Below are 111,194 nucleotides of genomic sequence, written 5' to 3'. Positions count from 1 at the left end.
GATGCCGCCGTTGACGACGCCCATGTCGGGTTCGCCGGGCGGGTGCCGCGGGTCAGTCCTGCGGGGTGCGGGGGTGGGTGTCGCGGTCGGCCAGGCCGGCGAGCATCTTGTTGTAGTCGTCCAGCTCGGTGTCGCCGTCGCGGTCGACCTGGCGGTCGCGGCGGCGGGCGGTGCGGTCGTCGTCGCGGGACCAGGCGAGCGCCACGCCGATCGCCAGGGCGAGGGTCGGGATCTCGCCGATGCCCCACGTGATCGCGCCGCCGAGCTGCTGGTCGGCGATCGCGGACGGGCCCCAGGGACGGCCCATGAGCCCGAACCAGTCGGCCACGGAGAGCGACTCGCCGGACACGAGGGTCACACCGAAGAACGCGTGGAACACCATCGTCGCGAACAGCAGGAGCAGCCGCTGCGGGTAGGGCAGGCGACGCGGCCCGGGGTCGATGCCGACGAGCGCGTTCACGAACAGGTACCCGGCGGCGGTGAAGTGCACCACCATCGCGAGGTGCCCGACGGGGCTGCGCAGCGACCACTCGAACAGGCCCGAGTAGTAGAAGAGCAGCATCGACCCGATGAAGTTCACGGCGGCGACGACGGGGTGCGCGAGGAAGTGCCCGACGTGGCTGTCGACGAGGGTGAGGATCCACTCGCGCGGGCCGCGGGAGTCGTCGTCGCGCAGCTGCGTCGCGCGGACGGGGAGGGCGCGCAGGGCGAGGGTGATGGGTGCCGAGAGCGCGAGGAACAGGGGCACGACCATCGCGAGCACCATGTGCTGGACCATGTGCGCGCTGAACAGGACGTGCCCGTAGAGGGCGGGTCCGCCGTTGGTGGCCCAGAAGAACAGGACCATGCCGACGGTCCACGACGCGGCGCGGGCCATCGACCAGGAGTCGCCGCGGCGGCGCAGCCGCAGCACCCACCGCCAGTAGACGACCAGCCCGGCGACGGCCGCGGACGCCAGCACGAGGTCCCAGCGCCACTCGGTGACCCAGCGGAGCCCCGCAGGCTCGGGCGGCAGCGGGTGGCCGGTGAGCTGGTAGGCGGGCGACGGGTCGGCGGGCGGCTCCTCCGGCACGGGCGGCGCGGTCTCCCCGAGCGCGACGGCGACCCCGGAGACGGCCCCCATGACGGTCAGCTCGACGAGGACGAGCCGCCAGAACAGCCAGTCGGTGGTGCGCGTCGCCAGCTGCGGCAGGACGGTGCGGCGGTGGGCCAGCCCGAGCAGCCCGAGCACGCCGAACAGGGCGACCTTGCCGAGCAGCAGGAGGCCGTAGGTGGTGGTCAGGTCGCTCCAGCCGGTGGTGCGCAGCAGGCCGTTGACCAGGCCCGACACGGCGACGGCGACGAAGCACCAGCCGGCGATGACCGAGTACCGCGCGACCGACGCGGACAGGTCGGTGCCGACCCGGCGGACCAGCAGCGCGAGGGCCGCGAGCGCCCCGATCCAGATCGCGGCGCCGACGAGGTGGACCACCATCGACGACGTCGCGATGTCGTGCCCGGACGCACCAGCGGCGTGCCCGAGCTGCGCCTGCTGCCAGAGCGCGACGAGCACGATCGCGGCCGTCCAGGCGGCGCCGGTGGGGGTGGTGACGACGAGTGCGAGCGCCGTGACGACGGCCGCGACCGTGGTGATGAGCAGCAGGGTGCGGCCGAGGTCGATCTGCGTGACGAACACGCCGAGCTCCGCGCCGAACGACGCCGAGTCCAGCGGGCGACCGGCGACGTTCGCGTAGGTGAGCACCAGGTGCACGATCGACAGGAGCGTCCAGGCGCCCGCGGCGAACCCGGCCAGGAGCGTGCTGCGCGGGTACGCCCGCCCGTCGGCGGTGCCCATGCCCGCTCGTGCGGTGCGGGTCGACGCGACGACGGCCCGGCGCGGCAGCACGCACACGGCCAGGACGAGCGCGCCGAGCGTCACCGACCCCGCGAGCTCGGTGAGCACCTCCGTCGCCGGCAGCCCCCAGCGCACCGCGGCGCCCGGGTCGCGGAGCAGGGCGGGGAGCGCGGCGCCGGAGAACGCGACCCCGAGCAGGGCGGCGGCGACGGCGGCGAGCACCAGAGCGAGCACGCGCCAGGGGCTCGGGGGCCGACGCGCGTCGACCCCCTGCCCACCGGCACCTGCGCGGCCGGCGCTCGTCACCGGCGCAGTCATCGCACCAGCGTAGGTCGGTTCGGCGACCGGTCCGACATGCCGTCGGTCACGTCGCGGACGGCCGCGGCGGGCCGCTCGACGCCCTCCCCGACGAGCGACGGGACGGCGCCACCGGAGCGTCCGCCCGCCGACCCGGCGCCGAGCCTGCGGGTGGCCGCCGCGAGGCGCCCGCTCACGATGACGGTGCCGATGGCGCGGACGGCCGGCCCGCTCACGACCCCGGTGGTGCGCCCGACGGCGGGTCCGTCGGCGGCCCGGTCGGGCGTCGACGCAGCAGCAGCCACGCGACGACGGCTCCGACGACGACCAGGACGGCGACGATCCCGACGAGGACCGCGCCGGAGACGCGGCCCTCCGCGGCAGGCGGTGCGGGCGCCACGGACGGCGCGGCCGACTCGCTCGCCCGGACCTCGGCGGAGGTCGTCGGCGTCGGGCTGGCCGCCGGCGTCGTCGCCCCGTACGTCATGGACTCCGCGGCCGTGAAGGTGAACTGGTCCTCGATGGGGTGCCCGTCGGCGGACGTCACCCGGTACAGGACGGTGTACTCGCCCGCGGGGAGCTCACCGGTGACGGCCTGCGAGACGGTGGTGTCGACGAGGATCGGCGGGCCGATGTTGACCATCGTGTCGTCGGCGGTGTGCACCATGATCTGCGTCCCGACGAACAGCACGGGCTCGTTGAACGTCAGCGTGACGATCTCGGGGACGTACGGGACGGTGGACCCGGCTGCGGGGCTGGTGCTCTGCAGCACGTTGTGCGCCTGGGCGGCGGGGGCCGCGACGACGACGGCGGCGAGGCTGAGCACGAGGCCGGCGAGGCCCGCGACGGTCCGCCTGATCATGCGTCACCGCGGCGGCGACGACCGAGCAGCGCGATGACGAGCGCGACTGCCCCGAGCGCCAGACCGACTCCCCCGAGGACGCGGGCGAGCGTGTCGGGCTCGGGCGTCGTCGGGGGGGCCGCGGACACGGCGGCCACCTCCTCGACGGACACCTCGTCGGCGACCGCGTGCTCGTCGGCACCCTCGGTCGTCGTCAGCTCGGGGGCCGGGTGCGCGGGCTCCTCGGCGCCCTCCTCGGCGACGTCGACCCAGTCGACGACCGTCCCGTCGGTGTAGGTCTGGTGGGCGGGCAGGACGAGCCGGGTGCCGGCGTCGGGCAGGGGGCCGGCGGACACCTTGAACTCCTGGAACTGGCCGTCGGCGATCTCGGCGCCCGGCTGCGCGGTCCACACCACGCGGGACGGCGCCTCGGTCAGCTCGGTGCCATAGAAGTCGACCGGTTCGGGCAGGGGGGCGGTCTCGACGGTGGCGGTCCAGCCGGGCACCGGCCGGGTCGAGACGGACAGGAGCGGCGTGTCCGTCGGGAGGTCGACGGTGACCTGCGAGGTCGCGGCCGTCTCCGACTCGTTGGGGACGCGGAACGTGAGCACGGTCCATCCTCCTGCGGCGGTCTGCTCGGGGACCACCCGGACGTGCGCGGAGGCGGCGGAGACGGGGATGACGGCGAGGGCGAGGGTGACGGCGGCGGTCGCGCCGAGGCGTGCGAGAGAACGCATGGGTGAGGTCCCTGGGGTGCTGGTGGTGGTCGAGGACGGGCGCGCGCGCACGGTCCCCGACCGCGACCGATCAGCGCGGGGGGACCGTGGGCGACTGCCACGCGGGTGGCCCGCGCAGCGGCACGACGTCACGCCACCAGGCGTGGCCGGACCAGGGCACCTCGGCCGGCGTCGGCAACGCGGGGCGGGGGACGACGACGACGGGCGCGGGTCCGCCGACGAGCGGCCGGAGCCACGCGGCGAGCCACCACAGCGCGCGGTCGGCGCCGACGATCACGAGGGCCGCGACGACGGTCGCGACGACGTGCAGCACCAGCATCGGCGCGGCGCCGAGCAGCGGCTGCACGACCGCGGGGTCGACCGCCGTGCAGGCGGTCTGCGACTGCATCACCATGCCGGGGTGGTGCTGGTGCCCGAACATCGAGGCCTGGTCCATCGGCCCCGGCATGCACGCCATCGACGTGAACAGGCTGAACGACGAGTGCACCGCGAGCTGTCCGGCCCCGAGCAGGGCGACGGCCCCGACCGGCCCGAGCCGGCGGCCGGTCAGCACCACGGCGGCGGCCAGCACGATCGCGGTCAGGGCGACCACGACGACGAAAGGCGGCAGCGACCCACCGGCGAGCACGTGCGCGAGGGCCGCGAGCGCGATGGTCACGACGGCGACGACGGCCCCGCGCGCGAGGCGCAGGGGGCCGGACGCAGGCGTGGGCATCCCGACACCGTAGCCGCGGCGGGTGAGCGGCGTCCGCCCCGCTGAAGCGTTTATCCGTGATGGGTCGACGTCCCTGTGGCGGGGAACACATCACGGGGGCACGGTTGTTGCGTCACATCAGTTGTCCTGCGCAATCATTTCCGTCGAGAAGGTCCGATGCCTCCACAGCACACAGCCGTCCCCGAGCGGCAGACGTTCGTGCCCCCGACGCACCGGGAGATCCTCACGATCCTCGGCGGCCTGATGCTCGGCATGTTCCTCGCCGCGCTCGACCAGACGATCGTCGCGACGTCCATCCGGACCATCGGCGACGACCTGCACGGCCTGTCCCTGCAGGCGTGGGTGACCACCGCGTACCTGCTCACGGCGACGATCTCGACGCCGCTGTACGGCAAGCTCTCCGACATCTACGGCCGCAAGCCGCTGTACCTGATCTCGATCTCGGTCTTCGTGGTGGGCTCGCTGCTGTCCGGCACCGCCGACTCGATGTACCAGCTGGCGGTGTACCGCGGCGTCCAGGGCCTCGGCGCCGGTGGTCTCATGGCGCTCGCGATCACGATCCTCGGCGACCTCGTCGCCCCCCGGGAGCGGGCCCGGTACCAGGGCTACTTCCTCGCGGTGTTCGGCACCGCGTCGGTGCTCGGTCCCGTGGTCGGCGGGTTCTTCGCAGGGGCGGAGACCATCCTCGGGATCACCGGCTGGCGCTGGGTCTTCCTCATCAACGTGCCTATCGGCATCCTCGCGATCGTCGTCGTCGCGCGCGTCCTGCACCTGCCGCCGCTGCGCCGCGTCGAGCACCGGATCGACTACCCGGGTGCGCTCGCACTCGTCGTCGCGCTGGTGCCGCTGCTGGTGGTCGCCGAGCAGGGGCGCCTGTGGGGCTGGGACTCGCCGCGGTCGATCGCCTGCTACGCCGTCGGCGTGCTCGGGGTCGCGGCGTTCCTCCTGGCCGAGCGGTGCGCCGAGGCGGACGCGATCCTGCCGCTCTCCCTGTTCCGGAACCGCACGTTCTCCGTGGGCGCAGCCGCCAACACCGTGATCGGTCTGGGCATGTTCGGCGGTCTGGCGACGCTGCCCCTCTACCTGCAGATCGTCAAGGGACAGTCCCCCACCGAGGCCGGGCTGACGCTCATCCCGTTCACGCTGGGGATCATGACGGGCTCGATCGTCGCCGGCCAGACGACGTCGCGGACCGGCCGCTACAAGGCGTTCCCCGTGATCGGCACGATCCTCATGGGCCTCGGCGCGCTGCTCTTCTCCCGGCTCCAGGCCGACACGACGCTGCCGTACGTGTTCGCGGTGTCGATCCTCTTCGGGCTCGGTCTGGGCTTCACGATGCAGCCGCTGGTGCTGGCCGTGCAGAACGCCGTGGAGGTCCGGGACATGGGCGTCGCGACGTCGTCGTCGCTCTTCTTCCGGCAGATGGGCGGCACGCTGGGCACCGCGGTGTTCCTGTCGGTGCTGTTCTCGACGGTCGGGTCCAACATCGCGTCCGCGTTCCGGACCGCCTCGCAGACGCCGGAGTTCCAGGCGGCGGTCGCGGACCCCGCGGTCGTGGGCGATCCCGCGAACGCGCCGGTGCTCGGGATGCTGCAGGGCGGTGGCGCGGTGCCGTCGCTGGACGACTCGTCGTTCATCAACAACCTCGACCCGCGGCTCGCGCAGCCGTTCCTCGACGGGTTCGCGCAGTCGGTGGACACCGTCCTGCTGCTGGCCGCGTTCATCATGGTCCTCGGCGTGATCCTGACGATCATGCTGCCCGAGCTCCCGCTGCGGAACGTGTCCGGCATCCAGGGACGGTTCGACGACGACGCCGCGGCCGCCGCCTCGGGTGGCGTCACGGCAGTCGGTGGGGTCACGGCCGTCGTCGCCGACGAGGCAGCGGTCGACCGCGCGGAGCGTGCCGGGTCGGAGCACCCTGGAACTGGTGCCGCACCCGGGTGAACCTCGACGGGCCCGGCACCGTGACACAGGTGTCAGCCCCACCAGGTCCGACCCGGAGGTCCCGATGTCCGTGACAGCACAGAGCACCCCCCACACCTGCGACGGCTGCCTGGACCGGCGGGAGGTGCTGGTCCGGGCGGGTCTGGTCACCGTGGGCGTCGCCGCGGCGGGCGTGCTGGCCGCGTGCGGTGGCTCGGACACCCCGTCCGACGACGCCCCCGCCGCGGCGAGCGGTGGCGCGCTGGCGCAGGTGTCCGACATCCCGGTCGGCGGCGCGCTCTCCGCGAAGGACGCCGACGGCAAGCCGATCATCCTGCTCCAGCCCGAGGCGGGCACCGTCGTCGCCCTGTCGGCGGTCTGCACGCACCAGAGCTGCACGGTCGCTCCCGACGGCGACGAACTGGTGTGCCCGTGCCACGGCTCGGTCTACGACCTGACCGGCGCCAACGTCTCCGGTCCCGCACCGTCGCCGCTGCCGGAGGTCGACGTGCACGTCAGCAACGGTGCCGTGCTCGCCGGGAAGGCCTGATCATGTCCTGGCACACCGGCACCCAGGCCGCGTCCGACGTCCTGCGCGCACTGCTGTCCGCGTGCGTGATGCTCTCCGCCGTGGTCCACCTCGACCTGTGGGCCAACGGCATGAACACTCTCGACGTCGTCGGTCCGGCGTTCCTGCTCAACGGCGTCGGCGGCCTCGTCCTCGGCGTCCTCGTCCTCGTCTGGCGGCACTGGCTGCCGCTGCTGGGCGCGATCGGGTTCGGCGCCGCGACCCTGACGGCGTTCGTCATCTCGACGACACCCGGCGGGTTCTTCGGCGTGCACGAGCGGTGGGTCGGCATCCCGGTGTGGCTGTCGGCGATCTCGGAGATCGGCGCGATCGTGCTGGGCGTCGCGGCGCTCCTGGTGGAGCGCCGCGCACCCGTCCCGGTCGCTCAGTCCAGCGGCAGCGGTTCCCCGTCGAGGATCAGCTGACCGGCGCGCGCCTTCGTCTCGGCTGGACCGGTGTGCCACAGCTCCTCGAGCGCCTCCAGGTCCTCGACGGTGTAGCCCGCTTCCCAGAACGCGTCGTAACGCTCCTGGTCCACGTCCACCAGCACCTCCTCCTGGCCCGTCGCACCCGGCGCGACGGGCGGCGCCTGCCCGTCCAGGAGGAGCTGCCCGGCCTGCGCCTTCGTCGCGGTGATGTCCAGGTGCCACAGGTCCGCGAGCGCCCACGCGTCGTCGATCGTGTACCCGGCGTCCCAAAACGCCTCGTACTGCTCGCGCGTGTACCCGTCGGGCATCGCCGACCACTCGACGCCCACCGTCTGCGCGACCTCCTCGACCACCCGGGCGACACCGGAGTACGGGTTCGCGGCGGCCGCCGCGCCGGCGCCACCGACGGCGAGCGCGGAGATGACCGCACCGGCGGCCGCGACCTTCGCGCCGCGACGCACGAGGGTGGTCACCGTCGCCTCCGGCGTGTGCGCGAGGGCCTGCTGGAGGCGGGCCGCGACGACCGCCGGGTCCGGCTGGTCGGCGTCCCGTGAGTGGAGCGCGCGGGTGATCCGAGCGACCAGCTCGTCGTCGTGGGGGCTCATCGCTTCTCCGTTCGGGTGCTGAGGTCGGTGTCGCGCAGGGTGGCCAGCGCTCGGCTGGCGTGGGACCGGACGGTGGCCGGGGAGGTGCCGAGGACCTCGGCGATCTCCGCGTCGCTGAGTCCCTCGTAGTACCGCAGGACCAGCACCGTCCGTTGCCGTGGTGGCAGCCGTTCGAGGTGCCCCCACATCGCGTCCTCCTCGACGACGCCGTGGGCGTGGTCGCCGTGGGAGTCGGCGTGGGCGGCGAGGACCTCGTCGGCGGCCGGGCGGATCGTCCGGACGTGCCACCGGCGGCGCCACGAGAGGTGCTCGTTGGTGACCATCCGCCGCAGGTACAGGTCGGGCCGGGCCATCAGCGCGATCCGGTGCCAGCGCACGTGCGCCCGCAGGAGCACCTCCTGGACCAGGTCGGCAGCGGTGTGCCCGTCGCCCGTGAGGACCGTGGCGTACCGCAGCAACCCCGCGAGATGGACCCGGACCAGGTCGTCCAGCTCGGGCTCGACGATCGGGACGGGTGTGCTGTCCACGCCCGCGGTCACAGCCGGATCCCGAGGAGGTCGTCGAGCGTCTCGCCCTCCCGCGGGCGGGGCAGCGGCCGCGGGTCGAGGCAGCGGGCGAGCAGCGCCTCGACGAGCGCAGCCCGTCGCACGATGCTCGACGCGTCGATCGCGCCGGGCAGGATCCGCACCTCGAGCGTGTCCCGCAGGGGCCTGCTGGTGACGAGCTGCGTGAGGTTGACGTCGGCGTACTTGGTCAGCCCGGTCGCCCGTGCGGCAGCGTCGTCGTCGCTCTCGACGAGGTCCAGCAGCGCCTCGGGCAGCGGCGCGAGTCGCCGGCACGCGGGGTTGGTGTCCAGCGCGGTCCACAGCTGGTCCCGCCAGTGGCCGAACAGCCGGACGACGTTGGCGAAGGCCTCCGGTCGGCGGAACGGTGCCCCGTCGACGTGCAGGTGCACGGCGGCCTCCCCGGGGACGGTGAAGCCCAGCTCGCGCGCAGGCGCGAGCAGCCGTTCGAGCGCGGCCTCGTGGTCGGTCTCGAGGGGCGGGGTGATGATCTCGCAGGGCCGCTCGCGTCCCCCCGGCAGCGGCATCGCCACGGCGACCGTGGCACCGCTGCGGTCGTCGACCCGGGCAGCCGGGCCGACGAGCTCGGTGCGCACCCCGAACAGCTCGGCGATCGGGTCCAGCACCGTGGCCAGCGGGGCGTCGGGATCGGCGTGCCGCTCGATCAGCCGCAGCAGCCGGGCGTCGTCGCACAGGACGCGGTACCAGCCCCGCCGTCGAGGGGAGCCGGGCGGCAGGTCGGCCTCGATGGTGATGTCGTCGACGAGCCGCGCGACGGGCCGGCCCGCGGCGTCGACCACGTCGAACGCCGGCGACAGGTGCCGGAAGACACCGACGCCCGGCACGACCGACGGCTCGGAGTCGGTGTGGAAGGACCGTCGCACCTGACCGCCCAGGCGCGCGGCGAGGTCGTCGGCCAGCACCTGCCGGTCCGATCCTGCGGGGGCCAGCAGCTCGATCTCGAACCCGGTCCGCAGCGACAGCTCGTCCACGTCGTGCTCCTCCCGAAGGGTCGTGCCGGGCGACGGGCTCAGGACTGGCCGGCGGGCGTGCCGGTGGGGGCCACGGGAGGAGTCTGCCCGTCGAGGATCATCTGCCCGGCACGCGCCTTCGTCTCCACGTACTCCGTGCTCCAGATCGCCCCGAGCGCCTCGATGTCCTCCTCGGTGTACCCGGCGCCCCAGAACGCCTCGAACTGCTCGTCCGAGAGCAGGACCGCACCCTCGTCGTCCGCGTCCGACGTCGCGGAGCCCGTCGGCGCCACCGGCACCGGCTGCCCGTCGAGGATCAGCTGCCCCGCCCGTGCCTTGGTCTCGGTCGCCTCCAGGTTCCACAGCGCGCCGAGCGCCTCGACGTCCTCTGTGGAGTACCCCGCACCCCAGAACGCCTCGTACTGCTCGGGGGTGTACCCGTCCGGCATCGACGACCAGTCGACGCCCGCAGACTGCAGGATCTCGGTGACCGACCGGGACAGGGCCGACGTCGGCGCGGCCGCGGCCGCGACACCGGTGCCGACGACGCACAGGCCGACCGCGACGACTCCGACGGCCACGAAGCGGCGGGTGGTGGGGCGGTGGTGGGTGGTGCTGGCGTCCATGGGGTCCTCCGGAGCTGCGAGCGGATGGGCGTACCCCCCTAGAACGCGGCTCGACGCCCGGTTGTGCAGTCCGCTCCTCAGACGCCCTCGAGCAACCGCCGTTCGTACGCCGCCACGACCTGCGCGGACGTCCAGCCTTCGGTGCCGACCGCCTGGTCGCGACCGACGTACGGACCGCGCCCCCGCTCGGCCCCGAGCCAGCACGCCTCGTCGAGGAACACCGCGCGCGCCTGCGCGAACGACCGCGACGTGAACAGGGTCGTGGTCGTCCCGGCGTCCCGGTAGCCGACGACGTACCCGTCCTCGAACGTGATGGCCTCGGTGGCGGCGGTCGCGCCGATCGCGAAGTCGACGCCGTCGACCAGGTCGTTGTCGAGGGCGTCGTCCCGCAGGTCGACGAGGTCCGGGGTCGTCGGCTGCGACGCGACGCCCGCCGCCTCCCCGCCGGTCCGGTCCGCCTCGGACACCTTCACCAGGACCCGGAACCGGCGCAGGTCCCGCACGGTCAGCGGGACGCGGAGGGTGTCGAGGAACCGGAACGCGCCCGAGTCCTCCTCCAGCAGCACCAGGCCGTCGACGACCAGCGGGTTGGTCGGGTCGAGCCGGTAGCGGTGCGCGTCGGGCCGGCCCGTGACCGCCCGCAGCACGTCCCCGCGCTCGTAGCCGACCCGTTCCAGGTCGAGGGCGTCGTCCTCGGTGAGGGTCCGGATCATCCGGCGAGTGTCACACGACTCGGATGATCCCCGACTATCAGCCCCACACGAGGCCGTGCGACGGGTCGTGCAGCACGCGCGCGACGTCGGCCAGCACCTGCGCCCCGAGCGCCCCGTCCACCAGCCGGTGGTCGAAGCTCAGCGCGAGCTGCGTGACGTGCCGGACCCGGATCTTGCCCTTGTGCACCCACGGCTGCTCCCGGATGGCGCCGAACGCGAGGATCGCCGCCTCCCCCGGGTTGATGATCGGCGTGCCCGTGTCGATGCCGAACACGCCGACGTTCGTGATCGTGATGGTGCCGTCGGACATGTCCGTGGGCGACGTCTTGCCCGCCCGCGCGGTCGCCGTCAGGTCCGCGAGCGCGCCGGCGAGGTCCTTGAGGTTCAGGCGGTGCGCGTCCTTCATGTTGGGCACGACGAGCCCGCGGGGGGTCGCCGCCGCGATCCCGAGGTTGATGTAGTGCTTGTAGACGATCTCCTGCGTCGCCTCGTCCCAGCTCCCGTTGATCTCCGGGTGCCGGCGCACGGCGAGCATCAGCGCCTTGGCGGCGATGAGCAGCGGCGTGACCCGGACGTCGGCGAACTCGCGGTCCGCCCGCAGGCGTTCGACCAGCTTCATCGTCTTCGTGACGTCGACCGTGTGGAACACCGTGACGTGCGGGGCGGTGAACGCGCTCGCGACCATCGCCTCCGCGGTCCGCTTGCGCACCGACTTCACGGGCACGCGCGTCTGGCGGCCGTCGGAGGAGACCGTGCCGCTGGCCAGCCAGGGCGCGTCGTCGCCCGGGTACGTGGCCAGCGTCCGCGCCTCGGCCTGCGCCGCGCGCCCGAGCACGTCCTCGCGGGTCACGATGCCGCCCGGGCCCGTCGGGGAGATCGAGTCCAGGTCGACGCCCAGCTCACGCGCCAGCTTGCGGACCGGCGGCTTGGCGAGCGCGTGGCGGGTGGCCTCGCGCTGCGAGGAGGTGGCGGAGACGCGGGGCGACGACGCGACGACGGATGCCGACGGCGTTGCTGCGGCGCCCGCCGGCTGCGCAGGGCTGGCCGCCGAGCCGTCCGCGATCCGGCCGCGCCTGCCGGCGGCGGGCTCGGCGAGCCCGTAGCCGACGAGGACCGCCTCGCGCGCGGCGGGTCGGGCCTCGGGCTCGGGTGCGCGGCCCGCGCGTGCCGCCGCGATCTCGTCGGCACCCCCGGGCTCGACTCCCGCGTGCCGGTTCCCCCCACCGTGGTGGCCGTGCTCGACGGCACCGCCGGACGGGGACGTGACGCTCGGGGGGGCCTCGACGTCGGGGGCCGCACCCGTCGGATCCGTGTCGACCTCGATGATCGGCGTCCCGACGTCGACGGTCTGGCCGGGCTCGACCAGGAGGCGCGTGACGACGCCGGCCCACGGGCTCGGCAGGTCGACCAGCGACTTCGCGGTCTCGATCTCGACGATCGTCTGGTTGACCTCGACGGTGTCGCCGACGGCCACGTGCCAGGCGACGATCTCGGCCTCGGTCAGGCCCTCGCCCGCGTCCGGGAGCGGGAACTGCTGGAAGGTCGGCACGGGGGTCTCCTCAGAAGGCCAGCGAGCGGTCGACGGCGTCGAGGACGCGGTCGAGCCCGGGCAGGTAGTCGTGCTCGATCTTGGCCACCGGGTACGGGGTGTGGAACCCGCCGACGCGCAGGACGGGTGCCTCCAGGTGGAAGAAGCAGTCCTCGGTGATGCGCGCGGCCACCTCGGCGCCCGTGCCGTACAGGACGGGGGCCTCGTGCACGACGACGCAGCGGCCGGTGCGCTGGACCGACGCGGCGACCGTGGCGGTGTCGAGCGGCGACAGGGTCCGCAGGTCGACGACCTCGATCGACGTGCCTTCGGCGGCGGCAGTCTCGGCGGCCTTGAGCGCGGTCTGCACGGTCGGTCCGTAGGCGACGAGCGTGAGGTCCGTGCCGGGGCGGAGGACCTTCGCGGAGTCGAGCGCCGGGTGCGGCGCGTCGACGGCGGCGTCCAGGTCGACCGCGCCCTTCTCCCAGTAGCGGCCCTTCGGCTCGAAGAACAGCACCGGGTCCGGCGAGGCGATGGCCTGCTGGATCATCGTGAACGCCTCGGCGGGGCTGGACGGGCTGATCACCCGCAGGCCGGCGGTGTGCGCGAACAGCGCCTCCGGCGACTCGCTGTGGTGCTCGACCGCGCCGATCCCGCCGCCGTACGGCACGCGGATGACGACGGGGAGCGTGAGCCGCCCCTTCGACCGGTAGTGCATCTTGGCCAGCTGCGTCGTGATCTGGTCGAACGCCGGGAAGATGAAGCCGTCGAACTGGATCTCGCACACGGGCCGGTAGCCGCGCAGCGCCAGGCCGATCGCGGTCCCGACGATGCCGGACTCGGCCAGCGGGGTGTCGACGACGCGGTCCTGCCCGAAGTCCTTCTGCAGCCCGTCGGTCACGCGGAACACGCCACCGAGGGCCCCGATGTCCTCGCCCATGAGGAGCACCTTGGGGCTCTGCTCGAGCGCCTTGCGCAGGCCGTGGTTGATCGCCTTGGCGAACGTGATGGTGGTCATCGGTGGCTGCCTTCACCCTCGAGGAACGACGCTTCGTAGGACTCGAACCACTGCCGCTCCGCCTCCACGACGGAGTTCGGCGTCGCGTACACGTGCTCGAACATCGACGCGGCCGACGGGCGGCCCATCGCGCGGACCGCGGTCCGGATGCGCTCACCGAGCGCGTCGCCCTCGGCTGCCAGGGTGTCGAGGAAGTCCTGCGGCAGCGCGCCGCGGTCCTCCAGGTGCAGCCGGAGCCGGTCGATGGGGTCGCGCTGGCGCCAGTACTCCTCCTCGGCGGCCGAGCGGTAGCGGCTCGGGTCGTCGGAGGTGGTGTGCGCGCCCATCCGGTACGTGAACGCCTCGATGAACGTCGGGCCCCCGCCGGAACGTGCCCGTTCGAGCGCCTCGGCGGTCACCGCGTACGTGGCCAGGACGTCGTTGCCGTCCACCCGGACGCTCGGGATGCCGAAGCCGGGACCGCGGTCGGCCAGCGGGACGCGGGACTGCCGGCTGGTGGGCTCGGAGATGGCCCACTGGTTGTTCTGGCAGAAGAAGACCACCGGGGCGTTGTTCACCGCGGCGAACACGAGCGCCTCGTTGACGTCACCCTGCGACGTCGACCCGTCGCCGAAGTACGTCACGACCGCGGAGTCGCGCGCCGGGTCGCCCGTGCCGACCGCGCCGTCGCGCTGCAGCCCCATCGCGTAGCCCGTGGCGTGCAGGGTGTGCGAGCCGATGACCAGCGTGTACAGGTGGAACCCGTACGCCGTCGGGTCCCAGCCGCCGTGGTCGATGCCGCGGAACAGCCGCAGCACGTCCGCGAGGTCGACGCCGCGCGTGTAGGCCACGCCGTGCTCGCGGTAGCTGGGGAACACCTGGTCCTGCGGGGCCAGCGCGCGGCCGGAGCCGATCTGCGCGGCCTCCTGGCCGAGGCACTGCGCGTACAGCGCGAGCTCGCCCTGGCGCTGCAGCGACGTCGCCTCGTTGTCGAACCGGCGCACCAGCACCATGTCGCGGTAGAGCGCGCGCAGGGCGTCGGCGTCGAGGTGGGCGATGCGTGGGTCGTAGTCGGGGTGTGCGGTGCGCTGCCCGGTCGGGGTCAGCAGCTGCACGAGGCCGTCGTCGGTCTGGGGGCCGTTCGGGACCACGCGGTTCTCCTTCTCGGTGCAGCGGCGGGTGGGCCGCGCCGGGGTGAGGCTCGAAACCTACGACAGCGTAGGCTACGGCACCGTAGGTTGCGCGAGAAGTACCCGGACAAGCCTCAGCGTGCGCCCTTGTCGGGTCTCCACACCACCCCCCACCCGCTCAGCGCGCGAGCCACTCCCCGGTGATCTCCAGGAGCAGGTCGGTCGCCTCGGGCTCCCCGACGCTCACCCGGACCCCGTCCCCCTGGAACGGGCGCACGAGCACCCCGGCGCGCCCGGAGCGCTCCGCGAACGCCGCCGCGTGGTCGCCCAGCGGCAGCCAGACGAAGTTGGCCTGGCTGTCCGGGACGGTCCAGCCCTGGCTCCGCAGTCCGGCCAGCAGCCGAGCACGCTCGGTGACGATCGCCTCCACCCTGGTCATGAGCTCGACCGTCGCACGCAGCGACGCGAGCGCGGCGAGCTGGCCGACGTGGGAGACGCCGAACGGGGTGGACGCCGCCCGGATCCCCGCCGCGAGGCGAGGACGCGCGACCGCGTAGCCGACCCGGAGACCGGCCAGCCCGAACGCCTTCGAGAACGTGCGCAGCAGCACCACGTTCGGGTGGTCGGCGAAGACGGCCAGGCCGTCGGGCGCCTCCGGGTCGCGGACGAACTCGACGTAGGCCTCGTCGAGCACGACGAGCACGTCCTTGGGCACCGCCGCCAGGAACGTGGCCAGCTCGTCGGCGTGGACCGCAGGGCCGGTCGGGTTGTTGGGCGTGCACACCAGCACGACCTTGGTCCGCTCGGTGACGGCCGCGGCCATCGCCTCCAGGTCGAGCCGCCCGTCCTCGCCCACCGGGACGTGCACGCCCCGGGCACCCGCGAGCGTCACCGCGATCGGGTACGCCTCGAACGAGCGCCACGGTACGACCACCTCGTCGTCCGGCTGGCACACCGCGGTCAGCACGTGCCCGAGCACCGCGACGGAGCCGCACCCGGCCACGATGTTCTCGGGCGCCACCTGCAGCGACGCCGCGATGGCCCCGACCAGCTCGGTGGCGTACATGTCCGGGTACCGGTTGATGTCCTCGGCCGCGTCGGAGATGGCGAGCACCACCGACGGCAGGGGCGGGTACGGGTTCTCGTTGGAGGACAGCTTGAACGCCGCGGCGCCGACGGGGACGCGGGCCCCGGGGACGTAGGGCGGCAGGTCTGCCAGGGCCGGACGCAGGGGGACGCGGGTCACGGGCTCAGCATGCCACCGCCCGCCGCGGGCACCGCGGAGCGGACGCCACCCGACCGTGCCGCCGGAGGGGACGAACCCGACAGCGCGCCGCGGGACGGGGCCCGGCCGCCGGTGGCAGGATCGGTGCATGGCCTTCCTCGTCCGCGTGCTCATCAACGCCGTCGCCATCTGGTTCGCGACGCTGATCCTGCCCGGCCTGTCGATCGTCGGCGGGGACAGCAACTGGGAGACGCTCGGCGTCATCCTGCTCATCGCGCTCGTGTTCGGCCTGGTGAACGCCATCGTCAAGCCGATCGTCGCGTTCATCTCGATCCCGCTGTACATCCTGACCCTCGGCCTGTTCACCATCATCGTGAACGCCCTCATGCTCATGCTCACCGCGTGGATCACCGAGGCGACGGACTGGGGACTGCGGATCGACAACTTCGGCGTCGCGTGCTGGGCCGCCATCATCATCTCGATCGTCAGCCTGGTCCTCTCCGTCCTCATCCCCGGCCCGCGCGTGGAGCGCTCCTCGTCCACCGAGGTCAGCTACTAGGCCAGAGCCGTGGCGGTTGCGCGGCGACGACGGCCGGGTCCCGCGTCACCTGGAACTGCCGCGTGACCGCCGTCGTCCCCTCCGGCCCGAGCACGTCCCGGGCGGCCGCGTCGAACGCCCGCATGCCCGGGATCCCCGCCAGCTCCTTCTCGGCTTCGTCCGCGGTCTCCACGTAGCGACTCATCGCGTGCGCCTCGACGAGGGTCGGGGCCGCCGGCCCGCCGCTGGTCGCCAGGTCCCTGGTCACCACCGTGACGCTCGCGCTCGTCTGGTTGGGCGTGCCGTCCAACTGGGGGACGACGTCCTCGTCGTGCCGGTAGTGGCGCACCTGGACCCCCGACGGCACCGGCCGGGGGATGTCCGGCGCACCGGCCGTCACGACGGCTCGCACCGAGTACGCCCCACCGACGGCCGCCGCGACCGACATGGCGACCATCCCGCCCAGGCTGTGGCCGGCCAGCATGACCGGCTCGTCCGGCCCGATGCCGGACAGCCGCATCGCGTCGAGCACCGCGTCCGTCATGTCGTCGGCCAGCGCCGCCAGGAGACGGCCGTCGGTCGTCGCGTCCAACGGGTTGCAGCCGTTGAGGCCCCAGTCCTCCGTACCGGGGATCTCGATCACCCACGACCGGGTGCCGTCCGGGTGGGTGAGCATCTGCACGGAGACCACACCCTCGGGCACGGCCAGCGAGTGCGGGGCACCCCCGTTGTCGTAGCTGAGCGCAACGTTGTCGAGGACCTCCGCCACGCTCCGCGGCGCGGGGAGCTGGGGCGGGTTCGCGCGCAGGAGCACGGCGGTGGGCCCGGCGGGCGGCACGAGTCCGAACAGATGGCCGGCACCCTCAGGAACCGGTCGCAGGGTCGGGATCTGCCGCCCGGGAGCGGCCGAACGAACGAACGAACCGAGCGCGAGCATCTGCAGCTCGACGCGATCATCGGCCGTGAAGGCACCCGGTACCCACTCCACGAGGCGATGCACGCCCTGCTTGAGCAGAGGCAGGAAGGGGTCCGGCCGCCGGAGCACCGCCGACCGCACGGCGCTGCCGGCGATCACGGCGCCCGCCACCCCTGCGACGGCCACCGTCCCAGCCGCTGCCAGGATCCCCGCCAGGAGCGGCCGCTCCCCGAGCTCGCTCGACACCGCGACGATCCCGCCGCGCAGCGCCCGGTGCGCGAACGACTCGGCCTCCGTGTACAGCTCGATCGTGCGTCGCAGCGCAGCCGCCAGCTCGCGCAGGCGGTCGGCAGCCCGCCACGGCGACCTGGACCCCTCGCACACTGCGGTCAGGACCCGCCGCGCCTCGATCCCGGTCGGGCTCAGCGGGTCGCACGACTGCGCCGCCCGCATCAGCGTCCAGGAAGCGGTGTCGAGCCGGGCGGCCGCGTCCTCAAGCAGCCGGCACGTGTACGCGAGCTCCTCCAGGTCGGCGACCGTCGGCCCGGGACCGCCGACGACGCGGTACCCGCTGCTCGGGTGCTCGCTCACAGGCCCACCGTCCCGAGGTCGGCCGCGGCGACCGGCTGCACGGTCCGCTCGACCGAGACCTGCACCGCGTACACACAGCCGTGCGCCTCGTCGAGGGCGGTGCGGAACCGGTCCGCCGCCTCGGACGTCCACGACATCGTCGCGGCGCCGCGCAGCGACCGGGACGCGCTCTCGACGTCGTCGAGCGCTCGCAGGACCAGGGGCAGACCGTCGGCACGAGGCATGGCCGAGACGCTACGAACGAGGGTGCGCCGGCGGTCGGGCACCTGTGGGGGGTGCGGGGCTGTGGGCGGCTCGATCGTTACGATCGCGCGGTGCCACGGCCCACCTCCTCCGCGCTCGGTGTGCTCGCCGTGGTCGCCGGCTCGCTCCTGTTCGCCGTCAACGGGACGGTCGCCAAGCTGGCGATGGACGCGGGCCTCGGCCCCACCCGCCTGGTCGAGCTGCGCTGCCTCGGGTCGGCGGTCGTGCTCGTCGCCGCCGCGCTCGTCGTGTCCCCGCGCAGGCTCCGGCCGACGAGCCGCCGCGAGGTCGCCGTGCTGGCCCTGCTCGGCGTCGTCGGCGTGGCGCTGGTGCAGTGGTTCTACCTGGTCGCCATCAGCCGGCTGCCCGTCGGGCTGGCGCTGCTGATCGAGTACACCGCGCCGCTCATCGTCGCGCTCTGGGCGCGGTTCGTGTTCCGGGAGCAGGTGCGGGAGCGGGTCTGGTGGGCTCTGGCGGCGTGCCTCGCGGGGCTCACGCTCGTCGCGCAGGTGGGCGACGACGTCACGCTCGACGCGGTCGGGCTGCTCGCCGCCGTCGGGGCGTCCGTCGCGCTGGCCACGTACTACCTGCTCGGTGACCGCCTGCTCACGACGCGCGACCCCTTGACCACCCACGCGTGGTCGCTCGGCTTCGCGGCCCTGTTCTGGGTGGTCCTGCAGCCGCTGTGGACCTTCCCGACCAGCACCCTCGGCAGCGACGTCCCCGTCCCCGGGACCGCGCTCGACCCGCCCATGTGGGTGTTCGTCGTCTGGATCATCCTGCTGGGCACCGTCGCGCCCTACCTGATGTTCTTGGTGGGGATCCAGCGGGTCGGGGCGGCCCGGGCGGGGCTGCTCGGGATGGTGGAGCCGGTGGCGGCGTCGGCGACCGCGTGGGTGGTGCTGGGCGAGTCGATGACGCCGGTGCAGCTGGTGGGCGGGGCGGTGGTCATCGGCGGCGTGATCCTGGCCGAGACGGCCCGCAGCGGGCGCGATCGCGCGATGCTGCCCGACACCGTCGCCACCTAGAGCTGCCGCGGCAGGAGCAGCGCCGCCGCGGTGATGACCGCGACGAGCGCGACGGCGCGCCACAGGTCGCCGTCCCCGAGCGTCACACCGGCGAGCACCGTCGCCACCACGGCCAGCACCTGCGCCCCGACCTGCACGGCCGCCACGTCCCGCAGCCCGTGCACGACGACACCGAGCTCGACCCGCGTCCGCCACGACGTCCGCGCGGCGAGCGCGCCCGCCCACAGCGTCAGGTGCACCAGCAGGACCAGCACCATGACGACGCCCAGCGCGGGCGGGTCATGGGCCACCACGCCGGTCCCGGCGGCCAGGACGACGAGCGCAGCCAGGCCGAGGCCGGGGACCACCACGGTGGCGACGACCAAGGCCACGAACGCGGCGACGAGCAGCGGGTGGGGCCGTGTCCCGGCGAACGCGACCAGCAGGGTCGCCGCGCCGAGCAACCCGGCCACCGCGCGCAGGAGCCACGCCGGCAGCGGCCGGACCAGCTCGACGGTCACCTCGCTCATCGCGCCGCCCCCGCCCGGCGCTGCGCCCGCCGAGCCAGCGACGCGAGCGCCACGTCCGGCGACTCCCGCCACGTCACCAGCTCGATGTCGAGGTCCGCCAGCTCGGCCAGCCGGTCCTCGCGCGCGAGCCGGATCATCCGCATCGCGAGCCGCTCCCGGTCCCCGAGGTGCCGCTCGCGCAGGGTCGGCAGCACGTCGACGGCGACGACGCGGTGCCCGGCGCGGCGCCACACGGAGGCGACGAGCGCGGCCTCGTCGTCGAGGAACGTCGAGAAGAGCATCACCAGGGCGCCCGACGGGATCTGCGGGGCCCGCAGGCGGCGCAGCGGGTCCCCCTCGGGCCGCGTCAGGGCGAGGGCGTGCCGGATGCGGTCGAGCTGTCGTCGACCCCCACCGGGCGGCAGCGGTCGCCGCACCGCGCCGAGGTCGTCGAGCCCCACCCGGTCGCCGAGGTTGAGGAAGCCCTGCGCGGCCGATGTCGCCGCCTGGCGCGCCAGGTCGAGCGACGTGGGCTCGTCGGCCCTCGGCGGGATCGAGCCGCGCCACGTCATGGGGTCGGGGCCGACGTCGTCGCGGGAGTCGACGACGAGCACGACGACCGCCTCCGCGAGCGCGTGCTCGCGCCGGACGTAGAGCTCGTGCAGGTCAGGGGCCCGCTTCGCGGTGACGCGCCAGTCGATCCGCCGCAGCCGGTCGCCGGGCGCGAACGGGTGCACGTCGCGCAGCCCCCCGCCCTCGCCGGGCCGCCGCGACTCGTGGGCGCCGGTCAGCCCGCGCAGCCGCGGCGGCAGGGGCAGCTCGCCCAGGGGACGCGGGGCGGGCAGCACGAGGGCGGAGCGGGACGCCGGCGGGCTGGGCTCGGACACGCTCGCGGCCCCGGGCCCGACGCCCTGCACGTCGACGAGGGCGAGCTCCTGCGGACCGGTGCGGACGGTGCGCACGACCATCGGGAGGCGACGCGTGCCGTCGACCTGCACCCACGCGTCGAACAGCACGCGCGACCCGCGGCGCGCCCCGAGGAGCACGCCCGACGGGGACGTGACGACCACGTCGGCGGGCAGTGCGCCCGCGGTCGGCGGCGCGTCGGACGCCTCCAGCCGCACGGTCGGGTCGACCGACGGACGTCGGCGCCAGTCCCGCACCCCGGCGACCAGCGGAGCCGCACCGAGGACCGCGACGTCCGGTCGCCCGAGCAGCGCACCGAGCACCACCAGCGCCACGCCGGCCGCGACCCCGGCCGTCGCCGCGCGCGAGCGCACCCAGGTCATGTGCGCCGAGCCGTCGTCGGGCCCGCGACGTGCGTCAGCACGTCGGCGACGACCTTCTGCGGCGCCGCGCCCGTCGCCCACGCCTGCGGGGTCAGCGAGAGCCGGTGGGCCAGCGCGGGCACCGCCACGGCCTTGACGTCCTCGGGCGTCACAAAGTCCCGGCCGGACAGCACCGCGAGCGACCGCGCGACGAGCACCAGGGCCTGCGACCCGCGCGGCGAGGCACCCACCTCGACGGCGTCGTGCGCGCGGGTGGCCGCGGCGAGGTCGACGCAGTACCGCAGGATGTCGCCGTCGACCGTCACGGCCTCGACGCCGGCCTGCATCGAGCGCAGCGTAGCGGCGTCGACGACGGTCCGCACCGACCCCATCTCCTGCCGGCGGGCGAGCCGACGGGACAGCACGTCGACCTCGGCGTCGCGCTCGGGGTAGCCGACCGCGACGCGGACCATGAACCGGTCGAGCTGCGCCTCCGGCAGCGGGTACGTGCCCTCGTACTCGACGGGGTTCGACGTGGCGACGACGTGGAACGGGTCGGGCAGCGGGTACGTCTCGCCGTCGACCGTGACCTGCCGCTCGGCCATCGCCTCCAGCAGGGCCGACTGCGTCTTCGGGGCGGTCCGGTTGATCTCGTCGGCGAGGAGCAGCCCGGCGAACACCGGGCCGGGCCGGAACGCGAACGACGCCGTCGCCGGGTCGAAGACGCTCGACCCGGTGATGTCCGACGGCAGCAGGTCGGGGGTGCACTGCACGCGCCGGAACGACAGGCCCAGCGCGGTCGCCAGGCTCCTGGCCGCCAGCGTCTTGCCCAGCCCGGGCACGTCCTCGAACAGGACGTGCCCGCCGCCGAGGATGGCCGCGAGCGCGACCTTCAGCGGCTCGCGCATGCCGACGACGAGCGTCGCGACCTCGTCGAGCACCGCGCTCCCGCGGTCCGCGACCTGCGCGACGGTCAGGGTGGTGGGCTGCTCGGTCATGACGGGGGGCTCCCAGGGTCGTCGGTCGGTGTGCGCCTCGGTCCGAGGCGGTCGAGCACGTCGAGGGTGTGCCGCAGGTCGGCGACGCTCGGCAGCGGCGACCGGGTGCGGGTCAGGGTGCGGTGGGCGCGCGCGCCGAGGACCTGCTCGATGTCGGCGTCGTCGATCGCGCGTCCGTGCCGCGCGAGCCTGCTCCGCGCCACGTCGCGCAGCTGCCGCAGGGCGCGTTCACCCACCCGCCCGTCCCGGCCGACCATCGCCCACGCGAGGTCCTGCACCTCCCCGCGGGCACCGTGCCGGCGGTCGTAGTGCCTGCGCTCCCAACCGGGGTCGGGTGCGCCGTCGAGCCGCGTGAGCAGCAGCACGACCGCCGCGACGAGCAGACCGACGAGCCCCGACGACGCCGCCGTGAGCCCGCCCGCCAGGCACGTGACGGCACCGATGACGAAGCCCAGGGGCGGCCGCCAGTCCCACCTCATGCGTCGTCCGCCCGCCGGGTCAGGTCGTCGGCGATCGCCGCGAGGCTCGTGCGGGCCTGGTCGACGTCGCGGGGCGTGAGGACATGCTCGGAGTATCGCGCCGCCAGGTACAGGTCCAGCAGGACGCGGGTCGCCCCGGGGTCCGCCCGCGTCGTGTCGAGGACCTCGACCGTGAACTCCGTCGCCGTCTCCGCGCGGTCACGCACCAGCCCGCTGCGCTGCGCTGATGCCTCGAGCGCCACCCAGGCCGCGATCACCGCGTCACCCGGCGGCACCTCCTCCTCGAGCACCTGCGCCGCCCGCCGGACGCCCTCGCGCAGCGCCGGCGTCGCAGCGTCCTGGACGTCCCCGGTGAGCTCGACGTCCGGGTCGGCGGCGTCGGTGTCGTGCGGCGCCCGCTGGTCGAGCAGCCGTCGGATCCACCGGACCAGCAGGCCGAGCGCGACGGCCAGCAGCAGGGCGGCGACGAAGAGGACGACGAGGTAGACCCAGCGCTGCACCTGCGGGTCGACCCGGTCGCCGTCGAGCGCCTGCTCGACCGGGATCGGGGTCCCCGTGGTCGTCGGCGGGGCGAACGTGGGGATGACGAACGGGCCGCCGTCCGCGTTCCGCTGCACCAGCCGGAACGGCCCCGCCAGCGCGGACCCGATCACCGCGACGACGACGAACGCACCGACCAGCAGCGCCGCACCGGGCCTGCGCGCCTGCGTCGCCACGGGGCTCCTCGTCGTCGGGGCCGACGGGGTGCGCCGGTCCGCACAGGCTACTGACGGGACGTGCTCTGCGGGCCCGGACCCGTCACCAGGCGGAGATCAGGCGCAGCGCATCGACGCCGAAGCCCCGTCCCGCCTCCGCCCTGAGCGCACACCGCACACCGACTCCGCACGCCACGCCGGGCGAGTTGTCGGGTAGGCGAGATGAGCGAATGATTCCCGGACGGACTGGTGACTCAAACTCGACCGCGGAGACACCCCAGTTCGAATCTAGCTTGGGTCGGAAACTCGCAACGCTGGGGACTGAGGCACACTCGACGCCCGCCGTCCCGCGCTTGCCGTCCGAATTCAGACATTGCTTTTCGGGCTATCGGCCAACCAGGTTCGCATCGTCGCTTCGTCCTTCTCGGAGGCGACCGGAAGCTCGAGAACGCCACAGAGACGACGCAGTTCCTGAAAGAAGTCCAGGCCGGCCCTGCCAACCTCTTCATACAGCTCGCCGAGTGGCGCCCTGACGGAACGATGCAGCGACCCAGCGTCACGAACGGTCAGAAGCACGCTGCCAGCTCGCGGCAGTTTCTTGGCTTCGAAGGCGATCGGCTGGTCAGGAAAGTACCGCTTCCCGGAGCCCGTCCGCCTGCAGTCGTCGAGAGCTTTCACCACATATGGCCAGAGCCAGTTCACGTCGTCCCACAGCTCGACGCCGAGAAGCTCAACCTCATCCACGAGGAGGCTGATTGCTCCGGGGACATGCTCCGTGCTGTCGTCGTACCGCTGGACGCTGCGAATAGGCCGAAAAGCACCCTGAACGCGCACATAACTCTCGACGCGGACCCGACTCATGGCAAGGCTCCGGGGTAGAACTGGCCAATTCGACCCCGTGAAACACCGAGCACGTAATTGACCCCATTAACTGAACCCTGGACCTGGTCCGTGCCAGCACCGATGCGAATAAGTTGCTCCCGATTCTGTCGAGCCACCGCGCCGATCGCCGACTGCACATCGTCAATCGACATAGACTCATCGAAGAATGACTGCCTAGGCTTCACGGAGCCGTCCCAAAACGTGGGGTGGTGTCGCTGAAGTACGTGCGTAAAACCGCGCTTGTCGAGCTGGAATGTTGCGTTTGCGAACTGGAATCGTTGACTCTGCCAACCCTTCAGGGCGGTCAAGCAGGTATTGTGAACAAGGACCTCTCGCTCGCCCACATGGTACGTGTGGACACCCTCGACCTCAAGGTTGTACGCCCGCTCCACTCGCGAACTCGCTGCTGAAAGACCGTAGACCGCGATCGACTCTCCGCGAGCAGTGAGGACGCGTTCGCCGACGGACAACTCATCCGCGCGCTCGAACCGCCCCTCGGTCTCCGACCAGAATGGGTGGTCCTCCGTCGTGCCAAGTACCGTGCCGTCTTGGAGCAGGAGGTCAACGACGATGTCATCGTGGACGAATACATGCGTGACCTCGCGCGCTCCTTGCTCACCCGTTTCGGGATCCGTCGCGAGAATCTGATCTCCGACGTCAACCTGCTCGATGGGCTTCGTTGAACCGTCGACCATCAGCACGAGAGTGGAGCCGACGAAGGAGCATGACCGTGCAGCCGTCTGCCCAATGGAGGAGCTCGGCGAGGACTGAAGTCTCGACTTGACCGCGGTTGCGGTGTTTGTCGCGGCCTTCGCCGCCCCTCGTGCGACGGCCTGCGCTGCACTCGAGGTCGCCGACGACGCCCTGGCTGCCGCTCCGACCACCGCGGCCGAGGCAGTGCTCGTGGCGGATGTCACCGCCGACCGCACACCCGGGATCGTCATCAGGCCTCTGCCAATGGAACCGAGGGCCCCGAGAGCGCCACCGATGGCCACGTCACGGCCAAGAGCGGCCCAGGAGAAAGCCTCGGTCTTCTGAACCTTCGACTTCCACAGGTTCGTCACGGCCGCGCCAGCAGCCCCGGCCGCCGCGAAGCACGCGACGCTTCCCCAGCCCGCTGTGCCCACCAGGCACCCGACGCCGACAGCCGCCCCCACGACACCACCGATGATCTCGGCCTGGTACTTGACCACGAACTTGCCGACGGCCGACGCCCCGGCGCGGGCCTTGCTCGTCAGCCACGACTTGGCCTTGCCCAGGCTCGGCCACAGGCCAGTCGGGTCGGAGTTCGCGACGGGGTTGCTGTTCGCGTACGAGTACGCCGCCCACTGCTGCGGGTCGTTCAGGTCCATCACGGGGTCGACGGAGAGGAACCGCCCGATCAGGGAGTCGTAGTAGCGCGCGCCCATCTGCACCAGGCCGCTGGTGTCGAGCGGCTTGCCCAGGTAGCCACGGTCACCGGGCCACGTGGTCGACACGGTCTCGCGGGCGTTGCCGTACGGGTCGTCACGACGCTGGGTCAGCACGTTCGTCGCGTTCGAGACCGCGACCTCGGACGTGCCCTGCGGGTCCGGTACGAGGGTGGAGACGTCGCCGCCCTTCGGGCCCGTCCGCACGGCGACGGTCTGGCCGTTGAACGAGTAGTACCGGGTCGCGGTGACCACGCCGGTCGCCGACGCGGTGACCTCCTGGCCACCGGGGAGGTACACGGTGCGCGCTCCGCCCTGGCGCCGGACCAGGCGCTGCCCGGACGCGTCGTACAGGTAGGTGTCGGTGCCGCTGCCGGCCGTCTGGACGCTGCGCAGCAGCCCCTCGACGTCCCAGGTGAGCGTCTGCTGGACGCCGGCGTCGTTGGGGCGCGACGTCGTGTTGCCAGACGCGTCGTAGCCGTAGGTGAACGAGCGCGTGGTCGTCGAGTCGACGAGCGTGGTGCCGGTCACCGCGTGCGGGCGGACGCTGCCCGTGCCGCTGGCGGGGTAGGAGAAGGTCCGCGTGACGTCACCGGTGCCCAGGCCGGAACCCATCCACTCGGGCATGTTCGCCGCGTCGTAGTTTCCCGTGCATCCGAGCAGTCCTCGACCTCGGCTCCCATCTTGATCTGCTGGTCATCGACGGCTACGTCACCCTCGACCCCCACGGCCGACCCGGGCTCGGGGCGCGCGCCTCCGAGGCAATCGGCGTACCGGTCATCGGCGTCGCGAAGACTCCGTTCCGCACCGCAACGCACGCCGCCGAGGTGCTGCGCGGCATCGCGACGCGGGCCGTCTACGTCACCGCCACCGGACTCGAGGTCGCCGAGGCGGCACCGGTGGTCAAAGCGATGGCGGGGCCGAACCGGATCCCCGACGCGCTGGCAAGGGCAGACCATCTCGCGCGGGGCCGCGCTCAGCCCCTCCCCTCGTCGCCAACACCAAACTCCGCCTTTTCACCGGAGCCGGATAGGCCGTCACGCGACGAAGGCCCCGCCGCCGACCGAAGCCAACAGCGGAGCCTCCAGTCACGGCGTTAGTCGCCGTTGAACACCAGATACCGGTGCGGCCGCTCCTGAGTCCGCCCGATCATCTGAAGCACCTCGTCGAAGATGGGACCTCCCAGACCCCGATGAGACAACTCATGTAGTTCGTCAGCAACGACGGCCGCCTGCATCCTGTTGAAGACCGTGTCGTCGTACTCATCGACGTTCGCCAAGAAGGGCAGACCAGCCCGGCGCGCAGCGTCAACCAACTCGCGAACGTCACGTCCTCCGCGATCAAGGATCTCTCCGCGGAAGTCCCTGACGTGAGCCGTCATCCCCATGATGCGCCGCCTTATCTCGGCAACCCGGGGTGCATCGTGATGACGCCCCCGAACCTGTCGGAGATGACCGTATGGGTATTCGTTGGCAGGATGCCCCCGATCTCGCGGGCCTCGTACTCCCGGCGAGTGGGGGCCGGCATCACACCCTTCGGACACGGCCGAGGCCGTTCCGGCCGCTCTGGGATGATGCCCTCATGACCTCCCCCGCACGTGTCCGGCTCGCGGACGTCACCCCGCCCATCGCCCTCGGCCCCCTCGACGGTCGCTACCGCGCCGCGGTCGCGCCGCTGGTCGACCACCTGAGCGAGGCGGCGCTGAACCGGGAGCGGGTGCACGTCGAGGTCGAGTGGCTGATCCACCTGACGCAGCACGAGGTCGTCCCGGGGGCGCCGCGGCTGACCGACGCGGACGTGGCGTACCTGCGGGACGTCGTCGCGACGTTCGGGCCTGACGAGGTGGCGGAGCTGGCGGCGATCGAGAAGATCACCGTGCACGACGTCAAGGCGGTCGAGTACTTCCTGAAGAGCCGGCTGGCGGCTGCGCCCGAGGGGTCGGCGCTGCGTGACGTGGGCGAGCTGGTGCACTTCGCGTGCACCAGCGAGGACATCAACAACCTCTCGTACGCGCTGATGGTCCGCGGTGCGGTGCAGGACGTGTGGGCGCCGGCCGCGATGGCGCTCGTCGACCAGGTGGCCGAGCTCGCGCGGTCGCTCAAGGACCAGCCGATGCTCGCCCTGACGCACGGGCAGCCGGCGACGCCGACGACGCTCGGCAAGGAGCTGGCCGTGCTCGCGCACCGCCTGCGGCGCCAGCTCACGCGGATCGGCAATGACGAGTTCCTGGGCAAGCTCAACGGCGCGACGGGCACGTACGGCGCGCACGTCGTGGCGGTGCCGGGGGCGGACTGGCCCGCGGTCAGCAAGGCGTTCGTCGAGCACCTGGGCCTGACGTGGAACCCGCTGACCACGCAGATCGAGTCGCACGACTGGCAGGCGGAGCTGTACGCGGACGTCGCGCGGTTCAACCGCGTGCTGCACAACCTGGCCACGGACGTCTGGACGTACATCTCGCGCGGGGTCTTCATCCAGATCCCGGTGGCGGGGGCGACGGGCTCGTCGACGATGCCGCACAAGGTGAACCCGATCCGGTTCGAGAACGCCGAGGCCAACCTCGAGCTCTCGTCGGCCCTGCTGGACACGCTGGCCAGCACCCTGGTGACCAGCCGGCTGCAGCGCGACCTGACGGACTCGACCACGCAGCGCAACATCGGTCCGGCGTTCGGGCACTCGTTGCTCGCCATCGACAACGTGGCGCGCGGGCTGCGGGCGCTGTCGGTCGACGAGGCGCTGCTGGCGCGGGAGCTCGACGAGAACTGGGAGGTCCTCGGAGAGCCCGTCCAGTCGGCCATGCGCGCCGCGTCCGTCGCGGGTGTCACCGGCATGGAGAACCCGTACGAGCGGCTCAAGGAGCTGACCCGTGGCCGCCGCCTGACGGCCGCGGACATGCGCGAGTTCATCGGTGGGCTGGGGCTTCCCGACGACGTCGCGGCGCGGCTCGCCGACCTCACGCCGGCGTCGTACACCGGGCTCGCCGACGAGCTCGTGGCCTACCTCGACGCCTGAGCGGGGGCGCTACACCCGATCAGCCGGACCGTCCACCCCCCACTGCTCCGAACGGGTGAACGATCGGCGTTTTGCCTCCACCTTCTGTCGACGCGCGGGCAGAAGCGGAAGCGCTTCGACGGGATCGCTCCCAGGCCGTCTGACCTGCGATTTCATCCGAAAGAGTGACCGCTTCTGGACAGGTGCCCGGTATGCCCTGCACAATCGTGCACCGACCGGTCTGAAACATCCGGTTCACCCCTTTTCTGGCAAGGATGCCCATCGTGACGCTCATGCAGAAGGCGATCACGCCAGCGCTCACCCGCGCTCACCTCACCGCGGGCCATGACCGTCTGGCGGGGTACGTGGTGCGTGCCGAGGACGTTGCTTTCGCGACGACCCCGGCGCAGCTGTTCGAGGTGCACGGTCTCGGCTACGAGGGTTCGCCCTTCAGCCCCTACGACCGCTCGATCGACGTCCTGCGCTTCGAGTCATCCCCCCAGCTGCAGTACCGCGACGTGCCCGGCTACATCCTCCCGCTCTGGTGGCTGCGCCACTCGCGCATCCCCCCGGGCGCCGAGCTGGTCCGCATCTACGACAACGGCACCTCCACGCTGCTGGCCCGCTACGGCGACGTCGGCGCCGGCTGGACGGTCACGCAGCTGGGCGCCCCCCGCCCGTCGCTCGCGTCCCTGTCCCGCTGCGTCGGGCCCGTCGCCAAGTGGCACGGCGCCTACCTCGAGGCCGACGTCGTCGACAGCGGTCACACGGTCGTCCTCGCCCTGGCCAACCCGCCCCTCGCCGAGACGGGCTTCCACCAGTCCCCGTCGGGCCGCTGGTACCGCCGCGTCGCCCGCGAGGACGTCACCGAGCTCTTCGAGCTGGACCTGACGGCCCGCTGGAACGGCCTCAGCGTCCGGGTCGTCGACCAGTGGCAGGACGCCCAGCGCTACGTGGTCGCCCGCATCTCGCACCTCGGCGACGACATCGAGCGCGCCGAGCGTCTCCACCTCACCCGGGTCGAGGCCGGCGTGTACGAAGGCATCGTCTATGCCGCCGAGCTCACCGACATCCAGACCAACCAGGTGGTCCCCCACACCTGGGCCCCCGGGCCTGCTGCCCCCCGACAGCAGGTGGTGCGCTCCTGAGCGCGCCGCTCCGAGGGTTCCGTAACCAGGGTCACGCCAGCGTGATGTGACCCTCACGGGACGCGTGCCGGGCCTGGCCCTCCCCCCCGTCCAGGCCCGGCACGCTCTTTCTCCAGCACCGAGTCCCGCAGGTCGACGCAGCTCAGCGCGCCTCGGCCACCACGGTCGGCACCGGGATCGACGCGAGCTCCGTCAGCGCGGCCGCGTACGTCATCGCGTCCCCGGCGCGTGCCGCCTCGCGGGCCCGGACCGTCGGGGCGTGCAGCAGGGCGCGGGTGCGCCGGCGCAGGGCACGCTCGGCCCGCTCGTCCCGGGCGTCCTCGGGCAGCCCGCTCAGGCCTGCCTCCAGGCCCCCGAGGACCCGGGTGCGCTCCGCGACGACCGCGGGGTTCCACTCGCGGACCCGGCGGTCGGCCTCGTAGGCCTCCGCGGCCGCGATGACCACGTCGTGGGCAGCCTGCACGGCGGCGTGCTCCGCGGGCGCGTGCTCGGCGACGGTGTGCAGGCTGACGAGCCGGACGCCGGGCAGGGAGCGGACGCCGGGGTCGACGTCGTGCCGCAGCGCGAGGTCGACGACGGTGAGCGGGGACGCGGAACCCTGCCGCGCGGACGCGAGCGCGTCGACGCCGAGCACCGCCCCGGCGGCGCCGCTGCACGCGACGACGAGGTCGACGTCGGACACCTCGACGGCGAGGTCGGCGGACGCGGGCAGCGACCGGACCCCCCGGGCCGCCGCGAACGCGCGAGCACGTCCGGAGGCGGAGTACACCCGGATGTCACCGGCGCCGCGGGCCTTGAGGGCGGCCAGCGACGCGCCCGCGTAGGAGCCGGTGCCGATGAGCACGCAGCGGACCTCGGACCAGTCGGGCAGCTCGCGCTCGGCGATGTCGAGGGCGACGCCGACCACGGAGCGGCCGGTGGCGCCGAGCCCGGTGCGGGTCTCGACCTGCCGGGACACGCGGGACGCCGCCTGGAACAGGGACTCGAGGCCGGACGTCGTCGTGCCGTCGCGACGGGCCGCGGTCAGGGCGCGGCGGACCTGCCCCTGGATCTCGCGCTCGCCGACGACCATCGAGTCGAGGCCGCTGGCGACGGAGAAGAGGTGGGCCGCGGCGTCGGTGCCGGTCCGGACGCGCAGGTGTGTGTCGACCTGTGAGGCGGTGTAGCCGGACCGGTCGGCGACAGCCTGGGCGGCGGCGGCGCGGGCCGACGGGGTGTCCGCCGCGTCGTCGACCTCCAGGTACAGCTCGAACCGGTTGCACGTCGCCAGGACGACGGCACCGGACACGAACCTGTGGGCCGTCGAGCCCACGAGCTCGGACGCGACGGCGTGGACGTCCGACGAGAGACGTTCCAGCACATCGAGGTCGAGGTCGTGGTGACTGGCGGCGAGGGACAGCAGCACCACGTGCCCGAGTTAATCATCTCGACAATTGTCCGGCACAATCGGCGACGTGAACCTTCCTTCCTCGCACCCCCTCGTCGACGGCCGCACGAAGAATTCTTCGCTGGTCCGTGCGTATTCCGGCCAGGTGCCGTCGCGACGGCCGGTGTGGTTCATGCGACAGGCCGGCCGGTCGCTGCCCGAGTACCGTGCGGCGCGCGTCGGCACCGCGATGCTCGACGCCTGCCTGGACCCGGCGCTCGCCAGCGAGATCACGCTGCAGCCGGTGCGCCGGCACGACGTGGACGCCGCGATCTTCTTCTCGGACATCGTCGTGCCGCTCAAGCTCGCGGGTGTCGACGTGGAGATCACGCCGGGCGTCGGTCCGGTGATGGGGTCCGCCGTGCGCACCGCGGACGACGTGGCCCGGCTGCGCGACCTCGGGCCGCTGACCCCGGAGGCGCTGCAGCCGGTCTCGGACGGGGTCGCGCTGACGGTGGACGCCCTCGGCGAGACGCCCCTGATCGGCTTCGCGGGCGCACCCTTCACGCTCGCCGCGTACCTGGTCGAGGGTGGCCCGTCGCGGGACCACCTGGCTGCGCGGACCCTCATGCACGCGGACCCGGCCACCTGGACGGCGCTGACGCAGTGGGCGGCGGACGTGACGGGGGCGTTCCTGCGCGCGCAGGTGCTCGCCGGGGCCAGCGCGACGCAGCTCTTCGACTCGTGGGCGGGCTCGCTGAGCCTGGCCGACTACACCGCGCACGTCGCGCCGGCGTCGGCCCGGGCGCTGAGCCACGTCGCCGACCTCGACGTGAAGAAGGTCCACTTCGGCACCGGGACGAGCGAGCTGCTCGCGGCGATGCGCGACGTCGGCGCGGACGTCGTCGGCGTCGACTACCGGCTGCCGCTGGACGAGGCGAACAGGCGGCTCGGCGGCACCACACCGCTGCAGGGCAACATCGACCCGGCGCTGCTGGCGGCGCCCTGGCCGGTGCTGGAGGCGCACGTCCGCGACGTCGTCGCCCGCGGCTCGGTGGCCCCCGGGCACGTGGTGAACCTCGGTCACGGCGTCCCGCCGGAGACCGACCCGACCGTCCTGACGCGCGTCGCCCAGCTGGTCCACGAGATCTGACGATGACCTGGGACGCGGTCGTCGTCGGCGGCGGGATCGCGGGGCTCGTCGCCGCGCGCGAGCTCGCCCACGACGGTCTGCGCACGCTCGTCCTGGAGGCGCGGGACACGCTCGGCGGTGCGGTCGCCGGGCACACGGTGGCCGGTCTGCGGCTCGACGCGGGGGCCGAGTCCTATGCCACGCGCGGCGGTACCGTGGCGGCGCTGCTGGGCGAGCTGGGCCTCGCGGACCGCATCCGGACGCCCGAGCCGCACGGCGCCTGGGTGCACCTCCCGCACGGTGACGGCCCGCTGCCGCGCACGGGCCTGCTGGGCATCCCCACCGACCCCTGGGCCGCGCGCCGGACGCTCGGGCTCGTCGGCGCCGCGCGCGCGAGCCTGGACGCGGTGCTCCCGGCCACCGAGGCGTCCTCGCTCGGTGACCTGGTCCGCCGCCGCATGGGGGCTCGCGTCCTGGACCGGCTGGTGCGCCCGGTGGTCGGCGGGGTGCACGCCGCGGACCCCGACGACCTCACGGTCGACGCCGTCGCGCCGGGCCTGCCCGACGCGCTCCGCCGGGAGCGGGGCTCGCTGTCGCGGGCGGTCCGGAGCCTGCGGGCGTCGGCCCCGGCGGGGTCGGCCGTGCAGGGCATCGCGGGCGGTCTGCACGTGCTGGTCGACGCCCTGGTCGCGGACGTCGAGGCGCACGGGGGCGCCGTCCGCACCGGCGTGACGGTCACGTCCCTGGACGACGAGCGTGCCGACCGCTGGGTGCTGGCCACCCCGTCGGCGGTCGACCTGCTCGGGCTGGACGTGGGCCGCCCGGACCCGGGTGCGCAGGTCACGCTGGTCACCCTCGTGCTGGACGCTCCCGCCCTGGACCCGGCACCGCGCGGCACGGGGGTGCTCGTCGCGCGCGAGGCCACGGACGTCACCGCCAAGGCGCTCACGCACGCGACCGCCAAGTGGGGCTGGCTCGCGCAGGCCGCCGGGCCGGGCCGGCACGTGGTCCGGCTGTCGTACGGGCGGGCCGGCCAGGACGTGCCGCCCGACGCCGACCTGGCCTTGCGCGACGCGTCCGTCCTGCTCGGCACCCCGCTGTCCGCGGCGCAGCTCGAGGGGCACGCGACCGTCCGGTGGACGCAGGCACTGCCCCGGCCGAGCGCCGACCACGCACGGGTGGTCGCGGACGTGCGGGCAGCGGTCGACGGGCTCCCCGGGGTGGCCGTCTGCGGTGCGTGGGTGGCGGGCAACGGGGTCGCGTCGGTGGTTCCCGACGCCCGGGCGGCGGCACGGTCCGTGATCTGAGCAGAATTCCTTCGTCATTTTCTGACAACACGTCGGCAAGCGGTGGAAGAATGTCGTAGGTCACATTTCTCGGCGGTATTTGCTGACAAGCTGTCACGACGATTTCCTGCAAATCCCCGCGCTTCGACATCCCCGCGACGGAGAGGGAGACTGGCCGCATGCTCCAGCACGTGCGGGTCGGGACGCGCGCCAGCGCTCTCGCGCTCACGCAGACCGGCCATGTGGTCGACGCCCTCGCCGTCCTCGGCCGCGGCGACCTGACCCTCGAGACCGTCCACGTCCGCACCGAGGGCGACCGGCTGACCGGGTCCCTGCAGAGCCTGGGGGGCACCGGGGTCTTCGTCGCGGCCCTGCGCGACGCGCTCCTCGACGGTCGCTGCGACGTCGCGGTGCACTCGCTCAAGGACCTGCCGACGGGCGAGGCCGACGGTCTCGTCCTCGGGGCCGTCCCGCCGCGCGAGGACCCGGCCGACGCCCTGTGCGCCCGCGACGGCCTGACGCTCGACCTGCTGCCCCCGGGCGCCCGCGTCGGCACCGGCTCCCCCCGCCGGGCGGCCCAGCTCCTCGCCGCCCGCCCCGACCTCGACGTCGTCGACATCCGCGGCAACGTCGACACCCGGCTCGGTCGCGTCGCCGGGTCCGCCGCGGGTCCGGGCGACCTGGACGCCGTCGTGCTCGCCCGCGCGGGCCTGGCCCGGCTCGGGCGCCTCGACGCGGTCACCGAGGCGTTCGGACCCGACGTGATGTCGCCCGCGCCCGGACAGGGTGCGCTCGCTGTCGAGGTGCGTGCCGGGCTCGACCCCGAGGAGCCGCTCGCCCGGGCGCTGCGCGCGCTCGACCACCGCCCGACGCACCTCGCGGTCCTCGCGGAGCGCGCGCTCCTCGGCCGCCTGGAGGCCGGCTGTGCGGCACCGATCGGCGCCACCGCGTGCCTCGCCGACGACGGCCGGACCCTGCTCCTCGACGCCGTGATCGTGCGCCCGGACGGCGGCGCGACCCTCCGCCGTGCCCTGACGGCGACGCTGGGCTCCGACAGCGCCGCGGACGCCCGGGCGCTCGGCGCGCGGCTCGCGGACCTGCTGCTCGACGCGGGCGCCGCCGACCTCGCCGCCCTGGGCGCCGCCCGATGACCGCGCCCCCCGTGCTGCCGCTGTCCGGGTGGCGGGTCCTGGTGCCCCGCCCGTCGGCCGGCCGCAGCCCCGCCGTCGTCGCGCTCGCCGCAGCCGGCGCCGAGGCCGTGGTCGTGCCTCTCATCGAGACCGTGCCGCCCGAGGACCCCACCGAGCTGGACGACGCTCTCCTTGCGCTGGAGTCCGGCTGGTTCGGGTGGCTCGTCGTCACCAGCGCCGCCGCGGTGCCCGTGCTGGTGGACCGTGCGCAGGAGAGCGCGGGGAGCCTGACGCAGCTGCTCGCCGACGGCCAGGTGCGGGTCGCGGCGATCGGTCCCGGCACGGCACGCGCCCTGCGCGACGTGGGCGTCGAGCCCGACCTCGTGCCTCACGGCCGGTCGACCTCGCGAGGACTGGTCGAGGCGTTCCCGGCACCCACCGAACCTGCCCGCGTGCTCTTCCCCCGTGGCGACCTGGCGGCGACCACGGTCGTCGACGGGCTGCAGGAGCGCGGCTGGGACGTGGCTGACGTCGTCGCCTACCGGACCGTGCCGGCCGCCCCACCGCCGCCCGACGTGCGCGAGGCGTGGGCCGACGGCACCATCCGCGCCGCCCTGCTCACGTCGGCCAGCACCGTGCGTGAGCTGGCCCACCGGCTGGGCACCCCGCCCACGACCACCCTGATGATCGGCATCGGCCCGTCCACCGCCGCCGAGGCCGCCCGCCTCGGCCTGCCCCTGGCGGGCGTCGCGACCGAGCAGACGATGCTCGGCATGGTCGACGCCCTCACGCGTGCGGTCACGACCGTCCTGCCCGCCCCGACCCCCAGCCCCGAGGAGCTCTGATGACCGACGCCCGCCGGGTCCGTCCGCGCCGGCTGCGCGCCACCCCCGCGCTGCGCCGGCTGACCGCCGAGACGCGGCTCGACGCCGCGCAGCTGGTGCTCCCCGTCTTCGTCAAGGAGGGGCTGACCGAGCCGCGCGAGATCAGTTCGATGCCCGGGGTCCTCCAGCACACCCGTGACTCGCTGCGGAAGGCGGTCGCGGAGGCCGCCGCGGCGGGCCTCGGGGGCGTCATGCTCTTCGCGATCCCCACCGTGCGGGACGCCGTCGGCTCGCAGGCGACCGATCCCGACGGGATCCTCAACGTCGCCATCGCGGACACGGTCGCCGAGGTGGGCGACGCGCTCGTCGTGCAGGCGGACCTCTGCCTGGACGAGTTCACCGACCACGGGCACTGCGGGGTCCTCACGCCCGGTGGGGCCGTCGACAACGACGCGACCCTGGTCCGGTACGCCGAGATGGCCCTGGCACAGGCCGCGGCCGGCGCCCACGTCGTCGGGCTGTCCGGGATGATGGACGGCCAGGTCGGGTACGTCCGGGACGCGCTCGACGCGGCCGGTCGCGACGACGTGGCCGTGCTGGCGTACGCCGCCAAGTACGCGTCGGCGTTCTACGGACCGTTCCGGGACGCCGTCGAGTCGCAGCTCGAGGGTGACCGCCGCACCTACCAGATGGACCCCGCGAACCGCCGGGAGGCCGTCCGGGAGGTCGCGATCGACCTCGCCGAGGGCGCCGACATCGTCATGGTCAAGCCCGCCCTGGCGTACCTCGACATCCTGTCCGACGTGGCCGGTATGTCCACAGTTCCGGTCGCGGCCTACCAGGTCTCCGGTGAGTACGCCATGATCGAGGCCGCCGCTGCGCGAGGCTGGATCGAGCGCAGACGGGCGATCCTGGAGTCCGTGCTCAGCATCCGTCGCGCCGGTGCCGATCACGTACTCACGTACTCTGCGACAGAGCTGGCCGGTTGGCTGGCAGAGGAGATCCGATGAGCGTCACCACCTCGAACGCGACGACGAGCGCCACGGCGTTCGCGCGCGCGCAGGCCGTCATCCCCGGGGGCGTCAACTCCCCGGTGCGCGCCTACGGGAACGTGGGCGGGACGCCCCGGTTCCTCGCGTCCGCGCGCGGCCCCTATGTCACGGACGTCGACGGCAACGAGTACGTCGACCTGGTCGGCTCGTGGGGTCCGGCGCTGCTCGGTCACGCGCACCCCGAGGTCGTCGACGCGGTCCGCGACGCGGCCGGTCGCGGCCTGAGCTTCGGCGCGCCGACCGTGACGGAGACCGACCTCGTCGACGAGATCCGCTCGCGGGTCCCCCCGGCCGAGAAGGTCCGCCTCGTCTCCACGGGCACCGAGGCGACGATGACGGCGCTGCGCCTGGCGCGCGCGTTCACCGGCCGCGACCTCATCGTGAAGTTCGCCGGCTGCTACCACGGGCACGTCGACGCCCTGCTGGCCTCCGCCGGGTCCGGCGTCGCCACGCTCGGCCTGCCTGACTCCGCAGGTGTCTCCGCCGCGGTCACCGGCGAGACGATCGTCGTCCCGTACAACGACGTCGAGGCCGTCGAGGCGGTGTTCACCGAGCACGGTGCCCGCATCGCCGCGGTCATCACGGAGGCCGCACCGGCCAACATGGGCGTCGTGCCCCCGCTGCCCGGGTTCAACGCCACCCTGCGCCGCCTCACGCTCACGCACGGCGCGCTGCTCATCCAGGACGAGGTCCTCACGGGCTTCCGCGTCGGGTACTCCGGCTGGTGGGGGCTCGAGGGCCTGCGCGAGGGCTGGTCGGCGGACCTGCACACGTTCGGCAAGGTCATCGGCGGCGGCCTCCCGGTCGCCGCGGTCGGTGGTCGCCGCGACGTCATGAACCTGCTCGCCCCCACGGGGCCCGTCTACCAGGCGGGCACCCTGTCGGGGAACCCGGTGGCGACCGCGGCCGGCCTCGCGACGCTGCGCCTCGCGGACGCGTCGGTGTACGCCCGCGTCGACGCCGTCTCCGCGCAGCTGCGCGGTGAGCTCACCGCCGCCCTGTCGGCGGAGGGGGTGCCGCACGCCGTCCAGTGGGCCGGGAACCTGTTCAGCACGTTCTTCGGTGCGGACGCCGCCGCGCACGGCGCCCGGGACTATGCGGCCGTGCTCGCCACCGAGTCGTGGCGCTATGCCCCGTTCTTCACGTCCCTGCTCGAGTCCGGGGTGTACGCGCCGCCGTCGCCGTTCGAGGCGTGGTTCGTGTCCTCCGCGCACGACGACGACGCGGTGGGCCGGGTCGTCGCCGCCCTGCCGGCTGCCGTCCGCGCCGCCGCACAGGCCACGGCACCGACGGCCTGACACCGGCACACCCGCCGCACGCACGAAGGGACCCGCCGCACGGCGGGTCCCTTCGTCGTTCGCGAGGGCCGGTCAGCCGATCGCTCGGGCCGCGCCGACCGGCTCGACGTCCGCCACCGCGTCGTCGACCGCTGCGGCCGTCGCGGCCTCCAGCGCCAGCTCGGTGCGGTACGCCCGCACCGACCACGCGATGGCAGCGGCCCAGACGAGCGCGATCGCTCCGAGGATGAGCCCCTCCGCGGGGGTGTCGGCCAGGCCGACCCCGTCGCTGCGCAGGAGCGTGCGGACGTTGGTGAGCACGATCAGGCCACCGACGGCCGAGCCCAGGATGCGACCGGGGATCTTGCGCACGAGCCACGCGGCGATCGGCGCGGCGATGATGCCTCCGGCGAGGAGCGCGATGACCCAGGCGGGGTTGATGCCCTGCGAGCCGAGGGCGAGCAGGAAGCCGACGCTGGCGGCGAGGGCGACCAGGAACTCGGAGGTGTCGATCGAGCCGATGACCTTGCGGGGCTCGATCCGGCCCGACGCGAGGAGCGCGGGAGTACCGACCGGACCCCAGCCGCCGCCACCGGTCGCGTCGACGAACCCGGCGAACAGGCCGAGCGGCGCGAGGAACCGCTTGCGCAGCGGGAGGCCGAGCCGGTCCTTGCGCAGCCCGAAGAGCGTGAAGCGAACCAGGATGTAGACGCCGAGCGCGAGGAGGATCCCCGACATGACCGGCTTGGCGACCGCGGTCGACAGGTTGGACAGGACGTAGGCGCCGACGAAGGCGCCGAGCGCCCCGGGCACGCCGATGCGCAGGACGACCTTCCAGTCGACGTTCCCGAACCTCCAGTGCGAGAAGCCGGACACCAGGGTGGTGCCGATCTCGCTGAGGTGGATCGTCGCCGATGCCGCTGCGGGGTTGGTGCCGATGGCCAGCAGCAGGGTGGTCGACGTGACGCCGTACGCCATCCCGAGGGCGCCGTCGACGAGCTGGGCGGCGAGCCCGACGAGGGCGAGCAGGATCAACGAGCGCACGAGAGACCACCTCGGATGGGAGAGCGAACACCCGATAATCCCGACCTGCTTGGTCTATCGGTAGCCCCGTGTCACGAGTTGAGATGGACGACCGTATGGCGGGACGACTACGGGTTGACCCAGGCGTCCTCGCGCGCGCCGAGCTCGCGGACGTGCGGGGGGAGCGTGCCGGAGACCAGGCTCGCGAGCGTCACCTGGTCGAGCACGTCCCGGACGCTCACGCGCAGCGCCACCCAGACCTCCAGCAGCGCCTGCGCCGACCCCCCGTACTCCAGCGCAGTCGGGCGCTCGTCGCGGACGGTCACGAGCGGACCGTCGACGGCCCGGATCACGTCCGCCAGCGTGATCTCGTCGGCCGGCCGCGCCAGCCGGTACCCGCCGGACCGCCCACGGACGCTCGTGACCACGCCACCGCGGCGCAGATCACCGAGGATCCGCTCCAGGAACGCGACCGGGAGCTGCTGCCCGCCCGCCAGGTCGTCCGCCCGGACGGGGTCCCCGTGAGGGGACGCCGCCAGCTCGGCGCACGCCCGCACCGCATAGTCCGCCTTCGCCGAGACCCGCATGCCGTCGATTGTGCCCCGTCGGCACCTGCGGAATACCCCCTAGGGGTATGGTGTTGCGCAAAGAGCACCCACTCGACCACCGGAACGAGGCCCTCATGCACGGCTACACGGACGCGAAGGACGACTACCTCAAGCGGCTGCGCCGGGTCGAGGGCCAGGTGCGCGGCATCGCGCGGATGGTCGACGAGGACGTGTACTGCATCGACATCCTCACGCAGGTCGCCGCCGTGACGAAGGCCCTGCAGGCCGTGAGCATCGGGCTGGTCGAGGACCACCTCGCGCACTGCGTCGTCGACGCCGCCCGCCAGTCCCCCGAGGAGGGAGCGGCGAAGGTGAAGGAAGCCTCCGACGCCATAGCCCGCCTCGTCCGCAGCTGATCGAAGGAGAACCACCATGAGCACGACCACCACCACGTTCGGCGTCGACGGCATGACCTGCGGCCACTGCGTCTCCGCGGTCACCTCCGAGCTGTCCGCCCTCCCCGGCGTGCACGACGTCGCGATCCAGCTCGTCGTCGGCGGGTCGTCGACCGTCTCGGTCGTCTCCGAGACACCCCTGGCGGACTCAGCGGTAGCAGAGGCCGTCGTCGAGGCCGGCTACGCCGTCACCCCGCGGAGGTCCTTGCTGTGACCGACAAGACCGTCGATCTCGCGATCGAGGGCATGACCTGCGCCTCCTGCGTCGCGCGCGTCGAGAAGAAGCTGAACCGCCTGCCCGGGGTCGAGGCGACCGTGAACCTGCCGCTGGAGTCCGCGCGCGTCACGATCGCCGGGGACACGGACAGCGAGGCGCTGATCGCCGCGGTCCGCTCCGCCGGGTACGACGCCACCGTGGTCGGGGCGCCTCCCGTGCGCGAGCCGGTGCACGCCCCGCATCAGCACCACGGCTCGTCCGCGGAGTTCATGCACCACGACATGGACCCGTTCGAGCACGCCCTCTCGGGCCACTCGATGGCGCCGGGCCACGACATGGACCCCGACGAGGACACGTCCGCCCCGACCGACGCGCGCGGCACCGAGCTGCGCGGCCGCCTGCGGGTCGCGAGCGTCCTGACGGTGCCCGTGCTGCTCCTGTCGATGATCCCCGCCCTCCAGTTCACCGGCTGGCAGTGGGTCGTCACCGTGCTCGCCCTGCCCGTCGTCACCTGGGCCGCGTGGCCGTTCCACCGCGCCGCGTTCCGGGCCGCCCGGCACGGCGCCTCGACGATGGACACGCTCGTCTCGATCGGCATCATCGCCGCGACCGGCTGGTCCCTGTGGGCGCTGCTGCTCGGCGGCGCGGGCGAGCTGGGCCTGGTCATGACGCCGTCGCTGTGGCCGCGGGACTCCATGGGGATGGAGGAGGTCCCCGAGCTCTACTTCGAGGTCGCGGCCGTCGTCACCACGTTCCTGCTGGCCGGCCGGTACGCCGAGCACCGGTCGCGCCGCCGTGCCGGTGACGCCCTGCGCGCGCTGCTCGACCTGGGCGCCAAGGACGTGTCGCTGCTGGTCGGCGGCACCGAGCAGCGCGTCCCCGTCGACCGCCTGATGGTCGGCGACGAGTTCGTGGTCCGGCCGGGCGAGAAGGTCGCCACCGACGGCGTCGTGGTCAGCGGCACCTCCGCGCTGGACACCTCGCTGCTCACCGGCGAGCCGGTCCCCGTCGACGTCGGCCCCGGCGACGACGTCACGGGCGCGACCATCAACACCTCCGGCGCGCTCGTCGTGCGGGCCACCCGGGTCGGCGCGGACACGAGGCTGGCGCAGATCGGCCGCCTCGTCGCCACCGCCCAGACCGGCAAGGCCCCCGTGCAGCGGCTGGCCGACCGCATCTCCGCGGTCTTCGTGCCGGTCGTCCTCGTCCTCGCGCTCGGCACCCTGGTCGTCTGGCTGGTCAGCGGCGCCGGTGCGCAGGCCGCGTTCACGGCGGCCGTCGCGGTCCTGATCATCGCGTGCCCCTGCGCCCTCGGGCTGGCCACCCCGACCGCCCTGCTGGTCGGCACCGGTCGCGGCGCGCAGCGCGGCATCCTCATCAAGGGCCCGGAGATCCTCGAGCAGACCCGCACCATCGACACGGTCGTGCTCGACAAGACCGGCACGGTCACCGAGGGCCGCATGGCGCTGGTGGACGTGGTCGGCGAGGACGAGGTGCTCCGCTACGCCGCTGCCGTCGAGCAGCTGGCCGAGCACCCGATCGGCCGGGCCATCGCGGCTGCCGTCACGGAGAAGGACGGCCCGACCGGTGGCGACGGCGTCGTCATCGGCGCCGACCAGGTGCACGACTTCCGCGCCGAGGCGGGCCACGGCGTCTCCGGCGTCGTCCGCACCGCGCACTCGGGCGTCGGGCTGGGTCGGCGGGTCCTCGTCGGCAAGCCCGCCTGGCTGCGCGACCAGGGCATCGACCCGACGGCGTTCCAGGGTGCCGTCGACGCCGCCGAGGCTGACGGCGCCACCGCGGTCATGGTCGCGTGGGACGGCTCGCCGCGCGGCGTGCTCGTGCTGCGGGACCCGGTGAAGCCGACGTCCGCGCAGGCGGTCGCGGAGCTCCGGGCGCTCGGCCTGCGTCCGGTCCTGCTCACCGGCGACAACGAGGGGGCTGCCCGAGCAGCCGCCCGTGAGGTCGGGATCACCGACGTCGTCGCGCACGTCCTGCCCGCCGACAAGGTCGCCGTGGTGGAGCGCCTCCAGCAGGAGGGTGCCCGTGTCGCGATGGTCGGCGACGGGGTCAACGACGCGGCGGCGCTCGCCACCGCGGACCTCGGCCTGGCCATGGGCACCGGCACGGACGTCGCCATCGAGGCGTCCGACATCACGCTCGTCCGGGGCGACCTGCGCTCCGCGGGCGACGCGATCCGGCTGTCCCGCACGACCCTGCGGGTGATCAAGCAGAACCTGTTCTGGGCGTTCGCCTACAACGTTGCCGCGATCCCGCTGGCCGCGCTCGGCCTGCTCAACCCGATGATCGCGGGCGCCGCGATGGCACTGTCGTCGGTGCTCGTCGTCGGCAACTCGCTGCGGCTGCGCCGGTTCGAGTAGAGGAGGGAGGGTCCGCCCGGGGCGGACCCTCCCGACCCTCAGTGGAAGCGCCGACCCTCGTCGCGGCGGTAGGCCGTGACGGCCATCGCCGCGAACACCGCCGTCCACGCGAGGATCACGACCACGGCACCCGCGTACGCCTCGTAGCCGGTCACCGCCTGGACGGCCAGGTCGCGGGCGGCGCGGGACGGGAGCACCTTGCTGATCGCGTCGAGCCACGCCGGGAACGCCTCCGGCGGCATGAACAGCCCGCCGGCGAACGCGAGCGGGAAGAGCGTGGCCTGCACGACGGCGATCGCGGCCTTCGAGCTGAGCCGGTACCCGATCGCCAGCCCGAGCAGGAGGAACGGCACCGCCACGGCGGGCACCATGACGATCGCGGCCAGCGCCTGCGACGGGGTCAGGGTCGCGGCCGTCAGGAACGCGCCGAGCAGCACCAGCGGCACCAGGGCAAGGTACGACCAGAGCACCCCGTTGAGCACCCGGCCCATGAGCCGCGGGCCGGCGCCCGCCGGGAGGGTCCGCAGGAACGGGTCGAAAGGCATCGCGCGGTCCTCGGAGACGCCGACGCCGAACGAGAACAGGCACGTCGACATCACCGCGAAGGTCCCGAGCTGAGCCACGGCGGCCGTGGCGATCCCCGGGTCGTCGGCCACCGCGCGCTGCGGGATGACGAAGAACAGCAGCGCGAGCGACGGGAACAGCAGATTCCCGATCACCGCGATCGGGATGCGCACGGTCTCCAGGAACTGGAACCGCGCGTGCACCAGTGCCAGCGCCCAGAACGGGCGCGGGGTCAGCGTGGTCGTGGTCATCGGACGACCTCCTCGGTGGTCGTGAGCGACAGGAACGCCTCTTCGAGCGAGGCGCCCCGCAGCTCCAGGTCGTGGAACGGGACGTCGTCGACGACGAGCGCGCGCACGAGCCGGTCGGCGTCGTTCGCGAGCACCGTCCACCGCCCGTCGGCGCCCTGCTGTGCGCTGGACGCGCCCGGCAGCCGGGCGAGGTCGACGTCCAGCCCCGGCGGCAACGAGAGCACGACCCGGCGCAGCGCGACGAGGCCGAGCACCGACGCGAGGCTGTCGTCGGCGAGCACCCGCCCGCCGCCGATGACGACGACGCGCTCGGCGAGCGCCTCGATCTCCTCGAGGTAGTGGCTGGTCAGCAGCACGGTCGCCCCGTCGGCGTGGTAGTCCCGCAGCGCCTGCCACAGGATGTGCCGCGCCTCGACGTCGAGCCCGGTGGTCGGCTCGTCGAGGAGCACAAGCCGCGGCCGCCCGACCAGCGCGAGCGCGACGGCGAGCCGCCGCTTCTGCCCGCCGGACAGCCCGCCCGTCTGCCGGCCGACCAGGTCCTCCAGCCCGAACCGCGCCAGCACCTCGCCCCGGGTCATGGGGGCCGGGTAGTGCTTCGCGACGAGGTCGACGACCTCCCCGACGGTCAGCGTCGGCGGCAGGCCGGTCTCCTGGGGGGTGGTGCCGAGCGCGATCCGCGACGACGCGACGCGCGGGTCGGCGCCGAACAGCCGGACCGTGCCGGAGTCTGCGCGACGCAGGCCGCTGACCAGGCTGAGCAGGGTCGTCTTGCCCGCGCCGTTGGGGCCGAGCAGCCCGACGAGCTGCCCCTCCCCGACGGTCAGGGACACATCGTCCAGCGCGGTGACCGCACCGAACGTGCGGGTCACGCCGGCCAGCTCCACGACCGCGGTCATGACGCACCGCCGAGGAGCACGCGCAGGGACTGGGTGTACGTCTCGAACGCGAGCCGCCCGGCCAGCGTGAGCTCGACGTACGTGGCCGGGGTCCGGCCCTCATGGGTCTTGGTGATGAGCACGTAGTCCGCCTCCTCGAGTCGGCGTAGGTGGGTGGAGAGGTTCCCCGCGGTCATGTCGAGCAGCTTCTGCAGCCGCGGGAAGGCGATGCGGTCGTGGCTCCCGAGGGAGGCCAGGGTCGCGACGACGCGGAGGCGCGCCTGCGCGTGGATGACGGGGTCCAGCTCGACGTCAGTCACGGGCCCGGACCTTCACGACGACGGCGCCGGCGAGCATCCCGCCGCCCCCGGCGAGCGCCATGACCAGGTACGAGTCGGGGTACCCGGTCAGCGCGGCGGCGGCGCCGGTCAGCGCCATCCAGCCGCCGAGCACGTACATGGAGGTCGCTCTCCAGAGCAGCCCGCCGGCGATGTAGAGCAGGCCGACCACGAGGGCCGCGATCGCGTTCGCCGCCAGGGCGACGACCTCGCCGGAGGCGCCCGCCTGCGCCAGACCGCCGACGATCATGCTCTGCGCGACGAACCCGACCGGCCACGCGATGCCGTACAGGGCGCCCTCCCGGGCGCTGGCCCCGGCGATCCCGCGCGTCCGGTGCAGGACGTGCACGATCGTCACGACGAGCGCGGCGACGCCGGCCGCGATCGCGACCACGACGGCGAGGAGCGACGGGTCGCCGTCGTCGCGGGACGTCAGCCACAGCGCGCCGTACCCGACGAGCCACGCGGCACCCCAGATCCCGAACAGCAGGACGCCGGAGGGCCGGGTGTCCTCGGCCCGGTGGCGCTGCGCGGCGATGATCGCGAGCGCGGTGGCGAGGTCGGGCGTCGCGTCCGCGTCCGTGGGCGCCTCGTCCTTCGGGTCGTCGGTCGTCATGGGTCCTCCTAAGGTTTGCGCTACAAACTAGTTTGCGTACACCCCGGTTGGCAACTCCTTTCGACCCAGCCGACGTCCAGGCACTCTCCAGGGTCGCGTCCTACGCTTCGGGGCATGACCGCGCCGCCGCCCGCCGACGCGCGCCCGGACGACCCCACGGTCGCCGTCGGTGTCGCCCCGCCACCCAGCGAACGCGCCTACCGCCGCCGGATCACCACGGAGATCTGGATCGTCCTCGGGCTCTCGCTCGGCAAGTCCGGTCTCTACGCGGTCGTCAACATCATCGACCGGCTCACCGCCGGACCTCCGCTCGGCGACCAGACGACCACCCTCAACCCGAGCCGGTCGCCCCGCCCGTGGCTGGACCTGACCTACCAGCTGCTGCAGGTCGGCTTCGCGCTGGTGCCGGTCGCGCTCGCGCTCTACCTGCTGTCCGCCAACGGCAGGTCCGCGGTCCGTCGCATCGGGCTCGACTTCGTCCGCCCCTGGCGCGACCTCGCGGTCGGCGTCGGGCTCGCCGCCGCGATCGGCATCCCGGGACTCGGGCTGTATGCGGTCGCGCGGTCGCTCGGGCTCGCCGTCGAGGTGCAGGCCTCCGCCCTGAACGCCGCGTGGTGGACCATCCCCGTCCTCCTCCTCGCCGCGCTGCAGAACGCGCTGCTCGAGGAGGTCATCGTCGTCGGCTACCTCATGGAGCGCCTGCGCGAGCTGCGCTGGAGCGTCCCGGTGATCCTCGTCACGAGCGCCCTCGTGCGCGGCTCGTACCACCTGTACCAGGGCTGGGGCGCCTTCGTCGGGAACGCGATCATGGGCCTGGTGTTCGCCGAGTACTACCGGCGCAGACGACGGGTGATGCCGCTCGTGATGGCGCACACGATCATGGACACGGTCGTGTTCGTCGGGTACTCGCTCATCCCCGCCGCGTGGATCGCCGCGATCGGGCTGAACTGAGCCTCAGACGGTCGCCGAGCTGGAGCCCAGCTCGTTGACGACCTGCTTCGTCGCGAACCCGCTGACGACGAGGACGACGCCGCCGACGAACGCGAAGAGCCCCAGCAGCACGACGACGACCTTGACGGACTCCTGCGGGTGCGTGAGCAGCAGCAGGCCGAACAGGAAGTTCACCAGCCCGAAAGTCAGCACCCAGGTCCAGCCGGCGTCCCGCGCCCGGTAGAGCACGACGGACGCGATGATCCCGAGCACCCCGAGGACGAGCACCCAGCCGGCGATCAGGTAGAAGAGGATCTGCGCCGTCTCGGGGGTCCAGAGCACGACCACCACGCCGAAGCCGATCCCGACCAGGCCGGAGAGCAGGAACCACCCCGCGCCGGGCTCCTTGCGGTTCACGAACCACTGGACGACGGTGACGATGCCGTCCAGGAGCGCGAAGATGCCGAAGATCCAGACGAGGGCCGTCACCGACCAGAGCGGCTGCACGAGCATCAGCAGTCCCAGGACCAGGAGCACGATCCCGCGCAGGACCGGGACCCACCAGGAGCGGCGGACCAGAGCGGACGAGACGTCGGCGGCGGTCAGGTCGTCAGACATCGGAGCCTCCAGGAGGAGTCGATCTGTCGCGATCGGCAGGAGCCGTCGAGCGCCACGCTAGTGGACGACCCGGACGAATCGCCCCGACTCGCGCGAACCCTCGTCCCGGCAGGTCAGCGACCAGAACGAGCGCCCCGGCCCGCGGAGACGGGCAGGAACGGGCAGGCTGCCTAGACTCGCCCCTATGTCCGCGACGCCCGCCAGTCGCGCGGACGTCGACGCGACTGCTGCGGCCGATGTCCCCGCCCCCGTCGGCGACCCCGCACCGGGTCCCGACGAGCCGTCCGCGCGGGTCGAGATCGTCGACGTCCCCGACGTCCGCGTGCACCACCCGAGCGACCTGCTGGGCATGGTCCTGTCCGCCCTCGGCATCGCGCTCGTCCTCGTCCTGGCCACCTACGCGCACAACACGACGTCCGGGGTGGCCGAGGACGTCCAGGGCTTCGCGACGCTGCTCAACCGGATCCTCTTCGTCCCGCGCCTCGGCCTCGAGATGTTCGTCACGCTCGCCGTGCCGCTGGCCGTCATCACCGAGCTCGCCTTCCGGCGGCTGGGCCGACAGCTCCTCGAGGGCCTGATCGCCGCGTTCGTGGCGCTGCTGCTCAACGGCGCCGTGCTCTGGGCCATCGAGACCCTCGGTTCCGAGGAGCTCATCATCGGGATGGCGATCCGCTCGAACGGTGAGTGGAAGGTGACGCTCCCCGGGTACGTGGCGCTGCTCGTCGGGCTGCTCACCGTCGTCGGGCCGCGCGGGCGCCGCCGGACCGTCAAGTGGTCGTGGAACCTGCTCTGGTTCGCGGTCGGCGTGCTGCTCATCACCGCCGGGGTGTCGCTGCCCGGACTCGTCGTGTCGTTCCTGATCGGCCGCGTGACCGGTCTGGCGGTCCGCTACCTGTCGGGGGTGCTGTCCGAGCGGGCCTACGGCGACAGTCTCGTCGCCGGGGTCCGGCGGGCCGGGATCGAGCCTCTGCGGCTGCTCCGGGTGGCCGACGAGACCACGCCCCAGGACGCTCCCGGTCTGGACGGCGACCAGGCCGCGAGGGCGCTGACCCGGTCCACGGACCACCGCCTCTACGAGCTGACGACGCGCGACGGCGAAGAGCTCGACCTCGTCGTCATCGACGGCGACCGCCAGGTGGTCGGCATGCTCAGCCGGCTGTGGCGGTCCCTGCGGATGCGCGGGATCGAGGGTCGCTCGGTGGTGTCGCTGCGGCAGGCAGCCGAGCGCGCGGCCCTGCTCGCGTACGCCGCCCGGGCCGCCGGCGTCCGCACGCCCCGGCTGCTGAGCATCGCCGAGGCCGACGACTCGATGCTGCTCGTCCAGGAGCGGCCGGACCGCGCGGTGCCGCTGGGCTCCCTCGATGCCGACCAGCTCACCGACGAGGTCCTCCGGGAGATCTGGGCCCAGCTCCAGCTCGCCCACGACGCGGGCATCGCGCACCGGTCGCTCACCAGCGACGTGCTGCTCGTCGAGACCGTCGTCGGCCGCCCGGTCGTGTGGCTGACCAGCTGGGAGCAGGGCGACGTCGCGTCCTCCGACCTGGCGCGCCGGATGGACGTGACGCAGCTGCTGGCGCTGCTCGCCCTGCGCGTCGGTGCCACGCGCGCCCTCGACTCCGCCGCGGCCGTCCTGCCCGACGAGCGGATCGCGGCGATCGGGCCGCTGCTGCAGATGATCACGCTGCCGCGCCTCACCCGCGACGAGATGCGCGCGAACAAGAAGGTGCTCGCCGACCTGCGGTCCGCGCTCGTCGCGCACCTGCCCGAGGCCGACGTGGAGCCGCAGCAGCTGGTGCGGTTCGGCGCGCGGACCGTCCTGACGATCCTCGTGCCGATCGTCGCGATCGTCTTCGTCATCACCAGCATCAACGTCGACGAGATCACCTCCGCACTCTCCGAGGGCGACTGGCGCTGGACGGTGGTGGCCTTCGCGCTCGGCCTCGTCACGCTGTTCGGCGCGGCGCTGGCGTTCGTCGCGTTCTCCCCGGTCAAGCTGCCGTTCTGGCGCGCGACGCTGGTCCAGACCGCGGCGACGTTCGTCGGGCTGGCCGCCCCGGCCGGCATCGGCCCGGCCGCGCTCAACCTGCGGATGCTCACGCGTCGGGGCGTCTCGACGAGCCTCTCCGCCGCGACCGTCGCCCTGGTCCAGGTCAGCCAGTTCGTGGTGACGCTCGGGCTGCTCCTGGTGCTCAGCATCGCGTCGGGCTCCGGCGAGTCCGCCCTCCCGATCGAGCCCGGCGTGCTGTTCGCGATCGGGATCGTCGCCGCGCTCATCGCGTCCGGGCTGCTGGTGCCCAAGGTGCGGCAGTGGGTGCTCGCCAAGACGATGCCCACGCTGCGCCAGACGTGGCCCCGGCTCATCGAGGTGCTCGGCCAGCCGTGGCGCCTGGCGCTGGCCGTCGCCGGCAACCTGCTGATGACGCTCGGCTTCATCTTCGCGTTCGACGCGAGCCTCGCCGCGTTCGGCCAGGAGGCGAGCCTCATCCAGGTCGCGCTCGTCTACCTCGCCGGGAACACCGCCGGCGCCCTCGTCCCGACGCCTGGCGGCATGGGCACGATCGAGCTGGCCCTCGCCACCGCGCTCAGCGGCACCACCGGCATCAACGCCGGTATCGCCACGTCGATCGCGGTGCTGTTCCGCGTGGCGACCTACTGGCTGCGGATCCCGATCGGCTGGGCGGCCATGCGTTACCTGCAGAAGACCGGCGAGCTGTAGACACGCCTCCGGGCCGGCACCTGCGCGGTGCCGGCCCGGAGGAGTCGGTCAGGCGAGCGCCTTGGCCTTCAGCTGGTTGAACTCGTTCTGGTCGATCGTGCCGGCGTCGAGGAGCGCCTTCGCGTCGGCGATGTGCTCCGCGGGCGACTTGCCGGCCACCTCGCGGATGTAGCTGTCGGTATCGGACTTTGCCTGCTGCACCGCAGCCACCTGCCGCTCGGCCATGCCCTTGCCCCGCGCGATGATGTAGATCAGGGCAGTCAGGAAGGGCGCGACGATCAGGAAGACGATCCAGACGGCCTTCCACCAGCCGCTCAGCTCACGGTCGCGGAAGAGGTCACCGATGATCTGGAAGAGGATGACGAGGTAAGCGAAGAACAGGAACCACCAGATCAGCAGCCAGAACCACTGCGCAAAGCTGTCCATGTGACCTTCTCTCAACGGCGGCTGACCTCTACTGGCAGCCCGCTGAGGCCGACATTAACGGCGAGCCGGGCGAATTGCGAGAGTCCCGGCGGCCTGACCTGCGACATCGCAGAACCCCCCGGACCGGCGGGTCCGAGGGGTTATGCGACGATGCTGGGAAATATCGGGATGAGACCGCTCTCAGGCGGCCGCGTGCTCCCGCTGCGCCGGCACGAGCTCGATCACGCTGCGACGAGCAGCGAGCCCGGCCCACGCCTTGACGCGGGGAGCGGGGAAAGCCGGGGTGGAGGTCTCGGACGGGTCTGCTGAGTACCCACGCTGGTCCATGACAGGTCCTGTCTGTTCGGTAGCCCGGCTGACCATGTAGGTCCCGTGGCTTTGCGTCCCCTCTTCGCAGAGGGTTTGCCGTTTTCGCTGACAAGTCAGACATTAGAGCAACATGAGAGGACGTGGAAGCGTGTCAACAGACCAAAATCGGACATCCGTCCATTTCACCCGGTCGGATGTATCACCGATAGTTTCGAAAGTCTCCGCGCGAGCGGTCACCCGAACGTGAACGAGAACGCCTGGACGCCCTCGGAGACCGTGAGCTCCACCGTTCCCTGACCCACGGATCCGCCCGTGACCAGCGGATACGCACGCGGGACACCGGCGACGTCGACCTCCACGCGGTCCACCACCTCCCCGTCCTCGTCGCGCACGGTCGCCCGGACGCTCCCGGTTCCGCCGAGGACGACCTGCACCACCTCCGCGTGATACCGCAGACGCAGCGCGGCGTCCGGTCCCGCCGTCGCGCCCTGGTAGTCGGTCGTCCACGTGCCGCCGAGCGCCACGGTGTCCGCCGCCTGGTCCGCGGGGAGCGTGTAGGTCGCCGCACCCTCCCGGTAGTCGCCCGCCACGTTCGACCTCTTGCTGACCGACAGGAACGTCTCCTGGGTGACGTCACCCTCCGGCGTGATGTCGTCCACCTGCGTGCGGGCCGGCAGGTCCACGCCCGGATCGGCCTGTTGCAGCAGCTCACGGATCAGGGACTCCGTCCGGGCGTACCCGCCCTCGCCCTGGGACACCTGACGCACCTGGCCGTCGGCGTCGATCAGGTAGTGCGCGGGCCAGTACCGGTTCCGGTACGCGGTCCACGTCGCGTAGGAGTTGTCCTGCGCCACCGGGTAGGTGATGCCCAGCCGACGTGCGCCGTCCACGACGTTGCGCGTCTCGCGCTCGAACGCGTACTCGGGCGTGTGCACGCCGATGACCACCAGACCGTCGTCGCCGTACGCCTCCTGCCACGCCGTGACGTGCGGGACCGAGCGCTGGCAGTTGATGCAGGAGTACGCCCAGAAGTCGAGCAGCACGACCTTGCCGCGCAGGTCGGCCAGGTCGACCGGGGCGCCGTCCGGGGTGTTCAGCCAGGTGTCGATGCCCCGGATCGCCGGTGCCGGACCGCAGTCCTCGAGCACCTCCGAGCTGTTGCTGCACTGCGCGAGCTGCCGGTTCTCGTCCGTGACCAGCCCGCCGAGGTCGAGCTGCTCGCGCACGGTCTCGTTGGCCGCGACCCTCGCCTGCAACGACTCCGTGTAGCCGGGCAGCGCGCGCTGGATCGCGTCGGTGAGGTTGAACGCCAGCGCGAGCGCGAGGGCGATCATGAGCGCCCCGCCGGCCGCCCGGATCCCGCGCTGGTGCGTGCGGAAGGCCGCGATGCGCTCAGCCACCCGGCGGCCCGCGAGCGCCAGGATCAGCAGCGGGACCGCCGCACCGAGCGCGAACGACACCGTGAGCACCACCGTGCCCGGACCCACCGAACCCGTCGCGCCGGCCACCGTGATCGCGGCCAGCACCGGCCCCGCGCACGGCACGTACACCGCGCCGAGCCCGAGGCCCAGCACGAAGCCGCCCCTCGCCGCACCCGGTGCACGCGTCGGGGTGAGCCTCTGGAACGGGCGCTCCAGGACCTCCTCGAACCTCGGCACCAGCAGCCCCAGACCCAGCAGAGCCAGGACCGTGATCCCGGCCCAGCGCAGCAGGTCCTGCGGCAGGCCGAGCAGGTTGAGCAGCAGCGTGCCGACGAGGGTGACCAGCGTGAAGCTCGTGACCAGGCCCGCGATCACCAGGTACGGGCGGCGGGCGGCGACGCGGTCACGCCGCCGGTCGTCGGGCGTCGGGGCAGTGCGGTCGAGGGTCGCGACGCCGGCGCGGTCCGGCGCACCGGTGCGGGTCGTGCCGGTGGCGCCCGACAGGAACGACGGTTGTGCCATCGCGCCCACCGAGTCGGCAGCGCCCTTGCCGCTCCCGCCCGTCCTGACCGCGGGTCTCCCACGCGCACCCTCGACGCCGCCCGCGAAGAACACCACGGGCAGCACAGGAAGGATGCACGGCGAGATGCCGGTGATGAGGCCACCGACGAGCCCGATGAGCGCGAGCGTGAGCAGGTCCATGGCGGGGGTTCGCCACGGCGCCGCCGAGAGATGGGTGGAACGGTCGGCGGGAAAGTCGTCGGCAATCCGACCCATCCGCTCCCCGGACGGTCCCGAACCCCACCCGAGAGACGACCGGGCGGGTACCCCACCCGGACCTGAACCAAGGGAGAGCCACCATGCGCACCACGAACCGCACCCGCATCGCCGCCGTCCTGCTCGCCGGCGTCACGGGCCTCGCCCTGACCGCCTGCAGCTCGGGCTCGGCCGACGACACCGCAGGATCCGACGCGTCCGCGTCGATGGAGGCACCCATGGAGACGGAGACGCCCATGGACGACACCATGACCGCCGACCCCGCGGCCGACCTCGTCGGACCCGGCTGTGCCGACTACGCCGCCGCCGTCCCCGACGGTCCCGGCTCCGTGACGGGCATGTCGGCCGACCCGGTCGCCGTCGCCGCGTCGAACAACCCGCTGCTCACCACGCTCGTCGCGGCCGTGTCCGGCCAGCTCAACCCCGACGTCAACCTGGTCGACACGCTCAACGGCGACGAGTTCACGGTGTTCGCGCCGGTCGACGACGCGTTCGCGAAGATCGACGCCGCGACCATCGAGACCCTCAAGACCGACTCCGCGATGCTCTCGTCGATCCTCACCTACCACGTGGTGCCCGGGCAGCTGTCGCCGGACATGATCGACGGCACGCAGACCACCGTCCAGGGCGGCACCGTCGAGGTCACCGGCTCCGGCGACTCCCTGATGGTCAACGGCGCCAACGTCATCTGCGGCGGCGTCCACACGGCCAACGCGACCGTCTACCTCATCGACTCGGTGCTCATGCCGACGATGTGACCGACCCGGCGGACCGGTCGCTGCGGCGGCCGGTCCGTCTCCGCTCGCCCCGCACGGCGAGCCGCGGAGCCCCCTCGCAGGGTACGGCGAGGGGGCTCCGTCGTGTCCGGCCGCATCCCCCGCTCAGTCCTCGCCAGCGAGAGCACGAGCTTCCGACGAGGTCGTGAGCTGCGGCTGCCGACCTCACCGTCGCGGGCGCCTGCGCCGGGGGGTGGGCGGCGGTGCTTGTGCGCTGGTCAGGTGGCCGCGAGGACGACGAGCGGGTCCGTCGTCGGCTGGGTCGAGCCGGCTGCCGGCTCGATGGTGATCGCCAGGGCGTCACCGGCCGAGAAGTCGTCGGTGAGGTGGCGCACCGTGCCGGCGTCGTCGGCGAGCACACCGGCGGACGCGGCACCGTCGGCGTCGACGACCCACAGCTGGTAGGCCTTGTCGTCGCCAGGGTCCGGCAGGCCGGTCGCGCTGAACAGCGCGCGGTCGTCGGTGAGGACCGCGGTCGCGGTGCCGCCTCCCGTGACGTCGCCGTGCACGACGACGGCCGACGGGTCGGTCAGCAGGTCTGCGAGCGCCTGCTGCTGCTGCTCGGCCTGGCTGGCCCGCTGCGCCTGCTGGACCGCGAGCGCGGAGGGCACCGCGGCGCCGACGACGAGCGCGGCGGCGACGGCCAGCCAGCGGGTACGCGACGGGCGCCGACGGGAGCCGAGGTCGGTGACGCCGGGCGGGAGGGCCGTCGACGCGTCGGGGCCCACGACCGGTGCCGCACGCTGCGGGCCGGTGAGGGGGCCGAGCTGGGGGACGTCCGTGATCGCGGTGAGCACCGAGGCGCGCAGGGTGGTCGGCGGTTCGGCGGCGACGGCGTCGCCCAGGGCGGCCGCGACCGCGAGCAGCTCCGCCAGCTCGGCGGCGGCGGACGGGTCGGTGGCGACGAGGCGCTCGACGGCGGTGCGCTCGTCGGCGTCGACGGCGTCGAGCGCGTAGGCACCGAGCAGGGAGCGTGCGTCGTCGTCGGAGATCGACGAGGAGGGACCGGTCGTCATGACGTCACCCCCAGGCAGTCGCGCAGGCGGATCAGCCCGTCCCGGATCCGCGTCTTGACGGTGGGCAGCGGTGCGGCGAGCTCGTCGGCCACCTCACGGTAGGTCCGGCCGCCGTAGTAGGCGAGGACGACCGCCTGCTTCTGCGTGGGGGTCAGGATGCCGAGGCAGTCGCGGACGCGGACCTGCTCGAGGGCGGACTCGACCTCGTCGGCGACGACGTCGAACTCGCGCTCGGCGCTCCCGTCGAGGACCCGCTGGTCACGGTCGCGCTGGGCCTGCACGGCCCGGACGCGGTCGACGGCCCGCCGGTGGGCGAGGGTGAGGGTCCAGGTGCGCGCGGAGCCGCGACCGGCGTCGAACCGGGCGGCGGTGCGCCAGACCTCGACCCACACCTCCTGCGCGACCTCGGCGGCGTGGTCGGGGTCCCGCAGGACGCCGAGGCAGGTGCCGAACACCCCGCGGCCGAGCGTGTCGTACAGGACGGCGAACGCCGAGTCGTCACCCCGCGCGACGTCCGAGAGCAGGGACTCGGCGGAGCGGGGCGCGTCGGCCTCGTCCGGTCCTCGCTCCACGCGGGCCAGTGTGCCCCACGGCTCGACGGTCCGCGCTCCGGCGGGGCGGGCCGGGGGCGCGATGAGCTGGGCGGTGGGCATCGGATCCTGTCGTCCGTCGCGGATGGGGCACCCGTGGTTCGTCGCCGACGGGCGCCCGGACTGCTCGCCGGCGGGACCTGTCAGCGGTGGGCGGCGAGCGCCGCGTCGCGGTGGGCGTCGAGACGTCGTTCCGCGGCGGTGCGCTCGGTGCGCTGCCACGGCTCGAGGACGCGACGGGCGGGCCTCCGCGGCGCGCGCACGGGCAGGACGATCCGGGGGACGGGGATGCGCACGGTGCGCACCTCGTACGTCAGCGCGACCATGTCACGCCTCCTTGTCGGGCGAGGGTGCGTCGGGCGGCTCGGTGACCGCGTCGGGGGCGTCGGACGCCTCCGGACCTGGTGCGGGAGGGAAGGCGAGGTCGGGGTGGCTGGTGGCGAACCAGCGCATCAGGCGAGCGCCGGCCGGCCGTTCCGCGTCGTCCCGGACGCGTCGGACGTAGGGGGCGAGCAGGTCGTTCATCGCCTGCTGCAGCGCGTCGACCTCGGCGGGCGTGGCCCAGTAGGCGTCCTTGGTCATCGAGACGGGCAGCGGGATGCCGGCGAGCTCGTCGGCCCGGTCGGCGCGCTCGCGCAGGAAGCCGAGGAAGCCCTCGACCTCCTGGCGGGCGGTCGCCTCGGCGAGACCGACGACCGCACGGATCGAGCCCGGCACCGACGGGTCGGGCTCGAAGTGGGTCCGCTCCGCGCTGCGCCAGGGACGCTCGCGGCCGCGCTGCTCCGCCGGCTCGATGAAGCCGTAGCGGGCGAGCAGGCGCAGGTGGAAGGAGCAGTTCGCCACCGACTCGCCGGTGTGCTTGGCGCACTGCGTCGCGGTGGCCTCGCCGACGTCGTCCAGGAACTGCAGGAGCGCGAGCCGCAGCGGGTGCGCGAGCGCGCGCATGCGCTCCGGGTCGCTCGGGCTGTGACGGGTGGTGCTGCCGCCTGCCTCGGGGGTGCTCATGCTCCCACCGTACGGCTCGCAACACTCCTTGCGCAAGAGTCATTGCGCAAGGAGTGTTGCGCTTCTGTCCAGTGCGTTGGTCGCAAACGCGCGAGGGCCCCCGACTCTTCGTCGGGGGCCCTCGTCAGTACCGTCGTCAGATCACTTGAACGCGTCCTTGACGTTCTCGCCGGCCTGCTTGATGTTCGCGCTGGCCTGGTCGGTCTTGCCTTCTCGTTCGAGACGCTCGTCGTCAGTCGCCTTGCCGGCCGCTTCCTTGACCTTGCCCTTGGCTTCTTCCGCAGCGTTGCTGATCTTGTCGTCGAGACCCATCAGAATCACTCCTCTCGGGTTGGCAACGACTTGACGTTACGACGGGGAACCGGCCCCCGCATCCGCAACGACGGCGTCCCGCAGCGCGCCGAGCACCTGGCCCCAGGTGGCGGTGGCATGCTCCGCCTCCTCCGCCGAGCCGTTCCCGTCCTGCTCGAGCGTGACCTCGGTGGAGCCGTCCTGCTCCTCGAAGGTGAACGTCAGGTGGTGGTGGTTCTCGGGGACGTCCGGCTGCCCGCTGAGGGGTGACCAGTGGGTGTAGCGCAGGCGTCTCGGGCGGTCGACCTCGAGGATCTCGCCGTGGTCCTCGAACGGCTTGCCGTCCCACTCCCCGCTGAACGTGATGGGCACGCCGACGACGTAGGTGCTGCGCACCCGGGCGCCCATCATCCAGGTCGCGTCGGGATCGACGAGGGTGTCCCAGACCGTCTCGGCGGGAGCGGGGATCCGGATCGTCGCCCGGGCGACGTGGTTCTCAGACATGGCTTCCTCCTCGCACGCGGTACAGGTCGGTCAGCGTGAAGATCTCCGAGCCGTGGTGGATGAGCTCGCGGTTGATGTGCACGACGAGGTGCGCGAACGGCGCCTGCTGGTCGATCTCGGTGGCCCGGCTGAACCCGACGGTGAAGATGTCGTCGTCGGACATCGACGCGATGCCCTCCCGCCAGCGGTCGACCACCCGGGTGAGCCCGTCGACGGCCGGCCCGACCTCGCCCGAGTACGTGAGCGACTCGCGTCGGGCCGCGTGGTCGCCGAAGGTCCAGTCGTAGCGCTCCGTGAGCACCTCGGTCAGGTGCGCGACGAGCCACGCGATCGTCCGGGGGCCGGGGCTGTCGTCACCGGACGCGGGCCACTCGACCACCCACTCACCCACCCCGAACGTCCGCGGCGCGGTGGACTCCCCGCGGCGGCGGACGCTGAGGGCGCCGGGCGCAGGCTCCCAGGTGAACTCGTCCTGTGTGACGGTCTCGAGCCGCTGCCCGAGCTCCCACCAGGAGAACTCCAGCTGCCCGCGCACGACGGCGCGCGGAGTCGGGACACTGAGGATCGACCAGTCGAACTCGTCCATGCGTCCCGACCGTAACGACGCCCACCGACAGCCGCCCGCTCAGCGCGGGACCCACCGCGCACCGAGCTCCGCACCCGTGGGCCCGGGCCCGGGCAGCGCCCCGGTGCGCGCACCGGGGCGGGCGGCGTCGAGGAGCAGGGCGAGGTAGCGCGCCCGCAGGACGCGCGTGCGGCCGGGGTCGTCGACCCGGACCGCGGTGACCTGCTCGAAGATCATGGCGACGTCCTCGGTCACGAGGTCGTCGCGCACCGCTCCGGCCGACCTCGCCCGCAGGAAGATCGCGTCGCCCAGGTCGCTCGCCTGCTGGGCGAGGTCGTTCAGCTCGGGGGTCGGGGTGAACGTACCGGCGAGGTGGACGGTGAGCGAGTGGGTGTCCTCCTCGATGACGCCGCCGACGAACGTCGCGAACGCCGCCCACGGGTCGGGCTGCGCGGCGGCGCGCTCCGCGACGGCGATGAACCGGCGCAGCCCGTCGGCGCACAGGGTGGCCAGCAGGTCCTCCTTGCCGGCGAACCGGCGGTACAGCGCGCTGATCCCGACCCCTGCTTCCTGCGCGACCGCCGAGATCGGCGCATCGGGTGAGCGCATGAACACGGCCCGCGCGGCCGCCAGGATCGCCTCGTCGTTGCGCGCCGCCTGGGCCTTGCGCCCGCTCAGGGGAGTGCTCATGGCGAGGACGCTAGCACTTGAACGGAATGACTCGTTCCGCTACGCTCCTGATTAGCGGAACGATATGTTCCGTTCCACTCGAAGGAGGACACCATGAGCACCATCCAGCCCTTCCGTGTCGACGTCCCGCAGGCCGACCTCGACGACCTCCAGGACCGGCTCGCCCGCACCCGGTGGACCGACGAGCTCCCCGGCTCGGGCGACGAGTACGGCGTCACGCTGGACCAGGTGAGGGCCTGGGTCGAGCACTGGCGCGCGACGTTCGACTGGCGCGCGCTCGAGGCCCGCCTGAACGCGTACCCGCAGTTCACCACCGAGATCGACGGCCAGAACATCCACTTCCTGCACGTCCGCTCCGGTGCCACCGACCCCGTCGCGCTGATCCTCACGCACGGCTGGCCCGGGTCCGTCCTCGAGTACCTCGACGTCATCGAGCCCCTCACCGCCGCCGGCTACGACCTCGTCATCCCGTCCATGCCGGGGTTCGGCTTCTCCGGGCCGACGACGGACCGCGGCTGGGACGTCCCGCGGACCGCCCGCGCCTGGAAGGAGCTCATGGCCCGACTGGGGTACGACCGCTACGGCGCGGTCGGCAACGACGTCGGCTCGATGATCTCCCCCGAGCTCGGCCGGATCGACCCGCACGTCATCGGCGTGCACGTCACGCAGCTCTTCTCGTTCCCGTCGGGCGACCCTGCCGAGCTGGCCGACCTCGCCGAGGACGAGCAGGCCGCGATGGCCAAGCTGCAGTGGTTCTGGGAGTCGATGGGCGCGTTCAACGTGCTCCAGTCGCAGCAGCCGCAGACCCTCGCGCACGCCCTCGCGGACTCCCCGACCGGCCTGCTCGGCTGGAACGGTCAGCTGATGGTGGGGCTGGACGACGAGTTCGTCGTCGGGAACGTCGCCCTGTCCTGGTTCACCCGGACCAGCGGCTCGTCGATCCGGTTCTACAAGGAGATGACCGACTCGACCGAGCACCCGACCGGTCCCACCACGACGCCGACGGCCCTGGCCGGGTCGACCAACGACTTCCTGTCGGTCCGCCGGTTCGCGCACCGCGACCACGCGAACATCGTGCGCTGGAACGTCTACGACACCCCCGGGCACTACGCCGCGCACGAGGCGACGGACGTGCTGGTCGAGGACGTCGACGCGTTCTTCCGGTCGCTCGCGTGACTCAGGCGGGCGGGGTCTCCTCGCGGAGACGAGGCTCCGTCCGCCGCTCGGGGGCGAACCCCGCCTTGTCGGCGTAGAACGCGCGGACGAGGTCCATGTCGGCGGCGACGTCGCCGGTCAGGTGCAGGGTCGGGCCCAGACCGGCGGTCATCGTCGTCCGGTCGACGTAGCCGAGAGTGACCGGCAGGTCCGTCGCGCGGGCGATCCGGTAGAAGCCCGACTTCCAGCCCGACCCGCTGCGCGTGCCCTCGGGCGTGACGACGAGGTAGAACCGGTCCCCGCCCTGGATGCGCGCCACGATCTCGTCGACCAGCCCCGCAGGGTCGCGACGGTCCACGGGGATGCCGCCGAGCCCGCGCATCAGCGGACCGGCGAGCCCTCGGAAGAGCTGGTGCTTGCCGAGCCAGCGGATCTTCAGGTCGGCCTCGCCGGAGATCGCCAGCATGAGGATGAAGTCCCAGTTCGACGTGTGCGGCGCCCCGATGAGCAGCCCAGCCCCGTCGACCGGGACCCGCTCGGTCTGCAAGGTCCAGCGGCTGAGGCGCCAGTAGGCGCGGGCCAAGGTTCGTCGGAGCGTCACGGGGGGACCGTACCCGAGGTGTGCGAGGGGTGCGGAGTCACAGGTTGCAGTGCTCGTTTCTCGCAATCCCTTGACTCTCCCCGATCGCCGTTCGTAGTGTCTGGTCACGTAGCCGCAAGAAGTCGACAGGTCTAGCGCACAAAGTCGTGCGCAAGGTCGCAACTGTCAGACGGTAACCAGCTCCGCAGTTCACCGCCGTGCTCGCGCCGACGGGGCACCGACGCCCCCGGCGGGCCGGTCCCGCGTGTCCAGACCCGGGCACGCAGGTCCACGGTCCGAGCAGCCCGCCCGGCGCCGAGCCCGCCCCGGCGGGAGAACGAGGACGACTCATGAGAAGGAACGTCAGGCTCGCCGTCGCGGGCGTCACCACCGCTGCGCTCGTCGTACCGCTCGGCCTCGCCCTCGTGGCGCAGAGCGCGACGGCCGCCGAGCCCAACCTCGCCGCCGGCAAGCCCGCCACCGCCAGCAGCACGGTCGACGTCTACGGGGCGGGCAACGTCACGGACGGCAACCAGGCCACGTACTGGGAGTCGACCAACAACCAGTTCCCGCAGTGGGTGCAGGTGGACCTCGGCAGCGCCGCCACGGTCACCGACCTGACCCTCAAGCTGCCGACGGGCGCCTGGGGTGCACGCACGCAGACGATCACCGTGCAGGGCTCCACCAACGGTTCCATGTTCAGCACCCTGAAGAACCAGGCCGGCTACACGTTCGACCCGGGCCAGGCCAACACCGTGCACGTCGACGTGACCGACACGTCCGTGCGGTACGTGCGGCTGAGCATCACGGGCAACACGGGCTGGCCCGCCGGGCAGCTCTCCGAGCTCGAGGTGCACGGCACCGCGACCCCGACGCCGACGCCGACGACCACGCCGCCGACCGGCCAGAACCTCGCCCTCGGCCGGCCCATCGTCGCGTCGTCGACCGAGTGGACCTACGCGGCGGGCAACGCGGTCGACGGGAACCTCGGCACCTACTGGGAGGGCGCCGGGGGCCAGTACCCGAGCACCCTCACCGTGACGCTCGCGTCGGCCAGCCAGCTGTCCGCGGTGACCGTCAAGCTCAACCCGGACGGCGCATGGGGCAACCGCACGCAGACGTTCGAGGTGCAGGGCCGCACGGGCACCGGGGCGTTCACGACGCTCGCGTCCTCGGCGGGCCGGCCGTTCAGCCCCTCGAGCGGCAACTCCGTCACCGTGCCCGTGAGCGGCACCGCGACCGACGTCCGCCTCGTCTTCACCGGCAACACCGGCGCGGGCAACGGCCAGGTCGCCGAGCTCCAGGTGCTCGGCGCCGCGGCCCCCAACCCCGACCTCACGGTCACCGGGGTGACGGGGCCTGCGAACGCCACGGAGTCGACGCCCGTCACGCTGACCGCGACGGTGAAGAACATCGGCACCACGGCGTCGGCCGCCACCACCGTCGCCTTCCAGGTCGACGGCCAGACCGCCGTCAACGCGAACGTCGGCGCCCTCGCCGCCGGTGCCACGGCGACGGTCACCGGTTCCATCGGTGGGCGCGCCGCGGGCTCCTACACGATCGGCGCCACGGCCGACCCGGCCAACACCGTGGTCGAGCAGAACGAGACCAACAACGCCTACAGCAACCCGACGAAGCTCGTCGTGTCGCCCGTGGCCAGCTCCGACCTGGTCCCCGTGGTCAGCTGGTCGCCGAGCAACCCGGCTGCGGGGGCGGTCGTCACGTTCACCGGCGCGGTCGCCAACAACGGCACCATCGCGACGTCGACCGCCGCGCACGGCCTGACGGTCACGATCAAGGACTCGACGACGGGCGCCGTGGTCAGGACGCTCACGGGATCGATCAGCGGTGCGATCGCCGCCGGGGCGACGAGCGGATCCGTGAACCTCGGCACCTGGACGGCCGGCAACGGCACGTACGACGTCTCCAGCGCGGTCGCCGCCGACTCCACTGAGGTGCCCGGCAAGCAGGCGAACAACGTGGTCACCGGCGGGATCTTCGTCGGCCGCGGCGCCCGCCTGCCGTTCGACATGTACGAGGCCGAGGACGGCCGCACCGGTGGCGGCGCCGTGCTCGTCGGCCCCAACCGCACGGTCGGCGACCTCGCCGGCGAAGCCTCCGGCCGACGCGCGGCGACGCTGGCCGCCACGGGCTCCTACGTCGAGTGGACGACGAAGAACCCCACGAACACGCTGGTCACACGCTTCTCCATCCCGGACAACGCGGCCGGCACCGGGGCGACCGGGAGCATCGACATCGTCGTCAACGGCACCTTTCTCAAGCGCCTCGACCTGACGTCCCGGTTCGCGTGGCTGTACGGCAACGAGACCAACCCGAACAACCAGCCCGGCTCCGGAGGACCGCGGCACATCTACGACGAGGCCAGCACGCTGCTCGGCACCACGGTGCCCGCCGGAGCGAGCATCCGTCTCCAGCGGACGGCCGCCAACCCGCAGCCGGTGACGATCGACTTCATCAACACCGAGCTCGCCACGGCGAACCCGAACCCCAACCCGGCCCAGTACGTGCAGCCCACCGGCTTCACGCACCAGGACGTCCAGAACGCGCTCGACCGGGCGCGCATGGACACCACGGGCGCCATCAAGGGCGTCTACCTGCCGGCCGGCGACTACAGCACGTCGAGCAAGTTCCAGGTGTACGGCAAGGCGGTCGACATCGTCGGCGCCGGCCCGTGGTTCACGCGGTTCTTCGCGCCGAGCGGCCAGGAGAACACCGACGTCGGCTTCCGTGCGGAGGCGTCGTCGAACGGCTCGAAGTTCCGCGGGTTCGCGTACTTCGGCAACTACACCAGCCGCATCGACGGGCCCGGCAAGGTCCTGGACTTCACCAACGTGTCGAACATGACGGTCGACGACCTCTGGGTCGAGCACATGATCTGCATGTTCTGGGCGTCCAACATGGACAACAGCACGATCACGAACTCGCGCATCCGGAACACGTTCGCCGACGGCATCAACATGACCAACGGCAGCGCCAACAACCGCGTGGCCAACATCGAGGCGCGCGGCACGGGTGACGACTCGTTCGCCCTGTTCGCGGCCACCGACGCGGGCGGCACCGGTCAGACGGGGAACGTCTACGAGAACCTGACCTCGCTCGTCACCTGGCGCGCGGCAGGGCTCGCGGTCTACGGCGGGTACGGGAACGTGTTCCGGAACATCTACATCGCGGACACGCTCGTGTACTCCGGCATCACGATCAGCTCGCTCGACTTCGGGTACCCGATGGACGAGTTCGGCTCCGCGGCGCCGACGAGCTTCCAGAACATCTCGATCGTGCGCGCCGGCGGCCACTTCTGGGGCAACCAGACGTTCCCCGCCATCTGGGTGTTCTCCGCGTCGAAGAAGTTCCAGGGCATCCGGGTCAGCGACGTCGACATCGTCGACCCCACGTACTCCGGGATCATGTTCCAGACGAACTACGTCGGGAACCAGCCGCAGAACCCCATCACCGACACGACGTTCACCAACGTGTCGATCACGGGCGCCCGCAAGAGCGGCGACGCCTGGGACGCGAAGTCCGGGTTCGGCATCTGGGTCAACGAGCTGCCGGAGCAGGGTCAGGGGCCCGCGGTCGGCTCGGTGACCTTCACCAACCTGCGCATGAGCGGCAACGCGCAGGACATCAGGAACACGACGTCCACGTTCACGATCAACCGGAACTAGGACCTCGTCACGACGCCCGGGCCGGACCCCTCCACCGGCCCGGGCGTACGACGGCGGACGGTCGGAGTGCGGTCCCGGCCGTCCGTCGTCGTACCACGTCTGCGGGAGGTTCCGTCGGTCGCCGGGGACGTTCGTCCCTACGGTGCGATGCAGGCAGCGTCGAGAATTATGTCACAACCACTTCTCACGCGAAGGACACGCATATGCCTGCACGCTTCAACCCTGCCCCCGGCTGGCCGGCAGCTCCCGACGGGTGGACGCCCGAGCCCGGATGGAAGCCGGACCCCAGCTGGCCGCCGGCCCCTCCCGGGTGGCAGCTCTGGGTCGACGACGCGAGCCTCGCGCCCGACCAGCCGGTCGACCCGTCGCACGCCCCGGCGTCCACGTCCGCGGGCCCTTCCGACGAGTCGCAGAGGCCCTGGTACAAGAAGAAGCGCTTCATCATCCCGGGCAGCCTCGTCGTGCTGACCATCCTCTTCGCATCTCTCGGCGGCGGCAACGAGCCGTCCTCCGATGCGGCCGACCTTGCCACCCCCGACCGCGTAGAGCAGACCGCGCCCGAGAAGCCCTCGGCCGATGAGCTCGCAGCGGAGGCCGAGGCAGAACGGGTCGCCGCGGAAGAGAAGGCTGCGGAGGACGCCGCAAAGGCTGCGGAAGAGGCAGCCCAGGCCGAGGCAGACCGCGTCACCGCCGAGCAGGAAGCCGCGGCCGCTGCCGCCGCCGAAGCCGCCAAGGGGACCGTCTCCCAGCAGAACGCCTACCGGTCGGCCCAGTCCTACCTGAGCTTCAAGGGCTTCTCTCGCGCCGGCCTCATCGGCCAGCTCACGAGCGAGTACGGCGACGGCTACCCCGCCGGCGACGCCGAGTTCGCGGTCGCCCGCCTGGAGGCTGAGTCCGCCGTGGACTGGAACGCCGAGGCGGCCGAGGCGGCGAAGTCCTACCTGGAGTTCACGTCCTTCTCACGGCAAGGGCTGATCGACCAGCTGACAAGCCAATACGGCGACGAGTTCACCCCCGAGCAGGCCGAGTACGGCGTGAGCCAGACCGGCCTGTAGCGCGGCGTGAGCGGCCTTCCCCTTGGCGCCTCAGGGGAAGGCCGCCTAGCGCCTCGCGACGACGGAGGTGCTGCTGCTGTCAGCGGTCCCGGCAGAGCAGCAGCAGCGTGACGTCGTCCACCGACGCCGGGTCCCGGCACTCGCGCAGGACCTCGTCGATGTCGACCGGCCGCCCGTCCGTCCCGTCGAACTGCGCGCTCAGGCGCCGCAGCCCGTCGCGCAACGACGTCTCGCGGGAGTCCACCAGCCCGTCGCTGTACAGGACGAGCCCGCCGCCCGGAGGCAGGGTGAGCGTGGTCGTCGGCGGCTCACCCGACCCGACGCCGAGCGGCCTGTCGACGGCGTGGTCGAGCAGCGTCGCGGAACCACCGGGCCGCAGGAGCAGGGGCCGCGGATGGCCCGCGGCGGAGAGCTCGACCTCGCCCGTCGAGAGGTCCACCAGGGCGACGACGACGGTCGCCATCTCGAACGGCATCGTCCACCGCACGACGTGGTCGAGCGCCGCGAGCGTCTGCGCCGGGGAGTCACCGCGCAGGAGGTACGCCCGCAGCGCGTTGCGGATCTGCCCCATCGCCGCCGCGGCCGACAGCCCGTGCCCCGCGACGTCCCCGACCACGACCGCGAGCCGCCCGTCCGGGAGCCCGAGGGCGTCGTACCAGTCCCCGCCCACCCTGCCGCCGGCCGCGGGCTCGTAGCGCGCGTGCACCGACCAGCCCTCGGGGTCGGGGACCGACGAGGGCAGCAGGCTGCGCTGCACGGTCTCCGCGGCCCGGACCTGCAGCCGCGACCGCTCCAGGAGCACCTCGAGCAGCCGCGCTCGCAGCTCCTCCGCGGAACGCACCTCCCGCTCGGTCCACGGTTCGCTGCGTCCCCGGACGGTCTCCCGCCACAGCGCGAACGACTTGCGCGGGCTGAGGCGCACGTCGTCGCCCTCGCGGACGGCGATCGCCTTGTTGTGCGGGTCGCCGCCCCAGTCGACGTTGTGCACCGCCTCGTGCCGGAGCCACACGACCGCCTGCCCGTCGGGGAGGCGCAGGGCGAGCAGGCCGGCGAGCTCCGGGACGAGCGCCGCGAGCGCGGGCTCCTGCTCGGCCAGGGCGTCGCGGACGACGACCTCGGCGTCCTGCTCCGCCACCCACGCGAGCAGCGCCGTACGGTCGGCGGGGACGCGCCCGACGTGGTCGACGACCCCGTCCGCGCTGACGACCGCACCCTGTGCCGGGACGAGGTCGAGCACCGACGTCCGGCCGACCAGGGTCGAGGCCAGGGCGCGGTCCTCGTCGCGGCCTGCCGTCAGCAGCGTCGCCAGGGTCCCGGCCGCACGGACGCGGGCCTCGAGCTCGTCCTCCTCGACACGTGCCACCAGTCGCAGCGACAGGCTGGAGCCGAGGAACTCCGCCGCGGCCCGCACCCCGAACGGCGGGTCGTGCGGACCCGCGTAGTGGTGGCACGCGATCAGGCCCCAGAGCCGGCCGTCGCGCAGCAGCGAGATCGACATCGACGCGGCGACGCCCATGTTGCCCAGGTACTCCACGTGGATGGGCGAGACGCTGCGCAGGATCGAGTGCGTGAGGTCGAGCGGCAGGCCCGTCTCCTCGTCGAGCCCCGGCACGATCCGCGCGGGCGTGTAGCCGACGTCGGAGATGAGCCGCACCCAGTTCTTCTCGTAGAGGGCGCGGGCCTGCGGCGGGATGTCGGACGCCGGGTAGTGCAGGCCGAGGAACGGATTGAGGTCGGGGCGCTTCGCCTCGGCGACGACCTCGCCGTTGTACTCGTCGTCGAAGCGGTAGATCATCACGCGGTCGAAGCCCGTGAGCGCCCGGACCTCGCGCGCGGTGATCTCGTAGAGCTGCGCCAGGTCGTGGGCGTGGTTCAGCTTCTCGACCGCGCCGCGCACCGCCTGGTACGTGTTCGGGAACGAGAACGGGCGCGGTCCCGACGCGGGCTCGAGCTCGATGACCAGGAGCGTCGAGTCACCGTTCAGGACGCGGTGCAGGACGGCGTCGAGCTCGACGTCCCCGACCGTCACCACCAGCGGGTTGCGGGCGCGCAGGTTGCCCCAGGTGCGGACGTGGTGCCCGATCGCGCCGGCGGCGTCGGCCCCGAGCACGCGCTCCAGAGGGTGGCCCAGGGCGTCGTCGACCGCGTGCCCGAGGATCTCCGGGAGGTTCTGCGACACGTGCCGGACCACCAGGTCCGGCTCCGTGACGGCCAGGAAGACCCCGCGCGGCTGGATGCTGCCCGGCACGTGGATGGGCTCACGGGCGCAGTTGTCGAGGTCGACCGGCTCACCGGGCGCGAGGAACGTCGTCCCGTCCTCGTCCGCCATGGTCACCTCCGACTCGCCCTGGTCCGACGCAGGATCGTAGCCGCCACCCTGCCATGGTCGGTTCAGCGAGGGACGACCACCCGCGACGGAGCCTCGGCGACCCGCGACCGCCGGACGAGCTCGCCGGGCACCTGGAGCGCGCGCGCACGCGAGGGCATGAACCGCAGGAAGAACCCGACCCGCATCAGCCACGCGACCCACCCGGTGAGCGGGACGCCGTACAGGTCCGCCACGCCGCGACCGACGCCGAACGACGCCGCCTGGCCGAGCCCGAGGTACCGGAACGGCTTGCCGGTCCGCCCCCGGAGCGCCCGCACGACGTTGCGGCCCACCTGGTCGCCGGCCTTGATCGCCCACAGGGCGTTGGCCGTGACGGGCACGCCGGTGCGCGGGTGCGCCACGGACGCGGCGTCGCCGGCGGACCAGACGTCGGGTGCGACGAGCAGGTCACGCGTGGTCACCAGCCGGCCCTGTGCGTCGCGCGGGAGAGGGTCGAGGCCGGACAGGGCCACCGCGCGCTGGCCGGTGGTCGCCAGGACCACGTGCGTCGCGATCACCGAGCCGTCGGACAGCGTCACGGACCCGTCGTCGACCGCATCCACCCGGACCCCGGTGCGGACGTCGACACCGAGCCGGGCGAGCTCCCTCGTGCACCGCGCGGCCAGCCGCGGCTGCTCGGCGTGCAGCGCGGGCACCACCCGGTCCGCCGACTGCACCAGCACCACCTGCGCCGCGCGGGCCGCGAGCGCGGCGGCCAGCTCGACCCCCGCCAGCCCGCCGCCGACGACCACCACGGGACCGTCGAGGACCCGCACCCGCTGGAGCAGGTCCGCCAGGTCGCCCGGTCCGCGCAGGGTGAGCCCGTTCCCGGCGAGACCGTCGACCGCGTCGAGCGGTTCGCGTCCTCCGGTGCCGACGACGAGCGCGTCGTAGCCGATCTCGCCACCGGTGAACTGGACCGTCCTCGCCGCCAGGTCGACGTGCGTGACCCGCGCGTGCAGCACCCGGGCCTTCGGCATCGCCTCCGTCAGCGGCGTCTGCGTGAGCCCGATCGGCAGCAGCCCCGCGACGACCTCGCCGGTGAACCCGTGGAAGTTGTGCACGGTGTCGGCGCTGACGACGACGATCTCGACCTCTCCCCGGCGCAGCTCGCCGCGCAGCCGCCGGACGATGGCGCCGTACGCGTGCAGCGTCACGTACCCGCCGCCGAGCAGGACGACCCGCTTCATCGCACACCCACGAGCGGCCGGCCGAAGCTCGCCGGAGCAGCGGCCCGGAACCCGTGGTGAGCGAACCGGTCGGCCAGGCCGCGGATGTGCGACACGTGGTCGAGGGTCGGGACGCCCGTCGAGAAGTGCCCGACGTGCCCCGCCAGCCCGAGCAGGAACGTCTCTGCGAAGCACGCGTACGCCTGCCCACGCGGCAGCCCGATGTCGCCCCCGCGCAGGTGCATGCCGGGCACCTGCACGACGCCACCGTCGACCAGCGTGACGTCCGGGCGGGCCGCGGCGAGGTCCGGCGAGGTGTTGCGGGGCTGCGTCGCGTCCAGGACGCGGGCGCCCGGCGCCAGGTGCTCGGCACCGAGCAGGGCGTCGGCCGACGCCGTGAGCAGGACCACGGCGTCGCAGCCGCGCACGTCGTGCATGTCCGTCGACGTGGACGTCGGCACCCGACGGCCGACCTCCGCGGCGAGCGCGTCGAGCTTCGGCAGGCCCCGTGCGACGAGGAGCAGCGAGTCGACCGCGCCGGACTGCGCGAGCAGGCGGACCAGCGTGGTGCCGACGGACCCGGTCGCCCCGACGACGGCCACCCGCCGGTCCGTCAGGTCCACCAGCAGGTCCATGAGCTGGTCCTCGACGATGGCCGCCGTGTACGCGTTGCCGTTGGTGACGCCGATGTCGGTGCGGCTCCGCAGCGTCGCGCCGCCCGCGGTGACGGTCGCGGTGAGGGCACCGAGCCCGACGACCCCCGCGCCCAGCCGGGCGGCGTGGTCGATCGCCCGACCGACGCGGGCCCGCCCCTCGTGCGGCTCCGACAGCAGGTGCTTGGCACCGAACGGCACGAGCAGCACGTGACCGACGCGCTCCGAGTCCAGGTGCACCCGTGCCATGTCGTAGGACGGCAGCGGGAGCCGGCGGACCGCGGAGTCGAGGAGACCCTCCGGCACCCGCCCCAGCGGACGCCACGCGCGGGCCAGGTCCTGGGCGATGCGGGCGCGCGGATGGACGAGGAAGGCGAACGGGGCGGCGGTGCTCATCAGGGCGCTCCTGGGATCGAGGTGTGCCCGGAATGGGTGCCGCGTCCCGTTCCTGATACCGCCGGTGCCGGGTGAGGTGCTCCTCAGACCTCGTCGCGCCAGGTGTGCTGCGGGTCGTAGCCGAGCAGGCGGCGGGCCTTGTCGATGGACAGCAGCGTCTCGCGACCCTCGATCGGGCGGCGCACGGGGACGTCGGGGAAGTACTCGGCGACGAGCTCGGCGGACGGCCGCTCCAGGACCGTGTCGGGCGACGCGACGATGAACGCCTCGAACCCGGTCAGGTCGCTCTCGAGCGCGAGCCGGACCGCGAGCGCGCCGTCGCGGGCGTCGATGTACCCCCACAGGTTCCAGATCCGGCTGCGGGGGTCGTCGGCGAACGACGGGAACGCGGCGTAGTCGGCGACGTCCATGACGTTGGAGAAGCGCAGCCCGATGAGCTTGAGCGACGGGTCCCAGCGTGTGAAGTGCCGGGCCATCTCCTCCTCGACGGCCTTGCCGAGCGAGTAGGTGCTCTCGGGGCGGACGGCGTACTCCTCGTCGACGGGGACGTACGGCGGGGGCGTCTCGAACGGCAGGCCGAGGACGGTCTCGCTGGACGCCCAGACCACGTTCGTGATGCCCGCGCGGCGGGCGGCGCTGAACACGTGGTGGGTGGCGACGACGTTGTTGGCGAACGTCGCACCGCTCGGGCGCAGGCCGGGCGCGGGGATGGCGGCGAGGTGGACCACCGCGTCGACGCCGTCGTACCGGTCGTCGATGCCGGTGAAGGCCTCGGTCACCTCGCCCAGGTCGGTGAGGTCGACGCGGCTGAACACCGCCTTCTGACCGGCGGGCGGCAGGGCGGTGTCGACGTTGACCACCTCGTACCCGTGCGTCGCGAGGTCCTCCACGACCGCACGCCCGAGCTTGCCTGACCCACCGGTGACGACGACGCGACTCATCCCACGACGCTAACCCGCGGCGCGCCGGGGCGCGGGGTCAGTCGGCGTCGAGCCACACGTGCGGCGGCGGGACCAGCGCCTCCAGGGCGGGCCACAGGGCGTCCGGCAGCGGTTCGGACGCCAGGTCGAGCGTGCGCGCGACACGGCCGGGGCGGCTCATCCCGACGATCGTCGACGCGATCCGCGGGTCCCGCAGCGAGAACTGCAGCGCGGCGGTGCCGAGCTCGGTGTGGAAGTCGGAGCACACCCGCCGCATCGCCTCGACCGCCTGCAGGGTCTCGGGCGGTGCCGGGCGGTAGCCGTAGCTCGTCGGGCCCCCGGCCTGGAACGCCAGGATCCCGCCGCCGTAGACCGCCGCGTTGAGGATCCCCATGCCCTGCCGGACGGCCTCGTCCAGCAACGGACCGGCGCTGCGGTCCACCAGCGTCCAGCGGTTGTGCACGAGCAGCACGTCGAAGACCCCGAGGTCCAGGTACTTCGCGATCTCCTGCACGCGGCCCCCGGCCAGACCGATCGCGCCGATCTCGCCCTCGTCGCGGAGCTGCACGAGCGCCTCGACCGGGCCGCCCGGGGCGGACATCTCCGCGAAGTCGAACGACTCCGGGTCGTGCAGGTGGACCAGGGGGAGCTTGTCGATGCCCAGGCGCTCGCGGCTCTCGTTCACGGAGGCGCGCACGCGGTCCGCCGAGTAGTCGCGGCCGGCGGGGTCGACCTTGGTGGCGATGACCACACCCTCGGGCACCCCGCCTGCCTCGACCAACGCGGCCCCGATCCGGCGCTCGCTCTCCCCCTCGCTGTACGCGTTCGAGGTGTCGACGAACCGGATCGGGCTGTCGAGCGCGGCGAGGACCGTCGCGACGCCCTCGTCGGCGGAGACGTCACGGCCGAAGAGGGCGGGCATGCTGCCGAGCGGTCCACCACCGAGACAGACGGCGGAGACCTGCAGACCTGTGCGACCGAGATCGCGGATCCATCCCGGCTGACCGGGTGCGTAGACGGGCTGCTTCATGTCGCCATCCCATCACGGTCCTGCCCGAGATGTCGGGCTCGCGCTAGCGTCGCGGGTGACAGCGGTTCGAGCCAAGGAGCGCGCATGAGCCAGGTCGAGGCTGCACCCCCACGGTCGCTACTCCAGAAGGTCCTGGACGGGATCGAGGTGGCGGGGAACAAGGTCCCCCACCCGGTGATCATCTTCCTGATCCTCATCGCGTTCATCATGGTGCTCTCGGCGATCTTCCAGGCGGCCGGGAGCACCGTCACGTTCGAGCAGGCGCAGATCGGGGCGGAGGAGCCGATCACCGTCACGGTGGCAGCGCAGAGCCTTCTCGACGCGGACGGTCTGCGGTTCGTGTTCACGTCGCCGGTCGCCAACTTCAACAACTTCGGCGTGGTCGGCGTGATCGTCGTCGCGATGATCGGCGTGGGCATGGCCGAGGAGGTCGGCCTGATCTCGTCGTTCATCAAGCGCCTGGTCAAGGTGGCCCCGCCGCGGGCGATCACGTTCATCATCGTGCTGCTCGGCGTGCTGTCCTCCATCGCGACCGACGCCGGCTACCTGGTGCTCATCCCGCTCGCCGCCGCGGTCTTCCTGTCCCTCGGGCGCCACCCGCTGGCCGGCCTCGCGGCCGCGTTCGCCGGGGTCGGCGGCGGGTTCGCGGTCAACATCCTCATCACGCCCGTCGACGGGATGCTCGCGGAGATCACCAACGAGGCGATCGCCGACCCCGCCAACCACGTCGCGATCACCGGCAACCTGTACTTCGGGATCGTCTCGACGCTGCTGGTCACCGTCGTCGTCACCCTGCTCACGGAGAAGTTCATCGAGCCGCGGCTGGGCGCCTACCACCCGTCGGAGGGGCCCGCCGACGCCGACGAGCCACCGCCGTCGGGCGAGCTCAGCGACGCGGAGCGCACGGGCCTGAAGTACGCGTTCTGGGCCTTCCTCGGCACCACGCTCGTCGTGCTCGCGCTCTCGCTCCCGCCCAACGCGCTCCTGCGCAACCCCGAGACCGGCAGCCTGATCGAGGACTCCCCGCTGCTGAACTCGATCATCTTCCTGATCCTCGTGTACTTCTTCGTGATGGGACTGGCCTACGGCAGGGGCGCCGGCACCATCACGGGCTCGATGGACGTCATCAACCCGATGACCAAGACCATCGCGGGGCTCTCCGGCCTGATCTTCCTGCTGCTCGTCATCAGCCAGTTCATCGCGTACTTCAACTACTCGAACCTCGGCACCATCGCCGCGGTGAACATGGCCGACACCCTCGAGGCCGCCAACCTGTCGACGGTCTGGCTCATCCTCGGGCTCATCGCGATGACCGCCGTCATCGACATCTTCATCGGCGGCGTCGTCCCCAAGTGGGCCATCTTCGCGCCCGTGTTCGTGCCCCTGTTCATCCAGCTCGGCATCTCGCCCGACCTGGCCGTGGCCGCCTACCGCGTGGGCGACTCCCCGGTGAACGTGGCGACGCCGCTCATGCCGTACTTCGCGCTGATCGTCATCTTCGCCGAGCGGTACCGGCGCAAGGTCGGCGTGGGGTCGGTCATCTCGCTGATGCTCCCCTACACCGTGGTGCTGCTGGTGACCTGGTCCGCGCTGCTGGTCGTCTGGTACCTGCTGGGCATCCCGCTGGGCCCGGGGGCCTCGATCTACCTGAGCTAGGACGTCCCCAACGCGACCACGCCCCCGCTGCCGACGCCGAACAGCCGGTGGTCGACCACCGCGAGGCTCTGGATGTCGGACGGGATCGGGACCTGCCAGACGCGCCGACCGTCGCGGGCGTCATAGGCGGCCACGACGGGTCCCGTCCCGATGACGGACTCGATCACGAGGAGTCGCCGGCCGTCGGTGACGATGCTCTGGCCGTACGCGGACGTCGACCGGTGCCAGAGCTGCGTCCCGTCCGTGAGGTCGAGCACCGTCAGCCCGTCGTCGGCCTGACGCGCGAGCATGCCGTCGACGACGACGACGTTCAGCGTCCGCTCCGCCGGCCAGTCGACCTGCCAGGCCCGCTGCCCCGTGCGCAGGTCGCGCCCGATGAGCCGGTCCTCGGTCTCGAGCACCAGGACGTCCGGCACGGACCCGTCGTCGGTGACGAACCACCGCGGCCGTGCACCGCCGAGGTCCAGCACGCGGCCGGTGTCGAGGTCACGCAGCTGCGCGACCCCCTCGCCCACGGGCGTGAGGCGGTGCCCCCGGAAGGGCCAGACGTCGTCGGTGTCGAGCTGTCCGGCCGCCTCCCCGTCGGGGGTGAACAGGCTGGTGGTCCCGAGCCAGCCGACGCCGAGCTCGTCGCCGAACCACTGCACGGTCGGCGTCGGCCACCCGGTTCCGTCGGCCGGGCGCGGGACGTCGGTGCTCCACCGCTCGGTCCCGGTCGACGGGTCCAGCCGCACCAGGCTCGCCGGACCGTCGGCGGACGTGCTCTGCGCGACCACCACGTCGCCGCCGACACGGGTGACCGACGCGTCGATCCCCAGCGGCTCGTCGAGCAGCGTCTCGCCGGTCGCGACCGCGAACGTGCGCAGCCGGACGGAGGCGGCCTCGACGAGGTCGGGCACGGCGTCGTCGGTGGAGGCGGTCAGCTCCCACGAGTCGATCACCAGGCAGACCACGATCCCCTCGCCGGGAGCGGCGTCCGGCGCGGAACAGGTGGTCCGGTCGTTGGTGGAGCGGTTGGCGGGATCGCCCAGGTCCGGGGCGCTCGAGAGCGGTGCCGTCCAGAGCTCGTCGCCGGTCCGGGCGTCCAGCGCGCGCAACGAGCTGGTCGCGTCTCCCGTCTGCTCCCACAGGACCAGGACGTCGTCCCGGACCCACGCGTGGTCCCCGGACATCAGCGTCCAGCTGTTCGGTGGGACGGGCGACGTCCACGCCACGGCGGGTGCGGACGCCATGGGCTCGAGCACGCCCGGGAGGCCGGCCAGGGCCTCGGCCCGCACGCGCTCCGCCCGGGCCGAGAGCACGGCGGGGACGACGACGGCGACGACGGCCAGGACGACGGTCGCGACGGCGAGCACCCGGTGCCGGAGGATCCACCCGAGACCGTCCCGAGCACGGTCGCGGACGGCGGAGCGTGCGCGCGCCACGTGGTCGACGGGCGCGGCGGCGTGGTCGTCGTGGTCGTGCTCGACGAGCTCGACCTCCTCCATCCCGCTGCGTGTCGCCATGCGACCGGACGCTACCTGTCCGCGTGGCGGCTCCGGCCCCTCCCACCGGGTGACCTGACAGCCCGCGGCCCCGCACGCCCGGTCGGGACGGCGGGGCCGCAGGCGCGTGCATCAGCGCGCGGTCGCTCGTGCCGCCTCGAGGATGAGCTCGGTGACCGCACCGGGCTGCGAGACCGTGACGGCGTGCGACGCGTCGACCTCGGTGAGGTGCGCGTCCGCCCGCTGCGTCATGAACCGCACCAGCTCGGCGGGGACGGCGAGGTCCTGCCTGGCCAGCAGCACCCAGGACTCGATCGAGCGCCAGGCCGCGCGCGTCGCCGGCGCCGTGAACGCGGCGAGCGCGAGGGGCCTCTGGGTGACGGCCATCCGTCGCGCCACGTCCGGGTCGACGTCACCCGCGAACAGCGCGGGGAAGCGCTCCGGGTCGATGGTCAGCTCCGGCTGCGTCGTGCCGTCGGCGGCGCGGTAGGACGTGGGGACGGCGGCGCCGCCGAGCTCGGCGCCGGGGAACTTCTCGACGAGCTCCAGCAGGCTCTCGCCGACCTCGGCCAGGAAGCTCGCGACGTAGACGAGGGCCGTCACGTTCGGGTTCCCGTCGGACGCGTGGCTCATGACGGAGCCGCCGTAGGAGTGGCCCGCGACGACGATCGGGCCCTCGATGGTCTCCAGGACGCTGCGCAGGTAGTCGCCGTCGCTCTCCAGGCCGCGCAGGGGGTTGGCGACGGCGATCACGCGGTGGCCCGCCGCCTGCAGGGCGTCGACGGACCCGTTCCAGCTCGACGAGTCCGCGTACGCGCCGTGGACCAGGACGATGGTCTGCTTGCCGGTGGTGCTCATGGTCTTCCTCTCGTTGGTCGGATGTCCGCTTCAACACGATTGGCATGCAATATATTGCGTACTGCAGACAGCTCGTCAAGGGATCGGGCACCATAGGGGCGTGCCCGTCCCGACGAACCGTCCGCCGGTCGACCGCTCCCTGCTGCGGGACGACGTCTACCGCCGCCTCCGCGACGCGATCACCGACGGCACCTTCGCCCCGGGCGAGCAGCTCCGGGACGGCGAGCTCGCGACCTGGCTCGGGGTGAGCCGCACGCCGGTGCGCGAGGCGCTCCTCCGGCTCGGCCAGGGCGGCCTCGTGGTCGCGCGGCCGGGTCGCTCGACCGTCGTCAGCTCGCTCGACGAGCGGGCGACGCGCGACGCTCGCGACGTCGTCGCGGCCATGCACGAGCTGGCGGTCCGGGAGGCCGTCACGCACCTCACGGCCGCCGACCTGGACGCCATGCGCGACGCGGCCCGCCGGTTCGCCGAGGCCCTCGACGCCGGCGACATCGACGCCGCGATCGCCGCCGACGACGAGCTCCACGCCGTTCCCGTCACCGTCGCCGGCAACCAGGCCGCCGCCACGGTCCTCGAGCAGTACATGCCCGTCCTGCGCAGGATCGAGCGCGTCCGGTTCGCCTCCGCCGACGGCCGACGCTCCCCCGACCGCCACGACGAGCTCATTCGGGCGTGCGCCGCCGGCAACACCGACGCCGCGGCAGCGGTCGCCTTCGACACCTGGCACACCCTCCCAACCTCGTCGGACTGACACGCCCCTGGCCGGCTCGCGGCACCGAACCCGACACGAGCGCCGCCATGCCCCGCTGAACGACCCCCCTGTCGGGTTCACGAGGACGAGCAAGCCATGGGTGGCGCGTGCGGGCCGCGTCGCGTCACTCAGGGGTGGGCGAACGATCCAGCCGTGGCGTCACGATCGCGAGGAAGCCATGAGTTGCGCGTTCAGGCGGGATCGCGTCAACCATGGCTTGGCTGCCCGACGCCGGTGGTGTCACGAGAGCTTGCGGGCGATGGGTGGCGCGTGCGCGTAGGGGGTGGTGCCAGCGAGTGCCTCGTCGTGAAGAACCTGTGCCGGGCCCCTGACCTGCGCAGACACTCGCGTGACACCACTCTGGCAGAATCTGACACCACGATTGCTTGACCTGACACCACGGTGGTGTCATGCTGGTGCCATGGACCTGGACCAGTACGTCAGCAGCCTGCAGCGCCAGCTGCTGGACTCCGCCGAGCACGGCACCGAGGAGACGCGCGCGATCGCCGAGCGGCTCGTCGCCGGGCTCGACTCGGCCACCCGGCTCGTGCTGCTCGACGTCCTGTCGGCCGCCGCCGGCGAGATCACGCGTGACCTCGCCCCCGGCTCGGTCGACCTGCGGCTGCGCGGCCGCGAGGTCGAGTTCGTCGTCGCGCAGCCCAGCACCGAGAACGACCCGGACGACGAGCCCGCCGCCACGGTCGACCTCGACGACGTGAGCACGTCCCGCACGACGCTCCGCCTGCCGGACGCCCTCAAGGCGAAGGTCGACGAGGCGGCGGTCGCGGACGGCCTGTCCGTCAACACGTGGCTGGTGCGGGCGGTCGCCGCCGCACTCCAGCCCAAGCAACGACGAGCAGCGCAGCGCACGCTGCGCACCGGCGACAGCTTCGCCGGCTGGGCCCGCTAACCGCCCAGCCCACACAGACACCCACCAGCCACGCGAACCCGCGGGGCCGGCCGAACACACCCAGAAGGAAGGCAGGCGTCAGCATGCCCACGTTCAACACGCCCACCCCGATCGACGTCGCCATCCACCTCCCGGTGGGCGCGATCGAGGTCGTCGCGAGCGACCGCACCGACACCGTCGTGACCGTCGCACCGACCAACCCCGCGAAGGCCGTCGACCGCCGCGGTGCGGAGGAGACCGTCGTCGACTTCGCCGCCGGGGTGCTCACGATCACCGGTCCGAAGCCGCGGTTCAGCTTCATCGGCCCGAGCGAGTCGGTCGACGTGCGCGTCGAGGTGCCGGCCGGCTCGCGGCTCACCGCCGAGGGCTCGATGGGCGGCGTCCGCACCGTCGGTCGGCTCGGCGCCACGCGCATCAAGGCCTCGATGGGGCCGGTCGACATCGACTCCACCGGAGACCTGTGGCTGCGCGCCGGTCACGGCAACGCGAACGTCGGCTCCGCGGACGGCTCGGCCGAGGTCACCGCCGACCACGGGCAGATCCGGATCGGCGCCGTCACCGGTGACGCGGTGCTCAAGGCGTCGCACGGATCCGTCCAGGTCGGGCGGTCCGGGGGCGACCTCGAGGCCAAGCTCTCCTACGGCGACCTCGACGTCACGGAGGCGCTCGGTTCGGTGGCGGCCAAGACCGCCTACGGCACCATCACGCTGCACGAGATCTCGAGCGGGTCCATCCAGCTCGAGAGCGGGTACGGCCAGATCACGATCGGCGTGCGCGACGGCGTGCCCGCCTGGCTCGACCTGTCCTCCAAGAGCGGCCACGTCCGCAACCAGCTCGACGGCGACCGTGCCCCCGCCGCGTCCGAGCAGTCCGTCGCCGTCCGCGCCCGTACGCAGGCCGGAAGCATCACCGTCCACCGCGCCCGATGAGAGAGGGAACAACCATGTCCATCACCGCACCTGCCATCCGCGTGCAGGGCGTCGAGAAGTCCTACGCCGACCTGCACGTCCTGCGAGGCGTCGACTTCGAGGTCGCACCGGGCAGCATCTTCGCCCTCCTCGGCTCCAACGGGGCCGGCAAGACCACGATGATCCGGATCCTGTCGACCCTGCTGAAGCAGGACGCAGGCACGGCCACGGTCGCCGGGTCGGACGTCACGACGGACGCTCTCGGCGTCCGGTCGTCCATCAGCCTGACCGGGCAGTTCGCCGCGGTCGACGAGATCCTCTCCGGCAAGGAGAACCTCGTGCTGGTCGCAAAGCTGCGGCACCTGAAGAACGTCGACCAGATCGCCGACGACCTCCTGGCGCGCTTCAGCCTCACCGAGGCCGGCTCGCGCCGGGTGGCGACGTACTCCGGCGGCATGCGTCGCCGGCTCGACATCGCGATGAGCCTCGTCGGCCGGCCGACGGTGCTGTTCCTCGACGAGCCGACGACCGGCCTTGACCCGGAGGCGCGCAACGAGGTGTGGCAGGTCATCAAGGAGCTGGCCACGCAGGGCACCACGGTCCTGCTGACGACGCAGTACCTGGACGAGGCCGAGCACCTGGCCGACCGGATCGCGATCCTGCACCAGGGCCGCATCATCGCCAACGGCACGCTCGGGGAGCTCAAGGCCCTGCTCCCCCCGGCGACCGTCGAGTACGTCGAGAAGCAGCCGACGCTCGAGGAGATCTTCCTCGCGCTCGTCGGCCCCGGAAGCACCACCGAGAAGCTGGAGGACCTGTCATGACCACCACCCACTTCGTCAGCGACACGGTCGACCTGACCGGCCGCTCGATGCGGCACATCACGCGCAGCGTCGACACGATCATCACGACCGCGGTCACCCCGATCGCGCTCATGCTCCTGTTCGTCTACGTGTTCGGCGGGGCGATCAGCACGGGCACCGGGAACTACGTGAACTACCTGCTGCCGGGCATCCTGCTGATCGCCATCGGCTCCGGGATCGCGTACACGGCCTTCCGGCTGTTCACGGACCTCGAGAGCGGCATCTTCGAGCGGTTCCACTCGATGCCGATCTCGCGGCCGGCGGTGCTGTGGGCGCACGTGCTGACGTCGCTCGCGGCCAACGCGATCACCCTCGTGATCATCGTGGCCGTGGGACTGCTCATGGGGTTCCGCACGTCGGCCGGGATCGGGGCGTGGCTCGCCGTCGCCGGGATCCTCGCCCTGTTCACCCTGGCGCTCACCTGGGTCGCCGTCATCGCGGGCCTCTCGGCGAAGACCGTCGACGGCGCCGCGGCGTTCTCCTACCCGCTGATCTTCCTGCCGTTCATCAGCTCGGCCTTCGTCCCCACGGAGACGATGTCCGGCCCGGTGCGGTGGTTCGCGGAGAACCAGCCGGTGACCTCGATCGTCAACACGATCCAGGACCTGTTCGCCGGGCAGCCGGTAGGCAACGACATCTGGGTCGCGCTGGCCTGGTGCGTCGGCATCCTCGTCGTCGCGTACCTCTTCGCGATGCGCACGTACCGGCGCAAGATCAGCTGATCACCTGATCGCGCACCGCCTCCACCGCCCACGGTCTCCCGTGGGCGGTCGAGTGCGTTCCCGGCCCGACGAGTCGGGACAGCGGTCACCGGGCCAGCTCGGGATCCGCGGTGAGCTCGACGTTGGCCCACAGGTCGTAGCCCAGCGGCTCCAGACGGCCGATGAGCGCGCGGCGGACGCGGTCCTCACCGGTCACGTCCCAGGCGCCGTCGGGCACGACGAAGTCGACCTCCACGTACAGGCGGCTGCCGAGCTTGGTGGAGCGGACGAACGGCTCGGGAAGCCCGAACTCGGTCCGCACGGACGTCACGGCGTCGGCCAGCACCCTCCGCACCTCGGCGGGCGGCTCCGCCTCCAGCAGCTCGAGGCCCGCAGCCCGGAGCAGCCGCAGCGGGATCGGCAGGAGGACCAGGCAGGCCACCAGGACGAGGACCGGGTCCACGTAGCGCACGACGTCGCCGACGGACGACAGGGCCAGCGCCAGCCCCCCGCCGGCCGCGAACACGAGGCTCAGCAGCGCCCCCGCCCGCCACTGGGCGACCTCCGCGGCCACGAGCTCGGAGTCCGGGGCGCGGTGGGTCAGCCAGCGGGCCAGCGCGTAGGAGCACGTCATCGTGACCAGCCCGTACGCGAGGACCGTGCCGGGTTCGACGTCGGCTCCGCCGGCCGTGATGACCGCGACGGCGTCGACCCCGGCGTAGAGCAGGGTGCCCAGCAGCGCCACCCCTTGGACCGCGATCGCCAGGGGCGTGACGGCAGCCTTGCCGAACGGGAACCGCGCGCTCGGCACGTCGGCCGCGGCGCGCGCGGCCATGAGCGACAGCGCGGACAGCACGATGCCGAGCAGGATGAAAGCGCCGTCGAACAGCAGCACGCGCGACTGGGCGGCGATGCCCCAGACCACCGCGAGGGTGCCCAGGACGGCGGCCCCCGCGATGGACTCGTGGAGCGCGCGCCGCTCGTTCACTGTGCGATCACCGCGTCGCGGTGAACGTGGAGGCGACCTCCAGCAGCAGGCGGGCGCCGAAGCCGGTCGCGCCCTTGGTCCGCCACGCGTCGTCGCCGTCGGACCGCATGGTCCCCGCGATGTCGAGGTGCGCCCACGGGGTGTCCTCGACCCACTCGGCCAGGAAGAGCGCCGCGGTGATCGCCCCGGCGTACTCGCCGCCGAGGTTCTTGATGTCCGCGACCTCGGAGTCGAGCTGCTTGCGGTACCGGCGGTCGAGCGGCATGCGCCAGACCTGCTCGTCGGTGCGGGTCGCGGCGGCCTCGACGAGGTCGAGGATCCGGTCGTCGTTGCCGATGACCGCGGCGGTCAGCATCCCGAGCGCGGCCAGTGCTGCGCCGGTCAGGGTGGCGATGTCGACGATCGCGTCGACCCCGTCCTCCTTGGCGAGCGCGATCGCGTCGGCCATGACCAGGCGCCCCTCGGCGTCCGTGTTGACCACCTCGATGGTCCGGCCGCTGCGGGTGGTCAGGACGTCGCCGAGCTTCGTCGCGGACCCCGACGGCATGTTGTCCGTGCAGGCCAGGTAGGCGCTGACCGCGACGGGGACGTCGAGGTCCGCGAGCGCCGTCATGGCCGCGAGCACGGCCCCGGCGCCGCTCATGTCCATCTTCATGGCCGCGTGCATCGCGTTGGACGGCTTGAGGCTGATGCCGCCCGAGTCGTAGGTGATTCCCTTGCCGACGAGGCCCAGGTGACCGGTCGGCTCGGTCGCGGGGACGTACCGGATCACGATCATGCGCGGCTCGACGACGGACCCGGCGTTCACGCCGAGCAGGCCGCCGCAGCCCATCTCGACGAGTGCCTCCTCGTCGAACACCTCGATGTCGAGCCCGTGCTCCCCGGCGAGCCAGACGGCGACGTCGGCCAGGTCCGGCGCGGTGAGGTGCCCGGCGGGGGTGCTGGCCAGGTCGCGGGACAGGGACGCCGCACGCGCGATCACGACGCCGCGGTCGGCGCCGCGGCGGGCGTCGTCGGCCGACGCGTCCTCGACGAGGAGCACGATCTCGCGCACGGGGACCGTGGACGGGTCGGACTTGAGGGCGTCGTAGCGGTATCGGCCGAGCAGGATGCCCTCGACGACGGCCTGCGCGGCGGACTCCACCGAGACCCCGGCCCCGGCGAGGTCGGTGGTGAGGACGTCGTCGCGACCGGCCGCCCGCGCGAACGCGGCGGCGGCGTCGCGCAGGGCCGCCTCCGACGGCTCGTCGCCGACGCCCGTCGCGATCACGGCACCGCCCTCGCGCGGCAGGATCAGCGTCTCGCCCACGGCCCCGCGGAACCCCCACTCGGTGAGCGCGGCGCGGTCCAGCGGCACCCCGGACGGCACGTCGCCGGTCGCGGTCACGGCCAGCCCGAGGGCGCGGCCGGCGCCGGCACCGGGTGCGGCCACCCGGACCGACAGCTCCTCGAACCGGGCGCGGGACGGGATGGGGTCGAACGGCATGATCGTGCTCCTTACGTGGGCCAGATGACGGGGATGAGAAGCACCGCGACGACGAACCACGCCAGCGTGGTCGCGAGGCCGAGCTTCCAGTAGTCGGCGAACCGGTAGCCGCCCGCCCCCATGACCATCATGTTGGCGGGGGTGGCGATCGGGGTGAGGAACGACGCGGCCCCGGCGACCGCGACGAGCATGAGGACGGGCGCGAGCGCGACCCCCGACTCGTTGCCCATGGCCACAGCGATGGGCGCGACGATGAGCACGGTCGCGGTGTTGCTGACGACCTGACCGAGCAGCACGGTGAGCACGAAGATCGCGGCGAGGACCACCTGCGGGCTGCCGTCGCCGACGATCCCGACCAGCCAGCCGGCGACGAGGTCGGCCGCGCCGGACGACGCGATCGCGACCGACAGCGGGATGAGCCCACCGACGAGCACGACGGTCTGCCACGACACCGCCCGGTAGGCCTGCGGGACGCCGACCACCCCGGTCATCACCATCGCGGTCGCCCCGACCAGCCCGGCGATCGCGGGCGGGACGACGCCGCTGGCCAGCAGGGCGACGGTCCCGACGAGCACTGCGATCGCCCGCCACGCCTTCGGTCCGAGCGCGACGGTCTGCCGCCGCACCATCTCGGGGCTGTCGACGATGAGCACGTCGTCGTCGGCCGCGAACGCCTCGACGGAGGACCACGGACCGTGCACCAGGAGCGAGTCCCCCTCGGCGAGGACCAGGTGGTCGCCGCCGCGGTCCTTGCCCAGCCGCCGGACACCGAGGACGGTGACCCCGGACCGGACCAGCCCGGCGAACACGACCTCCCCGATGACGCGCGACCGCGGCCGGATCACCAGCTCCGCGACGCCGACCTCACGGCCGAGCAGCGCCTCGCGCGTGCTCCGGGTCAGGGGCGTCGCCGCGACGGTGAGGCCGTGCCGGTCGACCAGCGAGGTGATGCCGGCACTCTCCCCCGTCACGACGACGACGTCGCCGGCGTCCAGGGTGTCGTCCTCGCCGGCGGGCGACCCGCCGGCCCGCTGCACCCCGATGAGGACCACCCCGTCGGGCACCTCGACCTGCTCGCGCCGGCGGCCCACGACGTCGGACCCCGTCTGGACGGCCAGCCGGAAGAAGCCGACGTCCAGGCTGTAGTGCTCGACGAGCGTGTCGACGTGCGCGGAGTAGTCGGCGGGCAGCGACGTCGGCGACCGGTCGGGCAGGAGCCGTCGGCCGACGAGGACGGAGACCGCGATGGTGACCAGCACGAGCGGCAGCCCGATCAGCCCGAACTCGAAGAACCCGAAGCGCTCGCCGGTGGCCTCGAAGAGGGCGTCGGACACGATCACGTTCACGGTGCTGCCGCTGAGCACCAGGAGCGCACCCGCGCTGGCGGCGAACGCGAGCGGCATGAGCATCTGCGACGTCGACTGCTTCGACCGTCGCGACGCCAGCACCACCACGGGGAGCAGCGCCGCGGCCGCACCGTTGGGGGTGACGAGCGCCGCCATGACCGCCGACAGTCCCATGAGCGCGATCAGCAGCCGGTTGCGCGCCGTCCCTGCCCGCGTGATCAGCTGCTGCCCGGCCCACGCGGTGACGCCCGACGACTCGAGCCCTTCGCTGAGCACGAACAGGGACGCGATGAACACGACGACCGGGTCACCGAACCCGGCGACCGCCTCGTTCGCGGTGATCAGCCCGGTCGCGTACAGGGCCAGCGCGGTGAGGATCGCGACGACGCCGACGCTGAGCCGGTTCCAGATGAAGAGGCCGACGCAGCCCGCCAGGACCAGCAGGCTCAGCGTGGCGTCGGACACCCTGCCAAACTAGGGCACAAGCACCGGCTGACGAACGCCCCGCACCAGCAGCCAGCCGAGGAACGCGATCTCGGAGAGCCCGCCCAGCAGGCCCAGGGCCAGCGCGAGGCCGTCGGAGCCGGGTGCGACCAGCTCGACGACGAGCCCGAGCAGGTAGCCGACGCCACCGACGATCAGGGCGTACCCGAAGAACCGCGGCACCATGCCCGACCGGACGACCAGGAAGCCGAGCGGGATCAGCCACCCGCCGAAGAACACCTGCGCGATCAGGTACCCGACGCCGTGCAGGTCGAGGAACAGCACCGCCAGGTCGTCGGAGCCCCGCTGCGCCGCGAGCGCTGCACCCGCGTGGTTGACCAGGTTGAGGCTCTGGATGGCCACGCTGACCGCGTTCATGGTGAGCATCGCGATCGCGGCGATGCGGTGGACGTCCTTGAACAGGGCGTACAGGGACAGGCCGACGAGCAGGAAGCACGCGTAGGCGACGACGTCCGCGGCGAACGCGACCTTCATGAGGTCCGCGCTGTCGCGCAGTGCCTGGGCGACGTCGTCGGACGCCCTGATCGCCCCTCGTGCGGCCAGCTCGGCGAAGCCGCCGCAGATGGCGACGACGAGATACAGCAGTCCTGCGAGGCGTGCGTTCATCGGAGGTACCTCTCTGAGGGTGTGCGGCGTCGCGAGACGGCGGTGCGTCTCGTGCGGGGGTGGTTGTGGGCGTGCGGGATCGCGAGACGGCGGTGCGTCTCGTGCCGGGGTGGTGCGGGATCAGCCCGGGTACTGGAAGACGTCGTCGAGCGGGACGTCGAACACGCGAGCGATCTGGAAGGCCATCTCGAGCGACGGGGAGTAACGGCCCTGCTCGATGGCGATGACGGTCTGGCGCGTGACCCCGATGCGTTCGGCCAGCTCGGCCTGGGTCATCTCACCGTGGGTGAAGCGCAGGGTGCGGATGGTGTTGGTGACCCGCGTCGGAGGCTTCACCACGTGGAGAAGTCCTGCCGGTAGGCCGCGAGCCTGGTCATGGACGAGACGATCGCCGAGAGGACGAAGCAGAGGTAGAGGACGTTGGCGATCCAGAACCAGTCGACCTCGAGCAGCGCCAGGACCAGGGCGGCGAGCGCACCGATGACGACGAACGACTGCCCCGTGCGCTCGCCCACACGGTTGATCTCCTTGTCGCGCTGGTCGGTCAGGTGCCCGTCCCGCCGGTTCGCCAGCCCGACGGCGATGGAGGCGAGGATCGAGACGACGATGGCGCCGCCGATGGACCACAGGAGCGGCCCGACGTACGCGACCTCGGTGAGCGGCACCTCCCGCGCCCGGGTCAGCACGACGACGACGTACACCGCGTACGCGAGCACGGAGACGACGAGCATCACCCAGACGTTGCGTTCCTCGTACGACATTCAGCGCTCCTCGGCGACGGTCAGGACGGTCTTGCCGCGGGCGTGCTCGGCCATGTGGCGACGCACCGCCTCCGGGGCGTCGCTCAGAGGGTAGGTCCGCTCGATCGCGGGAGTGAACGCGCCGGCCTCGGCGAGCTCGCGCAGCCGGTCCAGCTTCGCGCGGCTCGCGGTGGCGAACACCGGCCTGAGGTGCTGGCCGACGAACAGGTTCACGACGGCCGCCTGGGCGATCCGGGCCAGCGGCCCGATGATCGAGCCGCCGCCGCCACCGGACAGGTGCAGCGTCCCGTGCGGGGTCAGCGCGCGCCGGTAGGCCGCGAGGCTGCGGTTGCCGACGAGGTCGACGATCAGGTCGTACCGGGTGCCGTCGCTGGTGAAGTCGGAGCGCTCGTAGTCGACGACGTGGTCCGCGCCGACGCTGCGGACCAGCTCCGCGTTGCGCCCGCTGCACACCCCGGTCACCTCCGCCCCGAGCGCCGTGGCCGCCTGCACCGTGAACGTGCCGACCCCGCCCGACGCGCCGTTGACGAGCACCTTCTGCCCGGGCCGGACCCCTGCGACGCAGTCGAGCGCCGTCCCGGCGGCCAGCGGCAGCGTGGCGGCCTGCTCGAAGGACAGGTTCGCCGGCTTGCGCGCGACGAGCTTCGCCGGCACGGCCACGTACTGCGCCCACGCGCCTCCCGTGGCCTCCCCGAAGACCTCGTCACCGGGCCGGAGGTCGGTGACGTCCGCGCCGACCGCCTCGACGACCCCGGCGACGTCCCTGCCGGGCACCGGGTTCTTCGGGCCGCGCAGGCCGGTCACCGCCCGGATGAGGCCGGGCCGGCCGGTGATCGTGGCGACGTCGGCGAAGTTCAGCGACGAGGCGCGCACGGCGATCAGGACCTCGTCGGCCCGGGGCGCCGGGCGGGGCACGGTCGCGTGCGCGAGCACCTCCGACGAGCCGTACGCGCGCTGGGTGATGGCCTGCATGGTGCGGGTCCGGACGTCCATCGGAGTCTCCTGTGTAAAGAATTGTTGACACAGCGAAGGTATGGCGAACCAGACATCATGTCAAGACTTCTTAACACGCACGGGCATCGGTGGGACGAACAAAGCCCTGGGTGACGGCTCGGGGCGATGGCGCGTGCTCCAGGGCGTGGTCGCGGGAGTCGGCGCGGCCCGCGCGCCCACGACGGCCCCGCTACAGCACGCGCGCGAGGTCCTCCAGGGCGGACAGGGGGTCGGTGCCGACGGGCATCAGGACCGTCGTCGTGACGCCCGCGTCGTGCAGCTGCCCGATACGGGTGCGGGCGTCGTCGACGGTCCCGACGACGGCGAGCTGGTCGACCCACGCGTCGGGCATCGCCGCGACGAACGCCTCGCGGGTGGCCGACGACGCCCGCAGCGCGCGGAACGCCTCGGCGAACGGCAGCGGAGCGATGTGCACGTCCCAGTCGGGCTCCCCGATCCACTCCAGCGCGGGCCGAGCGGCAGCGCGGGCTGCGGTCGCGTCGTCGTCGACCACCGCGACGCAGTACGCGACGATCCGGTGCTCACGCGTGGGGGCGATGTGCCGGAGCGCCTCCGCGACGTACTCGGGGGTGACCGGCTCCGCGAGGATCGTGCCGTCGGCGGACCTGCCCGCGAGCGCGAGCGACTTCGGTCCGCGCACCCCCGCGAGGATCCGCGGCACGCTGCTGGGCGGCGTGCTCAGCTCGACGCCGTCCAGCTGGACGTATCGACCCTCCACGCTCTCCCGAGAGCCGGTCAGCACCGCGCGCACCGCTTCCAGGTGCTCCCCCAGCATCGTCAGCGGGCTCGCCGGCCACGCCCCGACCTGGCGCATCCAGCCGGGCATCCCGTGCCCGATGCCGATGTCGACGCGCCCCGGGAACAGCTCCGCGAGCGTCGCCGCCTCCAGCGCGGTGAACGCCGCGTTCCGCACCGCGGCGGGCAGGATGCCGATGCCGAGCCGGATCCGCTCCGTCATCGCGAGCGCCGCGGCCGCCTGCGCGATCCCGCCGCGGAAGAAGCAGTCCTCGACCACCCAGAGCTCGTCGAAGCCGAGCGTCTCCGCGCGCTGCGCGTAGGTCCGGAACTGGTGGGCGGGCAGGTCCCGCGGGAGCATGACGCCGACGGCGCGCTGGGTCGTCGGGCCGGTCATCGGATCTCCTCGATCGCGCGGGCCGGGTCGCCGACCGCGACGACCTCGGCGATCCGCCCGTCCTGCGTCCCGGTGTCCTCGTCACTCATGCCCCGACGCTCTCACAGCCTCGGGCCCACCGGCTCGGACTCCCCCCGGGGTGTCAGCCCTGTGCCGCCCGCAGGAACTGCTCGAGGAGCGGCCCGGCGGTGGTCGACCCGTACTCGCCGACGTCGACGAACACCGCGACGGCCAGGTCGCCCTGGATCGCGATCATCCAGACGTGGTTCTGCAGGTTGCCCGCCTCGCCGAACTGCGCGGTGCCGGTCTTGGCCGCCACCTCGTCGCCGGGGACGTCCAGCAGGAACGTCGCGCCGCCCTCCGTCACCACGCCGCGCATGAGCTGGCGCAGGGTCGCGGCCTCGTCGGCGGTCAGCGGGACGGTCGGGCGCCGCGCGTCCGTCGGCTCCTCGCTGGCCGCGGTGGCGTCGTCGGTGGGCGACGGCGTGGCCGCCCCCTCCGCCGGGACCACGAGACGCGGGACCACGGTCTGGCCGCGAGCCACCGACGCGGCGACCGTCGCCATGCCGAGCGGCGACGCCAGCACGCGTCCCTGGCCGATCATCGACGCGGCGTGGTCGGTGCCGTCCGAGTCGGCCGGGACGTCGCCGAGGAAGGCCGGGAACCCGAGCGCTGCGTGCGGGTCGAGGCCGAGCGACCCGGCGGCGTCGATGAGCGCGTCCTGGTTCGCGGCATCCCTGGCCGAGATGAAGGCCGTGTTGCACGAGTTGGCGAAGGCGGTCGCGAGGGGGATGGTGCCGAGCTTGTCGGTGGGGTACTCGGGGAAGTTGGTGAACGTCCGCCCGTCGACCGAGACCGTCGCCGGGCACGTCGTGTCGCTCTCGGCGGAGAGCCCGGACCGCAGCAGCGCGAGAGCGGTCGCGACCTTGAACGTCGAACCCGGAGCGAACTGGCCGAGGGTCGCGGTCGACATCCCCTCACCCCCGGGGCCGCTGGCCGCCGCGAGCACGTCCCCGGTGGACGGCCGGATCGCGACGATCGCGCTGGCGGGCCCGACCGTGGCCACGACGGCCTCGGCAGCGCCCTGCAGACCGACGTCGAACGTGGTCGTGAGCGGGGTCCCGGGCGTGGGCTCGACCACGTACAGCCGGCGCGGGGCGGCGCCGTCGGGCTGCGACGCCGTGATCGTGAGGCCGGGCAGCCCGCGCAGCTGGGCGTCGTACTGGCGCTGGAGCCCGGACAGGCCGGTGAGGTCGCCGTCCGAGACGGCCCCGTCCGACTTCTCGATGATCTCCGCGGTGGCTGGTCCGACCGTGCCGAGGATCGGGCGGGCGAACTGCCGGGTGGGGGCGAGCGGCAGCATGTCGGTGACGTCGTTCACGCCGGCCAGCGCGGCGAGGCCCGCGACGTCGTAGCCGGGGTCGCCGTCGCGGACGGTGATCGCCTCGATGAACGCCTTCTCGCCTGCCGCGGCCACCTTCGCCACGTACGCCTCCGGGTCCATCCGGAGCGCGGACGCCAGCGCTCGTGCCGCGGCCTCCTGCTCGGGCGGTGCGACCTGGGTCTTGTCGATGCCGAGGCGGTGGACGAGCCGCGGCTCGACGATCACCGCACCGCCCGCACCCAGGACGTTCGCACGGTCCGCCCGCGCCTTCTGGACGGTGAGCACCTCACCCTCGGCGAGGTCGGGCGCCAGCATCGAGGGCGACCACGTGGCGTGCCAGACGTCCTCGTCGTCCCGGGCGAGCTTCGCGTGCGTCTCGTACGTCCAGTCGGCGTCGCTCTCGTCGACGTCCCACGTGTAGCCGAGGGTGACGGTCGCGAGGTCCTTGTCCTTCTCGTCGATCGTCGTCGAGACGACGGCGACCTGCGGCTCCCACGGGGCGAGGCCCTCGAACGCGGCGGTCCGGGCTGCTGTCGCCGCGGACACGTCGGCCGCGCCACCGGAGAACGGCGCCTCGGTGAAGTCGCCGGACGCGAGCGCAGAGGCGAGCGCTGCCGTCGCGCTGTCGGGGTTCGGCGGCTCGGCCGAGCACGCGGCCAGCCCTGCGACGACGGTGACCAGCGCGATGCCTCCGCCCAGGAGCCGTCGCCTCGTTGCTGCCCGTTCACCTGCGAACGTCATGCTGTCCTCTCGTCACGTGCGACTGCGTCTCGCTCGGACGACGCTCCGAGAGCGTGCCACCGCCTGATGGTCCCGCGGGCGAGAACGGGGCACCCTTCACGACTCCTCCTCAGACCGCGGCCGGGCGAGCACGCCCACGGGGTCGTACGCCCGACGGACCTGCGTCAGGCGGTCGGCGGTCGCCGGCGCCCACACCGGGGTGCCCGTCCCCGCGAAGTTCGGGTTGAGCTCCGCCGCGGTCCAGGGCCCGAGCGCGGCGCCGAGCCGGGCCGCCCAGGTGGGCAGCGTGGTGGCGAACTGCGTGGGGTCGTTGCCGACGACGCCGGCGACGAACGCCGCACCCCGCCCCGAGACGGCCGACCCGCCAGGCACGTCGACGCCCGTGGCACCCGCGACGTGGCGCAGCTCGGAGGCCACGAACGGATGGCCGGTTCCCGGTCCGACGACGCCGAGCCAGGCGGTCGCGAGGTCGTCGTCCGCATGGGTGAGCATGAGCCCGCGCACCCAGCCGGGCCCTGGCCTGACGGGGTCGTTGTGGATCTCCACGGCGCGCGCGACCGGCAGGACACCGACCGTGTCCAGGAACGTCGGGGCGAGCGCGCGCAGGGGAGCCGTCGCCGCCTCGCCGGCCGACGCGTCGCCGGGCCGTGCGACGCGCAGGGCGAGTGCCGTCCGGCCCCGCAGGAACGGCGGGACGGCCTCGAGGTCGGGGAACGAGATGATCGCCGCGCTCGTCGTCGTCTGGGCGTCCGCGCTCGCCGTCCACGCGATCCAGCCGCGCAGCGCGGTCTCGATGTGCTCGGCATCGAAGAACAGGGCGCCCGCGTACAGCTCCGGGATCGCGACCAGCTCGAGCCGGACCTGCGTCACGACGCCGAGCCCGACCTTGCCGCCGCGGAGCGCCCAGAACAGGTCGGGGTGCTCGTCGGCCGACGCCTCCACCACCTCCCCCGTCCCGGTGACCACGGTCAGCGACCGGAGCCGGTCGGACGAAGACCCGTGGCTGCGCGCGAACGGGCCGATCCCCCCGCCGAGCAGGTAGCCGACGACGCCGACGTGGGTGGACGAGCCGGCGACGGGGGTGAGCCCGTGTGCGTCGGCGACGGGGACGACGTCGGTCCACCGGGCCCCGGCTCCGATCGTGGCGACACGCTCGTCCGGGTCGACCTCGACCCCGCCGATCCGACGCGTCGTCAGCAGCACGCCGGACGTGACGGGCGACGTCGCGCCGTGCCCGGTGGCCAGCACCGCCAACGGAACCCGGTGCTCCGCGGCCCAGCGCACCGCCGCGACCACGTCCTGCGTGCTCGTCGCCCCGACGACGACGTCGGGACTGTTCACGACCGCGCGGTTGTGGGGAGCGACCTCGTCGTCGAACCCCTCCTCGCCCGGGGTCAGCACGGGTCCGGCGACGAGGGAGGCGAGGGGATGGGACATGCCGGAGCTCCTCTGCAGGTCGGTCACGGGCAGGTTGTCATGCGGGCAGGCATCCGAGCACGACCTTTCCACCGACCTCCGACAGTGCGCGACGATCGTCGGGTGACCGACGACTTCACCTACCTGACGCACGAGCCGACGGGTCCGCTCCGGCGGTTCGTGGCGAGCATCTGGTACGCCCGCGGCCGGTTGCGCGCGCCCGCCGAGCGGGTGGCGCCGACGGGTTCGGCCGTGCTCGGGCTGGTGCTCGGGGCGCCCATCGCGCAGGTGGCACGCAACGGGCACGGTGACGGGCACGTGGCGCGGACGGGGTTCCTGCTGGGGCCCGACGACCAGCCGATGCTGAACCGCCCGCTCGGGGAGACGTGGTGCGTCGGGGTCGTCGCGACGCCGATCGGCTGCGCGACCGCGTTCGGCGTCGACCCGCGCGCGCTGCGGGGCCGGCTCGTGGGCGCGGAACCCTGGGCGCCGGTGCGTCGCGAGCTGCTGGCGCTCGACGACCCCGGCGACATGATCGCGGCGGTCGAGGACGTGCTCCGGGAGTCCGTCGCGGGGCACGAGCCCGCGCTGCCCCGGTGCACCGACGCGGTCGAGGCCGCGGTGGCCGCGCTCGTCGCGGACCCGGGGCGTCCGGTCGCCGACGTGGCCCGGGAGCTGCACCTGTCGCACGCCCACCTGGACCGCGGGTTCCGACGAGTCGTCGGCCTCAGCCCCGGGACGTTCGCGCGGGTCACCCGGATGCGGGACCTGCTGGCGTCGCTCGACACCGGTCGCCCGGTCGGCTGGGGTCAGGTGGCCGCCGACCGGGGCTGGTACGACCAGGCGCACCTCATCCGGCACTTCCGCCGCCACACGGGCACGACGCCCGCCGCGTACGTGGCGGCCTACCGCGCGGTCTACGGCGACGCCGCGACGGAGCCGGGCTTCGCGCCGGTGGTCAATCCCGTCCAAGACAGCCCGTCGGCACGCGCCTAGCGTCGCGCCCATGACGACCGCGATCGACACCACGACGACCATCGCCGCACCCCCCGACGCGGTCTGGGCGGCACTCACCGACTGGTCCCTGGCGCCCCGCTGGATGCCAGGTGTGACGGCGATGAGCGGACCGGTGTCGGCGGGGGCCGTCGTGACGTTCACCGTCCGCGGCAAGGAGCGCACGGCCGTCGTCGAGACGCTCGACGCGCCCCGCACGCTGGCGCTGCTCTCGCGCTCCGGCCCGGTGACCGCCGTCTACACGTACACGCTCGCCGCGGCGGCCGGTGGCACGAGCCTGCGCCTGCTCGCCGACGTCGAGGTCCGCGGTCCGCTGAAGGTGCTCGCACCGGTCGTCCGCCGGTCCATCGCGAAGGAGGACGGCGTCCAGCCCGAGCGGCTGCGCGCCGTGATCGAGCCGGTCAGCCGACCAGCCGGCTGACCGCGCGACGCAGGTCCGCGCGCGTGTGCTCGAGGTCGGGCCCCGGGGCGAGCGTGACGCCGTGCACCAGCGCGAGCACCTGGCCGAGCAGCCGGTCCGCGGGCCACTCGTCGTCACCCCGCACGGCACGCAGAGCAGCGACCTTGCGGGCGTGCGACGACTCCGTGTGCCCGACCTGCATCCCGGGCCGCTCCAGCGCGTGCCACAGGAGCAGCCGCACGAGCGACGGGTGCGCGAGGTTGAACTCCCAGAGCCGGACCGCGTACCCGGGCAGGTCGACCGCGTCGAACGGCACGGCGTCGAGCAGCTGCTCGATCTGGTCCTCGACCACCCGCTCGAACAGCCGGTCCTTGCTGCCGAAGTACGCGTAGATCCGCTGCTTGTTGGCGCCGGCCCGCTCGGCGATCCGGTCCACCCGCGCCCCGGCGAGCCCGCGCTCGGCGAACTCGTCGGCGGCCGCGTCGAGGATCCGGCGCGGGGTGTCGGCGGCCATCACGCCGGGAGCGCGGTGCCGGTCAGGTCCTCCGCCGCCGCCCAGAGGCGGGCGGCGGTGCGGTCGTCGCGCATGCGACGGTTCAGGCGGACGGGACCGGTGGGGCCGACGAGCCCGAACCGGCCGGTCGGACCGTAGTAGCCGTCCTCGACCGCGCGCGGGTCGGCGGCCGCGAACAGCATCGGCTCGGCGCCCTCGGGGGGCAGCTGCGACGGGACGAACGGGAAGCGCGCGATGGACGACCGGTGCACGGCGTCCTTGCCGAGCGACGCACCCGCGGTCTGCAGGTTGGTCTGCGTGAACCCCGGGTGGGCCGCGTTGCTGCGCAGTGCCCAGCCGCGCTGCATCGAGACGCGGGCGAGCTGGCGGGCGAGCAGGAGGTCGGCCAGCTTGGACTGGGCGTACGACCGCGTGGGGCTGTACCGGCGCCGGGTCCACTGCAGGTCGTCGAACCGGATGCGCCCCACGGCCGCCATGCCGCTGCTCATCGTGGTGACCCGGCCCTCCGGGGCAGCCAGCAGGAGCGGCAGGAGCCGGTTGGTCAGCGCGAACGGGCCGAGGTAGTTGGTGCCGAGCTGGAGCTCGAAGCCGTCCTCGGTCTCCATGCGGGTGGGTGGGGTCATGACGCCCGCGTTGTTGACGAGGGTGTCGAGGTGCGGCAGGTCGCGGCCGAGGTCGTCGGCGAAGGCCTGCACCGAGGCCAGCGAGGCCAGGTCGAGGATCCGCACCTCGGCGGACGCACCGGGGTGCGCGGCCTGGATCTCCGCGAGCGCCTTCTCGCCCTTCTCCGCGGTACGGACGGCGAGGACGACGTGGGCACCGGCGGCTGCGAGGCGTTCGGCGGCCTCGCGGCCCGTGCCGCTGTTGGCGCCGGTGACGACGACGGTGCGTCCGGTCTGGTCGGGGACGACGTACATCTGGGCTCCTGAACGTAAACCAACTGGTTGGTTGGCACTCTAACAGGCACACCCGGCCGTCGCGGGGTCGAATGGGGTCATGAGCACAGTCCCGAACATCACCCTGAACACCGGCGTGCAGATCCCCCAGCTGGGGTTCGGCGTCTTCCAGATCGACCCCGCGGAGACCAAGGACGCGGTCCTGCAGGCCTTCGAGGTGGGCTACCGCCACATCGACACCGCGCAGATGTACAAGAACGAGAAGGGCGTCGGTGAGGCCGTCGCCCAGTCCGGGCTGGCGCGCGACGAGGTCTTCATCACCAGCAAGCTGAACAACGACGCGCACGACCCGCAGGACGCGGCGATCGCCTTCGACCTGACCCTCGACACCCTCGGCCTGGACTACGTGGACCTGTTCCTCATCCACTGGCCACTGCCGACCGTGGGCAGCTACGTCGAGACCTGGAAGGCGATGGAGGACTTCTACCGGTCCGGCCGCGCCAAGTCGATCGGGGTCTCCAACTTCCAGCCCGGCCACCTGCGCCGTCTGCACGCCGAGACCACGATCACGCCCGCCGTGAACCAGATCGAGGTGCACCCGTACCTCACGCAGTCGGAGGTGCGCGCGTTCGACGCCGAGCACGGCATCGCCACCGAGGCGTGGAGCCCGATCGCGCAGGGGAAGGTCCTCGACGACCCGACGATCGTGCGGATCGCCGAGTCCCTGGGGAAGACCCCCGCGCAGGTCACCCTCCGCTGGCACGTCCAGCGCGGTGACATCGTGTTCCCCAAGTCGGTGACGCGCAGCCGCATCGAGGAGAACTTCGCGATCTTCGACTTCGAGCTGTCCGAGGTCGACGTCGCCGACATCACGAGCCTCAACCGCGACGAGCGCACGGGCCCGGACCCCGACACGTTCGACTACGTCCCGGTTGCGGCAGACTGACCTGTCGATCCGGCTGCTCACCGTTCGTATGAGGGGTGAGCAGCCGGCGCAGGGCCGGTGCCGCACCCGAGGAGGACGCGATGAGCCACTACCTGCTGAGCGTGATCGAGCCCGTCGGCCCCGCACCGGACCCCGAGTTCCTGGAGCCGATCATGCGGGCCGTCGGCGAGATCGACCAGGCCATGCGCGACGCGGGCGTCTGGGTCTACGCCGGAGGCCTGCACCAGCCGAGCACCGCGACCGTCCTGCGCGCGACGGACGGCCAGGTGGTCACCACCGACGGCCCCTACGTCGAGGCCAAGGAGCACCTGGGCGGGTTCACCGTCGTCGACGTCGACGACCTGGACGCGGCCCTCGACTGGGGCGGTCGGATCGCGGTCGCCACCGGCCTGCCCATCGAGGTCCGGCCGTTCCGCTACTGACGGGCTCCGTGGACGCTGACGAGGACGCGATCGCGCGGGTGTTCCGCGCGGAGCACGGCCGCGCGGTCGCGGTCCTCGCGCGGTCCTTCGGCGACCTCGACGTCGCCGAGGAGGCCGTCCAGGAGGCGTTCGTCGCGGCCGTGCAGCACTGGCCCACGGCCGGTGTCCCGCCCAGCCCGGCCGGCTGGATCATCACGACGGCGAGGCGCAGGGCGATCGACCGGCTGCGCCGCGAGGCGTCCCGCGACGACCGGCACGCGCAGGCGGCGCTGCTGCACCAGCGCGACGACCCGGTGGAGGAGGGACCCGTGCGCGACGACCGGCTGCGGCTCGTCTTCACGTGCTGCCACCCCGCGCTGTCCGTCGAGGCACAGGTGGCGCTCACGCTCCGGCTCCTCGGCGGGCTGAGCACGCCGGAGATCGCCCGCGCGTTCCTCGTCCCCGAGCCGACGATGGCCCAGCGCCTGGTCCGCGCGAAGGGCAAGATCCGCGACGCCCGCATCCCCTACCGGGTCCCCTCGGACGCCGACCTGCCCGACCGGCTCCGTGCCGTGCTCGCGGTGGTCTACCTGGTGTTCACGACCGGCTCCGGTCCGCCCGTCCGCGAGGACCTGTGCGACGAGGCGATCCGGCTCGGCCGCGTGCTGGTCGAGCTCATGCCCGACGAGCCCGAGGCGCTCGGGCTGCTCGCCCTCATGCTGCTCACCGACGCGCGCCGCGCCGCCCGCGTGTCCGACGACGGGTCGCTCGTCCTGCTGCGCGACCAGGACCGCTCCCTGTGGGACGCGTCCCGGCTGGAGGAGGGCCGCGACCTGGTCCGCCGGTGCCTGCGCCGCGACCACCTCGGTCCCTACCAGCTGCAGGCCGCGATGCAGGCGGTGCACAGCGAGCCCGCCGGGACGGACTGGCGGCAGATCGTCCTGCTGTACGACCAGCTGATGTCCGTCGCGCCGAGCCCGGTGGTCGCGCTCAACCGCGCGGTCGCCGTCGCGGAGCTCGACGGGCCGGCCGCAGGGCTCGCCCTCGTCGACGACCTCCCGCTGGAGCGCTTCTACCTGTTCCACGCGGTCCGCGCCGACCTCCTGCGCCGCCTCGACCGCCCGGCCGACGCGGTCGCGGCCTACGACGAGGCCCTGACCCTGACCACCACCGACCCGGAACGCGACTTCCTGCGCGAGCAACGCGCGGCAACCGGGGGCTCCTAGTCCCCGCCGCAACGCCCGCACGACCGAGCGCTGCAACCCGACGAGCGCAACGTCCGCCCAAAGACGCGCTGGGACCCGACGATGTGCGGACGTCAGGGGTGGCGAGCGCAACGGGGCGCTGGGACCCATCGAGTGCGGACGTTCGGCGCGAGGGGCTGCTTCTCGGGAGGCGTCAGGCCAGGCGGGCGACCAGGCCGGCGCGGACGACGAACCATTCCGCGGCGACGATCGAGTAGTACGCCGTGTCGCGCAGACCGCCGTCCGTGGCGACGGTGTGCACGCGGCGGACGCCCTCGAACCGGCCGCCGATCCGCTCGATCGCCCGGCGCGACGCCGCGTTGCGCGCATCCGTCTTCAGCGTCACCCGCAGGGACCGCCACGTCTCGAACGCGTGCGTCAGCAGGAGCAGCTTGGTCTCGGTGTTGATCGCCGTCCGCTGCGCCGACGCGGCGTACCAGGTGCTGCCGATCTCCGCGACGGACGGCGGGTTGTCGTCGCTGGGCGCGCCACCGGTGCCGATGCCGGGCGGCCACGGTGCGGGGTCCTGGAACACCTCGAGGTCGAGGAACCGGGTGCTGCCGACGATCGCGTCGTCGGAGAGCCGCCGGACCGCGAACGGCACCGCCCGCCCGCCGGCGGCGTGCTCCAGAGCGGCCTCGACGTAGGTCCGGGTCTCGTCGAGCCCGTCGGGCACCCAGGTGTACCCGTAGCTGCCCCGCTCCTCGGCGGCGGCTTCCGCGAGGTCGTCGACGTGCTCGACGGCCAGGGGTTCGAGCCGGACGTGGCGGCCCGTGAGCGTGATCGGGGCGAGCATGGCGTCATCCTGCCCGACGACGGGCTGCACGGCCGGGCAGACCTGGACCGTCAGGGACCCCGTGGCGCGCCCCTCGGGCAGCGCTCAGACGCTCGCGTGCTCGTTCGCGGCGCGCATCGAGCGGCGGCCCCCGGGCACCGCCAGCGCGAGCGCCACCACGAGCAGCAGCGCGACCCCGGCCCAGAGGAGCAGCGACTCCACGCTGAACGTGTCCGCGAGCGGCCCGAACACCGCCATGCCGAACGGCATCGACAGCGCCATCACGATCCCGACGAACCCGAACACCCGCCCCTGCATCTCGGGCTCCACGGTCTCCTGGAGCACCGTGAACGACGGCGTCGAGAAGGCCGGCACGGACAGACCGAGCAGGAACATGAACGCGAAGAACACCCACAGGTTGGTGGACAGCCCGAGGCCGATCGAGATGACGCCGAACACCAGGGTCGAGACCAGGATCATCCGCACGCGGTTCCACTTCCCCGCCCAGGCCGCGACCGCCGCCCCGCCGAGCACCATGCCGATGCTGAACGCGAGCTCGTTGACGGTGAGCTTCCACACCTCCTCGCCGAACGTCCGCACGATCATCAGCGGCGTCAGGAACGACGGCGCGACGATGAGCACGAAGACGACCGCGTACAGGACGAGGATCCAGCGGACGAACGCGTGGGTGGCGATGTACTTCACACCGCCGACGAGGTCGCCGAAGTAGCTGAGCTTCTCGTCGGAGCGGACGAGCCGGGGCACCGTGACCAGGAGGAGCAGGCCGATGCCGATGACCGCGGTGACGACGTCGATGTAGAACACCGCCACGATCGACATGCTGGCGTAGACGGCGGCGGCGGCCGCCGGGGCGACGAGCATCATGGCCGACTGGATGGTGCCGTTGATGCCGTTGACCCGCATGAGCTTGTCCGCGGGGACGATCTGCGGCAGCAGGGCCGCGACGGCGGGCATCTGGATGCCTGCACCGGCCGAGCGGATCGCGATGGCGACGAAGATCAGCCACAGGTCGGTGGCGCCGGCGGCCATGAACATCGCCAGGGTCAGGGTGACGACCGCGATGGTGGCGTCCGCGCCGATGATCAGCTTCTTGCGGTCCAGCCGGTCCGCCCAGACGCCTCCGAAGATCGAGATGACGGCCTGCGGCAGGAACCCGAACACCGCGTACAGGGCCATCACGCCGCCGGACTTGGTCTCCAGGGTCAGGTGCCACATCACGGCGTACTGCACGAGCATCGAGCCGAACAGCGAGACCGTCTGACCGGTGAGGAAGATCGTCGTCTCCCGGCGCCACCCCGGCCGTTCCTCGACGGGCGCGGCAGTCTGCGTCGGGGTGTCCTCGGTCATGTCCGCCATCGTGTCAGTCACCTCCGACATCGAGCACGGGAGATTCCGCGACGGCCGCGGAGCGCGCCATCAGCAGGTTCCGCTCCCGCTGCGTCGGCGCGAGCGCGGCGGCACGCTCGAGCTCCTCGGCGGCCTCGTCGGCACGCCCGAGCCGCGCCAGCACGTCGGCCCGCACGGCACCGAGCAGGTGGTAGCGGGCGAGGCGCGGGTCGTGGCGGATCGCGTCGACCGCCGCCAGCGCCGCCTCCGGTCCGTCCGCGTGCAGGACGGCCACCGCACGGTTGAGCTCGACCACCGGCGACGGGGTCAGCTGCGTGAGCGCGTCGTAGAGCGCCACGATCGCCTCCCAGTCGGTGTCCTCGAAGGTCCGCGCCCGGCTGTGGCACGCGGCGATCGCGGCCTGCACGGTGTACGGACCGAGCGGCTTGCCCAGCGTCGTCGCGCGGTCGAGCTCGGCGAGCCCGTGCTCGATCAGGGTGCGGTCCCAGAACCGGCGGTCCTGGTCCTGCAGCAGCACGCCGTCGCGGCGGGCCTCGAACCGCGACGCCTGCAGCTCCATCAGCGCGACCAGCCCGTGCACCTCCGGCTCCCGCGGCAGGAGCCCGGCGAGCACCCGGCCCAGCCGCATCGCCTCGTCGGCGAGGTCCCGACGGACCCACGTGGACCCGCTCGTCGCCGCGTGACCCTCGGTGAAGATCACGTAGAGGACCTCGAGCACCGACCCCACGCGCGCCGGCATCTCGTCGGCCTGCGGCACCTCGAACGGCACGTGCGCCTCCGCGAGGGTGCGCTTGGCGCGCGAGATCCGCTGCCCGACGGTCGGTGACGGCACCAGGTAGGCGCGCGCGATCTCGTCCGTGGTCAGGCCGCCGAACAGGCGGAGCGTGAGCGCGATACGGGACTCCCGGGGGAGCACCGGGTGGCAGGTGAGGAACACGAGCGAGAGCAGGTCGTCGCCGATGGGCTCGTCGACGATCCGGTCCGCCGCGCCCTCGTCGGCGAGGCCGTGCGCGAGGACCGCGTACTTCGCGTCCCGGTTCTGCTCGCGCCGGATCAGGTCGATCGCCCGGTGCCGCGCCGTGACCATGAGCCACGCCCCTGGCTTGTCCGGGACGCCGGTGACCGGCCACTGCTCCAGCGCGGTGACGAACGCGTCCTGCGCCAGCTCCTCGGCCAGCCCGACGTCCCGGACCAGCCGGGTCAGGGCGGCGATGAGGCGCGGCGACTCGATCCGCCAGATGACCTCGACCGTCCGCCGCGCGTCGGCCATCAGCCGTGCTGCTCCTTGACCCGGTCCACCAGCGCCTGCTCCTTCGCGAGGATCTCCGGCGAGACCACCTTCGCGAAGTCCTCCATCTCGAAGTACGGCCGGATCTCGAGCTCGGACCGCATCTCGGGTGTCGACGGGCAGCGCTTCGCCCACTCGACGGCCTCGTCCAGCGAGCTCACCTGCCAGACCCAGTAGCCGGCGATGATCTCCTTCGACTCCACGAACGGCCCGTCGACCACCGACACCTCGCCGCTGGTGTCCCAGACGACCTTCACACCCTTGCTGCTGGGCTGGAGCCCTTCGCCCGCGAGCATGATCCCGGCGTTGACGAGCTGCTCGTTGTACACGTTCATCTCCGCGAACATCTCGTCGGTCGGGGTGACCTTGTCCTCGTCGGCGCCGTCGCCCTTGATCATGACCAGGACCTTCATGGGTGCTCTCCTTCGCTCGGTGGCCACCTCGACGCTAGTGCCGGGGCTCGGCCTTCACCTGTGTCGTCGAACGGCGACGGCCGTCTTCGACACCTAGCGTGGACGGATGTCCCCCTCCGACCTCTCCGACGTCGCGCGGTTCTGGGACGCGGAGGCACCGACCTTCGACGACGAGCCCGACCACGGTCTGCGCGACCCCGGCACCCGCGTCGCGTGGGCCTCCCGGCTGGCCGGCTGGCTCCCGAGCGGGCCGTGGGACGTGCTCGACGTCGGCTGCGGCACCGGCTCGCTCACCGCACTGCTCGCACAGGCGGGCCACCGGGTCACCGGCGTCGACCTGTCCCCGGAGATGATCGGTCGTGCGCGCACCAAGCTCGACGCCGCTCGGCTCCACGCCACCTTCGTCGTCGGCGACGCCGCGCACCCCCCGGGCGCACCGGTCGACGTGGTCCTCGCACGCCACGTGGTCTGGGCTCTGCCCGACCCCCGGGCCGCGCTCGACCGATGGGTCTCGCTGGTCCGCCCCGGCGGGGCCCTCGTCCTCGTCGAGGGCCGATGGTCCACGAACGTCGGCATCACCGCGTCCGATCTCGCCGCCGTGGTCGGCCCGCTGGTGAGCGGGCTCCGGGTGGAGCCGCTCGGCGCCGACGAGGCGCTCTGGGGCGGACCGGTCACCGACGAGCGGTACGCCCTGGTCGCCCGACTCTGAGCCGGGCAGGTGGGACCCTGGTGCCGTGAGGATGTTCACGCGCCGTGGCCGGGTCACCGCAGACGTCGGCGACGGCTTCGTCGCGGGCGAGGCGGCCGCGCTGCAGACCGGCCTGTCGGCGGCGCTGACCACCGTCGAGCGCGGCTCGTCGGGTCCGGCGCGCGTCGAGCTGACGTTCGCGACGGAGGACGGCAACCACGTCGTGATCGTCTGCCGCAACCAGACCGTCGGCTTCGTCCCGCCGTCGCACGAGGAGTCCGTCCGCGAGCAGCTCGTCGCGGCCGGCCGGGCGCGGCTCGAGACGGCGGGCCAGATCTACCGCGACGCCGAGGGGCGACGGCTCTGGGTCGGGCCGCCCCGCTCGGGCGGGTTCCCCGCGCCCGAGCCGGGCGCCGACACCCTCGCACCGCCGCGGCGCAAGATCTTCGGCCTCGCCCTGCCGGACGACTGAGGGCCCGACCGCACTCTGTTCGCGCAGTCGGGCCCTCTCGCCTACCTCTCTCAGGTCACGGCACGGGCCACTCCAGCACCGTGCTCGGGCCTGCGAACGTCGGTGTCACGGGGTCGCCCGTGTCGTTGACGACGTGGTCGATGGTGCCCGCCGCGTTCAGCGAGACCGTCAGCACGTTGTGCAGCTTCACGCCCGGGGTGACCGGCACCTCGTACGCCCGGGTGGCGTGCAGGGTCGGGTTCACGTTGGTGTAGATGTACGCGCCCATGCCCCAGGCCTCGTGCACCTTGACCTTGTCGCCCACCTTGTAGGCGGCCCAGCCGTTCACGCCGTCGTGTTGCCAGGACGCCTGGTCGGGCGGGTCGTACGGCAGCTCGTTCTGGAACATGATCGTCCGGCCCCGCTCGCCGTTCCAGATGACGTTGTACTTCTGGTAGTGCTCGGAGAACAGGCCCGTCGCGGTGACGTCGTTGCCGTTCACGAGGACGCCGGTCTCCGCGGTGTTCACGTCCCAGCCGACGCCGGTGCCGTGGTCGGCCCGCCACGCCCAGGTGTGGTCGATGATCGTCTGGTTCGTGTTGACCACCAGGCTCTGGGTGGCCTTGCCGACGGCCTCGCCGCCGATCCGGAAGAACACGTCCTGCACCGCGGTCGGGTTGTTCGCGCTGCTCAGGAGCGGCTTCTTCAGCTTGGCGTCGAGGGACGAGAGCTTGGTGCCGAGCTGCAGGAGCGCCGGGGAGTTCGTGGTGCCGGCGTCGAACATGATCCCGGCGATGTCGATGCCGGGGACGTCGAGCGTCTGCATGGCCACGACCCCGTTGTCCGGGATGATCGTCGCCAGCCCGAGCCCGAGGACCACCTGGTTGGGCCACAGCACGTTGAGCGTCCGGTTCACGTGGTAGACGCCCGGGGTGAGCAGCACGTTCTTGCCCAGGGCCAGCGCGGAGTTGATCCTGGCGGCGCTGTCACCGGGCTTGGCGACGAAGAACCTGCTCAGCGGGATCGACTTGCCGGGCGTGCTGCCCGTGGCCCACGAGGCGCCGGAGGAGTTCTTCTGCGCCGCGGGGACGAAGACGTTGTACTTCCCGGCGTCGTCGAGGTACAGGTACGGCTTCTCCTTGGATACCGGGGTCGTGTCGAGCGTCGTGTACTTGGGCTCCCCGACCACCGGGCTGAAGTCGGTGGCGGGTGCGCCCTGGACGCCGGCGAACACCTGGTTCCAGACGCTGTTGCTCCAGCCCGCCACCGAGCCGTTGCGGGTGAGGAACTGCTGCTGGCTGCCGCTGACCACGAACGGCAGCGTCGAGTCGGCGATGAAGCCACCGGACGCGTACTGCGGGCCGGCCGTGCAGTAGTCCATGAGGCTGAGGTTGGCGCCCGTGACGTTCACGCGGCGCATGGGGGCGGCCTGCGAGACGGCCCAGAAGTTGGCGGAGCTGCGGCACCCGTCGGCGTCGCCGGCCGCGTACTGGATGGTCAGGTTGGACAGCGACCGCCAGAAGTTGACCAGCGCGATGCAGTTCGCCGGCGCACCCTCGGGTACCGGCAGGCACTGGTTGTAGACCTCGATCGCGCCGTTGATGACGACGTCGCCGGGGTCCTGGCCGAGGCCGGCGACCTCGGTGAAGTAGCCGACCTCGAACCGCAGCGGGTTCTCGGGCGTCCCGTAGGTGCCGGGCTTGAACAGCAGCGCGTACCGGTCCTCGCCGAAGTGGGCGGGCACCTGCTGCGTCGCGATGGCGTCGACCGTGGCCTGGATCTCCTCGATCGGCTGGCTGGGGTCGAACACGATCGTGTTCGGACCGAGGTCGACGGGCGGTGCCGCCTGTGCGGCGGGGGCCGCGACGAGCGGGACGAGCGCGACGGCGAGCGCGGTGACGAGCACCGTCGCCGTCCGCCTGCGTCCGGGACGTGGGGGGCTACCAAGGTGCATGGGGGGACCTCTCTGCGCACAGGGCACGTCGCGAGACGGGTCCCCGCACGCGAGGAGGCACCGCCGTTGGCGCCGTGCACCGGACATTTGTTGCCGGCCAGGACAAAAGGTACCGGGCTGGTGTCACGTGTCAATAGTGACAACCCAGTAAGTGTTTCCCGGCTTTCCGTCAGCCGCCCGCGCTCGTCGCGGCCAGCCGGGCGACCCAGGCCGGCGTCGTCCGCCCCCGCTCGCGGTCGGTCACCACCCGCAGCCGGGCGGCAGCGACCTCGGACCGCGTCACCTCCACGACGGGCCGGGCGTCGGACGGTCGCACGAACCCCTCGTCGTCGGCCGGCACGAACTCCACGTCGTCGGCGGTCCCCCGCTCCTGCACCGCCCGCAGCGCGTCGAACGACAGCCCCGCGAGGAACGCCTGGTCGTCCGGTCCGGCCAGCGGCGACGACGCGAGCAGCGCCAGGGCGTCGAACCCGACCGACCGCCGGCTCTCATCGGGCTCGAGCGCCAGCCCGGCCGCCCACTGCACGCGCGCCCACCACTGCGCCTGGGAGTCCGCCGCCGTGCGCTGCCGCACGGTCTGGATCCCGACGAACAGCGCCCCGATCGCGGCGACCGCCGCCACCAGGGGCCCGACCGTCGCGACGATCACCAGCCAGGGCTCGTCCGCCGTCACGCTCACCAGATCCGTCGCCATGCCCATACGGCCTCCCGAGTCGATCCCGGCCGCGAGCGTATCGGGAGGAACCGACCTCGCACGGAGGTCCATAGTGGAGCGCATCGGCACCGAACCGAGGAGACAGCGATGTCCGGCACCGGCACCCAGGACGACCCCTGGCAGCTCACCACCGCGCCGGGCTCGTCCGCGTACACGATGTACCGCGACGAGTCCGCCGACCCACCCGCCCTCGTGTGCCAGGTGGGCTCGACGACGCTGCGGTACCACCTGCGGGCGGTCGACGACCTGCACGCCTGGCTGCTGGCCCAGGGCGACTGGGTCCCGCTCGGTGCCGCGGACGAGAAGAAGCCCGCCGCCGCCGGGTCGGTGGAGGCGTGGGGTCGCGACGAGGCCAACCCCGTGGGCGGCTGGTACGGCCTGCGCCCAGGCTTCCGTGGCCGGTTCGGGATGTACCTGCCGCCGCTGCTCGAGGCGCTCGGGCTGGTCGAGCTCACGCACGACGCCCGCAACAACCGGGTCCGCGCGCTGCCGTCGGCCTGACAGCGGGCGACCGCGCGAGGGCCGGCACGCTGTGGACCCGCTGAGAGTCCGGGGTGCACAGCCTGCGACCGCCCCTAGCGTGGAGGTCTCGACGACGGCAGGGGGCGCCATGACCATCGCGACGACCTGGGGCGTCACGCAGGCCGAGCAGGACCGGGCCTACCCGTGCGACGACCTGCTCGCCGATCCTGGCGATCGCCTCATGCGCGGGGTGGACGTCGCCGCCCCCGCCGACGTCGCGTTCCGGTGGGTGTGCCAGTTCCGGGTCGCCCCGTACAGCTACGACCTGATCGACAACCCGGGCCGCCGCAGCCCTCGTCGGCCCCTGCCCTGGTGCTGGGACCTCGAGGTCGGGCAGACGTTCTCGACGATCTTCACGCTCGAGTCGTTCGTCGTCGGGGAGCACCTGACCTTCCGCATGGCGCCCGGGCTCAGCACCCGGGTGTACGGCGACATCGTCCTCACGTACGCCGTGATCCCCGTCGGGCCTGAGCGGAGCAGGCTCGTGGCGGTCGTCCGCGGCACGCGACCGACGAGCCGCGCACAGGCGGTCCGCAACCGGCTGCTGGCGTGGGGCGACCTGGTCATGATGCGCAAACAGCTCCTGACCTTCGCGGCGCTCGCGGCGCGGGAGCACGCCGAGCGGTCGCGCGCTCAGTCGACGGTGTAGTCGAACCGCATCCGGTGCGTGCCGTCCGGGTCCACGACGAGCGCGCCGGTGCCGGCGATGCCGGCGAGGTCCCCGGTGCCGCTCGACGGCACGATCAGGAAGTGCTCGGCGGAGCGGTCGTCGCCCGTCGTCGACGCGGCGTGCACGAAGTTGAACGTGCCCTCGCGCCCGTCGAGGCTGCCCTCGAACGACTCCATCGCGACGTAGGTGCCGATGCCGCGCTCGGCGTCGAACGCCGACGTGAACAGCGTCGTCGAGCGGCCCTCGACACCACCGGTGTACGTCTTCTCCATCGTCGCGACGCCGACGCCGAGCGCGGTCGTGACGGGCCGCTCCTGCTCGATGGGCACCCCGGCGAACCCGCTGGCCGTGAACGTTCCCTCGGTGATCATGGCCGCACGCTAGCGACGACCACCCACATACCGGGCCACCAGCTCGGAGCCCAGCACCCCGAGCTCGTCCCGGACCGACGCGGGCTCCAGCACCTCCGCCGCGGCGCCGAACCCGGCGAGCTTCTCGGCGACCGAGCGCGCCGTGTGCGACGCGACCTCCAGCCGCACGCGACCGTCGTCGTCGGGACCGAGGACGGTGCCGTGCCGCCCGAACTGGTCCCGCACGACGCGCACGAGGAACGGGGTGGTCAGGACGGTCGCCGTCACGCGTCCGCGACGCTGCTCGACCTCGTCGACCACCGACTCCCAGATGCCGGCGACGTCGAGGTCGTCCGGCCGGGGCGCCGGGGTGTCCAGCACCGACAGGGCGACGATCCGGTCCAGCCGGAACGTCCGGCGCCCGGCGGGTGTCCCGGCGACGAGGTACCAGAGGTCCCCCTTGTCGACGAGCGCCCACGGGTCGACGGTCCGCTGGGACTCGCCACCGCGCCCGCTGTACGTCATCGACACCTGGCGTCGGCGCACGACGGCACCCTGCAGGTCCTCGACCCAGGGCTGCCGGCGCCGCGCGGCGGACCCCCACCCGCCGGGATCGACCAGCACGGCGCGACCCGCGGCCTCGGCCTCCGCCCGGAACGTCGCCGGGAGCGCACGGACGAGCTTGCGCAGCGCGGAGGTCGCGTCGGCGGACCGCCTGGTGGACGATCCGACCAGCAGGAACAGCGCCTGCGCCTCGGACGACGTCAGCCCGGTCAGGTCGGTCCGGGCGCCGCCGACGAGCGACCAGCCGCCGCCGCGCCCCGGCTGGGGGTAGACCGGGATGCCCGCCGTGGACAGCGCCTCGAGGTCGCGACGGGCCGTCGCCACGGACACCTCGAGCTCGGCGGCCACCTCGGCGGCGGTCACCCGGCCACGCGCCTGCATGAGCAGGAGGGTGGCCACCAGCCGGTCCGCGCGCATGCGTCCAGAGTGGCAGACAAAGTGCTCAGAAGGTGAGCACTTCACCGACGAGAGTGGAGACATGACATCGACACAGAACTCCTTCCGTGGCCTGGCCAACGTCTCCTTCTTCGCGGACGACCTCGACGCCGCCCGCACCTGGTACACCGAGCTGTTCGGCTTCGAGCCGTACTTCGTCCGCGAGGGCTACGTCGAGTTCCGGATCGGCGACCACCTCGACGAGCTCGGCATCATCGACCGGAAGTACGTCCCCGGCGCCGGCGGCCCCGCCGGCGCCGTCGTCTCCTGGCACGTCGACGACCTCGAGGGCACCCTCGCGCGTCTGATCGCCCTGGGTGCGACCGAGCACGAGGGCATCCGTGAGCGTGGCGAGGGCTTCACCACCGCCTCCGTCGTCGACCCGTTCGGGAACCTCCTGGGCATCATGACGAACCCGCACTGGCTGGAGATCGCCGCCGGCAGGGGTCAGCGGGCCATGTAGAGCGCGCGCAGCTCGGGGGTGAGCCGCTCCAGGGAGTACCGCAGCGAGGTCCGGGGCATCGTCGCCGAGTGCTCGTCGAGGTACTCCAGCAGCCGCGCCTCGTCCTGCTTGCCCGCCTCGCGCAGCATCCACCCGACGGCCTTGTGCATCAGGTCGTGCCGGTCGCCCTCCAGCAGCGCGGCCAGCGCGAACGTGTCGTCCAGCGACCCGGCGCGGATCAGCGGGAACGTCGCGACGATCGCGATGCGCCGCTCCCACAGGACGTCGGAGGCGGCCAGCCGGTAGAGCACCTCGCTCGGGAGGCCGGCCTGCACCGCCCGCCCGAGGACGTCCGGAGCGCTCGCGTCGACCAGGTCCCAGCTGTTCACGCGGTCGGTCCGGCGCAGGTACAGGTCGAGCAGCGCCCGACGACGCTCGGGCGAGGTCCGCGCGGCGGCGCACTGCATCGCCATGATCTTCAGCGCGAGCAGCCGCACCTCGTGCCGCTCGTCGTCGAGCAGCTCCTCCAGCTCGGCGACGGGCAGCCCGAGATGCTGCTTCGCGACGGCCGTCACCTGCGGCACCGTCAGCCCGAGGAACACGTCGCCCTCGCCGTACTGCCCGGGTCCGGTCTGGAAGAACCGTGCCATCCCGGCCGCCCGCTCGGGGTCGGCGAGTGCGACGAGCCGGTCCATCGCCTCGCTCATGGGACGCGGGTCCCGACGACCACCGTGGCACCGGCGTCGTCGTCGACCACCACCCGCGCCTCCAGGCCGGCCGCGACGAACACGTCGACCGCCGCAGGAGCCTGCGCCTCGCTCGTCTCGACCAGCAGGTGCCCGCCCGGTGCCAGCCACCGCGGCGACACGGAAGCGACCCGCCGCAGCACGTCCAGCCCGTCGACGCCACCGTCCAGCGTCACCCGTGGCTCGTGCAGACGCGCCTCGGAAGGCATCAGCGCGATGTGCTCGCTGGGCACGTACGGCACGTTGGCGACGAGCAGGTCGACCTGCCCCCGCAGCGACACCGGCAGCGGCTCGTCGAGGTCCCCCTCGAACACCTGCCCGCCGACCGACGCGACGTTCCGCCGGGCGCACCGGACCGCCGCCGGCTCGACGTCGGCGGCGTACAACGACACCTGGTCGACCAGGTGTGCCAGCGCCACCCCCAACGCCCCCGAACCGCAGCACAGGTCGAGCACCACCACGGGACCGGTCGCCAGCCGGGCGGCCTCCCGCACCAGGGCCTCCGTGCGCCGACGCGGCACGAACACCCCCGGGTCGATCTCGATGCGCAGCCCGCAGAACTCCGCCCACCCGACGACCACCTCGAGGGGCTCGCCCGCGACCCGCCGCTCGACCAGCCGCGCGAGGTCGCTCCCGGAGGCCGCGTCGAGGAGAAGCGCCGCCTCGTCCTCGGCGAACACGCAGCCCGCCGCGCGCAGGGTGGCGGTGATCTGGGCGTGAGTCGGCACGCCGGGCAGGTTACGCCTGCGTGATCCGCAGGATCACGCGGTTGTCGTCGCCCTTGCGGCCGAGCTTCTCGATCCCCATCATCACGCGGTACTCGAGGCCGTACTTCTCCTGCATGATCGCGTTGCACCGTTCGCGCGCGGCGTCGTCGTCGAGGACCTCGCCCACCCCGGCCACGGTGACGGCGTCGTCGTCGACCTTGCCCAGCCGGCCGCTCGGCGTCATCTGCACCCGCGGGTCACGCCGGAGCCGCTTGACCTTGCCGGAACCCCGGGGAGTGGTCACCAGCAGCGCGTCGCCGTCGCGGCCGACCCACACGGTCGTCGGGACACCGACCCCGGACTTCCGGAACGTGGTCAGGGCGATGAACCCCTCGTCGGCGAGGGTGTCGAAAGTCGTCATGCGCGATGGTCACCCACGCACGAGACGGCCGCACCCCGTGGGAGTGCGGCCGTCTCGGAGAGTGCGGTCAGGCGGTGGCGTAGCCGGCGGGAGCGCGGTCCTGCGCGCCCCGGTACGGGTTCGAGTCGTAGCCGAGGATGTACAGGAAGATGATGCTGAGGAAGAACAGGCCGGCGGTGAAACCGGCGCCGTGGCCGAACGACGTCGACAGGCCGTGGTAGATCAGGACCAGGATCACGATGTTCACGATCGGGATGAGGAGCAGGACGATCCACCACATCGGCTTGCCCGCGACCTTGATGAGGACGATGGTGTTCCAGATCGGGACGAAGGCCTGCCAGACGGGCTCGTCGGCCTTCTTGAAGACGCCGACGAGGGCGAACGCGACGAGCAGGTAGCCGATGAGGCCACCGACGAGGGAGCCGGCGCCGGCGCCGGCGGCGGCAGTGGTGTTGGCCACCTCGGTGGCGAGTGTTGTGATCATGCGCGGACAGTAGCGATAAACGACCGCCGTGGTGACCCGTTTGGCCACTCGTCTCACGAGGACTTTCTGTGAGCCACCTGTGCGACGAACAGGACCGGGACGGATTGCCGCCCGATCGCCCTGCTCCTACCGTGGCTGTCGACCCCTGCCCTCGTCGAGAGGCCCGCCCATGTCGGTCCCGCAGGCCTCCCTGAGGGCACAGCTCTGGCGCAGGAAGCCGATCACCCCCGCTGCCGTGACGTCGAGCGACGGGCTCGAACGGTCGCTCGGCACGTTCACGCTCATGATGTTCGGCGTCGGCTCGACGGTCGGCACCGGCGTGTTCTTCGTCATGCACGAGGCGGTGCCCGACGCCGGACCCGCGGTGATCATCTCGTTCGTGCTGGCCGGGCTCGCGGCAGGCCTGTCCGCGCTGTCCTACGCCGAGATGGCCTCCACGGTGCCCGTCTCCGGGTCCACCTACTCCTACGCGTACGCGACGCTCGGCGAGGTGGTCGCGATGGGCGTCGCGGCCTGCCTGCTCCTGGAGTACGGCGTCTCGACGGCCGCCGTCGCGGTGGGCTGGAGCGGGTACCTGAACCAGCTCCTGCAGAACCTGTTCAGCTGGCAGATCCCGACCGCCCTGTCCGCCGCGCCCTGGGACGTCGACCCCGGGTTCGTGAACCTCCCCGCACTGATCCTCGTGGCGATGTGCGCGATCCTCCTGATCCGCGGTGCGTCCGAGTCCGCGAAGGTCAACGCCACCATGGTCGTCATCAAGGTCGCCGTCCTGCTGATGTTCGTCGTGATCGCGTTCACCGGGTTCCACTCCGACAACTTCGCCGACTTCGCCCCCAAGGGCGTGGCCGGCATCACGGCCGCCGCCGGGACGATCTTCTTCACGTTCATCGGGCTCGACGCCATCTCGACCGCCGGCGACGAGGTGCGCGACCCGCAGAAGACCATGCCGCGCGCGATCCTCGGCGCCCTGGCCATCGTCACCACGATCTATGTCCTGGTCGCCGTCTCGGCGCTCGGCACGCAGCCGTGGGAGGAGTTCGCCGACCCGGAGCAGGGCGAGGCGGGGCTGGCCAAGATCCTGCAGGACGTGGTCGGCGCGTCGTGGCCGGGGACCATCCTGTCCGCCGGGGCGATCATCTCGATCTTCTCGGTCACCCTGGTGACGATGTACGGGCAGACCCGCATCCTGTTCGCGATCGGGCGCGACGGGCTCCTGCCGCGGGCCTTCGCGCGCGTCAACCCGCGCACCCGCACGCCCGTCAACAACACGGTCATCGTCGCGATCGTCGTCGGGCTGCTCGCCGCGTTCGTCCCGCTCGACTACCTGTGGGACCTGGTGTCCATCGGCACCCTCATCGCGTTCATCGTCGTCTCGGTCGGCGTCGTCATCCTGCGCCGCACCCGGCCCGACCTGCCGCGCGGGTTCAAGGTCCCCGGCTACCCGGTCACCCCGGTCCTCGCCGTCCTGGCCTGCATCTACATCCTGTCCGGCCTGCACTGGTACACGTACGCGTGGTTCCTGCTGTGGCTCTCCGTCGTGCTCGCGTTCTACTTCCTGTGGGGCCGCAAGCACTCGCTGCTGCAGCGCGCGATCGAGGCGGACCTGGTCCACGACGAGGACCTGCGATGACGATCGTCGTCGGCGCCAACCCGTTCGGTGACACCCGCGGCGCGCTCGACCTCGGCGTGACGCTCGCCCGGACGCTGCCCGAGGCCACCGGCGCGTTCGTCCTGGTGGTGGCGACGGTCGTCCCACCGGGGTGGACCGTGCCGTCGATGGCCCGGGTCGACGGCGAGATGCAGGAGTGGGTCCGGGCGCGTGCCGACGAGGCGAAGGCGGCCGCGCTCGACCACCTCGCGGGGCGCGCCGACGACCTGAGCATCGAGTTCGTCCGGCTCACCGACCGGTCGACGCCCCGCGCCCTGGCCGCCCTCGCGGAGCAGCGGGACGCCACGGCACTGGTGCTCGGCTCGTCGCGGGACGGACCCGAGCGCCGCGTCGTCGTCGGCTCCACCGCCGACTACCTGCTGCACTCCGCCCCGGTCCCGCTGGCGATCGCCCCCCGCGCCTACCGGTGCGCGCCGAGCACGGCCGACGTCGCCGCACGCCGGCTGACGTGCTCGTTCAGCGGGTCTGCCGTCGCGACGCAGGCCGTGCGCTGGGCCGCGCGGCTGACGCGCGAGATCGACGTGAAGCTGCGGGTCGCGTCGTTCGGGGTGCGCTCCGCGACGATGTACCCGCCCGAGATCGGCACGGACATCGAGTCCGAGGTCACGGCGCAGTGGCGCGAGCAGATGGCGGAGGCGCAGGCGGCGCTCGCCCGCGAGCTCGACGCCGACACCGAGTACGTCGTCGCGTCCGGGACGAGCTGGGACGAGGCCCTGAGCTCCGTCGACTGGACGCCGAACGAGCTGCTCGTCCTCGGCTCCTCCAGCGCCGGTACGCTCCGACGCGTGTTCCTGGGCACCAACGCGACCAAGATCGTCCGGCACTCCCCGGTGCCCGTCCTCGTCGTCCCCCACGACGAGCTGTGACGGACCTGTGGGGCGTCGACCGCCTCGACCTCGACGCGTACCTGGCCCGGATCGGGGCGCGGCCGACCGATCCCCTCGACGTGATCCACCGCGCCCACCTCGCCGCGATCCCGTTCGAGAACCTCGACGTGCAGCTCGGCCTCGGGGTCGGCGTGGACCTGCCGGACGTCCAGGCCAAGCTCGTCGACGGGCGGCGCGGCGGCTACTGCTACGAGCACGGGGTCCTGCTCGGCGCCGCGCTCGAGCGCCTCGGCTTCCTCGTCGAGCGTCGGCTGGCGCGCATCGGCGACCCTGCGGTCGTCGCCCGGCCGCGCTCGCACCTGGTGGTGCTCGTGGACGGGCAGTGGCTCGCCGACACCGGCTTCGGCTCGGGGCTGCTCGAGCCGGTC

At 72.8% G+C, this 111,194-nt stretch carries 115 protein-coding genes and 1 riboswitch; of the genes, 41 read left to right on the top strand and 74 right to left on the bottom strand.

What is annotated here, in order from left to right; genetic code table 11:
* Positions 1-52: 52 nt before the first annotated feature.
* The 5 genes from CTE05_RS10460 to CTE05_RS20270 all read right to left on the bottom strand — a co-directional run bounded on the left by CTE05_RS10460 (position 53) and on the right by CTE05_RS20270 (position 4,424).
* Complete coding sequence (locus CTE05_RS10460) at positions 53-2,152, bottom strand: bifunctional copper resistance protein CopD/cytochrome c oxidase assembly protein (protein WP_146846070.1); 2,100 nt, start codon at positions 2,150-2,152, stop codon at positions 53-55.
* Positions 2,149-2,367, bottom strand: a complete 219-nt coding sequence (locus CTE05_RS10455) for a hypothetical protein (RefSeq protein ID WP_146846069.1) — start codon at positions 2,365-2,367, stop codon at positions 2,149-2,151. The genes CTE05_RS10460 and CTE05_RS10455 overlap by 4 nt, the downstream gene beginning before the upstream one ends.
* Positions 2,364-2,993, bottom strand: coding sequence for a copper resistance CopC family protein (locus CTE05_RS10450; RefSeq protein ID WP_146846068.1), 630 nt, complete (start codon positions 2,991-2,993; stop codon positions 2,364-2,366). The genes CTE05_RS10455 and CTE05_RS10450 overlap by 4 nt, the downstream gene beginning before the upstream one ends.
* Positions 2,990-3,709 carry a YcnI family copper-binding membrane protein gene (locus CTE05_RS10445; protein WP_146846067.1) on the bottom strand — a complete coding sequence of 240 codons (720 nt, stop codon included), beginning with the start codon at positions 3,707-3,709 and terminating at the stop codon, positions 2,990-2,992. The genes CTE05_RS10450 and CTE05_RS10445 overlap by 4 nt, the downstream gene beginning before the upstream one ends.
* A gap of 70 nt (positions 3,710-3,779) precedes the next feature.
* Positions 3,780-4,424 (bottom strand): hypothetical protein, encoded by a 645-nt coding sequence (locus CTE05_RS20270; protein ID WP_186814824.1) that lies wholly within the window; start codon positions 4,422-4,424, stop codon positions 3,780-3,782.
* A gap of 156 nt (positions 4,425-4,580) precedes the next feature.
* Between CTE05_RS20270 and CTE05_RS10435 the strand changes: the two genes are divergently transcribed.
* From CTE05_RS10435 to CTE05_RS10425, 3 genes are all read left to right on the top strand, one after another.
* Positions 4,581-6,368: an MDR family MFS transporter gene (locus CTE05_RS10435; protein WP_146846066.1), complete on the top strand. Its 1,788-nt coding sequence runs from the start codon at positions 4,581-4,583 to the stop codon at positions 6,366-6,368.
* 64 nt (positions 6,369-6,432) lie between these two features.
* Entirely contained in the window at positions 6,433-6,897 is a 465-nt protein-coding gene (locus CTE05_RS10430) for a QcrA and Rieske domain-containing protein (RefSeq protein ID WP_146846065.1), read from the top strand.
* 2 nt (positions 6,898-6,899) lie between these two features.
* Positions 6,900-7,340, top strand: a complete 441-nt coding sequence (locus tag CTE05_RS10425) for a hypothetical protein (RefSeq protein ID WP_146846064.1) — start codon at positions 6,900-6,902, stop codon at positions 7,338-7,340.
* Here CTE05_RS10425 and CTE05_RS10420 read toward each other — a convergent pair.
* The 9 genes from CTE05_RS10420 to hisC form a co-directional block, all read right to left on the bottom strand.
* A complete protein-coding gene (locus CTE05_RS10420; protein WP_146846063.1) occupies positions 7,301-7,948 on the bottom strand; it encodes a hypothetical protein in 648 nt (215 codons plus the stop codon). The two genes, CTE05_RS10425 and CTE05_RS10420, sit on opposite strands and share 40 nt — an antisense overlap.
* Complete coding sequence (locus tag CTE05_RS10415; protein ID WP_222595455.1) at positions 7,945-8,487, bottom strand: RNA polymerase sigma factor; 543 nt, start codon at positions 8,485-8,487, stop codon at positions 7,945-7,947. Before CTE05_RS10415 ends, CTE05_RS10420 begins: the two co-directional genes overlap by 4 nt.
* The gene (locus CTE05_RS10410) at positions 8,484-9,503 is read right to left on the bottom strand and encodes an amidoligase family protein (protein ID WP_246123502.1); all 1,020 of its coding nucleotides are present in this window, start codon (positions 9,501-9,503) and stop codon (positions 8,484-8,486) included. The genes CTE05_RS10415 and CTE05_RS10410 overlap by 4 nt, the downstream gene beginning before the upstream one ends.
* 38 nt (positions 9,504-9,541) lie before the next feature.
* The gene (locus CTE05_RS10405) at positions 9,542-10,108 is read right to left on the bottom strand and encodes a hypothetical protein (RefSeq protein ID WP_146846061.1); all 567 of its coding nucleotides are present in this window, start codon (positions 10,106-10,108) and stop codon (positions 9,542-9,544) included.
* Positions 10,109-10,185: 77 nt separating this feature from the next.
* Positions 10,186-10,821: a hypothetical protein gene (locus tag CTE05_RS10400; protein ID WP_146846060.1), complete on the bottom strand. Its 636-nt coding sequence runs from the start codon at positions 10,819-10,821 to the stop codon at positions 10,186-10,188.
* A 37-nt stretch (positions 10,822-10,858) separates the two neighbouring features.
* Positions 10,859-12,370: a dihydrolipoamide acetyltransferase family protein gene (locus CTE05_RS10395; protein WP_146846059.1), complete on the bottom strand. Its 1,512-nt coding sequence runs from the start codon at positions 12,368-12,370 to the stop codon at positions 10,859-10,861.
* Positions 12,371-12,380: 10 nt separating this feature from the next.
* Positions 12,381-13,367 (bottom strand): alpha-ketoacid dehydrogenase subunit beta, encoded by a 987-nt coding sequence (locus CTE05_RS10390; RefSeq protein WP_146846058.1) that lies wholly within the window; start codon positions 13,365-13,367, stop codon positions 12,381-12,383.
* On the bottom strand, positions 13,364-14,497 hold the full coding sequence (pdhA, locus tag CTE05_RS10385) for a pyruvate dehydrogenase (acetyl-transferring) E1 component subunit alpha (protein ID WP_146846057.1): 1,134 nt from the start codon (positions 14,495-14,497) through the stop codon (positions 13,364-13,366). The genes CTE05_RS10390 and pdhA overlap by 4 nt, the downstream gene beginning before the upstream one ends.
* A gap of 157 nt (positions 14,498-14,654) precedes the next feature.
* On the bottom strand, positions 14,655-15,722 hold the full coding sequence (hisC, locus tag CTE05_RS10380; RefSeq protein WP_146846056.1) for a histidinol-phosphate transaminase: 1,068 nt from the start codon (positions 15,720-15,722) through the stop codon (positions 14,655-14,657).
* Between the two features lie 127 nt (positions 15,723-15,849).
* Here hisC and CTE05_RS10375 point away from each other — a divergent pair, with 127 nt between their 5' ends.
* Complete coding sequence (locus tag CTE05_RS10375; RefSeq protein WP_146846055.1) at positions 15,850-16,260, top strand: phage holin family protein; 411 nt, start codon at positions 15,850-15,852, stop codon at positions 16,258-16,260.
* On the opposite strand, the gene CTE05_RS10370 is transcribed toward CTE05_RS10375, so the two are convergent.
* Positions 16,250-17,746 carry a thioesterase domain-containing protein gene (locus CTE05_RS10370; RefSeq protein WP_146846054.1) on the bottom strand — a complete coding sequence of 499 codons (1,497 nt, stop codon included), beginning with the start codon at positions 17,744-17,746 and terminating at the stop codon, positions 16,250-16,252. The genes CTE05_RS10375 and CTE05_RS10370 overlap by 11 nt on opposite strands.
* Complete coding sequence (locus CTE05_RS20265) at positions 17,743-17,970, bottom strand: hypothetical protein (protein WP_186814822.1); 228 nt, start codon at positions 17,968-17,970, stop codon at positions 17,743-17,745. Before CTE05_RS20265 ends, CTE05_RS10370 begins: the two co-directional genes overlap by 4 nt.
* Before the next feature lie 90 nt (positions 17,971-18,060).
* Here CTE05_RS20265 and CTE05_RS20260 point away from each other — a divergent pair, with 90 nt between their 5' ends.
* A complete protein-coding gene (locus tag CTE05_RS20260; protein WP_186814821.1) occupies positions 18,061-19,017 on the top strand; it encodes an EamA family transporter in 957 nt (318 codons plus the stop codon).
* Here the strand turns inward: CTE05_RS20260 and CTE05_RS10360 are convergent.
* The 7 genes from CTE05_RS10360 to CTE05_RS10330 form a co-directional block, all read right to left on the bottom strand.
* On the bottom strand, positions 19,014-19,526 hold the full coding sequence (locus tag CTE05_RS10360; RefSeq protein ID WP_146846052.1) for a hypothetical protein: 513 nt from the start codon (positions 19,524-19,526) through the stop codon (positions 19,014-19,016). The two genes, CTE05_RS20260 and CTE05_RS10360, sit on opposite strands and share 4 nt — an antisense overlap.
* A complete protein-coding gene (locus CTE05_RS10355; RefSeq protein WP_146846051.1) occupies positions 19,523-20,794 on the bottom strand; it encodes a DUF58 domain-containing protein in 1,272 nt (423 codons plus the stop codon). The genes CTE05_RS10360 and CTE05_RS10355 overlap by 4 nt, the downstream gene beginning before the upstream one ends.
* Positions 20,791-21,771 carry an AAA family ATPase gene (locus tag CTE05_RS10350; RefSeq protein ID WP_146846050.1) on the bottom strand — a complete coding sequence of 327 codons (981 nt, stop codon included), beginning with the start codon at positions 21,769-21,771 and terminating at the stop codon, positions 20,791-20,793. Before CTE05_RS10350 ends, CTE05_RS10355 begins: the two co-directional genes overlap by 4 nt.
* Positions 21,768-22,250: a hypothetical protein gene (locus CTE05_RS10345; protein WP_146846049.1), complete on the bottom strand. Its 483-nt coding sequence runs from the start codon at positions 22,248-22,250 to the stop codon at positions 21,768-21,770. Before CTE05_RS10345 ends, CTE05_RS10350 begins: the two co-directional genes overlap by 4 nt.
* Entirely contained in the window at positions 22,247-22,966 is a 720-nt protein-coding gene (locus CTE05_RS10340; RefSeq protein ID WP_146846048.1) for a DUF4129 domain-containing protein, read from the bottom strand. Before CTE05_RS10340 ends, CTE05_RS10345 begins: the two co-directional genes overlap by 4 nt.
* 345 nt (positions 22,967-23,311) lie before the next feature.
* Positions 23,312-23,806, bottom strand: coding sequence for a hypothetical protein (locus tag CTE05_RS10335; protein WP_146846047.1), 495 nt, complete (start codon positions 23,804-23,806; stop codon positions 23,312-23,314).
* The gene (locus CTE05_RS10330) at positions 23,803-25,863 is read right to left on the bottom strand and encodes a polymorphic toxin-type HINT domain-containing protein (protein WP_146846046.1); all 2,061 of its coding nucleotides are present in this window, start codon (positions 25,861-25,863) and stop codon (positions 23,803-23,805) included. Before CTE05_RS10330 ends, CTE05_RS10335 begins: the two co-directional genes overlap by 4 nt.
* Before the next feature lie 954 nt (positions 25,864-26,817).
* Here CTE05_RS10330 and purB point away from each other — a divergent pair.
* Together purB and CTE05_RS10320 are read left to right on the top strand one after the other, a co-directional pair.
* Complete coding sequence (gene purB / locus CTE05_RS10325; RefSeq protein WP_146846045.1) at positions 26,818-28,245, top strand: adenylosuccinate lyase; 1,428 nt, start codon at positions 26,818-26,820, stop codon at positions 28,243-28,245.
* Positions 28,246-28,499: 254 nt separating this feature from the next.
* Positions 28,500-29,372, top strand: coding sequence for a UCP033725 family protein (locus tag CTE05_RS10320; protein ID WP_246123500.1), 873 nt, complete (start codon positions 28,500-28,502; stop codon positions 29,370-29,372).
* A gap of 142 nt (positions 29,373-29,514) precedes the next feature.
* Here CTE05_RS10320 and CTE05_RS10315 read toward each other — a convergent pair whose 3' ends face one another.
* Positions 29,515-30,780: a glutamyl-tRNA reductase gene (locus tag CTE05_RS10315; protein WP_146846044.1), complete on the bottom strand. Its 1,266-nt coding sequence runs from the start codon at positions 30,778-30,780 to the stop codon at positions 29,515-29,517.
* 46 nt (positions 30,781-30,826) lie between these two features.
* Between CTE05_RS10315 and hemE the strand changes: the two genes are divergently transcribed.
* The 6 genes from hemE (at position 30,827) to hemL (ending at position 37,460) form a co-directional block, all read left to right on the top strand.
* Positions 30,827-31,891, top strand: coding sequence for a uroporphyrinogen decarboxylase (hemE, locus tag CTE05_RS10310; protein ID WP_146846043.1), 1,065 nt, complete (start codon positions 30,827-30,829; stop codon positions 31,889-31,891).
* A 2-nt stretch (positions 31,892-31,893) separates the two neighbouring features.
* Positions 31,894-33,177, top strand: a complete 1,284-nt coding sequence (locus CTE05_RS10305; protein ID WP_146846042.1) for a protoporphyrinogen/coproporphyrinogen oxidase — start codon at positions 31,894-31,896, stop codon at positions 33,175-33,177.
* Positions 33,178-33,335: 158 nt separating this feature from the next.
* A complete protein-coding gene (gene hemC / locus CTE05_RS10300; protein ID WP_146846041.1) occupies positions 33,336-34,307 on the top strand; it encodes a hydroxymethylbilane synthase in 972 nt (323 codons plus the stop codon).
* Positions 34,304-35,131 (top strand): uroporphyrinogen-III synthase, encoded by an 828-nt coding sequence (locus CTE05_RS10295; protein WP_146846040.1) that lies wholly within the window; start codon positions 34,304-34,306, stop codon positions 35,129-35,131. The genes hemC and CTE05_RS10295 overlap by 4 nt, the downstream gene beginning before the upstream one ends.
* Positions 35,131-36,120: a porphobilinogen synthase gene (gene hemB / locus CTE05_RS10290; protein ID WP_146846039.1), complete on the top strand. Its 990-nt coding sequence runs from the start codon at positions 35,131-35,133 to the stop codon at positions 36,118-36,120. The genes CTE05_RS10295 and hemB overlap by 1 nt, the downstream gene beginning before the upstream one ends.
* The gene (gene hemL, locus CTE05_RS10285; RefSeq protein WP_146846038.1) at positions 36,117-37,460 is read left to right on the top strand and encodes a glutamate-1-semialdehyde 2,1-aminomutase; all 1,344 of its coding nucleotides are present in this window, start codon (positions 36,117-36,119) and stop codon (positions 37,458-37,460) included. Before hemB ends, hemL begins: the two co-directional genes overlap by 4 nt.
* 72 nt (positions 37,461-37,532) lie before the next feature.
* Here hemL and CTE05_RS10280 read toward each other — a convergent pair whose 3' ends face one another.
* Complete coding sequence (locus CTE05_RS10280) at positions 37,533-38,483, bottom strand: sulfite exporter TauE/SafE family protein (protein WP_146846037.1); 951 nt, start codon at positions 38,481-38,483, stop codon at positions 37,533-37,535.
* A gap of 107 nt (positions 38,484-38,590) precedes the next feature.
* The gene (locus CTE05_RS10275) at positions 38,591-39,049 is read right to left on the bottom strand and encodes an RrF2 family transcriptional regulator (RefSeq protein WP_146846036.1); all 459 of its coding nucleotides are present in this window, start codon (positions 39,047-39,049) and stop codon (positions 38,591-38,593) included.
* 95 nt (positions 39,050-39,144) lie between these two features.
* Between CTE05_RS10275 and CTE05_RS10270 the strand changes: the two genes are divergently transcribed.
* From CTE05_RS10270 to CTE05_RS10260, 3 genes are read left to right on the top strand one after another with little or no spacing between them, the layout of a single operon-like run.
* Positions 39,145-39,426 (top strand): metal-sensitive transcriptional regulator, encoded by a 282-nt coding sequence (locus tag CTE05_RS10270; RefSeq protein WP_056086768.1) that lies wholly within the window; start codon positions 39,145-39,147, stop codon positions 39,424-39,426.
* A 16-nt stretch (positions 39,427-39,442) separates the two neighbouring features.
* Positions 39,443-39,679 carry a heavy-metal-associated domain-containing protein gene (locus tag CTE05_RS10265; protein ID WP_146846035.1) on the top strand — a complete coding sequence of 79 codons (237 nt, stop codon included), beginning with the start codon at positions 39,443-39,445 and terminating at the stop codon, positions 39,677-39,679.
* 32 nt (positions 39,680-39,711) lie between these two features.
* Entirely contained in the window at positions 39,712-42,063 is a 2,352-nt protein-coding gene (locus CTE05_RS10260; RefSeq protein WP_146846101.1) for a heavy metal translocating P-type ATPase, read from the top strand.
* 38 nt (positions 42,064-42,101) lie between these two features.
* On the opposite strand, the gene CTE05_RS10255 is transcribed toward CTE05_RS10260, so the two are convergent.
* From CTE05_RS10255 to CTE05_RS10240, 4 genes are read right to left on the bottom strand one after another with little or no spacing between them, the layout of a single operon-like run.
* Complete coding sequence (locus CTE05_RS10255; protein WP_146846034.1) at positions 42,102-42,878, bottom strand: ABC transporter permease; 777 nt, start codon at positions 42,876-42,878, stop codon at positions 42,102-42,104.
* Positions 42,875-43,774 (bottom strand): ABC transporter ATP-binding protein, encoded by a 900-nt coding sequence (locus CTE05_RS10250; protein WP_146846033.1) that lies wholly within the window; start codon positions 43,772-43,774, stop codon positions 42,875-42,877. The genes CTE05_RS10255 and CTE05_RS10250 overlap by 4 nt, the downstream gene beginning before the upstream one ends.
* Complete coding sequence (locus CTE05_RS10245; RefSeq protein ID WP_146846032.1) at positions 43,771-44,073, bottom strand: transcriptional regulator; 303 nt, start codon at positions 44,071-44,073, stop codon at positions 43,771-43,773. The genes CTE05_RS10250 and CTE05_RS10245 overlap by 4 nt, the downstream gene beginning before the upstream one ends.
* Positions 44,066-44,707, bottom strand: coding sequence for a hypothetical protein (locus CTE05_RS10240; protein WP_146846031.1), 642 nt, complete (start codon positions 44,705-44,707; stop codon positions 44,066-44,068). The genes CTE05_RS10245 and CTE05_RS10240 overlap by 8 nt, the downstream gene beginning before the upstream one ends.
* A 114-nt stretch (positions 44,708-44,821) precedes the next feature.
* On the opposite strand from CTE05_RS10240, the gene CTE05_RS10235 reads away from it, so the two are divergent.
* Entirely contained in the window at positions 44,822-45,658 is an 837-nt protein-coding gene (locus CTE05_RS10235; protein ID WP_146846030.1) for a CPBP family intramembrane glutamic endopeptidase, read from the top strand.
* A gap of 3 nt (positions 45,659-45,661) precedes the next feature.
* Here the strand turns inward: CTE05_RS10235 and CTE05_RS10230 are convergent, their stop codons facing one another.
* On the bottom strand, positions 45,662-46,255 hold the full coding sequence (locus tag CTE05_RS10230; RefSeq protein ID WP_146846029.1) for an HdeD family acid-resistance protein: 594 nt from the start codon (positions 46,253-46,255) through the stop codon (positions 45,662-45,664).
* A gap of 184 nt (positions 46,256-46,439) precedes the next feature.
* Between CTE05_RS10230 and CTE05_RS10225 the strand changes: the two genes are divergently transcribed.
* Positions 46,440-48,971: a lysylphosphatidylglycerol synthase transmembrane domain-containing protein gene (locus CTE05_RS10225; protein WP_146846028.1), complete on the top strand. Its 2,532-nt coding sequence runs from the start codon at positions 46,440-46,442 to the stop codon at positions 48,969-48,971.
* Positions 48,972-49,019: 48 nt separating this feature from the next.
* On the opposite strand, the gene CTE05_RS10220 is transcribed toward CTE05_RS10225, so the two are convergent.
* The 3 genes from CTE05_RS10220 to CTE05_RS10215 form a co-directional block, all read right to left on the bottom strand.
* The gene (locus CTE05_RS10220; RefSeq protein WP_146846027.1) at positions 49,020-49,397 is read right to left on the bottom strand and encodes an SHOCT domain-containing protein; all 378 of its coding nucleotides are present in this window, start codon (positions 49,395-49,397) and stop codon (positions 49,020-49,022) included.
* 180 nt (positions 49,398-49,577) lie between these two features.
* The gene (locus CTE05_RS20255) at positions 49,578-49,724 is read right to left on the bottom strand and encodes a hypothetical protein (protein WP_156374094.1); all 147 of its coding nucleotides are present in this window, start codon (positions 49,722-49,724) and stop codon (positions 49,578-49,580) included.
* Between the two features lie 15 nt (positions 49,725-49,739).
* Positions 49,740-49,814, bottom strand: a riboswitch (cyclic di-GMP riboswitch).
* Between the two features lie 125 nt (positions 49,815-49,939).
* Complete coding sequence (locus CTE05_RS10215) at positions 49,940-51,829, bottom strand: cytochrome c biogenesis protein DipZ (protein WP_246123498.1); 1,890 nt, start codon at positions 51,827-51,829, stop codon at positions 49,940-49,942.
* Between the two features lie 158 nt (positions 51,830-51,987).
* Between CTE05_RS10215 and CTE05_RS10210 the strand changes: the two genes are divergently transcribed.
* Positions 51,988-52,662 carry a fasciclin domain-containing protein gene (locus CTE05_RS10210; protein ID WP_146846026.1) on the top strand — a complete coding sequence of 225 codons (675 nt, stop codon included), beginning with the start codon at positions 51,988-51,990 and terminating at the stop codon, positions 52,660-52,662.
* A gap of 236 nt (positions 52,663-52,898) precedes the next feature.
* Here CTE05_RS10210 and CTE05_RS10205 read toward each other — a convergent pair whose 3' ends face one another.
* From CTE05_RS10205 to CTE05_RS10170, 8 genes are all read right to left on the bottom strand, one after another.
* A complete protein-coding gene (locus tag CTE05_RS10205; RefSeq protein WP_146846025.1) occupies positions 52,899-53,696 on the bottom strand; it encodes an anti-sigma factor in 798 nt (265 codons plus the stop codon).
* On the bottom strand, positions 53,693-54,349 hold the full coding sequence (gene sigK / locus CTE05_RS10200) for an ECF RNA polymerase sigma factor SigK (protein ID WP_146846024.1): 657 nt from the start codon (positions 54,347-54,349) through the stop codon (positions 53,693-53,695). The genes CTE05_RS10205 and sigK overlap by 4 nt, the downstream gene beginning before the upstream one ends.
* 80 nt (positions 54,350-54,429) lie before the next feature.
* Positions 54,430-54,612, bottom strand: coding sequence for a hypothetical protein (locus CTE05_RS10195; RefSeq protein ID WP_146846023.1), 183 nt, complete (start codon positions 54,610-54,612; stop codon positions 54,430-54,432).
* Between the two features lies 1 nt (position 54,613).
* Positions 54,614-55,291 (bottom strand): ArsR/SmtB family transcription factor, encoded by a 678-nt coding sequence (locus CTE05_RS10190; protein ID WP_146846022.1) that lies wholly within the window; start codon positions 55,289-55,291, stop codon positions 54,614-54,616.
* A gap of 141 nt (positions 55,292-55,432) precedes the next feature.
* The gene (locus CTE05_RS10185; protein ID WP_146846021.1) at positions 55,433-55,603 is read right to left on the bottom strand and encodes a CsbD family protein; all 171 of its coding nucleotides are present in this window, start codon (positions 55,601-55,603) and stop codon (positions 55,433-55,435) included.
* Between the two features lie 36 nt (positions 55,604-55,639).
* On the bottom strand, positions 55,640-56,086 hold the full coding sequence (locus CTE05_RS10180; protein WP_146846020.1) for an SRPBCC family protein: 447 nt from the start codon (positions 56,084-56,086) through the stop codon (positions 55,640-55,642).
* Positions 56,079-56,672: a DinB family protein gene (locus tag CTE05_RS10175; protein WP_146846019.1), complete on the bottom strand. Its 594-nt coding sequence runs from the start codon at positions 56,670-56,672 to the stop codon at positions 56,079-56,081. The genes CTE05_RS10180 and CTE05_RS10175 overlap by 8 nt, the downstream gene beginning before the upstream one ends.
* 39 nt (positions 56,673-56,711) lie before the next feature.
* Positions 56,712-57,341: a TetR/AcrR family transcriptional regulator gene (locus CTE05_RS10170; RefSeq protein ID WP_146846018.1), complete on the bottom strand. Its 630-nt coding sequence runs from the start codon at positions 57,339-57,341 to the stop codon at positions 56,712-56,714.
* A gap of 93 nt (positions 57,342-57,434) precedes the next feature.
* Here CTE05_RS10170 and CTE05_RS10165 point away from each other — a divergent pair, with 93 nt between their 5' ends.
* A complete protein-coding gene (locus tag CTE05_RS10165) occupies positions 57,435-58,517 on the top strand; it encodes an epoxide hydrolase family protein (protein WP_146846017.1) in 1,083 nt (360 codons plus the stop codon).
* A 1-nt stretch (position 58,518) separates the two neighbouring features.
* On the opposite strand, the gene CTE05_RS10160 is transcribed toward CTE05_RS10165, so the two are convergent.
* Positions 58,519-59,097 (bottom strand): 1-acyl-sn-glycerol-3-phosphate acyltransferase, encoded by a 579-nt coding sequence (locus CTE05_RS10160; RefSeq protein WP_146846016.1) that lies wholly within the window; start codon positions 59,095-59,097, stop codon positions 58,519-58,521.
* A gap of 329 nt (positions 59,098-59,426) precedes the next feature.
* Between CTE05_RS10160 and CTE05_RS10155 the strand changes: the two genes are divergently transcribed.
* Positions 59,427-62,762: a discoidin domain-containing protein gene (locus CTE05_RS10155; RefSeq protein WP_146846015.1), complete on the top strand. Its 3,336-nt coding sequence runs from the start codon at positions 59,427-59,429 to the stop codon at positions 62,760-62,762.
* A gap of 203 nt (positions 62,763-62,965) precedes the next feature.
* On the top strand, positions 62,966-63,817 hold the full coding sequence (locus tag CTE05_RS10150; protein WP_146846014.1) for an Ltp family lipoprotein: 852 nt from the start codon (positions 62,966-62,968) through the stop codon (positions 63,815-63,817).
* A gap of 79 nt (positions 63,818-63,896) precedes the next feature.
* Here the strand turns inward: CTE05_RS10150 and CTE05_RS10145 are convergent, their stop codons facing one another.
* The 5 genes from CTE05_RS10145 to CTE05_RS10125 form a co-directional block, all read right to left on the bottom strand.
* On the bottom strand, positions 63,897-66,146 hold the full coding sequence (locus CTE05_RS10145; protein ID WP_146846013.1) for a SpoIIE family protein phosphatase: 2,250 nt from the start codon (positions 66,144-66,146) through the stop codon (positions 63,897-63,899).
* A gap of 62 nt (positions 66,147-66,208) precedes the next feature.
* A complete protein-coding gene (locus CTE05_RS10140; RefSeq protein WP_146846012.1) occupies positions 66,209-67,375 on the bottom strand; it encodes an NAD(P)/FAD-dependent oxidoreductase in 1,167 nt (388 codons plus the stop codon).
* Positions 67,372-68,403, bottom strand: coding sequence for a semialdehyde dehydrogenase (locus tag CTE05_RS10135; protein WP_146846011.1), 1,032 nt, complete (start codon positions 68,401-68,403; stop codon positions 67,372-67,374). Before CTE05_RS10135 ends, CTE05_RS10140 begins: the two co-directional genes overlap by 4 nt.
* An 83-nt stretch (positions 68,404-68,486) precedes the next feature.
* Positions 68,487-69,344, bottom strand: coding sequence for an NAD-dependent epimerase/dehydratase family protein (locus CTE05_RS10130; RefSeq protein ID WP_146846010.1), 858 nt, complete (start codon positions 69,342-69,344; stop codon positions 68,487-68,489).
* Positions 69,345-69,381: 37 nt separating this feature from the next.
* Complete coding sequence (locus CTE05_RS10125) at positions 69,382-70,353, bottom strand: aldo/keto reductase (protein WP_146846009.1); 972 nt, start codon at positions 70,351-70,353, stop codon at positions 69,382-69,384.
* Positions 70,354-70,437: 84 nt separating this feature from the next.
* On the opposite strand from CTE05_RS10125, the gene CTE05_RS10120 reads away from it, so the two are divergent.
* Complete coding sequence (locus tag CTE05_RS10120; RefSeq protein ID WP_146846008.1) at positions 70,438-72,009, top strand: AbgT family transporter; 1,572 nt, start codon at positions 70,438-70,440, stop codon at positions 72,007-72,009.
* Here CTE05_RS10120 and CTE05_RS10115 read toward each other — a convergent pair.
* Both CTE05_RS10115 and CTE05_RS10110 read right to left on the bottom strand, forming a co-directional pair.
* Positions 72,006-73,514: an outer membrane protein assembly factor BamB family protein gene (locus tag CTE05_RS10115; RefSeq protein ID WP_146846007.1), complete on the bottom strand. Its 1,509-nt coding sequence runs from the start codon at positions 73,512-73,514 to the stop codon at positions 72,006-72,008. The genes CTE05_RS10120 and CTE05_RS10115 overlap by 4 nt on opposite strands.
* Before the next feature lie 111 nt (positions 73,515-73,625).
* Positions 73,626-74,351 (bottom strand): alpha/beta fold hydrolase, encoded by a 726-nt coding sequence (locus CTE05_RS10110; protein ID WP_146846006.1) that lies wholly within the window; start codon positions 74,349-74,351, stop codon positions 73,626-73,628.
* 100 nt (positions 74,352-74,451) lie between these two features.
* On the opposite strand from CTE05_RS10110, the gene CTE05_RS10105 reads away from it, so the two are divergent.
* The 5 genes from CTE05_RS10105 (at position 74,452) to CTE05_RS10085 (ending at position 78,505) form a co-directional block, all read left to right on the top strand.
* Positions 74,452-75,102, top strand: a complete 651-nt coding sequence (locus CTE05_RS10105; RefSeq protein ID WP_246123496.1) for a GntR family transcriptional regulator — start codon at positions 74,452-74,454, stop codon at positions 75,100-75,102.
* A 421-nt stretch (positions 75,103-75,523) separates the two neighbouring features.
* Positions 75,524-76,012 (top strand): histidine kinase, encoded by a 489-nt coding sequence (locus CTE05_RS10100; RefSeq protein WP_146846005.1) that lies wholly within the window; start codon positions 75,524-75,526, stop codon positions 76,010-76,012.
* Positions 76,013-76,095: 83 nt separating this feature from the next.
* Positions 76,096-76,941 carry a DUF4097 family beta strand repeat-containing protein gene (locus CTE05_RS10095; RefSeq protein WP_146846004.1) on the top strand — a complete coding sequence of 282 codons (846 nt, stop codon included), beginning with the start codon at positions 76,096-76,098 and terminating at the stop codon, positions 76,939-76,941.
* 20 nt (positions 76,942-76,961) lie between these two features.
* Complete coding sequence (locus tag CTE05_RS10090; protein ID WP_281286177.1) at positions 76,962-77,744, top strand: ABC transporter ATP-binding protein; 783 nt, start codon at positions 76,962-76,964, stop codon at positions 77,742-77,744.
* On the top strand, positions 77,741-78,505 hold the full coding sequence (locus CTE05_RS10085) for an ABC transporter permease (protein ID WP_146846002.1): 765 nt from the start codon (positions 77,741-77,743) through the stop codon (positions 78,503-78,505). The genes CTE05_RS10090 and CTE05_RS10085 overlap by 4 nt, the downstream gene beginning before the upstream one ends.
* An 85-nt stretch (positions 78,506-78,590) precedes the next feature.
* Here the strand turns inward: CTE05_RS10085 and CTE05_RS10080 are convergent, their stop codons facing one another.
* From CTE05_RS10080 to CTE05_RS10035, 10 genes are all read right to left on the bottom strand, one after another.
* The gene (locus CTE05_RS10080) at positions 78,591-79,472 is read right to left on the bottom strand and encodes a cation efflux transmembrane domain-containing protein (RefSeq protein ID WP_146846001.1); all 882 of its coding nucleotides are present in this window, start codon (positions 79,470-79,472) and stop codon (positions 78,591-78,593) included.
* A gap of 7 nt (positions 79,473-79,479) precedes the next feature.
* Positions 79,480-80,958 (bottom strand): leucyl aminopeptidase, encoded by a 1,479-nt coding sequence (locus CTE05_RS10075; protein WP_146846000.1) that lies wholly within the window; start codon positions 80,956-80,958, stop codon positions 79,480-79,482.
* Between the two features lie 11 nt (positions 80,959-80,969).
* Positions 80,970-82,769 carry an SLC13 family permease gene (locus CTE05_RS10070; RefSeq protein ID WP_146845999.1) on the bottom strand — a complete coding sequence of 600 codons (1,800 nt, stop codon included), beginning with the start codon at positions 82,767-82,769 and terminating at the stop codon, positions 80,970-80,972.
* Positions 82,770-82,778: 9 nt separating this feature from the next.
* The gene (locus CTE05_RS10065) at positions 82,779-83,414 is read right to left on the bottom strand and encodes a DUF4386 domain-containing protein (RefSeq protein ID WP_146845998.1); all 636 of its coding nucleotides are present in this window, start codon (positions 83,412-83,414) and stop codon (positions 82,779-82,781) included.
* 120 nt (positions 83,415-83,534) lie between these two features.
* Entirely contained in the window at positions 83,535-83,750 is a 216-nt protein-coding gene (locus CTE05_RS10060; RefSeq protein ID WP_371863364.1) for a helix-turn-helix transcriptional regulator, read from the bottom strand.
* Positions 83,747-84,175, bottom strand: coding sequence for a hypothetical protein (locus tag CTE05_RS10055; protein WP_146845996.1), 429 nt, complete (start codon positions 84,173-84,175; stop codon positions 83,747-83,749). Before CTE05_RS10055 ends, CTE05_RS10060 begins: the two co-directional genes overlap by 4 nt.
* A complete protein-coding gene (locus CTE05_RS10050; protein ID WP_246123494.1) occupies positions 84,176-85,168 on the bottom strand; it encodes an NAD(P)-dependent alcohol dehydrogenase in 993 nt (330 codons plus the stop codon).
* Between the two features lie 190 nt (positions 85,169-85,358).
* Positions 85,359-86,321: an LLM class flavin-dependent oxidoreductase gene (locus tag CTE05_RS10045; RefSeq protein ID WP_146845995.1), complete on the bottom strand. Its 963-nt coding sequence runs from the start codon at positions 86,319-86,321 to the stop codon at positions 85,359-85,361.
* Positions 86,322-86,463: 142 nt separating this feature from the next.
* Positions 86,464-88,446: a penicillin-binding transpeptidase domain-containing protein gene (locus CTE05_RS10040; protein ID WP_146845994.1), complete on the bottom strand. Its 1,983-nt coding sequence runs from the start codon at positions 88,444-88,446 to the stop codon at positions 86,464-86,466.
* Positions 88,447-88,542: 96 nt separating this feature from the next.
* Positions 88,543-89,883 carry an FAD-binding oxidoreductase gene (locus CTE05_RS10035; protein WP_146845993.1) on the bottom strand — a complete coding sequence of 447 codons (1,341 nt, stop codon included), beginning with the start codon at positions 89,881-89,883 and terminating at the stop codon, positions 88,543-88,545.
* A 102-nt stretch (positions 89,884-89,985) separates the two neighbouring features.
* Here CTE05_RS10035 and CTE05_RS10030 point away from each other — a divergent pair, with 102 nt between their 5' ends.
* Together CTE05_RS10030 and CTE05_RS10025 are read left to right on the top strand one after the other, a co-directional pair.
* Complete coding sequence (locus tag CTE05_RS10030) at positions 89,986-90,858, top strand: helix-turn-helix transcriptional regulator (protein ID WP_186814820.1); 873 nt, start codon at positions 89,986-89,988, stop codon at positions 90,856-90,858.
* A 10-nt stretch (positions 90,859-90,868) separates the two neighbouring features.
* Positions 90,869-91,297 (top strand): SRPBCC family protein, encoded by a 429-nt coding sequence (locus CTE05_RS10025; protein WP_146845991.1) that lies wholly within the window; start codon positions 90,869-90,871, stop codon positions 91,295-91,297.
* Here CTE05_RS10025 and CTE05_RS10020 read toward each other — a convergent pair.
* Positions 91,278-91,790: a TetR/AcrR family transcriptional regulator gene (locus tag CTE05_RS10020; protein ID WP_146845990.1), complete on the bottom strand. Its 513-nt coding sequence runs from the start codon at positions 91,788-91,790 to the stop codon at positions 91,278-91,280. The genes CTE05_RS10025 and CTE05_RS10020 overlap by 20 nt on opposite strands.
* Positions 91,790-92,707 (bottom strand): SDR family oxidoreductase, encoded by a 918-nt coding sequence (locus CTE05_RS10015; RefSeq protein ID WP_146845989.1) that lies wholly within the window; start codon positions 92,705-92,707, stop codon positions 91,790-91,792. Before CTE05_RS10015 ends, CTE05_RS10020 begins: the two co-directional genes overlap by 1 nt.
* Positions 92,708-92,786: 79 nt before the next feature.
* Between CTE05_RS10015 and CTE05_RS10010 the strand changes: the two genes are divergently transcribed.
* The 3 genes from CTE05_RS10010 (at position 92,787) to CTE05_RS10005 (ending at position 95,259) form a co-directional block, all read left to right on the top strand.
* The gene (locus CTE05_RS10010; protein WP_146845988.1) at positions 92,787-93,632 is read left to right on the top strand and encodes an aldo/keto reductase; all 846 of its coding nucleotides are present in this window, start codon (positions 92,787-92,789) and stop codon (positions 93,630-93,632) included.
* Between the two features lie 80 nt (positions 93,633-93,712).
* Positions 93,713-94,054, top strand: coding sequence for a YciI family protein (locus CTE05_RS20435; RefSeq protein ID WP_222595454.1), 342 nt, complete (start codon positions 93,713-93,715; stop codon positions 94,052-94,054).
* 8 nt (positions 94,055-94,062) lie between these two features.
* Entirely contained in the window at positions 94,063-95,259 is a 1,197-nt protein-coding gene (locus CTE05_RS10005; protein ID WP_246123492.1) for an RNA polymerase sigma factor, read from the top strand.
* A gap of 172 nt (positions 95,260-95,431) precedes the next feature.
* Here the strand turns inward: CTE05_RS10005 and CTE05_RS10000 are convergent, their stop codons facing one another.
* From CTE05_RS10000 to CTE05_RS09985, 4 genes are all read right to left on the bottom strand, one after another.
* The gene (locus tag CTE05_RS10000; protein ID WP_146845986.1) at positions 95,432-96,073 is read right to left on the bottom strand and encodes a GNAT family N-acetyltransferase; all 642 of its coding nucleotides are present in this window, start codon (positions 96,071-96,073) and stop codon (positions 95,432-95,434) included.
* Between the two features lie 84 nt (positions 96,074-96,157).
* Positions 96,158-97,420, bottom strand: coding sequence for an MFS transporter (locus CTE05_RS09995; RefSeq protein WP_246123490.1), 1,263 nt, complete (start codon positions 97,418-97,420; stop codon positions 96,158-96,160).
* A 13-nt stretch (positions 97,421-97,433) separates the two neighbouring features.
* Complete coding sequence (locus CTE05_RS09990; protein ID WP_146845985.1) at positions 97,434-98,690, bottom strand: RNA polymerase sigma factor; 1,257 nt, start codon at positions 98,688-98,690, stop codon at positions 97,434-97,436.
* Positions 98,690-99,121, bottom strand: a complete 432-nt coding sequence (locus CTE05_RS09985) for a YciI family protein (RefSeq protein ID WP_146845984.1) — start codon at positions 99,119-99,121, stop codon at positions 98,690-98,692. Before CTE05_RS09985 ends, CTE05_RS09990 begins: the two co-directional genes overlap by 1 nt.
* A gap of 106 nt (positions 99,122-99,227) precedes the next feature.
* Here CTE05_RS09985 and CTE05_RS09980 point away from each other — a divergent pair, with 106 nt between their 5' ends.
* Positions 99,228-99,830: a class I SAM-dependent methyltransferase gene (locus tag CTE05_RS09980; RefSeq protein ID WP_146845983.1), complete on the top strand. Its 603-nt coding sequence runs from the start codon at positions 99,228-99,230 to the stop codon at positions 99,828-99,830.
* 25 nt (positions 99,831-99,855) lie between these two features.
* Positions 99,856-100,281, top strand: a complete 426-nt coding sequence (locus tag CTE05_RS09975) for a hypothetical protein (RefSeq protein WP_146845982.1) — start codon at positions 99,856-99,858, stop codon at positions 100,279-100,281.
* Positions 100,282-100,336: 55 nt separating this feature from the next.
* Here CTE05_RS09975 and CTE05_RS09970 read toward each other — a convergent pair whose 3' ends face one another.
* On the bottom strand, positions 100,337-102,214 hold the full coding sequence (locus tag CTE05_RS09970) for a pectate lyase-like domain-containing protein (protein WP_146845981.1): 1,878 nt from the start codon (positions 102,212-102,214) through the stop codon (positions 100,337-100,339).
* A gap of 169 nt (positions 102,215-102,383) precedes the next feature.
* Positions 102,384-102,908 carry a hypothetical protein gene (locus CTE05_RS09965; RefSeq protein WP_146845980.1) on the bottom strand — a complete coding sequence of 175 codons (525 nt, stop codon included), beginning with the start codon at positions 102,906-102,908 and terminating at the stop codon, positions 102,384-102,386.
* A gap of 108 nt (positions 102,909-103,016) precedes the next feature.
* Between CTE05_RS09965 and CTE05_RS09960 the strand changes: the two genes are divergently transcribed.
* Both CTE05_RS09960 and CTE05_RS09955 read left to right on the top strand, forming a co-directional pair.
* Complete coding sequence (locus tag CTE05_RS09960) at positions 103,017-103,430, top strand: DUF6855 family protein (protein ID WP_146845979.1); 414 nt, start codon at positions 103,017-103,019, stop codon at positions 103,428-103,430.
* Positions 103,431-103,539: 109 nt separating this feature from the next.
* Entirely contained in the window at positions 103,540-104,100 is a 561-nt protein-coding gene (locus tag CTE05_RS09955; protein WP_146845978.1) for a hypothetical protein, read from the top strand.
* On the opposite strand, the gene CTE05_RS09950 is transcribed toward CTE05_RS09955, so the two are convergent.
* Together CTE05_RS09950 and CTE05_RS09945 are read right to left on the bottom strand one after the other, a co-directional pair.
* Positions 104,085-104,492, bottom strand: a complete 408-nt coding sequence (locus CTE05_RS09950) for a DUF3224 domain-containing protein (protein WP_146845977.1) — start codon at positions 104,490-104,492, stop codon at positions 104,085-104,087. The genes CTE05_RS09955 and CTE05_RS09950 overlap by 16 nt on opposite strands.
* 9 nt (positions 104,493-104,501) lie before the next feature.
* Positions 104,502-105,452, bottom strand: a complete 951-nt coding sequence (locus tag CTE05_RS09945) for a helix-turn-helix transcriptional regulator (protein WP_146845976.1) — start codon at positions 105,450-105,452, stop codon at positions 104,502-104,504.
* A gap of 61 nt (positions 105,453-105,513) precedes the next feature.
* On the opposite strand from CTE05_RS09945, the gene CTE05_RS09940 reads away from it, so the two are divergent.
* Positions 105,514-105,933 carry a VOC family protein gene (locus CTE05_RS09940; RefSeq protein WP_146845975.1) on the top strand — a complete coding sequence of 140 codons (420 nt, stop codon included), beginning with the start codon at positions 105,514-105,516 and terminating at the stop codon, positions 105,931-105,933.
* On the opposite strand, the gene CTE05_RS09935 is transcribed toward CTE05_RS09940, so the two are convergent.
* The 4 genes from CTE05_RS09935 to CTE05_RS09920 all read right to left on the bottom strand — a co-directional run bounded on the left by CTE05_RS09935 (position 105,918) and on the right by CTE05_RS09920 (position 108,270).
* Positions 105,918-106,619 carry a DNA alkylation repair protein gene (locus CTE05_RS09935; protein WP_146845974.1) on the bottom strand — a complete coding sequence of 234 codons (702 nt, stop codon included), beginning with the start codon at positions 106,617-106,619 and terminating at the stop codon, positions 105,918-105,920. The two genes, CTE05_RS09940 and CTE05_RS09935, sit on opposite strands and share 16 nt — an antisense overlap.
* Complete coding sequence (locus CTE05_RS09930; protein ID WP_307724289.1) at positions 106,616-107,386, bottom strand: putative protein N(5)-glutamine methyltransferase; 771 nt, start codon at positions 107,384-107,386, stop codon at positions 106,616-106,618. The genes CTE05_RS09935 and CTE05_RS09930 overlap by 4 nt, the downstream gene beginning before the upstream one ends.
* 10 nt (positions 107,387-107,396) lie before the next feature.
* The gene (locus CTE05_RS09925) at positions 107,397-107,786 is read right to left on the bottom strand and encodes a PPOX class F420-dependent oxidoreductase (protein ID WP_146845972.1); all 390 of its coding nucleotides are present in this window, start codon (positions 107,784-107,786) and stop codon (positions 107,397-107,399) included.
* A gap of 67 nt (positions 107,787-107,853) precedes the next feature.
* Positions 107,854-108,270: a DUF5684 domain-containing protein gene (locus CTE05_RS09920; protein WP_146845971.1), complete on the bottom strand. Its 417-nt coding sequence runs from the start codon at positions 108,268-108,270 to the stop codon at positions 107,854-107,856.
* A gap of 169 nt (positions 108,271-108,439) precedes the next feature.
* Here CTE05_RS09920 and CTE05_RS09915 point away from each other — a divergent pair, with 169 nt between their 5' ends.
* The 3 genes from CTE05_RS09915 to CTE05_RS09905 all read left to right on the top strand — a co-directional run.
* Positions 108,440-109,900, top strand: coding sequence for an amino acid permease (locus CTE05_RS09915; RefSeq protein WP_146845970.1), 1,461 nt, complete (start codon positions 108,440-108,442; stop codon positions 109,898-109,900).
* Entirely contained in the window at positions 109,897-110,805 is a 909-nt protein-coding gene (locus tag CTE05_RS09910) for a universal stress protein (protein WP_146845969.1), read from the top strand. The genes CTE05_RS09915 and CTE05_RS09910 overlap by 4 nt, the downstream gene beginning before the upstream one ends.
* The coding region (locus CTE05_RS09905; RefSeq protein WP_146845968.1) for an arylamine N-acetyltransferase family protein at positions 110,802-111,194 on the top strand (393 nt) is incomplete at its 3' end. The genes CTE05_RS09910 and CTE05_RS09905, both read left to right, overlap by 4 nt.

Origin of the sequence: Cellulomonas terrae, from assembly GCF_007990265.1 — a bacterium.
GTDB classification, from domain to species: Bacteria; Actinomycetota; Actinomycetes; order Actinomycetales; family Cellulomonadaceae; genus Cellulomonas; species Cellulomonas terrae.
This window is presented reverse-complemented; position numbering and strand designations above follow the sequence as displayed.

Coding starts and splice junctions, on each gene's coding strand:
- CTE05_RS10295 (WP_146846040.1), top strand. CDS start 34,304: ATGACCGCGCCCCCCGTGCTGCCGCTGTCCGGGTGGCGGGTCCTGGTG.
- CTE05_RS10040 (WP_146845994.1), bottom strand. CDS start 88,446: ATGACGTTCGCAGGTGAACGGGCAGCAACGAGGCGACGGCTCCTGGGC.
- CTE05_RS09925 (WP_146845972.1), bottom strand. CDS start 107,786: ATGACGACTTTCGACACCCTCGCCGACGAGGGGTTCATCGCCCTGACC.
- CTE05_RS10180 (WP_146846020.1), bottom strand. CDS start 56,086: ATGTCTGAGAACCACGTCGCCCGGGCGACGATCCGGATCCCCGCTCCC.
- CTE05_RS10115 (WP_146846007.1), bottom strand. CDS start 73,514: ATGGCGACACGCAGCGGGATGGAGGAGGTCGAGCTCGTCGAGCACGAC.
- CTE05_RS10215 (WP_246123498.1), bottom strand. CDS start 51,829: ATGGACCTGCTCACGCTCGCGCTCATCGGGCTCGTCGGTGGCCTCATC.
- CTE05_RS10435 (WP_146846066.1), top strand. CDS start 4,581: ATGCCTCCACAGCACACAGCCGTCCCCGAGCGGCAGACGTTCGTGCCC.
- CTE05_RS09945 (WP_146845976.1), bottom strand. CDS start 105,452: ATGCGCGCGGACCGGCTGGTGGCCACCCTCCTGCTCATGCAGGCGCGT.
- CTE05_RS10305 (WP_146846042.1), top strand. CDS start 31,894: ATGACCTGGGACGCGGTCGTCGTCGGCGGCGGGATCGCGGGGCTCGTC.
- CTE05_RS09960 (WP_146845979.1), top strand. CDS start 103,017: ATGTCCGGCACCGGCACCCAGGACGACCCCTGGCAGCTCACCACCGCG.
- CTE05_RS10375 (WP_146846055.1), top strand. CDS start 15,850: ATGGCCTTCCTCGTCCGCGTGCTCATCAACGCCGTCGCCATCTGGTTC.
- CTE05_RS09995 (WP_246123490.1), bottom strand. CDS start 97,420: ATGACCGAGGACACCCCGACGCAGACTGCCGCGCCCGTCGAGGAACGG.
- CTE05_RS10225 (WP_146846028.1), top strand. CDS start 46,440: ATGTCCGCGACGCCCGCCAGTCGCGCGGACGTCGACGCGACTGCTGCG.
- CTE05_RS10420 (WP_146846063.1), bottom strand. CDS start 7,948: ATGAGCCCCCACGACGACGAGCTGGTCGCTCGGATCACCCGCGCGCTC.
- CTE05_RS10130 (WP_146846010.1), bottom strand. CDS start 69,344: ATGAGTCGCGTCGTCGTCACCGGTGGGTCAGGCAAGCTCGGGCGTGCG.
- CTE05_RS09940 (WP_146845975.1), top strand. CDS start 105,514: ATGACATCGACACAGAACTCCTTCCGTGGCCTGGCCAACGTCTCCTTC.
- CTE05_RS10275 (WP_146846036.1), bottom strand. CDS start 39,049: ATGCGGGTCTCGGCGAAGGCGGACTATGCGGTGCGGGCGTGCGCCGAG.
- CTE05_RS09950 (WP_146845977.1), bottom strand. CDS start 104,492: ATGATCACCGAGGGAACGTTCACGGCCAGCGGGTTCGCCGGGGTGCCC.
- CTE05_RS10330 (WP_146846046.1), bottom strand. CDS start 25,863: ATGCCCGAGTGGATGGGTTCCGGCCTGGGCACCGGTGACGTCACGCGG.
- CTE05_RS10135 (WP_146846011.1), bottom strand. CDS start 68,403: ATGAGCACCGCCGCCCCGTTCGCCTTCCTCGTCCATCCGCGCGCCCGC.
- CTE05_RS10000 (WP_146845986.1), bottom strand. CDS start 96,073: ATGCTCGCCCCGATCACGCTCACGGGCCGCCACGTCCGGCTCGAACCC.
- CTE05_RS10405 (WP_146846061.1), bottom strand. CDS start 10,108: ATGGACGCCAGCACCACCCACCACCGCCCCACCACCCGCCGCTTCGTG.
- CTE05_RS09990 (WP_146845985.1), bottom strand. CDS start 98,690: ATGGCCGACGCGCGGCGGACGGTCGAGGTCATCTGGCGGATCGAGTCG.
- CTE05_RS20435 (WP_222595454.1), top strand. CDS start 93,713: ATGAGCCACTACCTGCTGAGCGTGATCGAGCCCGTCGGCCCCGCACCG.
- CTE05_RS10390 (WP_146846058.1), bottom strand. CDS start 13,367: ATGACCACCATCACGTTCGCCAAGGCGATCAACCACGGCCTGCGCAAG.
- CTE05_RS10450 (WP_146846068.1), bottom strand. CDS start 2,993: ATGATCAGGCGGACCGTCGCGGGCCTCGCCGGCCTCGTGCTCAGCCTC.
- CTE05_RS10190 (WP_146846022.1), bottom strand. CDS start 55,291: ATGAGCACCCCCGAGGCAGGCGGCAGCACCACCCGTCACAGCCCGAGC.
- CTE05_RS09910 (WP_146845969.1), top strand. CDS start 109,897: ATGACGATCGTCGTCGGCGCCAACCCGTTCGGTGACACCCGCGGCGCG.
- CTE05_RS09915 (WP_146845970.1), top strand. CDS start 108,440: ATGTCGGTCCCGCAGGCCTCCCTGAGGGCACAGCTCTGGCGCAGGAAG.
- CTE05_RS10195 (WP_146846023.1), bottom strand. CDS start 54,612: ATGGTCGCGCTGACGTACGAGGTGCGCACCGTGCGCATCCCCGTCCCC.
- CTE05_RS10270 (WP_056086768.1), top strand. CDS start 39,145: ATGCACGGCTACACGGACGCGAAGGACGACTACCTCAAGCGGCTGCGC.
- CTE05_RS10100 (WP_146846005.1), top strand. CDS start 75,524: ATGGACCTGGACCAGTACGTCAGCAGCCTGCAGCGCCAGCTGCTGGAC.
- CTE05_RS10210 (WP_146846026.1), top strand. CDS start 51,988: ATGCGCACCACGAACCGCACCCGCATCGCCGCCGTCCTGCTCGCCGGC.
- CTE05_RS10240 (WP_146846031.1), bottom strand. CDS start 44,707: ATGACGACCGACGACCCGAAGGACGAGGCGCCCACGGACGCGGACGCG.
- CTE05_RS10205 (WP_146846025.1), bottom strand. CDS start 53,696: ATGACGACCGGTCCCTCCTCGTCGATCTCCGACGACGACGCACGCTCC.
- CTE05_RS10110 (WP_146846006.1), bottom strand. CDS start 74,351: ATGAGCACCACCGGCAAGCAGACCATCGTCCTGGTCCACGGCGCGTAC.
- CTE05_RS10360 (WP_146846052.1), bottom strand. CDS start 19,526: ATGAGCGAGGTGACCGTCGAGCTGGTCCGGCCGCTGCCGGCGTGGCTC.
- CTE05_RS10350 (WP_146846050.1), bottom strand. CDS start 21,771: ATGACCGAGCAGCCCACCACCCTGACCGTCGCGCAGGTCGCGGACCGC.
- CTE05_RS10355 (WP_146846051.1), bottom strand. CDS start 20,794: ATGACCTGGGTGCGCTCGCGCGCGGCGACGGCCGGGGTCGCGGCCGGC.
- CTE05_RS10185 (WP_146846021.1), bottom strand. CDS start 55,603: ATGGGTCTCGACGACAAGATCAGCAACGCTGCGGAAGAAGCCAAGGGC.
- CTE05_RS10140 (WP_146846012.1), bottom strand. CDS start 67,375: ATGAAGCGGGTCGTCCTGCTCGGCGGCGGGTACGTGACGCTGCACGCG.
- CTE05_RS10035 (WP_146845993.1), bottom strand. CDS start 89,883: ATGTCCCATCCCCTCGCCTCCCTCGTCGCCGGACCCGTGCTGACCCCG.
- CTE05_RS10235 (WP_146846030.1), top strand. CDS start 44,822: ATGACCGCGCCGCCGCCCGCCGACGCGCGCCCGGACGACCCCACGGTC.
- CTE05_RS10010 (WP_146845988.1), top strand. CDS start 92,787: ATGAGCACAGTCCCGAACATCACCCTGAACACCGGCGTGCAGATCCCC.
- CTE05_RS10445 (WP_146846067.1), bottom strand. CDS start 3,709: ATGCGTTCTCTCGCACGCCTCGGCGCGACCGCCGCCGTCACCCTCGCC.
- CTE05_RS10255 (WP_146846034.1), bottom strand. CDS start 42,878: ATGACCACGACCACGCTGACCCCGCGCCCGTTCTGGGCGCTGGCACTG.
- CTE05_RS10055 (WP_146845996.1), bottom strand. CDS start 84,175: ATGTCGTACGAGGAACGCAACGTCTGGGTGATGCTCGTCGTCTCCGTG.
- CTE05_RS10050 (WP_246123494.1), bottom strand. CDS start 85,168: ATGGACGTCCGGACCCGCACCATGCAGGCCATCACCCAGCGCGCGTAC.
- CTE05_RS10250 (WP_146846033.1), bottom strand. CDS start 43,774: ATGACCGCGGTCGTGGAGCTGGCCGGCGTGACCCGCACGTTCGGTGCG.
- CTE05_RS09970 (WP_146845981.1), bottom strand. CDS start 102,214: ATGCACCTTGGTAGCCCCCCACGTCCCGGACGCAGGCGGACGGCGACG.
- CTE05_RS09955 (WP_146845978.1), top strand. CDS start 103,540: ATGACCATCGCGACGACCTGGGGCGTCACGCAGGCCGAGCAGGACCGG.
- CTE05_RS09920 (WP_146845971.1), bottom strand. CDS start 108,270: ATGATCACAACACTCGCCACCGAGGTGGCCAACACCACTGCCGCCGCC.
- CTE05_RS09980 (WP_146845983.1), top strand. CDS start 99,228: ATGTCCCCCTCCGACCTCTCCGACGTCGCGCGGTTCTGGGACGCGGAG.
- hemC (WP_146846041.1), top strand. CDS start 33,336: ATGCTCCAGCACGTGCGGGTCGGGACGCGCGCCAGCGCTCTCGCGCTC.
- CTE05_RS10345 (WP_146846049.1), bottom strand. CDS start 22,250: ATGAGGTGGGACTGGCGGCCGCCCCTGGGCTTCGTCATCGGTGCCGTC.
- CTE05_RS10065 (WP_146845998.1), bottom strand. CDS start 83,414: ATGAACGCACGCCTCGCAGGACTGCTGTATCTCGTCGTCGCCATCTGC.
- CTE05_RS10095 (WP_146846004.1), top strand. CDS start 76,096: ATGCCCACGTTCAACACGCCCACCCCGATCGACGTCGCCATCCACCTC.
- sigK (WP_146846024.1), bottom strand. CDS start 54,349: ATGCCCACCGCCCAGCTCATCGCGCCCCCGGCCCGCCCCGCCGGAGCG.
- CTE05_RS10175 (WP_146846019.1), bottom strand. CDS start 56,672: ATGGACGAGTTCGACTGGTCGATCCTCAGTGTCCCGACTCCGCGCGCC.
- CTE05_RS09935 (WP_146845974.1), bottom strand. CDS start 106,619: ATGAGCGAGGCGATGGACCGGCTCGTCGCACTCGCCGACCCCGAGCGG.
- CTE05_RS20255 (WP_156374094.1), bottom strand. CDS start 49,724: ATGGACCAGCGTGGGTACTCAGCAGACCCGTCCGAGACCTCCACCCCG.
- CTE05_RS10150 (WP_146846014.1), top strand. CDS start 62,966: ATGCCTGCACGCTTCAACCCTGCCCCCGGCTGGCCGGCAGCTCCCGAC.
- CTE05_RS10335 (WP_146846047.1), bottom strand. CDS start 23,806: ATGAGTCGGGTCCGCGTCGAGAGTTATGTGCGCGTTCAGGGTGCTTTT.
- CTE05_RS10085 (WP_146846002.1), top strand. CDS start 77,741: ATGACCACCACCCACTTCGTCAGCGACACGGTCGACCTGACCGGCCGC.
- CTE05_RS10170 (WP_146846018.1), bottom strand. CDS start 57,341: ATGAGCACTCCCCTGAGCGGGCGCAAGGCCCAGGCGGCGCGCAACGAC.
- hemB (WP_146846039.1), top strand. CDS start 35,131: ATGACCGACGCCCGCCGGGTCCGTCCGCGCCGGCTGCGCGCCACCCCC.
- CTE05_RS10020 (WP_146845990.1), bottom strand. CDS start 91,790: ATGGCCGCCGACACCCCGCGCCGGATCCTCGACGCGGCCGCCGACGAG.
- CTE05_RS10400 (WP_146846060.1), bottom strand. CDS start 10,821: ATGATCCGGACCCTCACCGAGGACGACGCCCTCGACCTGGAACGGGTC.
- CTE05_RS10460 (WP_146846070.1), bottom strand. CDS start 2,152: ATGACTGCGCCGGTGACGAGCGCCGGCCGCGCAGGTGCCGGTGGGCAG.
- CTE05_RS10120 (WP_146846008.1), top strand. CDS start 70,438: ATGAGCCAGGTCGAGGCTGCACCCCCACGGTCGCTACTCCAGAAGGTC.
- CTE05_RS10155 (WP_146846015.1), top strand. CDS start 59,427: ATGAGAAGGAACGTCAGGCTCGCCGTCGCGGGCGTCACCACCGCTGCG.
- CTE05_RS20265 (WP_186814822.1), bottom strand. CDS start 17,970: ATGCCTCGTGCCGACGGTCTGCCCCTGGTCCTGCGAGCGCTCGACGAC.
- CTE05_RS10125 (WP_146846009.1), bottom strand. CDS start 70,353: ATGAAGCAGCCCGTCTACGCACCCGGTCAGCCGGGATGGATCCGCGAT.
- CTE05_RS10075 (WP_146846000.1), bottom strand. CDS start 80,958: ATGCCGTTCGACCCCATCCCGTCCCGCGCCCGGTTCGAGGAGCTGTCG.
- purB (WP_146846045.1), top strand. CDS start 26,818: ATGACCTCCCCCGCACGTGTCCGGCTCGCGGACGTCACCCCGCCCATC.
- CTE05_RS10260 (WP_146846101.1), top strand. CDS start 39,712: ATGACCTGCGCCTCCTGCGTCGCGCGCGTCGAGAAGAAGCTGAACCGC.
- CTE05_RS10320 (WP_246123500.1), top strand. CDS start 28,500: ATGCCCATCGTGACGCTCATGCAGAAGGCGATCACGCCAGCGCTCACC.
- CTE05_RS09965 (WP_146845980.1), bottom strand. CDS start 102,908: ATGGCGACGGATCTGGTGAGCGTGACGGCGGACGAGCCCTGGCTGGTG.
- CTE05_RS09985 (WP_146845984.1), bottom strand. CDS start 99,121: ATGAAGGTCCTGGTCATGATCAAGGGCGACGGCGCCGACGAGGACAAG.
- CTE05_RS10425 (WP_146846064.1), top strand. CDS start 6,900: ATGTCCTGGCACACCGGCACCCAGGCCGCGTCCGACGTCCTGCGCGCA.
- CTE05_RS10165 (WP_146846017.1), top strand. CDS start 57,435: ATGAGCACCATCCAGCCCTTCCGTGTCGACGTCCCGCAGGCCGACCTC.
- CTE05_RS10015 (WP_146845989.1), bottom strand. CDS start 92,707: ATGTACGTCGTCCCCGACCAGACCGGACGCACCGTCGTCGTCACCGGC.
- CTE05_RS10430 (WP_146846065.1), top strand. CDS start 6,433: ATGTCCGTGACAGCACAGAGCACCCCCCACACCTGCGACGGCTGCCTG.
- CTE05_RS10230 (WP_146846029.1), bottom strand. CDS start 46,255: ATGTCTGACGACCTGACCGCCGCCGACGTCTCGTCCGCTCTGGTCCGC.
- CTE05_RS10145 (WP_146846013.1), bottom strand. CDS start 66,146: ATGGCGGACGAGGACGGGACGACGTTCCTCGCGCCCGGTGAGCCGGTC.
- CTE05_RS20270 (WP_186814824.1), bottom strand. CDS start 4,424: ATGCCCACGCCTGCGTCCGGCCCCCTGCGCCTCGCGCGCGGGGCCGTC.
- CTE05_RS10220 (WP_146846027.1), bottom strand. CDS start 49,397: ATGGACAGCTTTGCGCAGTGGTTCTGGCTGCTGATCTGGTGGTTCCTG.
- CTE05_RS10265 (WP_146846035.1), top strand. CDS start 39,443: ATGAGCACGACCACCACCACGTTCGGCGTCGACGGCATGACCTGCGGC.
- CTE05_RS10045 (WP_146845995.1), bottom strand. CDS start 86,321: ATGACCGGCCCGACGACCCAGCGCGCCGTCGGCGTCATGCTCCCGCGG.
- hemL (WP_146846038.1), top strand. CDS start 36,117: ATGAGCGTCACCACCTCGAACGCGACGACGAGCGCCACGGCGTTCGCG.
- CTE05_RS10025 (WP_146845991.1), top strand. CDS start 90,869: ATGACGACCGCGATCGACACCACGACGACCATCGCCGCACCCCCCGAC.